Annotated in this window: 72 protein-coding genes (1 of these 72 cut by a window edge); 38 read left to right on the plus strand and 34 right to left on the minus strand. The window is 36.7% G+C overall.

What is annotated here, in order from left to right:
- Window positions 1–4,450 carry the 3' portion of a UvrD-helicase domain-containing protein gene (locus ACZBKJ_RS04050; RefSeq protein WP_463199646.1) on the plus strand. The gene continues 1,055 nt to the left of window position 1, outside the view, so only the last 4,450 of its 5,505 coding nucleotides appear in the window; its start codon lies beyond the left edge, outside the window; the stop codon is at window positions 4,448–4,450.
- Window positions 4,451–4,481: 31 nt separating this feature from the next.
- On the opposite strand, the gene ACZBKJ_RS04055 is transcribed toward ACZBKJ_RS04050, so the two are convergent.
- The 4 genes from ACZBKJ_RS04055 to pyrC all read right to left on the minus strand — a co-directional run bounded on the left by ACZBKJ_RS04055 (window position 4,482) and on the right by pyrC (window position 8,403).
- Window positions 4,482–5,933 (minus strand): NAD-dependent succinate-semialdehyde dehydrogenase, encoded by a 1,452-nt coding sequence (locus tag ACZBKJ_RS04055; RefSeq protein ID WP_463199715.1) that lies wholly within the window; start codon window positions 5,931–5,933, stop codon window positions 4,482–4,484.
- A 223-nt stretch (window positions 5,934–6,156) separates the two neighbouring features.
- Window positions 6,157–6,645: a YajQ family cyclic di-GMP-binding protein gene (locus ACZBKJ_RS04060; protein WP_463199647.1), complete on the minus strand. Its 489-nt coding sequence runs from the start codon at window positions 6,643–6,645 to the stop codon at window positions 6,157–6,159.
- Window positions 6,646–6,679: 34 nt separating this feature from the next.
- The gene (rnt, locus tag ACZBKJ_RS04065) at window positions 6,680–7,351 is read right to left on the minus strand and encodes a ribonuclease T (protein ID WP_463199648.1); all 672 of its coding nucleotides are present in this window, start codon (window positions 7,349–7,351) and stop codon (window positions 6,680–6,682) included.
- Window positions 7,348–8,403 (minus strand): dihydroorotase, encoded by a 1,056-nt coding sequence (gene pyrC, locus ACZBKJ_RS04070; RefSeq protein ID WP_463199649.1) that lies wholly within the window; start codon window positions 8,401–8,403, stop codon window positions 7,348–7,350. Before pyrC ends, rnt begins: the two co-directional genes overlap by 4 nt.
- A gap of 182 nt (window positions 8,404–8,585) precedes the next feature.
- Between pyrC and hflX the strand changes: the two genes are divergently transcribed.
- Window positions 8,586–9,917, plus strand: coding sequence for a ribosome rescue GTPase HflX (gene hflX, locus ACZBKJ_RS04075; protein WP_463199650.1), 1,332 nt, complete (start codon window positions 8,586–8,588; stop codon window positions 9,915–9,917).
- 1 nt (window position 9,918) lies between these two features.
- On the opposite strand, the gene ACZBKJ_RS04080 is transcribed toward hflX, so the two are convergent.
- Window positions 9,919–10,569, minus strand: a complete 651-nt coding sequence (locus ACZBKJ_RS04080) for a hypothetical protein (RefSeq protein WP_463199651.1) — start codon at window positions 10,567–10,569, stop codon at window positions 9,919–9,921.
- 152 nt (window positions 10,570–10,721) lie between these two features.
- Here ACZBKJ_RS04080 and ACZBKJ_RS04085 point away from each other — a divergent pair, with 152 nt between their 5' ends.
- The 6 genes from ACZBKJ_RS04085 to ACZBKJ_RS04110 all read left to right on the plus strand — a co-directional run bounded on the left by ACZBKJ_RS04085 (window position 10,722) and on the right by ACZBKJ_RS04110 (window position 19,220).
- Window positions 10,722–11,120, plus strand: coding sequence for a CidA/LrgA family protein (locus ACZBKJ_RS04085; RefSeq protein ID WP_463199652.1), 399 nt, complete (start codon window positions 10,722–10,724; stop codon window positions 11,118–11,120).
- Between the two features lie 53 nt (window positions 11,121–11,173).
- Complete coding sequence (locus ACZBKJ_RS04090; RefSeq protein WP_463199653.1) at window positions 11,174–11,881, plus strand: LrgB family protein; 708 nt, start codon at window positions 11,174–11,176, stop codon at window positions 11,879–11,881.
- A gap of 152 nt (window positions 11,882–12,033) precedes the next feature.
- A complete protein-coding gene (locus ACZBKJ_RS04095; protein WP_463199654.1) occupies window positions 12,034–14,493 on the plus strand; it encodes a TonB-dependent receptor in 2,460 nt (819 codons plus the stop codon).
- 126 nt (window positions 14,494–14,619) lie between these two features.
- The gene (gene msrAB / locus ACZBKJ_RS04100; protein ID WP_463199655.1) at window positions 14,620–16,290 is read left to right on the plus strand and encodes a bifunctional peptide-methionine (S)-S-oxide reductase MsrA/peptide-methionine (R)-S-oxide reductase MsrB; all 1,671 of its coding nucleotides are present in this window, start codon (window positions 14,620–14,622) and stop codon (window positions 16,288–16,290) included.
- A gap of 490 nt (window positions 16,291–16,780) precedes the next feature.
- A complete protein-coding gene (locus ACZBKJ_RS04105) occupies window positions 16,781–17,728 on the plus strand; it encodes a factor H binding protein domain-containing protein (RefSeq protein WP_463199656.1) in 948 nt (315 codons plus the stop codon).
- Between the two features lie 73 nt (window positions 17,729–17,801).
- On the plus strand, window positions 17,802–19,220 hold the full coding sequence (locus ACZBKJ_RS04110; RefSeq protein WP_463199657.1) for a surface lipoprotein assembly modifier: 1,419 nt from the start codon (window positions 17,802–17,804) through the stop codon (window positions 19,218–19,220).
- Window positions 19,221–19,360: 140 nt separating this feature from the next.
- Here ACZBKJ_RS04110 and fdx read toward each other — a convergent pair whose 3' ends face one another.
- From fdx to ACZBKJ_RS04145, 7 genes are all read right to left on the minus strand, one after another.
- Window positions 19,361–19,699, minus strand: a complete 339-nt coding sequence (fdx, locus tag ACZBKJ_RS04115) for an ISC system 2Fe-2S type ferredoxin (protein WP_463199658.1) — start codon at window positions 19,697–19,699, stop codon at window positions 19,361–19,363.
- Between the two features lie 40 nt (window positions 19,700–19,739).
- Window positions 19,740–21,602 carry a Fe-S protein assembly chaperone HscA gene (hscA, locus tag ACZBKJ_RS04120; protein ID WP_463199659.1) on the minus strand — a complete coding sequence of 621 codons (1,863 nt, stop codon included), beginning with the start codon at window positions 21,600–21,602 and terminating at the stop codon, window positions 19,740–19,742.
- 180 nt (window positions 21,603–21,782) lie between these two features.
- Window positions 21,783–22,307 carry a Fe-S protein assembly co-chaperone HscB gene (gene hscB / locus ACZBKJ_RS04125; RefSeq protein WP_463199660.1) on the minus strand — a complete coding sequence of 175 codons (525 nt, stop codon included), beginning with the start codon at window positions 22,305–22,307 and terminating at the stop codon, window positions 21,783–21,785.
- A gap of 42 nt (window positions 22,308–22,349) precedes the next feature.
- On the minus strand, window positions 22,350–22,670 hold the full coding sequence (iscA, locus tag ACZBKJ_RS04130) for an iron-sulfur cluster assembly protein IscA (protein WP_463199661.1): 321 nt from the start codon (window positions 22,668–22,670) through the stop codon (window positions 22,350–22,352).
- A gap of 18 nt (window positions 22,671–22,688) precedes the next feature.
- A complete protein-coding gene (gene iscU / locus ACZBKJ_RS04135) occupies window positions 22,689–23,072 on the minus strand; it encodes a Fe-S cluster assembly scaffold IscU (protein ID WP_463199662.1) in 384 nt (127 codons plus the stop codon).
- A 218-nt stretch (window positions 23,073–23,290) separates the two neighbouring features.
- A complete protein-coding gene (locus tag ACZBKJ_RS04140) occupies window positions 23,291–24,514 on the minus strand; it encodes an IscS subfamily cysteine desulfurase (RefSeq protein WP_463199663.1) in 1,224 nt (407 codons plus the stop codon).
- Window positions 24,511–25,008: an Rrf2 family transcriptional regulator gene (locus ACZBKJ_RS04145; RefSeq protein ID WP_463199664.1), complete on the minus strand. Its 498-nt coding sequence runs from the start codon at window positions 25,006–25,008 to the stop codon at window positions 24,511–24,513. The genes ACZBKJ_RS04140 and ACZBKJ_RS04145 overlap by 4 nt, the downstream gene beginning before the upstream one ends.
- Before the next feature lie 271 nt (window positions 25,009–25,279).
- Between ACZBKJ_RS04145 and ACZBKJ_RS04150 the strand changes: the two genes are divergently transcribed.
- The 3 genes from ACZBKJ_RS04150 (at window position 25,280) to ACZBKJ_RS04160 (ending at window position 29,599) form a co-directional block, all read left to right on the plus strand.
- Window positions 25,280–25,975 carry an NAD-dependent epimerase/dehydratase family protein gene (locus tag ACZBKJ_RS04150; RefSeq protein WP_463199665.1) on the plus strand — a complete coding sequence of 232 codons (696 nt, stop codon included), beginning with the start codon at window positions 25,280–25,282 and terminating at the stop codon, window positions 25,973–25,975.
- Between the two features lie 86 nt (window positions 25,976–26,061).
- Window positions 26,062–28,740 (plus strand): DNA gyrase subunit A, encoded by a 2,679-nt coding sequence (gene gyrA / locus ACZBKJ_RS04155; protein WP_463199666.1) that lies wholly within the window; start codon window positions 26,062–26,064, stop codon window positions 28,738–28,740.
- A 163-nt stretch (window positions 28,741–28,903) separates the two neighbouring features.
- A complete protein-coding gene (locus tag ACZBKJ_RS04160) occupies window positions 28,904–29,599 on the plus strand; it encodes a glutathione S-transferase (protein WP_463199667.1) in 696 nt (231 codons plus the stop codon).
- A gap of 4 nt (window positions 29,600–29,603) precedes the next feature.
- Here the strand turns inward: ACZBKJ_RS04160 and dnaG are convergent, their stop codons facing one another.
- Complete coding sequence (dnaG, locus tag ACZBKJ_RS04165) at window positions 29,604–31,580, minus strand: DNA primase (protein ID WP_463199668.1); 1,977 nt, start codon at window positions 31,578–31,580, stop codon at window positions 29,604–29,606.
- 78 nt (window positions 31,581–31,658) lie between these two features.
- On the minus strand, window positions 31,659–32,732 hold the full coding sequence (locus tag ACZBKJ_RS04170; RefSeq protein WP_463199669.1) for an outer membrane protein assembly factor BamD: 1,074 nt from the start codon (window positions 32,730–32,732) through the stop codon (window positions 31,659–31,661).
- A 153-nt stretch (window positions 32,733–32,885) separates the two neighbouring features.
- Between ACZBKJ_RS04170 and ACZBKJ_RS04175 the strand changes: the two genes are divergently transcribed.
- From ACZBKJ_RS04175 to ACZBKJ_RS04185, 3 genes are read left to right on the plus strand one after another with little or no spacing between them, the layout of a single operon-like run.
- The gene (locus ACZBKJ_RS04175; protein ID WP_463199670.1) at window positions 32,886–33,953 is read left to right on the plus strand and encodes an RluA family pseudouridine synthase; all 1,068 of its coding nucleotides are present in this window, start codon (window positions 32,886–32,888) and stop codon (window positions 33,951–33,953) included.
- 23 nt (window positions 33,954–33,976) lie between these two features.
- On the plus strand, window positions 33,977–34,777 hold the full coding sequence (locus ACZBKJ_RS04180; RefSeq protein ID WP_463199671.1) for a purine nucleoside phosphorylase YfiH/LACC1 family protein: 801 nt from the start codon (window positions 33,977–33,979) through the stop codon (window positions 34,775–34,777).
- A 30-nt stretch (window positions 34,778–34,807) separates the two neighbouring features.
- On the plus strand, window positions 34,808–35,095 hold the full coding sequence (locus ACZBKJ_RS04185) for a YeaC family protein (RefSeq protein ID WP_463199672.1): 288 nt from the start codon (window positions 34,808–34,810) through the stop codon (window positions 35,093–35,095).
- 157 nt (window positions 35,096–35,252) lie between these two features.
- On the opposite strand, the gene ACZBKJ_RS04190 is transcribed toward ACZBKJ_RS04185, so the two are convergent.
- The 4 genes from ACZBKJ_RS04190 to ACZBKJ_RS04205 form a co-directional block, all read right to left on the minus strand.
- A complete protein-coding gene (locus ACZBKJ_RS04190; RefSeq protein WP_463199673.1) occupies window positions 35,253–36,884 on the minus strand; it encodes an ABC1 kinase family protein in 1,632 nt (543 codons plus the stop codon).
- Between the two features lie 51 nt (window positions 36,885–36,935).
- A complete protein-coding gene (locus ACZBKJ_RS04195; RefSeq protein ID WP_463199674.1) occupies window positions 36,936–37,397 on the minus strand; it encodes a hypothetical protein in 462 nt (153 codons plus the stop codon).
- A gap of 1 nt (window position 37,398) precedes the next feature.
- Entirely contained in the window at window positions 37,399–38,301 is a 903-nt protein-coding gene (gene ubiE, locus ACZBKJ_RS04200; protein ID WP_463199675.1) for a bifunctional demethylmenaquinone methyltransferase/2-methoxy-6-polyprenyl-1,4-benzoquinol methylase UbiE, read from the minus strand.
- Between the two features lie 121 nt (window positions 38,302–38,422).
- Window positions 38,423–39,334 (minus strand): LysR substrate-binding domain-containing protein, encoded by a 912-nt coding sequence (locus tag ACZBKJ_RS04205; RefSeq protein ID WP_463199716.1) that lies wholly within the window; start codon window positions 39,332–39,334, stop codon window positions 38,423–38,425.
- 357 nt (window positions 39,335–39,691) lie between these two features.
- On the opposite strand from ACZBKJ_RS04205, the gene ACZBKJ_RS04210 reads away from it, so the two are divergent.
- From ACZBKJ_RS04210 to ACZBKJ_RS04235, 6 genes are all read left to right on the plus strand, one after another.
- Window positions 39,692–41,227: an AmpG family muropeptide MFS transporter gene (locus ACZBKJ_RS04210; protein ID WP_463199676.1), complete on the plus strand. Its 1,536-nt coding sequence runs from the start codon at window positions 39,692–39,694 to the stop codon at window positions 41,225–41,227.
- A gap of 9 nt (window positions 41,228–41,236) precedes the next feature.
- Window positions 41,237–42,082 carry a peptide chain release factor N(5)-glutamine methyltransferase gene (gene prmC, locus ACZBKJ_RS04215; protein ID WP_463199677.1) on the plus strand — a complete coding sequence of 282 codons (846 nt, stop codon included), beginning with the start codon at window positions 41,237–41,239 and terminating at the stop codon, window positions 42,080–42,082.
- A complete protein-coding gene (locus tag ACZBKJ_RS04220) occupies window positions 42,075–42,860 on the plus strand; it encodes a HesA/MoeB/ThiF family protein (protein ID WP_463199678.1) in 786 nt (261 codons plus the stop codon). Before prmC ends, ACZBKJ_RS04220 begins: the two co-directional genes overlap by 8 nt.
- A 49-nt stretch (window positions 42,861–42,909) precedes the next feature.
- Window positions 42,910–44,241 carry an ABC1 kinase family protein gene (locus ACZBKJ_RS04225; RefSeq protein ID WP_463199679.1) on the plus strand — a complete coding sequence of 444 codons (1,332 nt, stop codon included), beginning with the start codon at window positions 42,910–42,912 and terminating at the stop codon, window positions 44,239–44,241.
- A 265-nt stretch (window positions 44,242–44,506) separates the two neighbouring features.
- Window positions 44,507–45,949, plus strand: a complete 1,443-nt coding sequence (locus tag ACZBKJ_RS04230) for an SLC13 family permease (RefSeq protein WP_463199680.1) — start codon at window positions 44,507–44,509, stop codon at window positions 45,947–45,949.
- A 173-nt stretch (window positions 45,950–46,122) separates the two neighbouring features.
- The gene (locus tag ACZBKJ_RS04235; RefSeq protein ID WP_463199681.1) at window positions 46,123–47,343 is read left to right on the plus strand and encodes a L,D-transpeptidase family protein; all 1,221 of its coding nucleotides are present in this window, start codon (window positions 46,123–46,125) and stop codon (window positions 47,341–47,343) included.
- A 160-nt stretch (window positions 47,344–47,503) separates the two neighbouring features.
- Here the strand turns inward: ACZBKJ_RS04235 and ACZBKJ_RS04240 are convergent, their stop codons facing one another.
- Together ACZBKJ_RS04240 and ACZBKJ_RS04245 are read right to left on the minus strand one after the other, a co-directional pair.
- The gene (locus ACZBKJ_RS04240; protein WP_463199682.1) at window positions 47,504–47,965 is read right to left on the minus strand and encodes a threonine/serine exporter family protein; all 462 of its coding nucleotides are present in this window, start codon (window positions 47,963–47,965) and stop codon (window positions 47,504–47,506) included.
- Entirely contained in the window at window positions 47,962–48,798 is an 837-nt protein-coding gene (locus ACZBKJ_RS04245; RefSeq protein WP_463199683.1) for a threonine/serine exporter family protein, read from the minus strand. Before ACZBKJ_RS04245 ends, ACZBKJ_RS04240 begins: the two co-directional genes overlap by 4 nt.
- Before the next feature lie 156 nt (window positions 48,799–48,954).
- Here ACZBKJ_RS04245 and ACZBKJ_RS04250 point away from each other — a divergent pair, with 156 nt between their 5' ends.
- The 4 genes from ACZBKJ_RS04250 to ACZBKJ_RS04265 all read left to right on the plus strand — a co-directional run bounded on the left by ACZBKJ_RS04250 (window position 48,955) and on the right by ACZBKJ_RS04265 (window position 54,693).
- Window positions 48,955–49,485 (plus strand): tRNA (cytidine(34)-2'-O)-methyltransferase, encoded by a 531-nt coding sequence (locus ACZBKJ_RS04250; protein WP_463199684.1) that lies wholly within the window; start codon window positions 48,955–48,957, stop codon window positions 49,483–49,485.
- Between the two features lie 26 nt (window positions 49,486–49,511).
- A complete protein-coding gene (locus ACZBKJ_RS04255; RefSeq protein WP_463199685.1) occupies window positions 49,512–50,027 on the plus strand; it encodes a hypothetical protein in 516 nt (171 codons plus the stop codon).
- A 258-nt stretch (window positions 50,028–50,285) separates the two neighbouring features.
- Window positions 50,286–53,030 (plus strand): pyruvate dehydrogenase (acetyl-transferring), homodimeric type, encoded by a 2,745-nt coding sequence (aceE, locus tag ACZBKJ_RS04260; RefSeq protein ID WP_463199686.1) that lies wholly within the window; start codon window positions 50,286–50,288, stop codon window positions 53,028–53,030.
- Between the two features lie 19 nt (window positions 53,031–53,049).
- A complete protein-coding gene (locus ACZBKJ_RS04265) occupies window positions 53,050–54,693 on the plus strand; it encodes a 2-oxo acid dehydrogenase subunit E2 (RefSeq protein ID WP_463199687.1) in 1,644 nt (547 codons plus the stop codon).
- Between the two features lie 97 nt (window positions 54,694–54,790).
- On the opposite strand, the gene nrdA is transcribed toward ACZBKJ_RS04265, so the two are convergent.
- Window positions 54,791–57,067, minus strand: coding sequence for a class 1a ribonucleoside-diphosphate reductase subunit alpha (gene nrdA / locus ACZBKJ_RS04270; RefSeq protein WP_463199688.1), 2,277 nt, complete (start codon window positions 57,065–57,067; stop codon window positions 54,791–54,793).
- 453 nt (window positions 57,068–57,520) lie between these two features.
- Between nrdA and moaA the strand changes: the two genes are divergently transcribed.
- Genes moaA through ACZBKJ_RS04305 form a run of 7 tightly spaced genes read left to right on the plus strand, consistent with a single transcriptional unit; the run spans window position 57,521 to window position 61,513 of the window.
- Window positions 57,521–58,573, plus strand: coding sequence for a GTP 3',8-cyclase MoaA (moaA, locus tag ACZBKJ_RS04275; protein WP_463199689.1), 1,053 nt, complete (start codon window positions 57,521–57,523; stop codon window positions 58,571–58,573).
- Between the two features lie 42 nt (window positions 58,574–58,615).
- Window positions 58,616–59,134 carry a molybdenum cofactor biosynthesis protein B gene (gene moaB, locus ACZBKJ_RS04280; protein WP_463199690.1) on the plus strand — a complete coding sequence of 173 codons (519 nt, stop codon included), beginning with the start codon at window positions 58,616–58,618 and terminating at the stop codon, window positions 59,132–59,134.
- Window positions 59,135–59,160: 26 nt separating this feature from the next.
- A complete protein-coding gene (mobA, locus tag ACZBKJ_RS04285; RefSeq protein WP_463199691.1) occupies window positions 59,161–59,862 on the plus strand; it encodes a molybdenum cofactor guanylyltransferase in 702 nt (233 codons plus the stop codon).
- Window positions 59,825–60,316: a cyclic pyranopterin monophosphate synthase MoaC gene (moaC, locus tag ACZBKJ_RS04290; RefSeq protein WP_463199692.1), complete on the plus strand. Its 492-nt coding sequence runs from the start codon at window positions 59,825–59,827 to the stop codon at window positions 60,314–60,316. The genes mobA and moaC overlap by 38 nt, the downstream gene beginning before the upstream one ends.
- Window positions 60,303–60,551 carry a molybdopterin converting factor subunit 1 gene (gene moaD / locus ACZBKJ_RS04295; protein WP_463199693.1) on the plus strand — a complete coding sequence of 83 codons (249 nt, stop codon included), beginning with the start codon at window positions 60,303–60,305 and terminating at the stop codon, window positions 60,549–60,551. The genes moaC and moaD overlap by 14 nt, the downstream gene beginning before the upstream one ends.
- On the plus strand, window positions 60,551–61,045 hold the full coding sequence (locus ACZBKJ_RS04300) for a molybdenum cofactor biosynthesis protein MoaE (protein ID WP_463199717.1): 495 nt from the start codon (window positions 60,551–60,553) through the stop codon (window positions 61,043–61,045). The genes moaD and ACZBKJ_RS04300 overlap by 1 nt, the downstream gene beginning before the upstream one ends.
- Window positions 61,046–61,081: 36 nt before the next feature.
- On the plus strand, window positions 61,082–61,513 hold the full coding sequence (locus ACZBKJ_RS04305) for a TOBE domain-containing protein (protein WP_463199694.1): 432 nt from the start codon (window positions 61,082–61,084) through the stop codon (window positions 61,511–61,513).
- A 49-nt stretch (window positions 61,514–61,562) separates the two neighbouring features.
- Here ACZBKJ_RS04305 and ACZBKJ_RS04310 read toward each other — a convergent pair whose 3' ends face one another.
- Window positions 61,563–62,021 (minus strand): Lrp/AsnC family transcriptional regulator, encoded by a 459-nt coding sequence (locus ACZBKJ_RS04310; RefSeq protein WP_463199695.1) that lies wholly within the window; start codon window positions 62,019–62,021, stop codon window positions 61,563–61,565.
- 162 nt (window positions 62,022–62,183) lie between these two features.
- Here ACZBKJ_RS04310 and leuA point away from each other — a divergent pair, with 162 nt between their 5' ends.
- From leuA to yghU, 4 genes are all read left to right on the plus strand, one after another.
- A complete protein-coding gene (leuA, locus tag ACZBKJ_RS04315; protein ID WP_463199696.1) occupies window positions 62,184–63,908 on the plus strand; it encodes a 2-isopropylmalate synthase in 1,725 nt (574 codons plus the stop codon).
- Window positions 63,909–64,077: 169 nt separating this feature from the next.
- Window positions 64,078–65,268, plus strand: a complete 1,191-nt coding sequence (locus ACZBKJ_RS04320) for a mechanosensitive ion channel family protein (RefSeq protein WP_463199697.1) — start codon at window positions 64,078–64,080, stop codon at window positions 65,266–65,268.
- Between the two features lie 67 nt (window positions 65,269–65,335).
- Window positions 65,336–65,818, plus strand: coding sequence for a hypothetical protein (locus ACZBKJ_RS04325; RefSeq protein WP_463199698.1), 483 nt, complete (start codon window positions 65,336–65,338; stop codon window positions 65,816–65,818).
- 36 nt (window positions 65,819–65,854) lie between these two features.
- On the plus strand, window positions 65,855–66,682 hold the full coding sequence (yghU, locus tag ACZBKJ_RS04330; protein WP_463199699.1) for a glutathione-dependent disulfide-bond oxidoreductase: 828 nt from the start codon (window positions 65,855–65,857) through the stop codon (window positions 66,680–66,682).
- 65 nt (window positions 66,683–66,747) lie between these two features.
- Here the strand turns inward: yghU and purH are convergent, their stop codons facing one another.
- The 7 genes from purH to ACZBKJ_RS04365 all read right to left on the minus strand — a co-directional run bounded on the left by purH (window position 66,748) and on the right by ACZBKJ_RS04365 (window position 73,260).
- Window positions 66,748–68,322, minus strand: coding sequence for a bifunctional phosphoribosylaminoimidazolecarboxamide formyltransferase/IMP cyclohydrolase (purH, locus tag ACZBKJ_RS04335; RefSeq protein ID WP_463199700.1), 1,575 nt, complete (start codon window positions 68,320–68,322; stop codon window positions 66,748–66,750).
- Window positions 68,323–68,424: 102 nt separating this feature from the next.
- Window positions 68,425–68,682 carry a helix-turn-helix domain-containing protein gene (locus tag ACZBKJ_RS04340; protein ID WP_463199701.1) on the minus strand — a complete coding sequence of 86 codons (258 nt, stop codon included), beginning with the start codon at window positions 68,680–68,682 and terminating at the stop codon, window positions 68,425–68,427.
- An 85-nt stretch (window positions 68,683–68,767) separates the two neighbouring features.
- Window positions 68,768–69,733, minus strand: a complete 966-nt coding sequence (locus tag ACZBKJ_RS04345; RefSeq protein WP_463199702.1) for a DUF3426 domain-containing protein — start codon at window positions 69,731–69,733, stop codon at window positions 68,768–68,770.
- Window positions 69,734–69,923: 190 nt separating this feature from the next.
- Entirely contained in the window at window positions 69,924–70,856 is a 933-nt protein-coding gene (gene prmA, locus ACZBKJ_RS04350; RefSeq protein ID WP_463199703.1) for a 50S ribosomal protein L11 methyltransferase, read from the minus strand.
- 70 nt (window positions 70,857–70,926) lie between these two features.
- Window positions 70,927–71,760, minus strand: coding sequence for a serine O-acetyltransferase (gene cysE / locus ACZBKJ_RS04355; protein WP_463199704.1), 834 nt, complete (start codon window positions 71,758–71,760; stop codon window positions 70,927–70,929).
- A gap of 51 nt (window positions 71,761–71,811) precedes the next feature.
- On the minus strand, window positions 71,812–72,552 hold the full coding sequence (locus tag ACZBKJ_RS04360; RefSeq protein ID WP_463199718.1) for an RNA methyltransferase: 741 nt from the start codon (window positions 72,550–72,552) through the stop codon (window positions 71,812–71,814).
- 81 nt (window positions 72,553–72,633) lie between these two features.
- Complete coding sequence (locus ACZBKJ_RS04365; protein WP_463199705.1) at window positions 72,634–73,260, minus strand: MarC family protein; 627 nt, start codon at window positions 73,258–73,260, stop codon at window positions 72,634–72,636.
- Window positions 73,261–73,474: 214 nt separating this feature from the next.
- Between ACZBKJ_RS04365 and queC the strand changes: the two genes are divergently transcribed.
- Entirely contained in the window at window positions 73,475–74,200 is a 726-nt protein-coding gene (queC, locus tag ACZBKJ_RS04370) for a 7-cyano-7-deazaguanine synthase QueC (protein WP_463199706.1), read from the plus strand.
- A gap of 15 nt (window positions 74,201–74,215) precedes the next feature.
- Here the strand turns inward: queC and ACZBKJ_RS04375 are convergent, their stop codons facing one another.
- Together ACZBKJ_RS04375 and rpoD are read right to left on the minus strand one after the other, a co-directional pair.
- The gene (locus ACZBKJ_RS04375; RefSeq protein WP_463199707.1) at window positions 74,216–74,512 is read right to left on the minus strand and encodes a DUF493 domain-containing protein; all 297 of its coding nucleotides are present in this window, start codon (window positions 74,510–74,512) and stop codon (window positions 74,216–74,218) included.
- A gap of 159 nt (window positions 74,513–74,671) precedes the next feature.
- Complete coding sequence (gene rpoD, locus ACZBKJ_RS04380) at window positions 74,672–76,537, minus strand: RNA polymerase sigma factor RpoD (protein ID WP_463199708.1); 1,866 nt, start codon at window positions 76,535–76,537, stop codon at window positions 74,672–74,674.
- Window positions 76,538–76,724: 187 nt separating this feature from the next.
- On the opposite strand from rpoD, the gene ACZBKJ_RS04385 reads away from it, so the two are divergent.
- On the plus strand, window positions 76,725–77,183 hold the full coding sequence (locus tag ACZBKJ_RS04385; protein ID WP_463199709.1) for a DIP1984 family protein: 459 nt from the start codon (window positions 76,725–76,727) through the stop codon (window positions 77,181–77,183).
- A 286-nt stretch (window positions 77,184–77,469) separates the two neighbouring features.
- On the opposite strand, the gene ACZBKJ_RS04390 is transcribed toward ACZBKJ_RS04385, so the two are convergent.
- On the minus strand, window positions 77,470–77,817 hold the full coding sequence (locus ACZBKJ_RS04390) for a lysostaphin resistance A-like protein (protein WP_463199710.1): 348 nt from the start codon (window positions 77,815–77,817) through the stop codon (window positions 77,470–77,472).
- Window positions 77,818–77,974: 157 nt separating this feature from the next.
- On the opposite strand from ACZBKJ_RS04390, the gene ACZBKJ_RS04395 reads away from it, so the two are divergent.
- A complete protein-coding gene (locus tag ACZBKJ_RS04395; RefSeq protein ID WP_463199711.1) occupies window positions 77,975–78,208 on the plus strand; it encodes a hypothetical protein in 234 nt (77 codons plus the stop codon).
- A gap of 132 nt (window positions 78,209–78,340) precedes the next feature.
- On the opposite strand, the gene ppk2 is transcribed toward ACZBKJ_RS04395, so the two are convergent.
- Window positions 78,341–79,387, minus strand: a complete 1,047-nt coding sequence (gene ppk2, locus ACZBKJ_RS04400; RefSeq protein ID WP_463199712.1) for a polyphosphate kinase 2 — start codon at window positions 79,385–79,387, stop codon at window positions 78,341–78,343.
- Between the two features lie 107 nt (window positions 79,388–79,494).
- On the minus strand, window positions 79,495–84,072 hold a 4,578-nt coding region (locus ACZBKJ_RS04405; RefSeq protein WP_463199713.1), incomplete at its 5' end, for a cadherin domain-containing protein.

Consider the following 84,072-nt stretch of genomic DNA (forward strand, 5'->3'; position numbering starts at 1 on the left):
AGACCAAAATATGACTCTTGGTATTTTACCAACAGGTGGCGGCAAAAGTTTATCGTTTCAGTTGCCCGCTTTAATTATGAGTAGATACCATCGCGATTTGACGGTGGTAATTTCACCGCTGCAAGCGCTGATTGAAGACCAAGTCATTGATTTAAAATTAAAACTTGAAAAATCACGTTTTAGCGATTATAAAACACGGATTGGTTATCTAACCGCCAATCAAGCTCCCGAAATACAAAATGAGGTTTTAACTGCTGTATGGCTGGGTCAGGTGGATATTTTGTATTTAAGTCCAGAACGATTGGGTGCAACTTGTATTAAAAAATTATTAAAACACCGCCCGCCTGCGTTTTGGGTGTTAGATGAAGCTCACACCTTAAGCCAATGGGGCATTGATTTTCGCCCTGATTTTTTACGCATTGCTGAACACATTATGGCGTGTTACGGCATCCAATTAAAAGATACCCAATCAAATACACAAGCTGATTTATATCAAACAGACTTATTAGAACAGCTTGAGCGCCCAATAGATTTTACCCCGCCAAAAATTGCCCTAGTCACTGCAACGGCTTCTAAAAAAATTCGTGACGATTTAAAAAAAGAACTAACTGATAAATTAATTCCTTTGGTGGGCGCAACAAAAGATTTGGTGCAATGTGGTGTTAGTTTGGATGATTTTCAGGTGTGGCGAGATAATATTTTGTTGTCTTTTTTAGAAGTTCCTAAAGACAGATACGATAAAAAAACTCAAACTTATACACCACATTATCGCTACACAGAAATTTTAAAAATTATTCTGAAAAGAAAATTGGAATATCAAATCCAGTGCATTGAAGCCAATAAAGAAAATAAAGGCGTGGCTTTGGTTTATGTTCGTAATAGAAAACTGTGTGAAGCGTATGCCAGCGATTTTGCCGATAAAGAGTTAAAAGCTGCTTGTTATCATAGCAAGTTATCCAAATCTCAAAAACAAAATGTCTTATCGCAATTTAAAAATCATGAGCTGGATGTGGTCGTTTGCACAAATGCTTTTGGCATGGGGATTGACAAAGAGGGCATTCATACGGTTATTCATTCGGGTGTACCAAATAATTTAGAATCGTATGTCCAAGAGATTGGTCGTGGCGCCAGAAAAGAAGGCGAAGTTGCGCATGCATATTTGTTGTGGAGTGAAGAAGACATTGAGCTCTTATTTTCTCAAGATAAAAAATCGCGCATTCCGAACGAAAAAACACTTCATGATTGTTGGGAAGTTGTTAAAACAGCTACGACCAAACCTCCAAAAGAATGCTGGATTAACGCTCATTCGTTATCGCCTATTTTACAGATCGACGAACCTGAAGAACTAAATACTCAAATACGTATTGTGCTTTTGGCTTTGGAGCGTCACGGATTATTAAAAGAAAAAGAACGCCAACCTGCCTATATCAGTATTAAACTTTTAAAAAAACCCGACAATGAATTTGGACGAGAATTTGTATTAATTTATCAAAAATTAGTTGAATTGGGCGAGCAATTTGAAAAATCAAATCAGGTACAAAGTCATTATTACTTGCCAGATTTGGCGCAAGTTTTAGGTTATTCGATTAAAGATTTATTAAAAAAAATTGGTAAAATAGTGGAATTTGGTTCAATAGAATGGCAAATCTACTTAGCTATTAAATCCAAATACACCCAAGTTTATCAAAAAACATTATTTAATCGTGCAATCCGTGCATGTTACGCCATACAGCAATGTATTGCAGAGCAAAACTTAGAGGGGCAAGAATCGATTGATGATAATATCGCTTATGATGGCTATACCAGCATTCATGATGGTGCCTTACTAAATTGGATGAAAAAAAATCAAATCAATCTGAAACCAAAAGAAATCTTTGCTGTTTTACGTGCTTTAAATGTGCTTTTTGCGCGTCAAAATCGTTACCAATGGCAGATTGAACCCACACATGAAGTTAAAAATCGTTTAAAACAAGAAGACAAGACACATAGCTGGACATCGTGGCTTGAAATTGCTGAAGAAAATCACCGAAATTTAGAAGAACTTTTTGAATATTTGCAAAGTCATATGCCTGATAAAAAAGGCGCATTAGAATACTTTAATTTGCATGATTTGGCTTTGACATTGCAGCTTAGTTGCCATGACACATTGCTAAGATTGCAAATGCTGCAAAATTTAAACATTATTGAGCTTTCATGCCTTGACGGCTCAAATGAGCTGGTGTTTTTTGTAGAAAAAGGCACAAAAACCAAACTGCATTCAGATGTTGCTTATCAGTATTTAAAAGAGCATTACGATGAACGTTGTCAGAAGATTCATGTATTGTATCACTGGCTAAAAGAAAATAATCCTGACATCAAAAGACAGATGTTGGAAGATTATTTTCGTTATGGTATGCAAAAAATCGTACAAAAATATTTGCCAGAGGATGTGGATTCAACTAAACCTTATTTAAAAAATTATCGTCAGCTTATTTTACCCTCTTGGTTAAGTAACACTCAAAGAAGCATCATCACCAACACCAGTCGCGCATCTCTAGTGCTAGCAGGACCGGGTTCGGGAAAAACCACCGTCGTGGTGCATCGAGTGGCGTATTTATTGATGCAGGAAAATATTGACCCGCAAAAAATACTGATTTTAGCTTACAATCGCATGGCGGTGTATGAGTTAAGAGCACGACTAAAAAAACTGGTGGATAAACATGCAAATGGCGTTACCATCACCACGTTTCATGGGCTTGCAAGAAGCATCATTGACCGTAATGAAAATGATGTATCCCAAGAAGAATTAGCTCCCATTATCAATCACTTAAAAGATGGTAATAAAACCCATAACAATAAACTCATGAGCGAATTAGAAGATGCCGCTCGTTATATTTGGTTGATTGATGAGGCAATACGTACTTTAAAAGAAGACCCTAAGTTTTTCCAATATATTATGGTCGATGAATTTCAAGATGTGGATGAAAAACAATACACCATGATTGGCATGCTTGCTGATTTAAAAATGGTGGATGATGAAGAGCAACATAATGAAAATACTCAAAAATTAGATAAAATAACAGCGAATAAGGATAATTATGAACAGCAAGGCTATTTGATGGTAGTGGGCGACGATGACCAAAATTTATATGAATGGCGTGGAGCCAGTGTGCGCTTTATTCAAGAGTTTGAAAAAAATTATCACATTACCGACAGTCAAAAATTTTATTTATTGGAAAATTATCGCAGTAGTTGTGATATTGTTGAGCTGGCAAATGCCTTCATTGAGCAATCAATACCTCAAAAAAATCGCTTAAAAACTCCTGAGCATGCAGTCATTGCTAAAGGCGACAATCCCAATATGGGCATTCGTTTTGGCGGGTTTGAGCAACCAAAAGGCATTGATATGGCATACTGGTTAAGCTGTGATATTGCTCAGAAACTTAAAAATATGACAGAAACGGGTGAAAAACAAAGCATTGCCGTACTTGCGCCAAGATGGGAAATTTTTGACGCTATTCAACATTATTTGCAGATAGAAGGTATTGAAAGTCAGCGTTTTAATGAGCAGGAAAATCGCTTGCTGCCAGCCAATAGCGTGGTTGGAAGGGCGCTGCAAAATTATATTATGAGCCTGACCGATGAGAAAGCAAGGGAATTTTTGGATGACCTAAATCAAAGCGGGGCAATAAAAGTTTTGGAAGCGTGGCGAAAAAAATATAATTTTAATCCACTGGATAACGCTTGGCAGGCAATTTTACATAATGTATCTAAAGTATCATTATTTAATTTAGACAACTTATTAACCGCTATTAAAACCGCTGAATACGACAATGATAAAGCGGTATCACTGATTACTTATTACAGTGCTAAGGGCATGGAATTTGACCACGTTTATGTTGTTGATGATAGAAATTACTTTGCTGATAATTTGGGTGATTTTCGTTCATTGTATGTGGCATTAACACGAGCAAAACATTCTTTAACCATCTTACAAAACAAAGAACAATATAATCGGGTTTTATGTGATTTACTTTATAAAAATAAAATGGGCGAGATCATGAAAATTGATTTGGTAGAAAAGCCCAAATTTTTGCAGTTTAATCGGTATTTAACATTAAAAGAAATCCATTTAACACCATCTGAATTAACAAAAGATGATGACGCAAGAGCTTTTATTCCACAAACCTTTGCTAAAGATTGGGGGTGTAATACGGTGGATTTAAGTCAAGTTTTTAAAAATGACCACGGTCAGGGTTTTTATTCTAAAAAGAATAGGCTTTTGGTAAAATTTTCCAATTATTTTAAAAAAGAGCCTTACGCTGCAGATGTAAAAATTTTAAGTTTTACCACAACCTATTATTTTCAGCGTGAATTGAGCTATTATCAGCAAGTCGGTTACAACGGCAACGAGCGAGAACATTGTCTAATTATACCGTTTGTAACCATTATTAAGCCGCTAAATCGTTAATTTGCGGATGTATGCAACATAAATGACAACGTTAATGTAAATCAACACACCAATATTTTAAAGTGGTATATTCATCAAGCCCATATTTAGAGCCTTCTCTCCCAAAACCTGACTGCTTGATACCGCCAAACGGGGCAACTTCGTTAGAAAGCAGTCCTGTATTTTGCGCGACCATTCCATATTCTAATTGCTCACTCATGCGCCATGCTAAAGCATAATCTTGAGTATAAAAGTAACTGGCTAAGCCAAAATCACTATCATTGGCAAGTGTTAAGACTTCATCTTCATCATCAAAACCAAAAATTGGCACGATGGGCGCGAAAATTTCTTCATGACTGATAAGCATTTTTGAAGTTAAATTTGTGATGATGGTTGGTTCAAAGCAGTATTGTCCAACTGGGCTGGGATTGCCACCAAGAATTAGTTTTGCGCCTTTATCTAAGGCATCTTTAAGTAGGAATTGAGTTTTTTCAAGAGCTTGCCGATTAATCAAAGTGCTAATGTCTGTATCAGGGTGTAAGCCATTTCCTAATTTTAGTTGTTGAACCTTATTAACCAGTTTGTCAATAAAGATTTCTTTAATGGTGTTTTGAATATAGATTCGGTTTGCGCAAACACATGTCTGTCCAGCGTTACGAAATTTAGAGGCGATAAGCCCATCAACGGCTTTATCTAAGTTGGCATCCTCAAATACAATAAAGGGCGCATTACCACCTAATTCCAAAGATAGTTTTTTTAAGCTGTCAGCGCATTCTGCCATAAGTTTTTTGCCAGTTGCGGTAGAACCAGTAAAAGACAGCTTAGCAATACGTGGGTCTTTGGATAAAATAGAACCAATTTCTGATGAATGACCAGTAACAACCTGCAAAACACCATCTGGCAAGCCTGCAACTTGACCTAAATACGCCAGCGCCAATGCAGTAAAAGGCGTTTGACTGGCAGGTTTTACCAACATGGTGCAACCTGATGCCAAAGCAGGCGCGACTTTTCGGGTAATCATTGCAGCAGGAAAATTCCAAGGCGTGATAGCTGCACAAACACCAATAGGTTGTTTTAACACCAAATAACGTTGCTGACTGCTCTTGCTAGTTAAAACATCACCATCTAGACGTTTAGCTTCTTCAGCAAACCAGCGAATAAAACTATTAGCGTAGGCGATTTCACTTTTGGACTCTTTAATGGGTTTGCCTTGCTCTAACGTCATGATGGTCGCTAAATCGTCGCAATTATCATCAATCAGCTTTGCCCATTGCTGTAAAATTTGACTGCGCTGATGAACACTTTGGTTCGCCCAAGATTTTTGACTGGCTTTGGCATACCCAATGGCTTTTTGCACATCATGGCTGGATAATGCAGGAACGCTGCCTAAAAATTGACCATCAAAAGGATTATGAACAGCGATGGTATTTCCATTGCTGGTTTGCCATTTGCCATTAATCAAACAGGCTTGTTGAAATAAAGCGATATTTTGTAATAAAGTCATCATGACGCGTACCTAAATTAAATGCTGAAGTTTGTTTGGTATATTGCCTTTAGATTATAACAAATTTCTTATTTGTAATGATGATTTTAAAATAGTGATTTAAAAATAATAGGTTAAAATGAACTTTATAAAAAAGACATGGTTAATTATGATTAACCATGTCTGATATTTTATTGAATCACCATTAAAAAAAGCAATTTATCTAAAAATGACTGAAACAATATTAATCTTTAAAGTTATTAAACTGCAAAGGCACTCCAAACGATTTTTCTTTTAAAAATGCCATAACTGCTTGCAGATTATCTTTTTTCTTGTCATTAACGCGAATTTTATCGCCTTGAATGCTAACCGAAGCCTTTAAGTCGGATTCTTTAATGGCTTTGGCAATCTTTTTGGCACTGTCGCTGTCTAGACCATCTTTTAATTTAATCAGCTGTTTTGTGCTTTTTCCTGAAGCTGTCTTGTCTTCTGGTTCTAAAGATTGTAAATCTACACCACGTTTAATTAATTGTTTTTCAAAAATTGCGTATACATTTTCTACTTGCAATTCATTATCAGCGGTAATAGTAACGGTTTTATTTTTTTCATTTAATTCAACATGAATGTCGCTACCTTTAAAATCAAAACGTGTGGCAATCTCTTTTTGAGTGTTGCCAATGGCGTTTTTAACTTCTATTAATTGCAGTTCTGAAACAATATCAAATGAAGGCATATAATTTCCTTAAAAAATAATTTTCATAAAATAATCATTCATTGTTGTCATTTTCATCAGTTTGACCATGTTGTTCAATCAGCATTGAGGTGTGATTAAAAATATGACAAAAAAGTTCTGCGGTTTTTTGAGTATCGTACAAAGCAGAATGGGCATTGTTATTATCAAAATCAATCCCCGCCAAAATGCACGCTCGAGCCAAAACCGTATGCCCTAAAGCCAGCGCTGAAAGACTTGCGGTATCAAGCACGCTAAAGGTATGAAATGGTGAGTGATTTTTGCTATTGGTGCGAGTAATAGCGGCATTGACAAAACCTAAATCAAAATGCGCATTATGCCCAACTAAAATACACTGACGACAGCCATGCTGTTTTTTGAGCTCTTTTAGCGTTTTAAAAATTCGGCGCAAAGCTTTTTTTTCATCTTCAGCAATGGCTTTGCGAAATGGGCTGTTTGGGTTGATTCCTGTAAATTCCAAAGAAGATTTTTCAAGATTTGCCCCAACAAAAGGCTCAATATGAGCATTTAGAGCCTCACCTTGATACAGCTTGCCTTCTTCATTCATTAAAATTGGCACGCAAGCAATTTCAAGTAAGGCATCCGTGCTAGCGTTAAATCCTGCAGTTTCTACATCCACCACTACAGGCATAAATCCGCGAAATCGTTCTGCAAGTGATGTTTTTGATGGCGTGTTAGGCTGGGTCATTGTATGCTCCAAGACAGCGTTTGACCTGCCAAAAGTGGTGTTAAAGTTTTTCCGTCAAGATAAGGATAATTTTGAGGAACAATTTGTTCTTGCTTAACCAGCGTAATGGTGCCGGTATTGATGGGGAATCCATAAAATTCTGCTCCAAAGCGACTGGCAAAATTTTCAAGTTTGTCCAAAGCATGAACGCTTTCAAACGCTTGAGCGTAAAGTGGTAGCGCATGAACTGCCGAATAACAACCAGCACAGCCGCAAGATGCTTCTTTGGTATGAGTGGCGTGTGGGGCTGAATCTGTGCCTAAGAAAAACTTACGATTGCCTGATGTGGCAACTTCCAGCAACCTTTTTTGGTGTTCGCTGCGTTTTAAAATGGGTAGGCAGTAAAAATGGGGTTTGATGCCACCAACCAACAAATCATTACGATTAAATAATAAATGTTGTGGGGTAATTGTAGCGGCAACATTGTCTTTTTGTGCTAAGCAAAAATCAGCGGCATCTTTGGTGGTGATGTGTTCCATAACGATTTTTAAATCGGGAAAATGCTTGATAATTTTGTTTAAAATTTCATCTAAAAAACGTTTTTCACGGTCAAAAATATCCACATCATTATGAGTAACTTCACCATGTACCAAAAGTGGCAGTTCATACTTTTGCATGGCTTCAAAAACATCACTGCGACCTAAGATGTCTGTAACTCCATCGTTTGAGTTGGTGGTCGCGCCTGCTGGATATAGTTTCACGGCTGAAACAATCCCAGACTCTTTTGCTTGTTTGATGTCAATTGCACTAGTGTGGTCAGTTAAATAAAGTACCATGCGTGGATCAAAGGTTTGTTTGCGTTCGTCTTTAATGCTACTTTGATGAAGCGCGTTTAAAATACGAGCGCGATAAGCTTTGGCATCTGCTGCTGTTTTAACCGCTGGGATTAAGTTTGGCATGCAAATCACGCGATTAAAACTTTGAGCGGCATGGGGAACAGTGGTTGATAATGCGTCATTATCACGCAAATGAATGTGCCAATCGTCAGGCTGAATGATGGTTAGACTGGTCATGAGTTGCTCGGGATAAAATGTCTATTATTTAGGGTAAACGGTATTTTGTCAAGTTTTGACAAGTTGGGCAAAGTGATTATTTGTAAAAGGATGATTTTAGAAGAAATTGCATAAATAAATTGGTTTTATCTTATGATTGGTTTACAATCTATAAAATCATTTTAAATAACAATAGGTGTTTTTTGCAATATTTTGACAGACATGAAGGCGGTGAAAACGCCATTTTAGTGCATTTGGATATTTATGATGTGGTTGACCCTGACGACTTAGAGGAGTTTCGTTTACTTGTGCATTCAGCAGGCGCCAATGAGCTTTTGGTGGTTGCAGGTAGCCGAAACAAACCGAATGCTAAATATTTTGTTGGTACAGGTAAAGCCGAAGAAATCGCTGAAAAGGTAGCCGAGTTACAAGCTGATATTGTGATTTTTAATCATAATTTAAGTCCAAGTCAAGAACGAAATCTGGAAAGTTTATTAAAATGCCGAGTGCTTGACCGTACTGGATTGATTTTGGATATTTTTGCTCAGCGTGCCAGAACGTATGAAGGAAAATTACAAGTAGAGCTTGCCCAGCTGAATCATCTGTCCACGCGTCTTGTGCGCGGCTGGACTCATTTGGAGCGACAAAAAGGCGGTATTGGACTTCGTGGTCCGGGTGAAACTCAGTTAGAAACCGATAGACGACTTTTGCAAATTCGGGTAGGGCAGCTAAAAACCAAACTTGCCAAAGTTAAACAAACCCGCCAGCAAGGGCGCAGTCGCCGCCAAAAGTCAGATATACCAACGATTTCTTTGGTTGGTTATACCAATGCAGGCAAATCAACCTTATTTAATCGTTTGACTGATGAAACGATTTATGCAGCTAATCAATTGTTTGCAACGCTTGACCCAACATTGCGCCGAGTAAACTGGTCAGGTGTGGGTAATGTGGTTTTGGCAGATACGGTTGGGTTTGTGCGTCATTTACCTCATGAGTTGGTGGAAAGCTTTCATGCTACGTTAGAAGAAACGTTACAGGCTGATTTATTATTGCATGTGATTGATGCATCCAGTGAAGACATGCACGCTCAAATTGCTGCGGTTAATGATGTGTTGCAACAAATTAAAGCCGATGCCCCTGTACTTTTGGTTTATAACAAAATTGATAAAAGCGGTGAAACGCCTGCAATCTATTACCAAAATCCCAACCTTCCAAGTCGGGTTTATGTATCTGCTAAAGATGGATTGGGTATTGATAAGCTGATTTATGCTGTTGGTGAGCTGTTAAGCGGCAGACTCGCTACCTACCATTTAACATTGCCTTATGATGCAGGTAAGCTAAAAAACGCATTGCATGAGCTTGGGGTTATTCAAAAAAGCGATTATGATGAGACGGGGCATGAGTGTTTAACCGTTGTGCTGGCAAACGATACTTTAAAAACATTATTGGGCAAATACCAAATTAATCCTTTTGATGTTCTATCACCTCACGAAGCCAAAACGATGTTACCTATTTTGGAAGATTTTGAAAAATAAACTAACTTTGTTCAGCTATTACCAGTTTTTCTAGCCGTTCCAGAGCTTTGATAACATCTTGCTTGTATTGAGCGGATTTTATCCAAGCAGGCAGGCGTGCAAAGTAACTGCTATTACTGGTTTGGGTTAAACGTTCACGCAAATCGGCGGTGATGTATTCTTTGAATTCTTTTAAATGAGCAGGATTGTACACACAAATAACCCCGCGTCTTGTGGGTGTTTGTAAATACAATGAAAAACCATAAACAGTAAGGGTTATATCGTCAGGATAATATTGAACCACATCACAGCGATGAATGGTAAAATGGGACGTTTTTTGACAAATAGGACAGGTGATGGACAGGGTTTTGGGAACAGTAATTTGATTTTTGGGCAGTGTTTTTTTTAACAGCAGCTGATTTCCACAGTAATGACAACGCTCCCGATGGCGAACTTCTTGTTTTTGTATATCGCCAATATAGGTTGGATTGGTGTGGGTGTCAAATACAAACCCACAAGAGCAGTGTACAATACAAGTAATGTGATGGCATTTTTGACAACGAGTTCTTTTATATTCTGTTTTTTGGTGACATCTTGGGCAATGTACCCACAAAACATCCAAAAATTGCCAATCCATCTGACCCGTATCTAAATGTCGTTTTGGTAACGTCATATTTTCTCTTCATTATCAATTATTTTAATCATTTTACTAAAAAATAGCGAACATTTCTATCTTGTTGCTTTTTAACTCTTTTATCATCGTGTTACTATACCATTTACCGTTACAAAAAAACTGACCACTCAATTAAAATAAAGGAGAAAACCATGAAACCTGTTTATCACTCACCAAGTTTTTGGTTTGGCATGCTGGCAACGGTCATTATTGTAGTAACGGTGCGTGAAACAGCTTTGTATATTTGTACTCTTTTAAAAATGCCAACCGCTGCAAATATTGTTGGACTGGTTACGTTGTTTTTGATATTAATGGCGTATCGTTTTGTCAAAGGCGGATTGCCTTCATGGTTGAGTTATTCTGCTAGTTTATTATTGGTGGATAGCGGTTTTGCCTTTTTGCCTGTATCAGCGGGGGCAGGTATTTTAATGTTTGGACTGGGTTTAGAATTTTGGGCGGTGTCTTTAACAATTATAATCAGCGTTGTATTGCCGCTTTGGTTTGTGGCAAAACTTGCTCAAGCATGGCTTGTTAATGAAAAAAATCCTTAGAAAATAAAAAGATAGCCAGTAACTACAATCACAGCCATCAAAAGGAAATGGATATGCAAAATATAACAACACAAATTGATAGTATGTTAATGATAATGGCATTTGCAATTACATTGATTGCTCATATAGGCGCAAAATATGTGCTGCATTATCTTAACCGCTACATTCGTGGCATTCCAATGATTATTATTGCGATTTGTTTGACGCTGATTTTGTTGTTTGTTGTGCAAGTACCTTATCAAACTTATTATGCCCACGCCAAACCAGTTTTCGACCATTTGTTGGGATATAGTACGGTCTTATTGGCAGTGCCTTTGGCAGTTATGGATTTTAAAGGTTTGCCCATCAAAAAATTATCTGCAATTGTGATTTTAGCCAGTATTATTGGGGCAGTTTTGCCGATGTCTTTGGCGTATGTTTTTGGACTAAGTTACGATACCTTTTTGGCGTTTGCAACTCGCTCTGTAACTACGCCTGTGGGCTTATCCATCGCACAAATTATCAATGCGCCATTGGTGATGGCAAACTTAATCATTATTGTATCAGGTATTTTGGGGGCAGGTATTTGTCGATTGCTTTTTTTGAATATAGAGGATGATAGAGCAAAGGGGCTATCTTTAGGGTTGGTAGCTCATGCCATTGGTACGGTAGAAGCTTGGCAAATTAGCCCAATAGCAGGACGCTATGCAGCGTTTGGATTGGCAATTAATGGACTGGTTACGGCAGTGTGGTTGCCAGTAGCTATTATATGGATTTTTTAGAATTTATTTCTGCTAATTTGATAGTTGGTCATTTACATAATCATAAAAGAGTTTGAAAATATAGCAAAATATCTTTATTAATACTTTACATTTTTAATGTAATGATATAACATACCTTCCAATTTTTTACTGGGATAAAAGTTGGAAGTAGTATGAATCATAGTTATAAGGCGTTATATGCGTCATTATTTTTGATGGGATTTGCCAGCGAATCACTTGCACAAACAGAGGTTATACAAACTGACTCGGTATTAACTGATACAGTATTAACGAACACAGCAGGTGAAATGCAAGCATCAGATAATACCGAACAAAATTTTGTACGTTTACAAGATGTATTCATCACCGTAGAAAGAAAAAAAATGCATGGTAGCCTGTTACAAGGCAAAATGGGCGTTAGTGAAAAAATCATTGATAAAGACGTGCTAAAACAGCGCGGCGTAAATTTGGGCGATGCTTTATCTGATGAGCTGGGTATTCATGCTAGCAATTTTGGTGGTGGCGCATCTGCTCCTGTGATTCGCGGACAAGAAGGTAAGCGTATTAAAATCCTAAACAGTGGTAGCGATGTATTAGATATGTCAGCTATGTCGCCTGACCATGCGGTAACAGTAGATAGTATGTTGGCAAGCCAAGTAGAGGTTTTGCGTGGAGCAACCACATTGCTTTATAGTTCAGGTAACTCAGCAGGCGTGATTAATGTTGTGGGCAATAAGATTCCTGATAAATTGCCCAAAAAAGCCATAGAAGGCGAAACTGGAGTGCGCTTTAACACCGCAGATAAAGAAAAGCTGGTAACAGGAGCGTTTACTGCCAAACTTGGTAACCATCTGGTGGCAAATGTTCAAGGTCTTTATCGCGACACAGATGATTATAAAACTGCCAGTTATACTTATCAGGGTCAAGAACATAAAAAACTTGCTAATAGTTTTGCTGATAGTAAAAGTGGTAGTTTTGGCATATCATGGGTTGGCGATAGAGGTTATTTAGGAGCATCCTACGGTCAACGACGTGATAAATATGGATTACCTGCGCACTCGCATTTATATGACAATTATTATTTGCATGTGATATTAACTGAAGCATTTTGGCCCCAGAAAAAACCCTATTTAAAACATTATCCGTTTTTAATGGATGAAACCGATATTGATTATAATAACCCCGGTTTAGATTGTATTAAAAAAAGTTGGCACAGTCATGGTCACACTTGTGGGCACAATCACAGTCATGACAGTGCAAGCGATTCTCATAATCATAGCCACCACGACAATCCACACATTGCTTTAAATACCAAAAGTTTTGATGTTCGTGGAGCATTGCAAAATCCTGTAAAATTTTTACAAACCATTCAGTTTCACGCAGGTGAAACCCATTATCGCCATGATGAAAAAACGGGTTCCGAAGTCGATAATGCCTTTAAAAACAAAGGTCATCAAGCTCGCCTTGAGTTTATTCAGACACCCATTGGTAGATTGACAGGTGGTTTTGGTTTTAGTTATTTATCACAAAAAAGTCATGCGTTAGATGGGCATGTTTTAGAATACAAGCGTCAGCATTTGCTTCATGACCACAAAGCGGATAAAAAAAGTTTTTTTGTGGTTGAGCGTTTGACTTGGGATAAATTAAATTTAGATTTTGGAACACGCATAGAGAAACAAAAAATTGCTATGGATTATAATCTAGATTTAGAAGATTATGAAAAACCACCAAGCGATGTTACCAAACCTCACAAATCCACTGCGCATTCATACGTTGTATCGCTTAATTGGATGCCTGATGATAAAAATAAATTTACTCTAACCACATCGCACCAAGAGCGGTTGCCAACAGCTCAAGAGCTTTATGCTCATGGAAAACATTTGGCGACAAATGCATTTGATGTTGGCAATAAAAACCTAACCAAAGAGCGCTCTAATAATATTGAATTGGGGTGGGCATTTACTGGCAATAGATGGGATACATCCATTAGCGGTTATTATAACCATTTCTCCAATTACATTTATTCAGCAACTTTAAATAATAAATTATGTGTAAATCGACGCTGTACCCGTTCTTTGAGCAGTGAATTTCCTTTGCAATTAAATCGTTATAACCAATCCAAAGCTCGTATTTATGGCGTTGAAGGGCAGATTGGTTATCAGCTGACCCCAGATTATCATGTATCCGTATTTGGCGATTATGTACGTGGCAAATTAAAGGATTTACCATCACTGCCTACAGGTTATAAATACGCTTACGATGACGAAGGTAATTTTGCGGGGCTTGTTCCTTTAAGCCTTTCTAAACAACCTGATGGCAATGCGCCACGCATACCAGCTGCTCGTTTGGGCATGCGTGTTCAGGCACGTTTATCAGACCATCTAAAAGGACAATTGCAATTTTACCGTGTATTTAGTCAAAATAAAGTGGCAATACTTGAAAATCCAACCGCAGGGCATAATATGCTCAATGCAGGTTTGAGTTACGATGGCGTTTGGGGCGGTCAAAACTATACAGTGTTTATCAATGCTGATAATATCTTAAATGCCAAAGCTTATAATCATGCGTCATTTTTGCCATATATTCCCCAAAGTGGTCGCAGTGTTAATATGGGGGTGAATTTTAAGTTTTAGAGTTTTGGATTTAAAAGTTTTAAATTTTAAAATTGATTCTTATGCTAAATCAATGGGTTTGGCATAAGAGCATCAAACTATCTATGTTATAATATAGCATCTTAATTTGATAACTGGATGTGCGTTATGTTGATAAAAACCATCTATAAAATTATGGTAGGTGCTATATTAACCAGTGGGCTGTTTGGACTTTCAGCGTGTCAAAAAATGGACGCGAAGGAAGTTGCAACCAGACCCAACAAAAATGAAATTTTGCCACATAAAACCTTACAAACCCTACAAGCATTAAAACAATTAAACCCCAAATTACCCCAAAAAACCATTGACCCAAATAAGCCAACCGTGATTAAATTTTGGGCTAGCTGGTGTCCTTTGTGTTTATCAACACTTCAAGAAGCTAATGACTGGACCAAAGCTTATCCACAAATAAATTTTGTGAGTGTAGCCAGTCCAAATCAACTAAATGAAAAATCATTAGAGGATTTTCATCAGTGGTATCAAGCAGTAAGCGCAGATTATCCTGATTTGCCAGTATTGGTTGACCCTAAAGGACAACTTATTAAACAATTTGCAATACAAGTATATCCAAGTTTTGCCATTTTGGATAAAAAAGGTAATTTGGTAACGTTAGTACGAGGCAATCTGAGCCAAGAGCAAATGACGGCGCTAGCAGCTGAAGCAAGTAGTGATTTTGTTAAACTTAAAGCATTAAACTCATCAACCACTCAAACAATCCATCAACCAGAGGATAAAAAGATGCCAATTTATTATCAAAACGATGGTAAAACTCCCATCAATACTCGCACTATTTATCTAGCAGGGGGCTGTTTTTGGGGTCTTGAAGCGTATATGGAGCGTGTAGAAGGGGTGGTTGATGCGGTATCTGGCTATGCAAATGGCAATACTCAAAATCCAAGTTATCAGGAGGTAATTCAAGGTTCAGGACATGCTGAAACGGTTAAAGTAACCTACGATGCTGATAAAACCAATTTGGCAACCATTTTAGCGTATTATCTAAAAGTGATTGACCCAACCAGTCTAAATCAACAAGGCAACGACAAAGGCAAACAATATCGCACCGGCATTTATTATACTCAGGCTTCTGAAAAAGCTATTATTGATAAAGCGCTCAAAGAGTTGCAAAGTAAGTATAAAAAACAAATCGTTGTGGAAAATTTACCACTGGATAATTTTTATCAAGCAGAAGACTACCATCAAGACTATCTCACCAAAAATCCCAACGGCTATTGTCATATTGATGTAAGTTTGGCATACGATAAAATTCCCATCATTCATGAAGAGAAGTCAACAAAAACCAAACTCGCGCCAGCAAATACTCTAGATGAAGCATTAGACCCAAAACGTTATCAAAATTATGATAAACATCTATCCCACTTGAGTAAAAGTCAATACGCCGTTACTCAAAATGGCGATACTGAACGAGCTTTTAGTCATCAATATGATGATTTGTTTGATAAAGGAATTTATGTGGATATTGTTAGTGGTGAGCCTCTGTTTCTTTCTGTGCATAAATTTAATTCAGGATGTGGTTGGCCAAGTTTTACCCAGCCTGTTAATCCTGAAGTTATTACAAAACATCAAGACACTAGTTTTCATATGATTCGCACCGAAGTACGTTCACGAGTTGCAAATTCGCACTTAGGACATGTTTTTGATGATGGTCCAAAAGATAAAGGTGGATTAAGATATTGCATTAATGGTGCTGCGTTAAAATTCATTCCTATAGAAGACATGCAAAAAGAAGGTTATGGAGTATTTATAGAATTATTAAACTAATTGATTCACTAAATAAGATTGCTGATGTTGTTTTAATTTGGTATTTGTAAATAAAATTTTATTAATATGTTAAAACTATCGTTTTAATTATCTTTTTTTATAATGAATGACTATCAGCAATCTTATATTTATAAAATAATCTAAAATTTTTAAAATAAAAAAATAGATTAACTAAAAATAATAGATATAAATATAGATTTATTAACTAAATTCAATTTAATATAAAAAAATAATAAGTTAATTAATAATTAAAAAATTATGATATTTATTATAATATTTATTTATAAATTATTTTTTGATATTAAAAATTAACTAATTTTACTATATTTTTTTAATTAAATAAGTTGCTTGGTTTAAATTTGTTTAAATTTATATTTACATTCATTTAACAAAAAATAATTTAAATGTAACATTATAAAATTGAATAAAAATTATCCCAATCATCTTTGCATGGAAATTATAGAAAATATATTTATTTTGTAATATAATAATGATAAATAAGAATAAGGCATCTATAAAAAAAGATGCTATGACAGGTGCATATGATTTATTTGTATGCCAATTTGATTGGGAGTTTATAATGAAAAAATATCACTTATTTGGTTTGTCTGCGTTAACAGTCGCTATGTTATTAACTGGTTGCAGCTCTGGTGGCAAATTAGCTGAAGCGATTGTTCCTAATAAACCAACAGTTAAAGGTCATTATGCAGCTTTAAAAGTTGATTCTGACCATGAATCTGATGGTGGATTATTACCAGATGACCAATCCAAAATAACCATTACAGACGATAGCAAACAAGAGTCTGAAAAAATAAAAACTTACAGCAAAGGGCAATCTATCGATATCGCCAATAAATATTTGGATAAAGTCACTGCCTTGCCTTATGAGATGGTTTATGAAGATCAGGTAAAAGAAGGTGGAAATTTATTAATTTATAAACAAAACAACTCTGTTACATCTATGCTAGAGCCAACTTATCGTAAGTTTCCTGATGGTACAAATATGAGAAATTTAGATAATGCTTGGCGAGGTGTCAGTGTGCAAGGTAACAGAACATCTGAATCAAATATTACCGCCAATATCAACAAAAAAGCTAAAATTACCTATGAAGGTCAAGCATTTACAGGTTCTGACAATCAATCTGGAAAACTGCGTTATACCATTGATTTTGAAAATAAAACAGGAAGTGGTTCTATTACCAACTTAAAAGGCGAGAAGCTACAAGATGGAATACACCTTGAAAAAAGCAGTTTGCAGAAAGACCGCTTGGGTCATCACAGTATTCAAGGAAAAACCAGGGTAGGTGCAGAAGCCCAAGAAAGAGGCAGTTATAGCCTAGGTATTTTTGGTTCAAATGCTGAAGAAATTGCAGGCATTGCAACAGTTGATACAACAACCGTTGGTTTTGCTGGTAAAGAGACTAGTAGAACACAATAATTAAAATCAATGCAAAAAAAGGTTACTGCTAACGTGGTAACTTTTTCGTTGCGCATGACCAATGCAGAATCGTATGAGCTGTTTTGTTTATTCCACCCAAAGATTGTTATTTATGATGGCATGTTTATGCTGCGTTAATGCGTCTTGGGCTTATTTAAATGATAAGGATTTGCATTCTAATTTAACCAAAGAGCAATTGCAAGAAAAAATTAGACAGCATCAAGAACAACAAGTGATTTTGGAAAACTCAGATACACCAAATCAAAATTTCGTTAGTTTATCCAATAATGAATTATTGATGTATCAGTTAAATACTGCTTTAAATAATCAAAATATTGAAGAGATTAGACGGTTATTGCCAATATATGAAAAAACTACCAATCCAGATAAAATATTGATTTATTTTGCCAAAGCTTTTTTGGCACGGCAAGACCATCATTTTAAATTAGCCGTGAATTATTATCAAATAATTTTGCAAGAAAATCCAGAATTAATACCAGTAAGAGTTTATATGCTTCTGCCTTTAATTCAGGACAAACGTTATCATGATGCCAAAAAACAAATTACATATATAAAAAATAATAAAAACGTTCCAAATGATATATTGGAATTAATACAAGATTATGAGCAGACCATAAATAAAAGACAAAATATAAAAGCTAATTTTTCCATGCGATATTTGGCAGATAATAATATCAATAATGCCCCTAAAAATAATCGTTGGGGCAATTGGCAGCTACCTACAGCGGACAAAGCTCAGGGTATTGGTGTGGATGTATATGCGCTAAAAAATCATTCTTTAAGTGGGCATCTAGCGAGCAAAACCAGCTTTAGTGTCTATAGTAAAACCTATCATAACAATCGAAAATATAATGACTTAACCCTGCGTGCGAGCAGTGGTTTGGCAGTGCGCGATGCAACAAAAGAAATTGCGCTGATGCCATTTTTTGAAAAGCGAATCTATGGTAATCACAATTATTGGAAAAGTATGGGGGTAAGACTGCAAGGGTCAGCGCCTTTTTCTGAAAAAATGGATGGGTTTTTTGTATTACAATATGCCAAAAAACAGCACAATCAGCGAAAATTTTTAGATGGCAGTATTTGGAGTGCTTCCATGACGGGTGTGTATAATATTAACGCATCTTGTTATGCAAACATTGGCAGTGATTATGTGGATGAAAACACCCAAGATTTAAGCGAAAGTTACCAAAAATGGTCGTTAAGAACTGGTTTTGGCTGCCAAAATCAAACCATTGGTACAGAGATGGGTTTAAATTTTACTAAAAAACTCTACGATTCTGATGATTTATTTGGCATTCGCCGTAAAGATAAAGATTATGAGGTTTGGCTGTCCGTTTATAGTCCAAAAATTCATTGGCAAGGTTTCACTCCTAAAGTTATCACATCCTACCAACATACAGACAGCAACCACTTTTTGGGTCAAGTAAATGATAAAAAAGAAATTTTTTTAGAAATTGAAAAACGTTTTTAATCAATTATGGGTTGTCAAACCATCGCTTCTAACGTTGATTATTTTTAATGCCGTGTCTTTAAACAAATTTTTATCTAAAAACGTATGGATGATAAGAGCTGTTTAAATTATACGGCATTTTCCAAATCACACCTTGGCAATCAGTGATTTTCTTTGGCATGATTTAGAGTGTATTTTGGAATTTCTATGGTTAAGTCAGTATCTTGAACCACACACTGGCACGATAAACGAGAATCGGCTTCAAGTCCCCAAGCTCTATCCAAAAGATCAGCTTCAATATCATCCATTTCATCCAAACTGTCAAAGCCTTTACGTACAATCACATGACATGTCGTACAGGCTTTTGACATATCGCAAGCATGTTCAATTTTTATACCACGCTCTAAAAGCCCTTCACACAAATTTTCACCACTATTTAGTTCAACCGTTGCGCCTTGTGGACAGATTTCATGATGAGGAAGTAGGGTTACAGTTACCATAAATAATCACTTTTAAAATAATTAATTTTAATAAATAAAATTACCAATCGCTTGCTTTAGTTCCAGCTAAGGCTTGCTTGATGTTTTGATTCATAATAATTGAAGCAAAATTATCACTTAAAGGTTTTAATGCTAAAATTGCTTGATTTAGCATGGCTTTATCTTGACCATTAATCGCATCTTGCACCAGAGCAATTTTTTCTTGTAAAGTTTTTTGTTCTTTGGTATCTAGCAATTGACCAAATTCACTTAACGCTGATTGCAGTGCTAAAATTTCACGTTCAGCCTCTACTTTTGTTTCTATCAATGCTCGATTTTCTTTATCGGTCTTAGCATGAATAAATCCCGCTTGCAACAGTTGTTCTTGTTGTTCTTGGCTTAATCCATAACTTGGTGTTACAGCAATTTGACTGCTTTTTTTGGTAGTTGTTTCCATTGCTGATACAGTCAGCTGCCCATTGGCATCCACATTAAAGGTAACCTCAATGCGCGCCAATCCTGCCTTCATTGGCGGTATGCCAAACAGTTCAAAGCGTGCCAAACTTCTACAGTCAGCCACAGTATCTCGTTCACCTTGAACAACATGAATCATCATGCCAGTTTGACCATCTTTATGGGTAGTAAAAATTTGCTTACGGGTTACAGGAATTGGAGTGTTTCTAGGAATGATAACTTCAGTTAAGCCGCCCATAGTTTCAAGCCCTAAAGACAAAGGGGTAACATCAAGTAAAAGTAGATTATCGCTGTCTTTGTTAATAAGTTGATGAGCAACTCTGGCTGCACCTAATGCAACGACTTCATCTGGGTTTAGTGTGCATAGGGGCTGTTTGTCAAAAAATTGATAAACCGCTTCACGAATGATGGGCATGCGAGTAGAGCCACCAACTAAGACGATTTCATTTAGGTCAGCTTTGGTTAGTTTAGCATCCAGCAAAACCTGATTGCAAACTTGCAAAGTGCGCCGTATAACAGGCTCACAAATATCTGTTAAAATCTTATTATTCATCATAGCATGAATTGTTTTATCAGCAATTTGCGCATCAACCACCACCGCATGACTGCTTGATAGCGTTTGTTTGTAGGATTTAGCAAGTTCAGCAAGTTCAGCTTTATCAGCATTTGTAAAAGATTGTGGATCAAAATTGGCTGACTTTATTAACCAATTAGCAATCAAACGGTCAATATCATCGCCGCCTAAAGCACTATTACCACCTGTTGCCAGTACTTCAAATACACCGTCTTTAAGCCGTAAAATAGAAACATCAAAAGTGCCACCTCCCAAATCATAAATCAGATAATTACCAGTTTTGGCGGATTTATCCAGTCCATAAGCAATGGCAGCGGCAGTCGGTTCATTGAGTAGACGCAGTACAGTTAAACCAGCAGCAACACCAGCATCTTTAGTAGCCTGTCTTTGGGCTTCATCAAAATAGGCAGGTACAGTAATGACTGCGCCTTTGATGCTGTTTTTGGGCAATGCTGCTTCAGCATGATTTTTTAGGTAAGCCAAAATATGCGCAGACGTCTCAACAGGGGATTTATCACCTTGAGCAGTTACAAAAGACACCATAGAATCGCTATTTTGGGTGTCAGAGAGTTGATAGGGGTGGGAAAATTTAATATCGTTTTTGGTGCGACCCATAAAGCGTTTGGCAGAAACTATGGTATTTTGTTTGTCATGAAAAGACAACGCTTGATGACCAACAATAGGAACGCTACTTTTTTCACCATAATAAACCACTGATGGCAACAAAGCATGATTGCCAAAATGCAATACATTGGCTTGACCTGAACGCACCACCGTAACTAATGAATGTGTTGTGCCCAAATCAATACCAAGAGCGTAGGCATGTTCATGGGGATTTTTAGATTGATTGGGTTCGCTGATTTGAAGTAGTGCCATAATCGTAATTTTTCTAAATTGGCTAAAATATTAAAATATTAATGAAATATTGATAAAATTTGCTTGGTATTTTTAAAAACATTCAGTATCTGTGATGAAAACAAAAAATCCAACTTAAACAATTTGATGATTTATAAATTAAGATGATTTATAAATTAAAAAGTCCATCAATACATAAAATTAAACGTACAAATCATCAATATCATCAGATTGATTAAAACTGGATTGTTTGACAGTAATACTGTTGCGTAAATTACTTAAAAAGTGCAATTTTTGAGCATTTTGTACCGCAATCTGCCAATTTTTTTGCTGGTAGGCTTGGTAAAAAGCTTGACAATAATAAGCTAATTTTTCATCAACAACTGTTTGTAATGTTATCACATCTGTTAAGGTGTTCGCATCTTCTAAATCCATGCGAACTTCCATCATCTCGCCCAAAAATACAGAATCGTCAATTGAAGCACCAATCTGGGCATCGACATTTGCCAATTCTAATAAATAAATGGCTCGGCGGTCATCACAGATAAGTATATTGTAGGCGTGATTAATCAGACTTGCGTTTGTTTCAGCATCGTTGGTTTGGCTGTTGTCGGGGTGATACTTTTTTTGCAGTGCCAAAAAGCGATTTTTAAGTGTATTTTTATCAATCAAAAAATCAATAGGCAAATCAAATAAAGCAAAAAAATTGTTATTTTGAATGCTCATGATATGCCCCTTGTCAAAAACGCATGATGGTTAAAAAACATATTACACCGAAAAAGACTCGCCACAACCACATTCACCAGTTTGGTTGGGGTTGGTAAATTTAAAGCCAGAATTAAGACCTTCAGTTACATAATCCATTTTTAAACCATTTAGATAAATCAGGCTTTTTGGGTCAACAAAAACTTTTACATCTTGATTGTGAAAGACTTCATCGTTTGGGTCAGGTGTATCCACAAATTCCAGTACATAAGACAGCCCCGAACACCCCGAAGTCTTTACGCCAACACGAATGCCTTCGCCATGTCCACGATTTTGTAGAAACTCTCTAATATGGGCAATTGCTGCAGGGGTCAGTTCTATCATAAAAACTCCAAAATGAAATTAGGCTTGGTGTTTGGATTGATAATCTTTAATGGCTGCTTTAATGGCATCTTCTGCCAATACTGAGCAGTGTACTTTGACAGGTGGCAAAGCAAGTTCTTCAGCAATGTCTTTGTTTTTGATGGCTTCGGCTTCATCTAAGGTTTTACCTTTTAGCCATTCTGTAACCAAAGAGCTAGAAGCAATCGCTGAGCCACAACCGTAGGTTTTAAAGCGAGCATCTTCAATAATACCCTCATCATTAACTTGAATTTGTAAACGCATTACGTCGCCACAAGCAGGCGCACCCACCATGCCTGTACCAACATTTTTGGCATTTTTATCCAAATTGCCTACATTTCTTGGGTTTTCATAATGGTCGATTACTTTGTCAGAATATGCCATGTTTTTCTCTCTTTTGCTAATACTGGTTTAAGATTGGCTATAATTACTCATTGAATTTTGCTATCTAATATCAATTTTTTTAGAGTGTATTGAAGATAAGTTTTGCACAGATGTTTACCAAGGTTTGTTTGGGATTTTCTTAATTGTTTTTAAGAAAATCCCATTCTTTATCAAACCACATGAAAGATAAGTGGTTGATAATCAATCGTGTCGCCAAATTAATGTTCTTGCCATTCTACACTATTTAAATCAATGCCTTCTTTAAACATATCCCAAAGCGGGGAAAGTTCGCGAAGTTTATGGACTGCATCATGAATTTGTGCTAACACACGGTCAATGTCTTCTTCGGTAGTATAACGACCAATGCTAAAACGAATGCTTGAATGAGCAAGTTCATCAGGACGACCAATAGCACGCAGTACATAAGATGGTTCAAGTGTTGCAGAGGTGCAAGCAGAACCAGACGATACCGCTAAATCTTTTAGGCTCATCATCAGTGATTCACCTTCTACAAAGTTAAAACTGACATTGATAATATTAGGAATGCCGTGTTCTAAACTACCATTAAGATAAACTTCCTCAATACTTTGCAAGCCATTCCATAATTTATCACGCAGATGTTTGATATGCGCATGGTCTTGATCAAAACGTTTAACTGACAATGCAAATGCTTCACCCATACCAACAATTTGGTGAGTAGGTAGGGTGCCTGAACGCATGCCACGCTCATGACCGCCCCCATGTTGTTCAGCTTTGATGCGTACGCGAGGTTTGCGGCGAACATACAGTGCGCCAATGCCTTTAGGTCCATAGATTTTATGAGCAGAAAAACTCATCAAATCTACTTTTAATTCCTCTAGATTGATTTTAATCTTACCAACTGCTTGGGCGGCATCCACATGAAACAATACGCCTTTTTCACGTAAAAACTCTCCAATGGCTTTGATATCGGTGGTCGTGCCAAGTTCATTATTAACCGCCATTAGGCTAACTAAGATGGTATCATCACGAAGTGCGTTTTTAACTTGCTCTAAATGAATTAGTCCTGTACCAGCTTCTGGAGTTAAATAAGTGATTTCAAAACCCTCTTGTTCAAGATGACGACAAGTATCCAAAATGGCTTTGTGCTCAATGGCACTGGTAATGATGTGTTTGCCTTTGGTGTGATAAAAGTGTGCAACTCCCTTTAAAGCAAGGTTGTCAGACTCTGTTGCACCTGATGTAAAGACAATTTCACGGGGGTCGGCACCAACAGTTTCAGCGATTTGCAGGCGAGCGTTTTCAACAGCCTCTTCAGCTTGCCAGCCAAATCCATGGGAACGGCTAGCAGGATTGCCAAAAATTCCATCAAAAGTCATGTATTTCACCATTTTTTCAGCGACTTCTTCAGCAACTGGTGTGGTGGCGGCGTAATCTAAGTAAATAAGAGAATTTTGGCTCATGCTGGTGTTGTTCCAATTAAGTTAATGTTAGAAATATAAGAATTTGCCTCTTTGGTTGCATCTTGACGGTTGGCAACCATGTGGGTATGTTTTGAGTTTAATAATTCAGCAAGGGTTACTTGACTTAGATAGTTTTCAATATGTGCTGATAAATTGTGCCATAATTCATGAGTTAGACAGACTGCCCCATTTTGGCAATCACTGCGACCGCCGCATTGCATGGCATTGACACTTTCATCAACGGCACTAATTATGCTCATAATATCAATTTGGTCTAATGATTTTGCCAAATGATAACCCCCCGAAGCCCCTCGAGTGCTACTAACCAGCCCTTTTTTTCGGAGTTTGGAAAAAAGTTGTTCTAGATATGAAATGGAGATGGATTGACGTTTGGCAATGTCTGATAACGATATTGCACCCTGATGACGGCTTTCTTGTACTGCCAAATCAAGTAGGGCGGTAACCGCATAGCGTCCACGAGTTGTTAATCGCATAAGAAAAATTCCAAAGTTGCCTAGCCAATTACCTAAATTCATTATCTACAACAAGATAAACATTGGCGTGGGTAGAAATTGTCGCTAGTATAATAATTCCGACTAAATAAGTCAAGATTATTTTAATTAAAAATTAATAAACTTAGTGATGATTTTTCTTAAACTATTTTTGCAACTATCAATAGGTTAATTTTTAATCATTATAATACTTAATGAAAAATTTACAGTTTTGCCGTACAATAGGTCAAAATTTGATAATTATTTGATATTTATGCAAAGAAAAGCCATTATTATCGGCGCGACAGGACGCATTGGTCAGGCTTTGGTTCAAGAAATTAGCTCGCTTTATGCTACTGTAACCGTAATTGCTCGTCATGCTCCTAAATTCATCAGCAAAAATATGCTGGTTTATACCGTGCCCGATTTTGATAATTTAGAACAAGTGTTATCGTCTGTTGTTTTGGACGAAAAAACAGACATGTTTTGCTGTTTATCGGGCGAAAAGATGGATAAACAAGACGATGAATATTTATCTAAGGTGTATTTTGATTATCCGTTAAATTTTATCAAAATCTGCCATCAAAAAAATGTCAGACGACTGTTTTTGTTATCAAAAATATCTGGAAAACAAAAAACCATACACGACCGTTTGCATGCAGTATTATCTACCTTTGATTGGCAGTTATGCGCTGTGTTTTTGGTGGATAAAATCACCTTGCCAGATGACTATTCGGTTAAAAATTTAGGTAAAAAAGCAATGCGTTTGTTGCAATCATTTTTACCACATGAAGAACCTTTAACCCCCAAACAAATCGCTGTTTCAATGGCTTTGGTGGCATTTTGGACATTGTATGATGGTCGTTATATTGGTTTATTAAAACCATCATATACTCATACTTATATTTATGAAAATATCAATTACATCAGTCATGAACAGATTTTAAACTTAACAAACAAAAACTTCTAAACTTTCACAGTGTACCAGTTGTATTAATTTATTTGGTTTTATGTTACAATTGGTCGCTTAGCTAAGATAAAAATACAGGAAATTTTATGACTGACAGCATTACCCCCATTGGGATTGTAGATGAGTTAAAACAGTCTTATTTGGATTATGCAATGAGCGTGATTGTCTCTCGAGCATTGCCCGATGTGCGTGATGGGTTAAAACCTGTGCATCGCCGAGTTATGTATGCCATGCACGAGCTGTCAAATGATTATAATAAACCCTATAAAAAATCCGCTCGTGTTGTTGGCGATGTGATTGGTAAATATCATCCCCACGGTGATACCGCAGTATATGACGCCATTGTACGTTTAGCGCAGCCTTTTAGCATGCGTTATATGTTGGTAGATGGGCAAGGCAACTTTGGTTCGGTGGATGGCGACCCACCAGCTGCAATGCGTTACACTGAAGTACGTATGCAAAAATTAACTCAGCAAATGCTTGCTGATTTGGATAAAGATACGGTTGATTGGGAAGACAACTACGATGGCTCTGAAAAAATGCCATCAGTTTTACCTGCTAAAATCCCAAATCTTTTGGTCAATGGTTCAGCGGGGATTGCTGTAGGTATGGCAACCAATATGGCGCCGCATAATTTAGGTGAAGTTATCAATGCATGTTTGGCGTATGTAGACAATCCACAAATTGATAACGAAACACTCATTGGACATATTAGTGGACCAGATTTTCCAACTGGTGGTATTATTTATGGACGCAGTGGTATTTTGGATGCGTATCGAACTGGTAAGGGGCGACTACACATTCGTGGACGTTACCATATTGAATCTATGGAAGGTAATAACAAAGACCGTCAGCGAATTATTTTTACCCAAATTCCTTATCAAGTCAATAAAGCTAAATTAATTGAACAAATTGCCCAACTGGCTAATGATAAAAAATTAGAGGGCATCAGCGCCATTCGTGATGAGTCAGACAAAGAAGGCATGCGCATTGCCATTGACTTAAAACGTGGTGAAAACAGCGAAGTGATAGTCAATAATTTGTTTAACCAAACCGCCTTAGAGTCTAGTTTTAGTATTAATATGGTGGCACTGGATAGTCGACAGCCTAAGCTTTTGACACTACATGATTTGATTGCTGCATTTATTCGCCATCGTCAAGAAGTGGTTACTCGTCGCACGATTTTTGAACTAAATAAAGCAAAAGTTCGCGGACATTTATTGGAAGGTCTGACCGTTGCCTTGGCAAACATTGATGATATTATCAGCACTATTAAACAATCTGGTAATAAAAATCAAGCCAAAGAAAACTTGCTTAATCGCATTTGGCAATCAGGTGGCGTGGTTGCTATGCTAAAAAATGCAGGAGCAAAGTCAGTGCGTCCTGACATAATTGAAGGTGAAGATTTGAATAATCCATTTGGACTTATTGATGGCGATGCTTGTTATCGCTTATCACCAGAGCAAGTGTCGGCTATTTTGGACATGCAGCTTCATCGTCTAACAGGGTTGGAGCAAGATAAGTTATCAGCAGAATATCAAGAAATCTTGACTGAAATTGCCCGCTTATCATTGATTTTAGCGGATTTTGAAAAATTGATGGCGGTGATTCGAACAGAATTACAGGAAATTTATGATAACTTTGCTGATGAGCGTAAAACCGATATCGTTGATTCACGTCATGATTTTAGTCGAGAGGATTTGATTCCAGAGCAAACCGTTGTTCTGACCGTTTCTCGTACAGGCTATGCCAAAACTCAGCCTATCAGTGATTATCAGGCTCAAAAGCGCGGCGGCAAAGGTCGTTCAGCAACTAGTATGAAAGAAGACGATGTCATTGAACATTTGTTGGTCTTGAATACCCATTCAACGGTGATGTGTTTTACCAATACTGGACGTGTATTTGGGTTGCGCGGTTTTGAAGTCCCAATTGCCAGTCGTGGCTCTAAAGGACGCCCTTTGGTGAATCTGATTAATTTGGAAGCAGGTGAAAACGTAACTGCGATTTTACCTGTTGAGAGTTTAAAAGATGACAGCAAGTTTGTATTTTTTGCTACCGCGGGTGGCACAGTAAAACGCGTGGCATTATCACAATTTGCTAATTTGCGCAGTCAAGGCTTGCGTGCAATTGATTTGATGGAAGGCGACAGTTTGGTTGGTGTAGCAATTACCGACGGCAGTCAAGAAATCATGTTATTTAGCAACGAAGGCAAAGCCATCCGCTTTAAAGAAGATAATATTCGTTCAATGGGACGCACGGCAAAAGGTGTGCGTGGTATGCGAGTCAATCTTTTAAGTGTTAATGACGAAGAACTTGATGATGATGTTGATTCCACCGATGACAACGATGGCGACAGTTTTGCGGTCAGCAAGGTAGTTTCTTTGGTGGTGGTGCCAGATTCAGGCGAGATTTTGTGTGCTTGTGAAAATGGTTTTGGTAAGCGTACACCAATTAGCGATTATCCTGTTAAGGGTCGTGGCGGTAAGGGAGTGATTGCTATCAAAACATCAGAGCGTAATGGTCAGCTTGTTAAAGCGGTACCAGTCATTGGTGAGGAAGATGTGATTTTGATTTCCGACAAAGGCACGCTTGTGCGTACGCCAGTTGCTCAAATCGCCACTACAGGACGTAATGCTCAAGGTGTTAAATTGATTCGCATTGCTGAAGAAGAAACGCTTGTAGGTATGGCGTGTGTCGAACATGAGGAAATTGAAGATATCACTGAAGATTCTAAAGAAATTCCATCTGACCATAGTGTAGACTGATGGTTTATATTAAATAACCAATAAAAGCCCATTAAGTTGGGCTTTTTTATTACAGATTATTTAAGATATTGAATCTTGTTCACAAATTGTATAAAATAGAAAAAATATAGATATTTATATTAAAAAAACATTACAATTATTGCATTTATATTAAGGTTTTATGATGGTAACACTGCATCATTTAAGTAATTCTCGTTCCTTTAGAGTGCTTTGGCTGCTTGAAGAGTTGGCTTGGGTCTATGATGTGAATTACCAGTTAATTACACATCAGCGTACTCAAAATTATTTAGCGCCTGATGAACTAAAACAAATTCACCCAATGGGCAAGGCACCGATTTTGATTGATGGTGAAAAAGTATTGGCGGAGTCGGGATTTATTTTAGAATATTTATTAAAAAAATACGATGTTAATCATGAGTTTAAGCCAACTGATGAAGATGGTTGGGAACTTTTTACTTTTTGGCTGCATTTTTCTGAAAGTTCAATGATGCCGCCTTTAGTTATGCGGTTGGTTATGCAAAAAATCGTAGAAAAATCCCCTTGGTTGATTAAGCCCATTACTAAAGCGATTGCCAAAAAAGTAGAAGATTTGGTCATTGCTGGTAATATCAATCAAAGTTTTGATTTGTTGGAATCGCAATTGTCAAAAACCACTTGGGTAGCAGGCAATAAATTTAGTGCTGCTGATATTCAAACTTATTTTTCTGCTAAAGCTTTGGATTCCCGTGGCGGTTTGGGGGAGCGAAATCACATCAAACAATGGATTTTAGCATGTGAAGAAAGACTTGCTTACAACAGCACTACAGTTAAAGGCGGCAAACTATTTGATGCCAACGATAGTCAAAAATCTGTAAAGTAGATAGTTAATTGGCATATGTGTTTTGTGTAAAATACTCCATTTGTTGTTGTCTTTGATGGTTTTTTAAAATCTCCTGCCGACCTTTATAAACGATTGAAAGTAACAGGTTATTTTTACTGGTCTTTTGTTCTTCTTCTAAAATTTGAATGATTTGATTGCATAAGACTTCATGGATGCCCAAATCAACCTGAGGTTTATCTGAGTTTACCTTAAAAAACTCATACCACAATTTAGCTATATTCCTTTTAAATTCATTATCAGGTAAAGTCGCAATGATAAAGTGAGCGCGCTGATTGATTTTGTTTGCGTCACAACAATTTTGAGTAAAGTCTATACCGCTAATATAATCACCATACATAGTCAGCATTTTTTTAATATGATTGACTAAATATTGTACATCTTTATCAAAAGCTGTCCAAGTTAGTAAACTTGGAAAACTGATGCCTTGCTCGCTCAGCCTTTGTTTAGCTTTTTGAATGCTGATATTGGTTTGCTCAGATTGTTGAATTTGTTGATTAAATTTTTCTAAAGGGTCTTGTTTTAGAATGTAAGGCGCATATAAGATATAACGGCATAAATCCAGCTCATTACTATTATCAAAAGCCTCATATTCAATTTGTTCAAATTTTGTTTGGCGAAAAGAAGGCGCATTTTTGGTGTATAATTTATTGTAAATATCACGTTTTAACAACCCTTTAAAATTACCATTGGGTAATTTTTCAATAAATTCGTTAGCTTTGCTAATAATTTTGGTTTTTGCTTCAGGGGTGTTGGTACCGAATTCTTGAGTTAAAATATCATAAATATAAATGGAAGCTTCTTTTGCATTGTCGATTTTCTCCTGCATCGCTTGTTTACCAAATTTTTTAATAAAAGAATCTGGGTCTTCAGGAATGGGTAGGGTGATAAATTCGATGTGTTTATTATCGTACAGCAAAGGCGCAGCAGTTAATAGGGCTTTCCAAGATGCGTTTTTGCCCGCGACATCACCGTCAAAACAAAATTTTAAGGTATCATGAAAACGCAATAAAAAGGCGATTTGCCGTTCTCCAAGTGCTGTCCCCATTGAGGCAACTGCGCCAAAAATCCCTGCTTGATATAAGGCGATGACATCCATATAGCCTTCAACGACCAAAAATTCTTTAGCACGCGCTTCTCTGGCTTCATAAAAACCATAAATGAGTTCTTGTTTATGAAAAATATCTGAATCACTAGAATTAATGTATTTAGGTTTGTCATTGTCATTCAATGCCCTGCCAGAAAAACCGACAATTTGACCGCGATGATTTTTGATGGGAAAAATGACTCGATTGCGAAAAAAATCGTAAACTCCATTTTTGCCGCCTTCTTTTACCAGTCCTAGTCTTTTTAAACCTTCTAAATCTTCAGCAAATACGTTACTTAAATGATGCCAATCATTGGGGGCGTATCCTAACTCAAACTTGGCAATCACTTCTTCGCTTAATCCTCGTGATAAAAAATACTGTTTGGCAGAAGGGGTTTGATTGAGTGTGTATTGGTAATATTTGGCAACCTTGACCAGTAAAAGATACAAATCACCTTCTTGAGCTTCTTCAGGGGTTTGATGGATAGAATTTTTTGTTGTTTGTATTAGAGTCTGCTCTTGTTGAGCGATATTGGTTTTTGGTGGAAGTTTTTTATAGCTGGTTTTAATGCTAGGTTCATCAGTTTTGGGTAATAAGATGCCAGTTTGGGCTGATAGTGTTTGCATGGCATCTTCAAAGGTTAAGTTTTCATAATCGCATAAAAAATCAATTACATTGCCTTTGGCGTGACAACCAAAACAGTAATAAACGTTTTTTTGCGGATTAACCGAAAACGATGGAGTTTTTTCTTTATGAAAGGGGCAACAGCCTTTAAATTCACCGCCAGAGGATTTTAGTTTGACGTGTTTGCCAATGATGCTAACAATATCGGCTTTGTCGGTAATACGGTCTATTAATTCTCTAGAGTATTTCACAAAAATTCCTTAATGGTTAAAAAAGACTCAAAAATAATATTATTTTTGAGTCAAAAATCATCATTAGCTAAACATCAATCATGGGGTATTGATGTGACCTGCTTTGCTGACATCTTCAGGGAGACCTAAGCCGATATGACGCTGACGCTGCGGTTTTTCGGCAGGCTTGATAATTTCTTCTTCGCTGATGGTTGGAAGTTTTAGATTGCTGGCGTTTTTGATGATTTGGGTGTAGGTTTCGCCCGTGTAATCACTCTGGTGATTTTGGGTGTCCTTGACGCGTCCAAACTTTCCAAAGGTTAAGGTGGAAATCATGCGTTTACCATAAGATAAAGCGCCATTATCCACTTTAACACTACCATTGGCATTCAAATATTGTGGATAATTGATTTTTAGTAATGTTTTGTACTGATTAGCAGTTTCAGTTAAGCCTAATTTTTCGTTACTGTATGCCAAAATAGAAATTGCTTCTGGTACAGAATCAGACTGTGGGTAATATTGAAACACCCATTTGGCGCGGTTAGCAGCAGCAACATAGGCATCACGTTTAACATACCAGCGGGCGGCGTTTAGTTCATGATGAGCAAAATTGTTGTACAATGCAACCATGCGCTGGGCAGCATCAGGGGCATATATACTATTTGGATATTGTTTAACCAAATTTGAAAAATCATTAAACGCCAATCGCAAATAAGAAATATCTCGGTCAGATTGGTCTAGTTTAAACAATCGAGATGCTTTAGGGGAACCATCCATATTAGTAACACCTTGAACATATAAAGCATAGTCAATGTGTTTACTGTGAGGGTATGAACGGATAAATTCAGCAGTGCTGTTGGTAACAGCTTCATATTCTTTAGCGTTGTATTGTGCATAAATTAAATCCAACAAAGATTGTTGGGCGTATGCACCTGTTGGGTAAAAGGTGCGAATGTTATTTAAGGCGGTTATCGCTTCCCGATTTCGTCCCTTATCCAGAGCTCTTTGAGCATCTTGATAATAACCTGCTTCGCTTTTTTCAGCGGTTGCAATCACTGCTTTATCTTTTTTAACCATGCCCTTGACACCAGAACACCCCGTAAGAATCACACAGCCTGTCAATAAAGCAGTAATGGTTGTGTTGGTAAGGTAAGCAGTTTTGGCTTTGGTCATAAAAAATCCTAATCATCATTTTGTTAGAAGTGGTTAGTTTACCATAAAATTTTATTAAAAAAACGTCTTTTGTTTAGGTGATTTGATAGGCGTGCTTTTGTGAATAAGATAAAAATGCTAAAATGAAGCAATCAAAAGATTTTAAGATGATTTATGATCAATATACAAGATTGTTTAACAAAACACCAAGACTCAGTACTGTATAACAGCAAAACTATGGATGAAGTTGGTTTTGATAATGAAATAACAGAAGATGAACTTGATGATTTATCAGCAGAATTGGTGAATTTAACGTATCAAGTTACTCAAGAAGACATTGCCAAGCGACTGGATAAATTGGCTAGCGATGTGTTTTCACAGTTTTCGCGTTCTCAAATCCAAGAATGGATAAAAAATGGTGAATTATTAGTCAATAATTGCAATCAAAAAAGTCGATATTTGGTAAAATTAGATGATGTTTTAACCTTAAAAACCCAAATGCAGCATCACGGCACAGATTGTCCCGAAAATATTGCTTTGGATGTTATTTATCAAGACGACGATGTGATTGTGATAAATAAACCTGCTGGACTGGTGGTGCATCCAGGAGCGGGTAATTGGACGGGTACTTTAGTCAATGCTTTATTGTATCATTTTCCGGGTCAGGCTCGTTTGCCACGAGCAGGATTGGTGCATCGTATTGATAAAGATACAACCGGGCTTTTGGTGGTTGCTCGTACCAAAACGGCGCAATTGGATTTAATGAATCAGCTAAAAGACAAGTCAGTTTATCGATTGTATCAATGTTTAGTTTTAGGCATGCCTAGCGAAATTTTAACCCATAAAATCATTAATTTGCCAATTGCTCGCCATCCAAAACTGCGTACACAAATGAGCATTCGCCAAACAGGAAAGTCAGCCATCACTCACATTGATAAAGCAGTAGAGATAGCACACGGCATTAGTTTGGTGGACGTGTCATTGCAAACAGGACGTACTCATCAGATTCGTGTTCATATGTCCCATATTGGCTATCCTTTGATTGGTGATAAAGTTTATGGCAAAACGCTAAAAGGTAAAATACCTTTAGACATTCGTGCAGTATTACAAAATTTTCCTCGGCAAGCCTTGCATGCTCACACCTTAGGATTTATTCACCCAAAAACACAACAACAAGTAACGTTTCACGCACCCTTGCCTGATGATATCAAGATTCTAATTCATCAATTGCAAGAAATGTAACTGCTGGTTATTTAAGGATTTTTATGAATAATTTACAAAATGGAATAAAAATTTTATATCAAAATTCACATATTTTGATTGTTCAGACAGGTGCAGGTGTGTTTAATAAATTTGCTCAAGATGATTTGTATGGGCAGTTTAATTTAGGACTTCATGTTGGCGACAAACCTGAATGTGTATTAAAAAATCGCGCGGATTTATTAAGCAGTTTAAGACAACTAACGCATCAAAAAACCCAATCCATTTTTTGGCTAAATCAGGTTCATGGTAATCGTGTCTTAGATACAAAGAGTGATTTTTTTACCAGCAATCAAGATGCTGACGCTTTGGTTAGTTATCAAAAATATCAGGCTCTTGCAATCATGACTGCCGATTGTGTGCCAATTGCAATATTTGATGATAAAGATGGTATTGCTTGCATTCATGCGGGCTGGCAGGGTCTGACAAATGGCATTATTAAAAAAACTGCTATAAAATTGCATGGTCAAAAAAAAGCAGTGATAGGAGCATGTATCAGTAAGCAAAATTACGAAATTGATTTAGCACTGGCTGATAGAATTGTTAAAAAAGTTATTGAAAATCAATTGGTTGATTTAAATTATGATGCACTATATTCAGCGATTATTCAAAAGCAAAATACAGAAAAATGCTATATTGATATTGTCAAATTAACTCATTTGCAGCTGGCGTTTTTATCAATTGAATGTTTATCAGATAAAATTGCTTGCAGTTACGATAAAACTGATTTATATTCCTACCGCGCCCAAACTCATGCAAAAAAAATTGCAACAGGGCGCATGGCAACGGTAATTGTTCGTTATTAATTTGGTTATTGATTAAAAAAAGGAAACTTTATGAATAAACACGATATTTTAAACAGTTTAAACCCTGAAATTATTGCTAAATTCCGTACGGCAATTGAAATTGGGAAATGGGAAAATGGCGAAAAACTTACCACTGAACAACGCGAAACGTGCATGCAGGCAGTAATGATTTGGGAGCATGAATATTTGCCTGTCCATGAACGTACAGGTTATATCTCCAAACCTGTTGATGATAAAGGCAACATTGTTGGTGAAGAATGTGATATAGAGCATCAGCATCACTACCCCAATCTTGAACGACCTGTAAATTTTAAATAAGATTGTATTAAAAAAACTAACATCAATTTTGCTTTGTGATTAGTTGGCTAAGTGGTTAAAACGTTTGATTTTGCCTATAGTTTAATTTGCCTATAGTTTAAAAATATTGGCGTGTCTGATTTGCTGGGTTAAAATACCTCAAATATTGATTTTGGGCTTATCTAAGCACTCGCCATATGATAAAAGTCAGTCCAATTAAATAAAATAACAAACTTGCCCACCATGTTGATACCGTTAGACCAAGAGCAATGCACGTTAAAAAACCAGAAGCTGCTATCCAATCGTGACGCTTATTGTTTAAAAAATCAGCTCGCAAGGCTTGTATTTCACGTAAAAGATTGTCCTGACTGGCACCTAACGTCGCCATTGATTGCATGCCCTGATTAAAAAGTTTGGGCATTTCGGCGGTGGCGATTAATAGTTCGGGTAATTTATCTTTGATGTCATTCATATTTTTGATGGGGTCTAGCTGCTGTTTGACCCAAGCGGTCAAAATTGGTTTGGCAAGAGACCAAATATCCAATTCTGGATACAATTCACGCCCTAAACCTTCCACATGAACCAGTGTTTTTAATAAGAGCATTAATTGTGGTGGAATGCTCATATGGTGACGGCGTGCAATATTTAAAATTTCAAATAAAATTCCTGCAAAATCCAGTTCACTCATTGGTTTTGATACCATGGGACTGACCGTACGCGCCATATCATGAATTAAAGCGTGCTTGTCAGTTGATGGTGGAATCCAGCCTGCTGCTGCAATAATATCCACCAGTATTGAGTAATTACCATTCATCACCGATAGTAGCATACGCGCAACAATTAATTGGTCATCTTTAGAGAGTGCGCCCATAATCGCACAATCAAGCCCTAAATAACGTGGGTTTTCTACCGGCGCACCATTGGGTAATGTTTCTACAAAAATATTACCAGGGTGCATATCAGCATGAAAAAAATTATCTCGAAATACTTGGGTAAAAAAGATAGTTAAACCATTTTTAGCAAGCACTGCACGGTCATATCCTAATTTATCAAATACGTGCGTTTGGGAAATGGGAATGCCACTAATGCGTTCAGAAACCATGACCGATTTGCTTGATAGATAAACTTCAGGCACATAAATCAGCTTTGAATCTAAAAAGTTTTGCCGCATTTTGGTGGCATTGGCGGCTTCTAGTGTTAAATCCAGCTCATTGAGCATGATTTGTCGATAATCTTCAACAATATCAATTAGATGAATAGCACGAGCTGCCTCAAGTCGCGCCGAAACCCAGCTAGCAAGTTCTCTTAAAAGCTCAAAGTCGGCAATAATTCCCGCCTTGAGATTGGGGCGCACAACTTTAACCACCACTTCACGCCCATCAAAAAATCGCGCAGTATGCACCTGAGCAATGCTGGCAGCTGCTAGTGGTACTTCATCAAATCTTTCAAACAATTGTTTGGTGGTTTGCCCTAATCCTGTTGTTTGATTGGCAATTTGAGCTTTGGCGATGGCAACATCAAAAGGGGCAACTTTGTCTTGCAAAAGCGACAATTGTTCAATGATTTTGGGTGGCAACAAATCTGAACGGGTTGATAGTAATTGACCCAGCTTTAAAAACAGTGTTCCCATCTCTTCTAGGGCAAGTTTTACACCCAAAGGATTGTGTTTCTTACCAAAGCTAGCAGGATGACTTCTGATTAATCGTGCGATTGGCGCAAGTTCAGCAACGTCTGAAAAATGAGTGTCCAAACGATGCTTAGCAGCAATACGATACAAATGAAATAAACGGCGACGATGGGAAATTAGCATATAAAATATCAGTTTACGGTTAGGATTTTATTGCTTAGACTGGCTGGTTCATTAGCGAATTTTAGATAATTTGTCAAAATAAACCGATTTTATCCATTCACCAAAAGCTCCAAATGATTGCCAAAACGTCTGATTTTGTGTGGTTAAAATAGGTATAGCATCGGCAATTAATGCTTGCATATGCTGCCAGACAACATCATCACCACTGAGATTGACCATTTGATAAGGATTTTTTAGCAGTTGTAACAAATCTTTGCCGTTAGCAAAACTTACAATACAATCTGGAAAAACCATAAAATCGTTGGTTGTTTGTTCAAAAATAGGCTCATAAACAGGCAAAAAACGCACAGATTGTTCACAAAAGCGCACATCTAGGGTAATTTCAGGCATACCTAAACTGATGCGAATCGTCTTATCAATCAATGCCAAATGATGGTGATTATCAATCAAATCTTTGGCAAGAAGTGCATTAATAAGACGTTCTGCACCTAGTAAAATCAGTGTAATCAACATATCAAGATTTTACATAAGGTTTAAAACCGCGATGAACCGCAACAATGCCTCCTGTTAAATTATGATAATCACAATTGGTAAATCCAGCTGTTTCCATCATTTGCTTTAATGTGGTTTGGTCAGGATGCATACGGATGCTTTCAGCAAGATATTGATAACTGTCCGCATCGTTTGCAACAATTTTTCCCATCAGTGGTAAAGCGGTGAATGAATAAAGGTCATAGGCTTTGGATAGCGGCTCAAATACGGGTTTAGAAAATTCTAAAATTAACAAGCGACCGCCTGGTTTTAATACCCGAAACATGGCTTCTAATGCTTTGTCTTTATCAGTAACATTACGCAATCCAAAACTGATGGTAACCAAATCAAAAGAATTGTCTGCAAATGGTTCTAAAGTTTCAGCATTGGCAAGGATAAAATCCACATTATTACAACCAGCATTAATTAGGCGCTCACGTCCCACTTCCAACATGGCTTCATTAATATCAGACAATACAACTCGTCCAGTGCGTCCAACTTCTTTGCTAAATACTTTGGCAAGGTCGCCTGTCCCGCCTGCAATATCCAAAACATGTTGTCCTGTACTAACTCCAGACATATTGATGGCAAAGCGCTTCCAAAGTCTGTGAATGCCAAAACTCATCAAATCATTCATAATATCGTATTTTTTGGCAACCGATGTAAATACTGCAGCAACTTTGGCTTGTTTATCAGCTTTTTTAACCGTTTGATAGCCAAAATGGGTGGTTTCATCAGTATTCGTTTGATTTGTTGATGGGTCGGCACTCTCACCTTGTGGGACTTGTCCCTTGGCTTGCCCTTGGGGGGTTCCTGTGGGTAAAATATTGGGGTTGTGAAATTCTTTATTGTTGTCAGAATTATTGTTTGAAGTTTGGTTCGTCATAAAATACCTTTTTTTACATATCAGATATAAAAATATAAAATATAAAAACACGCTTATCATACTACAAATAGGCGTGTTTTTGGGAAAATTTTAGAATAAAATCGGGATAAAAAAATAAAGATTATGATTTAATTTGACGAAATTGGTTTTGGCATAATTTAATAAATTCATGACCAAATTTTCGAATATCGCTATCATCACGCACAGCAATCCAGCTGGTAAATCGTCCAAAGTGAGTAATAGGAATGGCAACCAAATCAGGATAATGAATTGGTTCATATGCCATTTGGGCTACAATACCCACACCAAGACCTGCTGAAACATAAGTGCTAATCACGTCTGAATCAAGTGCCGCCAATACCACATCAGGTGTTAAACCGGCTTTACCAAACACTCTATCAATACTACCTCGACCAGTAAATCCGCCATGATAGGTTACCAAAGGGTAGCTGGCAAGTGTTGGTAAGTCAACACCATCAATCACACCTGCTAAGGCCGCCAATTCATGATTTTTAGGAACAATTACTACATGTGACCAGTCATAATAGCGATGGCAACGCAAAACCGCATTATTAAGCAAAGATTCAGTAGCAATGCCAATGTCTGCTTGTCCACGAATTACCATTTGAGCAATGGTTTCAGGGTCAGCTTGCTGTAAAATCAGATTGACTTTATTAAACTTTTGACGAAAAGCCTTGACAATCTCGGGCAAAACGTAACGTGCCTGGGTGTGCGTGGTGGCAACGGTAAGCGTGCCTTCACTGGCGTTATTAAAATCAAGACTTAAATTTTCAATCGTGCGAATTTCAGCAAAAATTGCTTCAATGTGGGGCAGTAGTGATTTGCCAATGGCGGTTAATCCTGTCAAACGCTTTCCTTGTCGAGTAAATACGTCCGCCTTGAGCTGATTTTCTAAAGCGGCGATTTGTTTGGATAGACTGGACTGGCTGGTGTGTAGCAGTGCAGCTGCTTGACTTAGGTTGTAGCCATTAACCACAGTATGCCAAACGGTTTCAAGCTGTTTTAATTGAATTTGTAGGTGTTTTTGGTTAATAATTACGTCAATTGCCATGTTATTTATCCAAACATAAAATAATCAATAGATTCATTATAAAATTACTGATTTAAAAATAAAATGCCAAAAATGAAAAATAATCTTGAATTTTGGAATAAGATTACATCAAGATTGGTTTAGAAATTGTTTTAGGATTGTTAAGATTATTGATGAGTGATAAAAAATCAATTGTTAAGGTTAGGTAAATTTTTTGTGTAAATTTAGTTACAATTATTAGAAAATCAGTAAGCCTTGCCCTTTATATTCCGTTAAACGCTTTTTATATGGTTGTTTATAGTCTAAAATGGCAGAATTTTTAAGCAATATTTATTCTTCATGTCAAATTCATCTTCAGTAGATTCTCAAACCAAACAAAATTTTTGGCAAGCTTTTGAACAAGCTTATCTCAATCGTGAAGCACTGTCCCTGTTTTTATTAGGGCTTGGGGCAGGCGTGCCAATTTTATTAATTTTTAGCAGTTTGGGATTGTGGCTGCGAGAAGCGGGTATTGACCGTAGCACAGTAACAATGTTTAGCTGGGCGGCATTAGGTTATTCTTTTAAGTTTATTTGGTCGCCTTTGGTTGAAACTCTAAAAATTCCCATACTGCATCGTTTTGGTAAACGTAAATCATGGCTTTTGTTGTCACAAATCTTGATTATCAGCGCAATCATCATCATGGCAATGACCAATCCGCAAGATAAAAATCTGACTATTATGGCGTTTGGAGCGGTACTTTTGGGATTTTCAGCCGCTACTCAAGACATTGTAATTGACGCTTATCGGATTGAATGCGCCCCCAGCCAAAGGCAAACTGCTTTATCAGCAAGTTATATTGGTGGTTATCGTCTTGGCATGGTCACATCAGGAGCAGGCGCTTTATATCTGGCAGATTATTTTGGCTCAAAAGAAGGGCATTATCATTATTTTGCTTGGCAAAAAACCTATCTAGCAATGGCGTGCGTCATGCTGATTGCAATTATGACAACCCTTTCTTTAAAAGAGCCAATCTCTCAAGCGAAAAATTTAATCCATAATACAAAAGACTCGTTGCGTTTATTATTGGTATTTATTTTATCGATTTTGACATTTATTTTTATTTATCGTTTAATGGGCTCTTTATTGCCTGAAGTTAAAAGTGTTGGGCTGTCTTTTTTATTTGGTTGTATTCAATTTATGACCAGTGCTTTGGCTATGGTGATTTCTGGATATTTGTTCATCGATTTAAATGTTGCTCCTAAAGACATTGTAATGCAGTCTTGGGTCTCCCCAATTACTGATTTTTTTTATCGTTATGGTAAAAAAGCAGGACTGCTTTTAGCTTTAATTGGTTTGTATCGCATTTCAGATATTGTGGCTGGAAATATTTCCAATATTTTTTATCAAGATATTGGTTTTGATAAAACACAGATTGCGCGTGCTGTAAAAATGTGGGGTGTTGTTGCCAGTATTGGCGGTGGTTTTATTGGTGGTTGGGTTGCTCAAAAAATAGGAATTATTAGGGCAATGTTATTGGGTGCAGCGTTGGCTTGTTTAACTAATCTATTATTTATTGTGTTATTTAATACCCCAAATCAATACATGCTTTATATGGCAGTTTTAACGGATAATTTGGCAGCAGGTCTAGCAAGCTCGGTATTTATCGCCTTTTTATCAGCTTTGACATCCATTCAGTTTACCGCAACACAGTATGCTTTATTTTCATCATTAATGACGTTATCGCCTAAATTGCTTGGCGGCTATTCAGGTGCAATTGTGGATGCAACCAGTTATCCTGTATTTTTTACCATTACTTTTATTATTGGCATTCCTGTTTTATACTTGGTTTATCTCGTAGGTAAAAAAATCCCCCTTGAAATAAATAAACCATAAAGGCAAATTATGAAATACGATGCGTCAAAAAGTATTAGTCAAATTAAAAAAGATTTTTTTAAATCCATTGATGCCATACCTCAATTTATTATTGAAGATTTGTTATTATGGGTGATTGATAAGAATAAAACTTTTTTAATTACCAATCCAGATTATGTTTTGACAGATAAACAATATCAAGGTTTTATTGATGGAATTCAAAAATTAAAAAATAAAATCCCATTGGCTTACATTACAGGTAAACAGGCATTTTGGGGCCGAGAGTTTTTAGTCAATTGCCATACATTAATTCCGCGACCAGACAGCGAATGTATGATTGATGCCGTCATTGATTTTGTAAATAAAAATTCTGTAACTGCTCCTAAAATTTTGGATTTAGGTACAGGAAATGGCTGTTTGGCAATTACCCTTGCTAAAGAATTGCCAAACAGTCAAGTGGTAGCGGTGGATTTTTCTCTTAATGCACTAGAGCTTGCCAATAAAAATGCCAAAAATCTAAGTGCTGACAACTGCGTTTTTATTCATTCAGATTGGTTTGATAAAATATCCGATTTATTTGATATTATTATTTCCAATCCACCATATATTGCACTTAATGATAAACATTTGGATGATTTAGTTGCTGAACCAATCACTGCCTTGGTTGCCAAAGATGATGGTTTGGCAGATATTTATCACATTATCAAACATGCTAAAAATTATTTACACAACCAAGGTATTTTATTAATAGAACATGGGTTTAATCAGACAAAACAGGTTCAAGATATCTTTTGTCAATTTGAATTTGGTGATATCGATACCATTAAAGATTATGGCGGTAATGACAGAATAACCAAAGGTATTTATTATGAATAACCAATTGTCAAAAAATAAATCATTACAAGATGAACTTTCAGAAGATGAACTGTTAAGATATTCTCGGCAAATCCTGCTGGATGAATGGGATATTGATGCTCAAATTAATTTAAAAAATTCGCGTGTGTTAATAATTGGGGCTGGGGGTTTGGGCTGTCCTGTATCTCAAATATTGACACGTTCAGGCGTTGGTTATTTGTGTTTAATTGATTTTGATGTTATTGAAGAAAGCAACCTACAAAGACAATCATTATTTACCCAAGAAGATATTGGTCAATATAAAGCAAAGAAGGCTTATGAAAAATTAAAACAGCAAAATCATTTGATCAATATTGAATACCATCATATAAAAATATCGGATGATAATATCAACTCTATTTTTAATAAAATCAATCCAGATTTGGTAATTGATTGCACAGATAATTTTAAAATTCGAGATTTGTTAAATAAAGCTTGCCGACAATTAAGTCTTCCGTTGTTATCCAATTCTGCCATTGGTGAAATTGGACAAATTGCATTATTTACTAAAGATACAGGCTGTTATAACTGTTTATTTGGTCATGATAAGTCTGATGAAAATAATTGCGCGGTGTCTGGCGTCCTGGCAAGTACCGTGCATATTATTGGTGCGATGACTGCTCAAATTGCACTGGATTTTTTAGGCAGAAACAACAATCCAATTGCTAATCAATTACTACTTTGGCAAGGATTTAATTTATCTTTAAAAAAAATAACATTTCGCAAAAATTCAAATTGTCTTATTTGCCAATCTTTTTAATAAAGTGATTTTAATATTTGAATAAATTATCTAACATTAGGTTGCCTATATGAAACCAACCATACTGTCTAAATTACCCGTTGATTTTGGTAAAAAAACACTCACAACAGGATTAAATGTATTAGGGCGAATCAAAAAAACAACGAACGTTGCAGGGCTTTGTGCGCTTAGAGTTGCTAAGGGTGAAAAACCCGATGCATATTTGTTAAAAGAAGCCTTTTTGCAAATGGGGGTCACTTATATTAAACTTGGACAGTTTATTGCCAGTACGCCATCGTTATTTCCCAAAGAATATGTTTTGGCATTTTCAGACTGTCTGGATAAAACACCACCCATTGCTTTTTCACAGATTCGTCAGGTTTTAGAAGAAGAACTGTGCCAAAATGGACAAGGTTTAGAAGATATTTTTGAGTCTATTAATCCCATATCAATTGCATCTGCAAGCATTGCTCAAGTGCATGAAGCAACACTAAAAACAGGTCAAAAAGTTGCTTTAAAAGTGCAAAAACCTGATGTTATGGCAATCATGCAGACGGATTTGGGGGTGCTACACAGTGCTTTTTGGATATTAGAAAAAATTATGCCAGCCGTCAAAGCAGCAAGTCTTGAGCCAATTATTCATGAGATGCGGCAACGTATGTTGGCAGAAACAGACTTTTTAGCAGAAAGTTTACATATTGATAAATTCTTGGCATATCTGGCAAATACCGGCAATACAGACGTTACAGCTCCTTACGTGCATAAACATTTATCTACCAAACGCGTTTTGACTATGGATTTATTAACGGGTAAATCCTTAATTGATAACAGTTTGCCTTGGGTGAATAATACAGAGGCTGCCAAAAAGGTGATGGCAACAGTGCTTGATACTTGGTTTTTATCTTTGATGATGACGGGAGAATTTCACGCCGATTTGCATGCGGGTAATTTGATGATGCTTGATAATGGTCAAATCGCCTTTTTGGATTTTGGTTTGATGGGTGAAATCAATCCAAAAAGTTTACAAGCGTGCTTTAATTTAGTTCAGGCAATCCAGACCAGTGATTTTTATGGCGTCGCTCAAGCAATGGTAGATATCGGCATGACAGCTGAACGCTCACGTATGGATATTGATAAACTTGCTCAGGATTTGCAAAAAATTTTTGGAGCCAATCATTTTAATGCCAGTACGCAAGACAAAGACCAAAGTGTTCAAGCTGACAGCCTAAATATTATGATGGTAGAGCTTGCGCAGATTGGTAAACGTCATGGTATCCATTTTCCAAGAGATTTTGCCTTATTGACCAAGCAGCTTTTGTATTTTGACCGTTTTATGGTGGCGCTTGCCCCTGATATGGAACTATTTGAAGGTGAGCGATTAAGTATGGTACAAAATTATTAGTTTGACCATTTTTTATGTTTGATTACAAAATGGGCAATCAATAACCTATTTCAAATATAATTAACACAAAAAAATAATAATTGCAATTCATAATTTAAAATAAAGTAAAATTTTAATTATTTTAAGAATATTTCTTTTTTGTTATGATACTGCTATGATATATAAGCTTATCTTACATTAAAGTATCTTTGGACGCCCGATACAGACTTGAGCCAGTGGAATTAAAATGTAAGAGATTATTGTAATAAATCAGGAGTATTATTTTATGAGTGATACAAAAAATAACCATTCAGGCGATTTGTCGCTTGAAACGGATTTTAAGCAAGGCGATGATAGTGTACCGCCATCAGGAAATGCTGCTAAAGATACTTGGCGTGGAATCATTATTCTTTTAATTGCAGCAATTGTTTCTTATGGCGTTTACAGTATTTTGCCTTTTGAAGCAGCTGCTAATAAAGGATTGGCGTTGGCTTTATTTATTGGTACGTTGTGGCTAACTGAAGCCATCCATGTAACCGCAACCGCTGTTTTGGTTCCAATTTTAGCGATGTTAATTGGCATCCCTGAGTTTGAAACTAAAAAAGCATTATCTAGTTTTGCTGACCCGATTATCTATGTGTTTTTTGGTGGCTTTGCATTAGCAGCAACTTTACACGTCCAAAAAATTGATAAAAAAATTGCTTACGGACTGGTTGGCTTGGCAAAAGGTCATTTAGGCGGAGCGGTGCTGCTCATTTTTGCAGTAACGGCAGGCTTATCCATGTGGATTAGTAACACAGCAACCGCTGCAATGATGCTGCCTTTGGCACTGGGATTATTAACTCAAGTAGATAAAGAAAAAGACCGTGGCACCTTTGTTTTTGTACTTTTAGGGATTGCGTATTCAGCGTCTATTGGTGGGTTGGGTACAGTGGTTGGTTCCCCTCCAAATGGTATTGCTGCCAAAGAACTTGGGCTTGATTTTGCAGGCTGGATGAAGTTTGGTTTGCCTATCATGTTAATATTTATGCCAACTTTGTTAGGTGCGATGTATCTTGTTTTAAAACCAAATTTAAATCAAAAAGTTACCAATCAAAGAGAAGACATTCCTTGGACAATGCCACGTATCTTAAGTTTGGTTATTTTTGTTATTACAGCCATTTGTTGGGTTTTCGGCGGTCAAATTAGTACTGCAGTTGGTTTTAAAGACCCAGACGCAGTCATTGCTATTTTGGCAGCGGTAGCCGTGTTATCATGTGGTTTGGTTAGCTGGAAGCAAGTTTCAGACAATACGGACTGGGGCGTGCTCATGTTGTTTGGCGGTGGTATTGCACTGTCTAATGTGATGAAAAACTCTGGCGCGTCTAAAGTATTGGGTGAACAAATCGCAACTGCTTTGGATGTTGCTCCTGCATTTGTGGTGATTTTAGCTATTGCTTCCTTTATTATTTTCTTAACTGAATTTACATCAAACACCGCTTCTGCTGCACTACTTGTACCTTTGTTTGCGCCTGTTGGCGAAGGTTTGGGCTTGCCACCACAACTTTTGGTATTGGTAATTGGTATCGGGGCGTCTTGTGCTTTTATGTTGCCTGTCGCAACACCACCAAACGCCATTGTTATGGGTACAGGTTATATTAAACAAAAAGAAATGATGAAAGTAGGTTTTGTGCTCAATATTGTTTCTATTATTGTAGTTACATTGTGGGCATATTTCTTATGGCGATAATTTTGTTTTAAAATTATGCAAATAATGGATTTTTGTAATCAAATAAACGCTTCTTGTTAAAGGGGCGTTTTTTTTGTATGAAAGGTTAATAAGGCAATTGCATATTTTAAGAAATAACCTATAATGATTGAATATTTTTTGTCTAAAATATTTAATAACACTGTGATAATATTATGAAATATTATATCAAATCAACACTAAAGCAATTATATAAAAGCATGCTACTTTTGGGTTTTTTATCTTTATCAATGACAATGGTAGCCTGTCAGGATAAAACCAATGAAAAAGCCAGCACATCAGAAAATCAGCCCAGTGAACTTAGTGAGCAAGCCCCTAAAGAAGAACCCGTAGTTATCCAAAGACGACCTAATGTCAGTCAGCAGTTTATTGGCATCGATACTGTAAATGTTCGCCTAGCATCTGTATTGGATGAAGTGCCTTATCAAACAGATGGATTGAGTGATTTTGCTCAGTCTGTTAATACTGCGGTTTGGTCGCAAGTTATGCCAAATCCACCACCAGCGGATGAGAATTTAGCTGCCAAAAATGAGCACGTAAAAAATCCATCCAAACAGCCTTCTAAAGCTAAAAAAGAGCCTATTTTAAAAGACCCAATTAGCGCTGCTCAAATTATTCGTATTCAAGCATTGTTAAATTGGCATCATCACAGTGTAGGCGCGGTTGATGGAAAAATGAGTAATAATACCATCAAAGCCATGCAAATTTTTCAAAAAGCTAAAAATCTACCCATCACTGAATATATGGATAGCGCAACTTGGCAGGCATTGAGCGCAGATGAAAACCTAATGCAACAGCCAGTACTGGTGCATTATACTTTAACTGATAAAGATGTTAGAATCGGTGGCAGTAGAAGCGGTTATCACAGCGTCAGTGAAGCAGTTGCTGAGCGTTTTCATATGAGTCGAAAATTACTTGAAGAACTCAATCCAAACATTGCTTTAAAGGCAGGTAATACCATCACAGTTTATAACCCATATCAGCCTAATGAAGTTTCGGTCAAACGTGTGGTAATAGAGCGCGATAAAAATATTCTATACGCGTATGATGAAGCGGATAATTTGGTTGCCAGTTATCCAACTACGATTAACCGCGCCAGAACTCCAAAAGGTACTTATAAAGTAGCTAATCGGGTAGTTGACCCATCTTATAATAAAGATTTTCGTAACAAAAACAGTGTCATCGGACCTGGGCCAAATAATCCTGTTGGTCGAGTGTGGATTGGGATTAGTAAGCCTAGTTTTGGCATTCATGGCAGCCCTGAACCTGAACTGATTAGTCGTCAAACATCGGCAGGATGTGTGCGTTTAACAAACTGGGATGCATTGGGACTGTTTGGAGCGATTGAAGAGGGCGCAATTGTGGAATTTATGTAAAAATTTACTACAGTCAAATGTTTATTAACATTTAAGCAAATGTGATGAATAAAAATAATTAAAAAAACCATAAAAATAAAATATCAAAACCGTATTCTACATACGGTTTTTTATATTGTAGTTTAAGTGTGTATAATTTAAACAATATTTATAAATCATATTAAACAATGGGTTTTCTTCGATAGAATAAGATTCCTGGAATGGATAAACCTAAAACCAAAGCTGAAATAACAAATAATGCTTCAAAAAAATAAGTCATCATTTGTACAAACAAACTCAAACTAAAACCAAAATAGCCAATTTGTACCATACTTACCATAGCTTTATAAGCCACAATTCCTGGCATTAAACAAATTACACTAGGTACAATTAACGCTTTTGGGGGCAACCTATTTTTTTGTGAAAAATAAACACCTAAAAAACTGGCTATCATTGACCCAAAAAAAGTGGCAATTGCTAAATGAATGTGTAAATTAACCATCAATGATTTGATGCCAACCGCCACCAAAGTCATCAAAAGACAAAATCTAATATAACATCTAGGTAGAGTAAACATCAAACACCAGCCAAAACTGGTTAAACAACTCAATAAACATTTGCTTAAAATATCAATAATCATCATGTTAAGCCCCAATGCGGAATTTGTAGCAAAATTAGAGCAATCACAATGCCAACACACGCAGACAACGTCAGCATAGTTGCAAACATCCAGCGCCCAACACCCATATTGATATAACCTTTTAACATATCAGACAATGCGTTGATGATTGGAAAACCTGGCACCAAAAGCAGCACACTAGAAGCAACTGCAACATCGGCATTTTTTCCTAAATCTAAAAAATAAGCAACTGCCCCTAAAATGGTTGCTACAAAAGCACAAATAATCACCACAACAAACGGGTTAAAATGATGACCAGAAAGATAAATTCGAGTACGCATGGCAGCAAATCCTGCAACAAGTGTAATCAAGGCAATGGGCAAATCACCACCGTTTAGATAAGCAAAACTTGCACAAGACATGCCTACAAAAAAGGCCATTAAATTATTGGGGTAGGTACTTCGGTCAATACTATCTAAACGTTTTTCAATAATGTTGATGGTGTGTTCATCACGTTTTTGGGTTTCAATGTCTAGTACAATTCTTTGGATTTGTACCAAAATACTTACATTGATGCCCTGATGAACGGTATTTCTGGCAGTGGTAATGCAGCGACCATTGTATAGCGTAGTAAGCGTAATGGCATTAAATGACAATGCACACTCTACCCCGTTGACTCCTAAAGACACTCCTAAGCGTTTGGTTAAATCAACTGCAACCACCGATTCAGCACCATACTGCATCAATAACAGTGCGCAGCGAACACATAGGCGAGTAATACGCTGCTGCTCTTCATAACTTAGGTAGGGCAATCTTTGAATTTTAGTTTGGGCGCTAGACAGTGTATTTGTCATCATTTTTATTCATAAACCCATAAGTTAAAATTATTTTTATTGATATTGTAAACAAAGTTAGTTAAAAAATCATAAAAAATTCGCTAATTATTTAAAAATCTTGTATGATAATTTTAAATTCAGTTATTTTTGTACTTTACTTGGTTTAATTGATAGATAATGAAACAAATCCATATTGTGCTTTATACACCAAAAATTCCCAACAACACCGGCAACGCCATACGTTTGTGTGCCAACACGGGGGCAATTTTACATTTGGTTGAACCTTTGGCGTTTAAATTGGATGATAAAAAACTAAAACGAGCAGGTCTAGATTATCATGAATATGCTAACATGCAGGTGCATCAAGATTGGCAAGCGTGTAAAGAAGCGTTGGCTTGGCAAGGTGTAACAACCATTGTAGCTTTAACAACAAAATTTAGTCAGCCTTTTTATGAGTATAGCTTTACCCAAAATCAGGGCAGTATAGCTTTGGTGTTTGGCTCAGAAACCGATGGGCTTTCGCAAAATGTGCGTGATGATATTGGCAAAGCTAATTGGTTGCGTTTGCCAATGTTGCCAGAATCAAGAAGTTTAAATCTATCTAATAGCGTGGCAATCTGCTTGTATGAAGTTTGGCGTCAATTAGGTTTTGTTGGCGATGTTGGGCAAAGTGTTGGTTATCATCGTCTTAGTTCGCGACCAGAATAATATGATAACAATCATAAGGAATTTGAATGTTTGAGTCTTTAAACAAACCAGCTCATCTATTTATTTTGATAATAGTTTTTGCATTAACCGCTTGTGGCGAAAAACCCACTAATAACAATTCTGCTAATAATAAAACTCAAGCTGATGCAAAGGATGAATTTGTTGGTTGCTATACCATTAATAAAGACACCCCTGCTCAAATTAAAATCAGTAAAAATCAAGATGGCTATGTTATGCAAATGAAAGAGCCTAAAGGCGCAAAAACGCTTTGGGATAATCCTGAATCATTAAAAAAGGTAGAGCCTGAGCAGGCGTGGAATTTTTTTCGGGTAAATGCACTGGATTTTAGCAAAGACGATGTGCAAGCAGTGATTATGAGACCTGATAATATGATGGTATTAACAAAAGTAAAAGATGCCAGTAAAAATGTCAATCCAAAATTAGACAGCGATTTTGTGGTGCATATTTTTGGGGTGGTGAATACTATTTATGCGGTAGATTGTGATGATAAGCAAATAGATATTGTTAAGACTGAGCGGTAATAAGTTTATTCAATATAAAAATTTTAGAAAAAAACTACCTAAATTAGGTATAAAATGCCACTAAAGCACAATTCCAAAAGGATAATAGTCTTTTTATGATATTGGATATTTATTTAAAAAATACTTATGCTTTTGAGTATTTTTAAAAAGCATAACATTTTTGAATTAAAGTCTTTTATAATATTAAAGATCTATGGGTTTTCTACCCACTTTCCCATCAAGTGTTTAACTTGATTTATTTTAGTTTAGGATATTGTTATGACAACCTATTATAAAGATTCTGATAGCACCGAAACCCAAGAGTGGTTAGATGCATTTGAATCAGTGATTAAAAATGCTGACAAAGAAAGAGCTCAATTTTTATTAAAAGCCTTGTATAACATGGCAGTTCAGGAGGGGTTGCCCTTCAACCGTCTGGATACGGCTTACGTCAATACCATTCCTGCTGAAGACGAGCCAAGTTACCCTGGTGATTTACATATGGAACGCAAGATTCGTGCTTTGGTGCGTTATAATGCTCTTGCGATGGTAATGAAAGCCAACCAAAATGATGACGATTTGGGCGGACATTTGGCAACATTTGCATCGTCTGCAACCCTTTATGAAACTGGTTTTAACCACTTTTGGCGCGCTCCTGACGAAACCCATGGTGGCGATTTGATTTATTATCAAGGTCATGGTGCCCCTGGTATGTATGCTCGTTCATTTTTGGAGGGTCGTCTTTCTGAAGAGCAGCTAAAAAATTTCCGTCGTGAAGTAGGTGGTAAAGGTCTTTCGAGTTATCCACATCCTTATTTGATGCCAGATTATTGGCAATTCCCAACAGTATCGATGGGTCTTGGTCCTTTGATGAGTATTTATCAAGCCCATATTCAAAAATATCTAACCAACCGTAACCTGTTGAAAGAAGAAAACCGCAAAGTTTGGGCGTTTTTAGGTGATGGTGAGACCGATGAGCCAGAAAGCCTGGGTGCGATTTCGTTGGCAGGACGTGAAAAATTAGACAACCTTATCTGGGTAATCAACTGTAACTTGCAACGTCTGGATGGTCCTGTACGTGGTAATGGCAAAATCATTCAAGAGCTTGAATCGGTGTTTCGTGGCGCAGGCTGGCGAGTGATTAAAGTAATCTGGGGTGACCATTGGGATTCACTGTTAGCCAAAGACACTACAGGTGTTTTGAAAAAACGCATGGAAGAGGTTGTTGATGGTGAATATCAACTTTATGAAGCGCGTGATGGAGCATTTACTCGTAAAGAATTCTTTGGTAAATATCCAGAGCTTGAAGCAATGGTTGCTCATTTATCCGATGAAGAAATTCAGCGTTTAAACCGTGGCGGTCATGACCCTAAAAAAGTTTACGCCGCATACAGTGAAGCAATGAAGACCGTTGGTCAGCCAACAGTGATTTTGGTAAAAACGGTTAAAGGTTATGGATTATCTAGCCAAATTCAAGCCGTAAACAAAGCCCACCAAATCAAAAAGCTCGACGAATCAGGTCTAAGATATTTTAAAGAACGTTTTGATTTGCCAATTGGCGATGAAGAGTTAAAAGATTTACCGTTTTATCGTCCTGCTGAAGACACTCCAGAATATAAGTACTTAATGGGTCGTCGTCAGACATTGGGTGGGCATTTGCCAGCACGCAGAAGTGGACATATTCCATTAACCATCCCTGAATTGTCCATCTTTGATAATGTATTGCAGGGTAGCAATGGTAAAGAACAATCAACCACAATGGTGTTTGTGCGTTTGTTGTCAGCACTTCTTAAAAACAAAGATCTTCAAAAATACGTTGTACCAATTGTTCCTGATGAAGCACGTACATTTGGTTTAGAAGGCATGTTCCGTCAATTGGGCATTTATTCATCTGTTGGTCAAAACTATGTTGCTGAAGATGCTGAAGCCTTGATGGGTTATAAAGAAGCTAAAAATGGACATATGCTTGAGGAAGGCATTAACGAGGCCGGCGCGATGAGTGCTTGGATTGCCTTAGCAACTAGCTATTCTACGAATGCCTTGCCAATGATTCCAATGTATATTTATTACTCAATGTTTGGCTTCCAACGCGTGGGTGATTTGGCATGGGCGGCTGGCGATTGTCAGGCTCAAGGCTTCTTATTCGGTGCAACCGCAGGACGTACTACTTTAAATGGTGAAGGCTTGCAACACCAAGATGGCCATTCTCATGTGCATTTTGGCACCATTCCAAACTGTGTCACCTATGACCCTTGCTTTGGCTATGAGCTTGCAGTTGTAGTGCATGATGGCTTACGTCGTATGTATGGAGAAGGCGAGCGTGTTTATTACTACATCACTTTAATGAATGAAAACTATGAGCATCCAGCAATGCCTGAAGGAGTGGAAGAGGGTATCAGACGTGGTATGTATCTGCTAGAAGATAATGGTTCTATGCAGGTGCAACTACTTGGCTCAGGTGTGATTTTACGTGAAGTGCAAAAAGCAGCTCGCATTTTAGCAGAAAAATTCTCTATTACAGCAAACGTATGGAGCGTAACAAGCTTTAATGAGCTGACCAAAGATGGTATGGCGTGTGATGATTACAATCGCTTACATCCAACTGCTGAACAAAAAACACCATGGATCACCAGCCAGCTTAGTGGCCATACAGGTGTGATTGTGGCAGCGACAGACTACATCAGAAACTATGCTGAACAGATTCGCGGCTGGCTTCCAGAAGGTTCTGCCTATACAACGCTTGGTACAGATGGTTTTGGGCGTTCAGACACTCGTCAAAATTTACGCAGTTTCTTTAACGTAGATGCCAATCATATTGTTTTAGCTACTTTGAAAAAATTAGCGGACAAAGGTGAAATTGGTGTTGAAGTGGTTCAACAAGCTATTGAGTTATTTGAAATTGATGCTGATAGCCCACCAGCGTGGCAACCACAACCACATTTTGACTATTTCCCAGATGCGCCAGCAGTATCTGTAAGTGCCAATCCGCACCCAGTGCCTGAGCTGATTGACGAAGATAAGTAACCCAAATTAGGAGAATGTGATGGAAATTAAAGCCCCAGATTTGGGTGTAGATAGTGCTGAAGTTAGTGAAATTATGGTAAAAGTTGGCGATGTTGTTAATAGTGATGACAACATTGCCCTGGTTGAGTCTGACAAAGCATCTGTGGAAATTCCCGCAGGTGTTAGCGGTACAGTAACAGCGATTTTAATTCAAGTGGGTGATCAAATCAGTCAAGGTAGCCCCTTAATAGCCATCAGTGAGAGTGGCGCGGCTGAAAAATCAGAAGAGCAAGTACCTGCAAATGTAGAAGTTGCTACCAAGCCTGAAACTAATGAAGTTGTTTCCGCTTCAGAAACAAGCACTCCTATTGCAACTGGTGCAGCAGTAAGTCAAACGTATAATTTACCTGATTTGGGCGTGGATAGTGCAAGCGTAGCCGAAATTATGGTAAAAGTGGGCGATACTGTTGAAAAAGACCAGCCAGTGATTTTAGCAGAATCAGATAAGGCTTCAGTAGAAGTGCCAGCACCAGTTGCAGGTGTTGTAGAAGCAATTTTAGTCAGCGAAGGCGATACTGTCACCAATGCTCAAGCTTTTATTACGATTAAATCTACAGAAGGTGTTTCTGCGACTGCTGCACCAAAAGTTGAAGAAGCAGCTGTTCCAGCACCATCAGCACCAGATCAGTCAAAACCTGCCCAACCTACAAATCAGACCGCAAAATTAAGTGAAGCTGAGGTAAATGCCAAAGCACGTGATGTTTATGCTGGACCTGCGGTGCGCAAATTGGCTCGTGAATTGGGTGTGGATATTGGTTTGGTTAAAGGTACAGCTGCTCATGGTCGTATCTTAAAAGAAGATTTGTTTGGGTATGTCAAATCAGTCATGACAGGCGCGACCAAACCTGCTAACGCTATTAGCGTGAATGCTCCAGTACGTTCAGGTTTACCTAGCTTGCCTGATATGAGTAATCGGGAAATCTGGGGTGAGATTACTACTGAAGATTTGACACGCCTACAAAAAGTGTCTATTCCGCAGTTAAATTACAATACTTATCTACCTCAAGTTACCCAGTTTGACCTATCAGATATTACAGATACTGAAGCTTTGCGTAGTGAACTTAAAGATGAGATGAAAAAGCAGGGTGTTAGCCTAACCATCTTGGCTTTTATCATGAAAGCAACCGCTTACGCTTTAATGAAGTTTCCAAAATTCAATAGTCATTTATCAGATGATAATACGCAAATTATTGTTCGTAAAACTGTACATATGGGTTTTGCAGTTGCAACGGACGATGGTTTGACTGTGCCTGTAATTCGTGATGTACAGAATAAAGGCATTAAGCAAATTGCCATTGAAATTGGTGAACTTGCCAAAAAAGCTCGTGATAAAAAATTATCTGCCAAAGAGTTACAAGGGGCATCGTTTACCATTTCTTCCCAAGGTAATTTGGGCGGTACCTACTTTACACCACTGGTAAATTGGCCACAAGTGGGCATTTTGGGTGTATCAGAATCATCATTCCAGCCCCGTTGGAATCCAGCAACCAAATCGTTTGAGCCACGTTTAATGCTGCCATTATCGCTATCTTATGACCATCGTGTGATTAATGGGGCGGATGCAGCGGTATTTACTCGTTATGTTGCCAAACTATTGGCTGACCCAAGAAAAATCTTGCTTTGATGATTTCTTTAATTAAATTTAATTAAAAGTTAAAGTTAAGGCAAATAAAAGACGGTTTTTAAACCGTCTTTTTTATCATCTAATCATTTATTATGGGTTAAAGTTTACAAGCTCCACCAGCGCAGCCATCATCTAAGTCGCTTTGAGTGTCATCTGCACCATCGCGAGTGTTGTGATAATACAAAGTTTTTAAACCATATTTATAAGCAGTTAATAAATCTTTGGTCATGATGCTCATGGGTACTTTGTTGTTTTCAAATTTTCTTGGGTCATAATTGGTATTGGTGGAAATGCTTTGGTCAATAAATTTTTGCATAATACCAACCAGTTTTAAATACCCTGTGTTATCAGGCATTTGCCATAAAAGCTCGTATTTATCAGCAAGATTTTCGATGTCAGGCACCACCTGTTTTAAAATACCATCTTTGGATGCTTTAACCGATACTAAGCCTCTAGGTGGCTCAATGCCATTGGTTGCATTGGCAATTTGACTGCTGGTTTCTGATGGCATTAATGCAGATAAGGTTGAATTGCGTAACCCATACGTTTTAATGTCTTGACGTAAGGATTCCCAATTATAATGCAGTGATTCTTGACAAATGCCATCTAAATCTTTCTTATAAGTATCAATTGGCAAAATTCCCTGACTATAAGTGGTTTGGTCAAACCAAGGGCAAGCCCCTTTTTCTTTAGCTAGTTGGTTGGAAGCCTGCAATAAATAGTACTGGAACGCTTCAAACGTGCGATGGGTTAAGCTAATTGCGCCATCATCAGAATATCGAGTATTATTTTTGGCTAGATAATAAGCATAATTGATAACCCCAACCCCAAGTGTACGACGATTTAGGCTGCCGCGTCTGGCGGCGATTACAGGGTAGTCCTGATAATCAAGTAATGCGTCCAAGGCTCGCACAATCAGTTCAGCTGGTTCTTGCATGTCTTCAAGTTTATTTATTTTACCCAAATTAATTGCTGACAAAGTGCAAAGAGCAATTTCTCCCTGTTCATCATTAATATTGGTGAGCGGTGAAGTTGGTAGGGCGATTTCCATGCATAAATTAGATTGACGTACAGGAGCAACTTTTGGGTCAAAAGGACTATGTGTGTTGCAGTGATCAACATTCTGCACATAAATCCGCCCCGTGCTGGCACGTTCTTGTAATAAAGTTTCAAACAATTGTTTGGCTGCAATCTGGCTTTTGCGGATGCTTGGATCAGCTTCGTATTGCGTATAAAGCGCTTCAAATTTTTGCTGGTCTGCAAAAAATGCTTCATACAAACCAGGTACATCAGATGGTGAAAATAGGGTGATGTTTTTTCCCTGAATTAAGCGTGTATAAAGCGTTTTATTGATTTGCACTCCATAATCCATATGGCGAACTCGGTTATCTTCTACGCCACGATTATTTTTTAAAACAAGCAAATCCTCAACCTCTAAATGCCAAAGTGGATAGAACAAAGTTGCCGCACCACCACGCACACCGCCTTGTGAACAAGATTTGACTGCTGCCTGAAACATCTTAAAAAATGGGATGCATCCTGTATGTTGAGCTTCACCGCCACGAATTGGACTGCCCAACGCTCGAATTGCACCAGCATTTACACCAATACCAGCTCGCTGTGATACATAGCGAACTATGGCTGATGTGGTTGCGTTAATACTGTCCAAATTGTCACCACATTCAATTAATACACATGAACTAAATTGACGAGTTGGTGTGCGTACGCCTGCCATGATGGGCGTGGGTAAGGAAATATAAAAATTAGATGCAGCATCATAGAAACGTTTTACATAATTTAAACGCACGGATTTTTCATAACTTGCAAATAAACACATACCCACCAACATATACAAAAACTGGGGGCTTTCAAAGATTTTTTTGCTAACCCGGTCTTGCACCAGATATTTACCCATCATTTGTTCAACCGCTGCATAAGCAAATGTCATATCGCGATTGTGGTCAATGTATTGATTTAGAGTGTCAAATTCGTCTTGAGTATAATCTTGCAAAATGTGTTTATCATATTTATTTGCATTGGTTAGTTTTTGAACGTGTTCATACAAATGTGGCGGTTCAAAATCATCATAGGCAATTTTGCGAATATGAAAAATTGCTAAGCGTGCTGCTAGATATTGATAATCAGGCGTATCTGCAGAAATCAGGTCAGCAGCGGCCTTAATGATGGTTTCATGAATATCTTTGGTACTGATACCATCGTAAAATTGAATGTGTGATTTTAACTCTACTTGCGATACGGAGACGTTTTCCAATCCTTCGGCAGCCCAAGTAATTACTTTGTGTATTTTATCCAGATTAATTGCTTCAAACGTGCCATTGCGTTTTTTAACTTTAATTTTATCAATGTGAGTCATACAAACCTACTTAAATTTTAAACAGTCAAAGCACAAAATAATAAATAACTCAAATAGTTATTGCATATTGTTATTACGTGTTAATGATACAAAAATTCACTATATCTAGTGTGTATTTTGAAACGCGGCACAATATAGCCTAATTTTTTTTATTTTACTAGCCTTGTTTTTTTTGATAAATTGTGATTTTACGCTTTATATTTTTAGACTTACTGGCACAGCTTAGGTGCTGTTTAGCTTTGAGCCTTGTCAAGAGTTTTTAAAAAAAATATGATGAAATTTTTCAATTAATTTATGCAAATTTTAACAATTTAAGAAACTATCATTTGGCATTGACTACTTCAAAAGTAGTATTTGATGTATGAAAAACACACTTTGGGAGAGTGGTTTGGTTTTAAAAATATGCTAAAGTTGCAATATTGCAATTTTTGAGGCAACCTTATAGAGTATCTCATGAAAATATCCGTCCCACATATCCATGCCAAAGCCTTTGATGGCAGTGCAGGTCATAGCCAATTTTCAACACAATCACACACTTTAACGGACGGATTCTTAAGAAGGCTGACTTATCTGCGGTTTTCAGTAACGGATTTTTGCAATTTTCGTTGCTCTTATTGTTTGCCAAATGGTTATCAGGGCAAAAGACCAGACGATGAGTTAACTTTATCAGAAATCAATACACTGTTTTTAGGATTTGCAAGTCTTGGTACAACTAAAATTCGCTTAACAGGTGGTGAACCAACTGTGCGTCGTGATTTATCAGAGATTATTAAGTTAGCAAAATCACAAACAGGTATTAAAACAGTAGCGGTAAGTACCAATGGGTATAAATTAGCAAAACATATATCCGCTTGGCAAGAAGCAAAACTAAATCAAATAAATTTAAGTGTCGATAGTTTTGATGCAGATGTATTTAAACGTATGACAGGTTTTGATATTTTGCCACAGTTGCTAAAAGATGTGGACAAAGTTCTTGAAACAACCGATATTCGTGTTAAAATGAATGGCATTTTAACCCAAGAAACCGCATATCACAACCTAATGAGTGCATTGGCATTTGTAAAAAATCGTCCAGTTACTTACCGTTTTATTGAATTTATGCAAACCAGTGATAACAACCAGCTGTTTTTTGCTCAACATCAAAGCGGTCGCTTAATTAAAGAGTATCTTACCAATCAAGGCTGGCAACCTAAACCAAAACAAAACGATAGTGGACCTGCCATTGAATATACGCACCCTGATTATTTAGGCAGTGTTGGCATTATTGAGCCTTATGCTAAATACTTTTGTGATAGCTGCAATCGTTTGCGAGTCAGTAGCCTTGGTAAAGTGCATCTATGCTTGTTTGATAGTCAAAATTATGACATTCGCCCCCATTTAACTCATCAAGATATACAAGGGTTAAAACAAACATTGTCCTCATTAATGCCAATCAAACCAGAACACCATCATTTAAACAATAACAACAGTGGTTTGATGAATAATTTATCACTGATTGGCGGTTAGATTGTTTAATCAATACTTTTGTTGTTTGTTTGGAATTTTATCATGAAGAAACCTGAAAAGCTTTTTATACCTTTAAATATTGCTATCTTAACAGTATCGGATACGCGCACTTTGGCTGAAGATACCTCAGGGCAGTATTTGGCTGATAGTATTGTTGCTGAAGGTCATCGGTTATCTGATAGAGTATTGATTACTGATGATGTTTATGAAATTCGTGCAGTGGTGAGTCGTTTTATTGCGGATAAAAACATTCAAGTTGTTATTAGTACTGGTGGAACGGGTTTTTATGGACGCGATAACATGCCTGAAGCGGTAAATGTTTTATTTGATAAATCCATTGATGGTTTTGGCGAAATGTTCCGTCTATTATCCAAAGATGAAATTGGCATGGCAACATTACAGTCGCGAGCGATTGCAGGTATGGCAAATCAAACTGCGATTTTTTGTTTGCCCGGTTCAACCTCGGCATGCCGTATGGGTTGGGAAAAAATTTTAAAAGAACAGCTGGATAATCGCATTCGTCCTTGTAACTTTGTTCCACATCTACTAAGAAAAAACTGATTTGTGGCTGAATTGAACTTTATTGTATGATGACAAAGCAAATCTCAGATGTGTTGGCGGGCGTGCTAATTTTGGCAGGTGGGCAGTCCAGTCGTATGGGAACCCCAAAGGCTTTATTAAGAGTGGATAATAACCAGACCTTGTTGGAATTTCATTATCATTGTGCCAAAAAATTAAACATTCCTGTTTTTATTGCTGATAACCAAAAAGGTTTTGGTGAAATTCTACCAGATGCAATTTTGGTTTCTGATTACATCAAACCAGATGAATGCGGCAAAGGTTCTGGCGCATTGTCGGCAATAGCAGGGCTACTAAAAGTTTTATTTGATTCTTTTGATGTTCAAAATAAATATATTTTGGTCATTAGTTGTGATAGTTTAATTGCGATAAATCAGATTGCAGATATGTTTGTCAAAAATATGGATAAACCGTATCAAGCAATTTATCTTTATGATGATAAAGATTACCCTTTATTAGGCGTGTATGCGTGCAATTTAAAAGACGAATTAATTCATGAATTGAAAAATAATCAATTATCAGTCATGAGGTTTTTATCCAAAATTTATCACAAAAAAGTGTTATTACCGGACTGTTTTCGAGGATTAACAAACTTTAACACCCAAGATGAATATAACCAGGCTTTAATTAATTTTGCCAATAAAGATAAATTAATAAAACTAAGAGAAATTTATGTTAAAATCAGAAAAGATGCTGACCCATTTAGATAATAATGGGGATATTAAGATGGTGGATGTGGGTGATAAAGTAGCCACAAAACGCACCGCCAATGCATCTGCTAAAGTGGTGTTTCCAAAAGAAATTTATCAAATTATTCGCCAAAATGACGGCATAACCAAAAAGGGCAGTATTACGCAAACCGCTCATATCGCAGGAATTATGGCGGGTAAAAAAACTCATGAATTAATTCCGCTTTGTCACTTGTTACCCTTAGATGCCATTAAAATGTCATTTGAATATTTAGATGATGAATGCAGCATTCAAGTGATTGCTACTGCTAAAGTAACTCACAAAACAGGTGTTGAAATGGAAGCCTTAACCGCTGTGTCTGTGGCGTGTTTAACCATTTACGATATGACCAAAGCATTAAGCCATGATATCTGCATTACTGATATCTGTTTGATAAATAAAACAGGGGGAAAATCAGATTATGAACGAGATTAAGATTACCGTTTTATATTTTGCAAGTCTTGCTCAAAAGGCGAAAATAGATGAAGAGATAATGACAGTGCAAACCACAGATTTATCTACATTATACCAATTGCTGTCAGATAAATATCAATTTGAATTGACCCAAGATAAATTATCTGTTGCGGTCAATCATGAGTTTAGTGATTGGAATCAAAAAATTGCAACAGATGATGTGGTTGCTTTTATCCCACCTGTGGCGGGGGGTTGATTGTGAAAACAGTGCATGATAAATCTTTAACGATTAGCCTACCAGAAGATATAGTGTATGCCGTAGCGTCCGAAAGCGGTTTTGCTCTTTTGGATAAAAAAATTAATAGTGATAGACTAAAAGCAATGATTTTGGACAATCAAGCTGGAGCGTTGGTGAGTTTTGAGGGCTTGGTTAGAAATCATAACAACAAACGACCTGTTTCATGTTTAACATACTATGGTTATGAAAAACTTGCGTTAAATCAAGGAGCAAAGTTAATAGCAGAAGCCAAAAAACGGTTTGATATCACCCATGCAGTAGCCATTCATCGAATCGGTGAGCTTGAAATCGGCGATATGGCGGTTTGGATTGGCGTAAGTTCTGCCCATCGCACGGCCGCATTTTTGGCATGTCAATGGTTGCTTGATGAAATCAAAGCGTCCATTCCAGTTTGGAAACAAGAATTTTATACTGATAGCGATAATAGTTTATGGCTATCTAACAACGGCTAATGCCATTTTATTAATAGTCTTATTTTGGAGATTTTTATGTCAATTAGTGCTAGAAACCAGCTTATTGCAACTGTAAATGAAATTCAAACAGGGGCAGTAAATGATGTTATTCATTTAACTCTTACTAGTGGTGATAAATTAACCGCCGTTATTACTCATAACAGCACCGAACGTTTGGGCTTAACTGTTGGTCGTGAGGTTGTGGCAATTTTTAAAGCGCCTGCTGTTATGTTGTCTGTAGGTAATGAATTGATTTTATCATCTTGCAACCAGCTATCGGGCGTTGTGGAAAAAATCGTTGATGGTGCGGTCAATTCAGAAGTTCATGTTAAAACCGAAAATGGCACTGTGATTGTCGCAATCATTACTGCTTATAGTCGCCAAAATTTAAAATTAGAAGTTGGCAGTGCTGTTACTGCGTCAATCAAAGCGTCTAATGTGGTTTTGGGTGTAAAAGCTAAATCATAAGATAAAAAAACATAGCTGGGCACTTTAGTTGTCATTGATTTAAAATAGGCTAAAGTGCCGCACGGCTAAATACTTCTCTAAGTTCAAAGCTGGTATGAAGCTGACTGACTCCATCAATCTTACTAAGTTTATTTAATAAAAAATCTTCATAATGACGCATGTCTTTTACTACCACCTTCAATAAATAATCTTCACTACGTCCAGTAACAATACTGCAATTGATAACCTCATCAAATTTAGCAATTTCTTCCTCAAATTCACAAAAACGTTCTTTGGTGTGTTTATCCATACTGACTGCTACAAAAATCGCTAAACTACATCCTAAGGCTTCTGGTGAAGTGTGGGCGTGATAACCTGTAATCACTCTCGTGTCTTCCAAACGTTTAATGCGTCGAATGACGGGTGTTGCTGATAAATTGACCATTTCGGCAATCTCGGCAATGGACAACCGAGCATTTTTGGATAACAATCGTAAAATTTTTTGGTCAATGGTATCAAGATGGGTCATGTAAATTCATATAGACGATAAAATTGAGTGAATTTTACTATAAAAACTTAAAAAATTAGTGGATTATTAAAAAAAATTTTAAAAATAGCATGAAAATTGGTAAAAAATACTAAGTGTTTTTCTTTATAATAGACCAAATTTAAAAATAGTAAAGGTAGCTTTATGCCACACACAATCCCAAAAAATACCGCCTTTGATTATACAAAATATCGTCCTTTTGCCTTTGCCCCTCAATTAAAAGACCGTACTTGGTGCGATAAACGCATAGAAAAAGCTCCAATTTGGGCGAGCGTTGATTTACGAGATGGTAATCAAGCGTTAATCGATCCAATGAATATTGATCAAAAATTACGATTTTTTCAGTTATTAGTCGAGATTGGTTTTAAAGAAATTGAGATTGGTTTTCCTTCAGCAGCTCAAGTAGAGTTTGATTTTACCCGTCGCTTAATTGAAGATGGTTATGTTCCTGATGATGTTACTTTGCAAGTTTTGGTGCAGGCGCGTGAACATTTGATTGAGCGAACCTTTGAAGCCTTACAAGGAGCAAAGCGGGCGGTGATTCATGTGTATAATTCCACATCCAAAGTTCAGCGTGATAAAGTTTATCAGTTGGACAAGGCTGGTATTAAACAGATTGCCATCAATGGAGCAACTTTGGTGCGAGATATTGCCAAAAAATACACAAAAACAGAGTGGATTTTTGAATATTCTCCAGAAAGTTTTAGTCAGACAGAACCTGATTTTGCTGTTGAGGTGTGTGATGCTGTTTGTGAGGTGTGGCAGCCCCAAAACGGTCAAAAAGTGATTTTAAACTTACCAGCAACTGTTGAAGCTAGCACACCTAATTTGTACGCTGACCAAGTAGAATATTTTTGTCGTCATCTAAAACACCGCAAGGATGTGATTGTTAGCTTGCATACCCATAATGATAGAGGCTGCGCAGTAGCGGCAGCAGAGCTTGGGCTTTTGGCAGGTGCTGATCGTATTGAAGGGACGCTTTTGGGCAATGGTGAGCGTACAGGCAATATGGATATTTTGGTTATGGCGATGAATTTATACACCCAAGGCATTGACCCACAACTTGATTTATCACAAGTCAGCCAAATTGTGCAAGTGGTTAGTCAGTGCACTAATTTACCCGTTCATCCAAGACATCCTTATGTAGGTGATTTGGTGTTTACAGCGTTTAGTGGCTCGCACCAAGATGCCATCAAAAAAAGTCTGGATTATAATGAAAAACACCGTGATACAGAAAATCATTGGGATGTGGCTTATTTGCCGATAGACCCTTTGCATATTGGACGAGGCTATCAAGATGTGGTGCGTATTAATAGCCAATCAGGCAAAGGTGGGGTTGCGTACATCCTACAACGTCATTATGGGTTTCATTTACCACGCTGGACTCAGATTGATTTTGCTAAAGTGGTACAGCAAGAAGCGGAGACATTGGCTCGCGAATTAAAAACCCAAGAGCTGTTGGATATTTTCACTAAAACGTATCTAAACCAAAATGCATATCGTTTAAGCGACTATCAAATCAATAACAAAGGTGGTCACGTAACGTTTCAAGGGCAAGTTGCAGGCATTGATGATGTGTTTGAAGTTGTAGGTCAAGGAAATGGAGCATTGTCTGCGTTTATTGATGGTCTGGTTAAGTCAACAGGTAAACAAATTCATGTTACCAATTATGCTGAACATGCCATTAATACAAAAACAACCCAAAGTCAAAGTGATGACGAATTAAGTGACAATCAAACCAACTCTTTGGCGGCAGCTTACATTCAACTAAGTGTTGATGGTCAGATTTATTCAGGTATTGGCACTTGTAACAGTACAGTATCTGCAATGTTAAAAGCGGTCTTATCAGCACTTTCTCAAACGGTTTAATATTATCAAATCTTCTTTTTAAACCAGCCCCAATGATTATTAATTGGGGTTTTTCATTTGGGGTTAAAACACAATAAAAATTACAAAACAATATTTGAGAATAATAAAAGTTTAATTATAATAAGCGACCTTACTAATTCCATTTAGCGCAGCCAATCTATTCTTTCCAATGACAACACCTGCTCAATTCTTACGCAAAATTTTATATGATTTACACCAAAGTATCTATGTTCTGCTTGGCGGCTCTTTAGAGGATGAGACGCTAAACTGGGCAGGTCGTGGCATTACTTTTTTGGGCATTGGCATTAAGATTTTGATTTTACTGACCATCATTGGATTTTTTTATTGGTTTTTGGTGTATTTATTAAAACACTTGCGAACCCCTTTGCACTTGTCTCAAAGAAAATTAGCCATTTTACGTTCAACGCTGCGTTATATTTGGTTTACCTTGAGTTTGCTTGCGGTAATGACGCAAATTGGTATACCAGCAGGCGTGGTTAAAGCCACTGCTAAAGCGTCTTTATGGGCAGGTTTTTATTATGTGCTTTGGGCAACCAGTGGACAAATGATGGCCAAAGTGTTGCAGTATTATGAATTAAATGCATCCATTGAACAACTATTAAAAAACATGATATTGGTCATGATTATTGTGTTGGCGTTAGGTACTGTTCTGGCACAATTTGGTTTTGATATTGTTTCTTTGGTTGCAGGTCTTGGGATAGTGGGTTTGGCGGTGGGTTTTGCTGCACAAAGCACATTAGCCAATTTTATCGCAGGCATTACTATTTTAGTGGAACAATCATTTCAGGTGGGCGATTGGATTAGGATAGGTGATAAAGAAGGGCGTGTGGTAAAAATTTCTTTGCGTGCTACTCAAATTTTAGACCGTGATAACATCATCATTATTATACCAAATGCTACCATGTCATCTTCTGAAATTGTGAATTTGACATCAAAAAAGATGATTCGTTTTTCTGTTAAAGTTAGAATTCCTTTGCATGCTGACATTGGTCAGGCTAGAAATGCTATTTTGGGTAAATTATCCAAAGAAGAAGTGGTGTTAAAGCATCCAATGCCCTTGGTTACGGTTGATGAATTAGGCGAATATGCTTTGATTTTAACTGTTAGATTTTGGGTAGCTCCATTATCAGTTGCTCGAATTCCCATCATTAAAGAAAATTTGACTGAGCGCATTAAACAAAGTCTTGATGAGGCAGGTATTGAAATCCCTTACCCATATCGCAAAATTATTTTAACCGATGTTGATGATGAATCTATTCTCACCAATAAAATTTTATCCAATCAGCCAATCCATGAAAATTTAGAAGAAAGTCTTGAAAATGCCATGAAAAAAACTTAAGGTTTTGGTATATATACATTTTTGTTATTTTGCGGTATGATAACCTTTTGTTTTTTTGGAATAAAAAATGCGTTATTTTATTTCTTTTATGATATTTCTTGGTTTACCTTTATCTGCGTCTGCTGTTACAAAAAAAGATATGCTTGGAACATGGGAGTGCGTTACTGCAGGTCCTAATAGTTCGCATAAAACTGTAACGTTAGACACGATGAACGCAGACGGTAGCATGTATCAACTTTGGGAAATCGTGCATTATGCAGACGATAATAAGACGGTCAATTTGATTGAAATATTTAATATTAAAAATAATTGGGATTTAAAAAACAACAAACAAGTCATTAAAAACTGGCAACTTTTAGATTATCGGGCATATGCACGAGACAAACGCCCGTTATATGATGAAGAAGCGGTTGAGATGTTAAAACAGCGATGGGTGGATGTTTATAAAGCAGATTATGACGATAAAGTGTATATGGCAAAAGACAAACGTTCATTTTATTATGAGCCAACCAACGGTGTAATTGTATCTCGTTGTCAGAAATTATCTTAAATATTCATTGTTTTAAGTTTTAAATTCGAGATAAATATGAGTAAAAATAAATCACCAAATCCAAATTGCACTTATCAACCACCTAAAATTTGGCATCATCAAGCAGATGATGTAAGTATAGGTGGAAAATTTGCTAATATCAATCAGCCTACCTCGGGGGCTAGATATCAAAAATCATTACCCAGAGGCGATAAACCTTATCAGCTTTATAGTTTAAATACACCCAATGGTGTTAAGGTGAATATTATTTTAGAAGAACTCAAAGCTCTAGAGTGTTTAGACTTTGACGCTTTTAAAATTGATATTATGACAGGCGAACAATTTGGTACTGATTTTGTATCAATCAATCCAAATTCAAAAATTCCTGTATTAGTAGATTATTCAGACGAAACGCCAATCAATATTTTTGAAAGTGGGGCAATTTTATTGTATCTTGCTAAAAAATATCAGAAATTTTTGCCTGAAGACCCGGTTGAAAATGCTAAAGTTTTGTCGTGGCTGATGTGGCAAATGGGTTCAGCACCGTTTTTAGGAGGCGGTTTTGGGCATTTTTATGCTTACGCACCTTGTCCTATGGAGTATCCCATCAATCGCTATGCGCTTGAGGTTAAGCGCCAACTGGATGTTTTAGATAAACATTTAGCAAATTATCAGTATATGGCGCAAGAGTACAGCATTGCAGATATGGCAATTTACCCTTGGTATGGTTGGTTGGTTTTAGGTAAATTGTATGTTGGCGATGATTATGATGCTAAAACCTTTTTGCAAACAGATAATTATCAAAATATTGTTCGTTGGGCGCAATTAATCGCGCAACGTCCAGCAGTACAAAAAGCTGAAAATCTGATTTTAAGTTCAATTTAAGTTAAAACAATAAGCCCTAGATTTTAGGGCTTTAAATCAGTAAAACTTATTTAGGTAAATATGATTTAATGGCGAAAATGTCTCATGCCTGTAAAGACCATAGCGATGCCATGTTCATTAGCGGCAGCAATCACTTCATCATCACGCATAGAACCACCAGGCTGAATGATGCATTTTACACCCGCCTTGGCAGCGTTATCAATGCCATCACGGAATGGAAAAAATGCGTCTGATGCCATGACAGCCCCTTCAACACTAAGCCCAGCATGTTCAGCTTTGATAGCGGCAATTCGAGCAGAATTAACTCGACTCATTTGTCCTGCTCCTACACCAATGGTTTGTCGGTTTTTAGCGTAAATAATTGCATTGGATTTAACGTATTTGGCAACTTTCCAAGCAAAAATCAAATCATCAAGTTCACTGTCTGTTGGTGCGATTTGAGTAACAACTTTTAAACTGCTTTTATCAATCATTCCCAAATCTTGATCCTGCACTAAAAGTCCGCCATGAACGCGTTTAAAATCATATTGAGGTGTGCGTTTATCAGCGTCAGGTAATTCACCACAAACCAAAACGCGTACATTTTTTTTGGCAGCAGTAACATCTAAGACACCATCATCAATGCTAGGGGCAATGATAACTTCTACAAATTGGCGCTCGATGATTGCTTGGGCGGTTTTGACATCGAGTGGGCGGTTAAAAGCGATGATGCCACCAAAAGCGGATTCAGGGTCGGTAGCATAAGCCAAATTATAAGCGTCTAAAATACCATCAAGAGAAACGGCAACTCCGCAAGGGTTGGCGTGTTTGACAATGACACAAGCGGGTTTAACAAAGGATTTTACGCACTCCAAAGCCGCATCCGTATCGGCAATATTGTTATAGGATAATTCTTTGCCTTGTAATTGTTTGGCGGTAGCAATGGATGCTTCTTTGGTATTTTTATCAATATAAAAGGCGGCATCTTGGTGTGGATTTTCGCCATAGCGCAAATCTTGAACCTTGTCTAATTGTAGATTGAATGTACGGGCAAATTTATCAGCTTCTCCAGCCTTTTTACCAACTCTAGCGCCTAAATAACCAGCAATCATACCATCGTATTGTGCTGTATGTTCAAAGGCTTTAACGGCAAGATTAAAACGTGTGCTATCAGACAAAGTGCCATGAGATTTTAATTCATCAATAACCAAATCATAATCACAAGCATTCACCACAATGCCAACATGCGCATGGTTTTTAGCAGCTGCACGCACCATGGTTGGTCCACCAATATCGATGTTTTCAATAGCATCTTGTAAAGTACAATCAGTCTTGGCAATGGTTTGAGCAAAAGGATATAAATTAACCACAACCAAATCAATGGCATTGATTGCATGTTCTGTCATCACAGCATCATCAATGCCGCGTCTGGCTAAAATGCCGCCATGGATTTTTGGATGTAAGGTTTTAACCCGACCATTCATCATCTCAGGAAATTTTGTATAATCGGAAACTTCGGTGACAAGAATTTGATTATCTTTTAGCAGCTGATATGTGCCACCTGTCGATAAAATGTCAAAGCCAAGTTGTGTTAAATTTTTGGCAAATTCAACAATATTAGTTTTGTCAGAAACACTTAATAAAGCAAAACGCTTGCTCATAAAACCCCCAATGGTCATTCTGTCTAAAGACTACTTTATTACAGACACAAATGATACCAAGTATTGGAAGTTTTATAAAGCATTAATTAAAGCAAATTGAGCTTATTTTTTCAACAAACCATAGTTTTTTAGTTTTGTACGTAATGTGCCACGGTTCAAACCAAGCATGATGGCAGCTTTAGACTGATTGCCTTTGGTGTGTTTTAAAATTGCAGTTAAAAATGGTTTTTCAAACTCACCCAAAAAAAGTTCATACAGTTTGTTAGGTTCCCTGCCATTTAGGTTGCTTAAATGATTTTCTACCACGGCGGTGATATGTGCTGACAAGGTAGATTCTAAGTTTAGATTTTCAGTTGTCATAATTAAGACCTTCTAAAAGTTAAATTTAACGCGCAAACCCCCAACCTATCTAAATAGATGGGTAAATTTGCAGCGGCTTTGGGGGTTATAAATCTTGATAATAAATTGGAGTTACTTCAACAAAAGCAGGTTTTTTATCTGTTTTAGCAGTTAACATGATGCGTTTTTGCTGATTGCCCAAGATGCTTTTTTGCGATTCAGCCAGGTAATCGCGCCGACTGGCAATAAAATCACCAACAACCGCACCGTCAGCACTTTTTAAACGTACTAACAGATCAGGATACAATTGTTCTTTTTGATTGCGATTGGTAATTAATATAACAATATCTGTACCATCGGCATAATTTTTATATGAAGACTGTACATTGATGTTACTGATATCGGCACTAGGGGTTACACATTTGGCAATTTTGCAAAAACTTTCAACTCGTTTGGCGTGTTGTGGATTTTTGATTAGTGTGTCCAAATTAAATAGGGTGTATTGCACTATCAATAAGCCTAATAAAATAACGCAGCCAATTGTCCACATAAGTTGTCCAAAAAATGACCTTTTAGTAGCAAGTTGCTGAGTGGTTGGGGCATGAGCAAATACTTTTTGTGATGTATCTTTTTTAGGTGCATCAAAAGCAGCTGGTGTGATGACATTGCTTAAATTGATGTTGGCATCTGTAGAAACTGGCTTGGCGTTTGTGCCTTGCTTGGCATGTGCTTCCATTTTTTTAAGCAAATCCTCAGGACTACTTGCAGTGCGTGTTGCGCTGGAATGGGAAGAGCCTTCGGTTTTTGGAGATGCCTGATTGATTTGCTCATCTAAAAAGCGGCTAAACTCATCAACCTCATTAAATGCATCGTTTTCTTGTGCGATGTTGTTTGATACAGGATTGGGTTGAGTTTTTGGTGTTTCAACAGGGGGCTGTACCAAATTTTCATTAAGAAAAAATACCTGTTGACACCGACCGCATTTAGCACGTGCGGTGGGATCGCCAACCTTGACGGCAGGCATTGGGTAAATTGCCCCACAGCTGGGGCATTTGGTTTTTAGCTGACTCATGAATGTTCCAATTTTTATAGATAACCGCTGATAAGTAAATAAAATACACCTTTATCAACTAGGTCTAATTTTAAGTGCAAAATCATAAAATTGCACGAAATTTTGTTTTATCATTTTGTATAACAAATAAACAATGTTGACCTAATGGCTATGCTACTAAATTGCAAACATTTTTACAATTATTTGGGGTTTAAGCGTATTTTTTAGCAGATAAACGACACCAATGTTTATCTTCTGGTGCGTTATACTGATATGGTTCATCAATTTTGAAGTAGGGTTGATAGGCATTGACAACATCTGCAACTTGATTTTCAATCAACCCCGCCAAAACAATTTGACCTTGATTTTTTAACAAATTTGCAAAGTAGGGTGCAAAATGAATTAAAGGTTTGGCTAAAATATTGGCAGTTATAATGTCTGCATTATCAGATTGGGTTTGCCAAAATTCTTTAAATTCTTCAGGTAAAAAAGCGCGTAAACGGTCAGCAACACCATTGAGTTGGCCATTTTGACGTGTGGCAAGTACTGCTTGAGGGTCAATATCGACCGCATACACCACTTTTGCACCTAAAAGCAGAGCGCCCACTCCTAAAATCCCTGAGCCGCAGCCATAATCAATGACAGTTTTATTGGTTAAATCTTGTTCAGCTAACCAGTCTAAACACAGTCTGGTGGTCGCATGATAACCAGTACCAAAGGCTAAACCGGGGTCTAAAATTAGATTAATTGCTGATGCATCGGGTGCGTTTAGCCATTTTGGAACAATCCAAAGATTGCCCTGACATTTAATGGGTTTATAATGGGTCATCCACTCTTTAGTCCAGTCTTTATCATCAAGACAGCTAAGCCACACGCGACTTGCACCAACCTCGGCAGCAATTTCTTGAGCAAGTGTTTGAAAGTCGGTTTGAGTAAAGTCATGGCTATTATCAGAATTGGTATCAAAAATAGCAGTTAAAATAATATTGCCCCATAAAGGCTCTTCGCCCGGCATCGGCTCAAATAAAGGTTCATCGCCTGCATCTTCTAGTAAAATGGAGACTGCTTGATTCTCATAAAACAGAGCCTCAGCCAAATCAACTTGATTGGGTGTGCATTGTAGATGAATTTGCTGCCATGACATAATAGATTCCTTGGTTAGTAGAGTCAGTAAAATATTTTAACTATCTGGTTTGTTTGTTTGGGCTCATGGGTTAAGGTAAGATATCCAAATCTTCACTGTTAATAGTGGGTAGATTTTGTTTGCAAAATGTTGGGTCAAGTTTACAGATTGCTTTTTGTAGCGCTTGAATTCTATCATCTTGAGCCTGAATGTGTGTTAGTAGGGCAGTGATGCTAGTTGCAACGGGGTCTTTGCTGTTAGGGTTTAGTCCATAAGCATTAAAGTGTTCATCTAATTTTGCAGTGTGCAACGTTTTGTGAGCATTTTGATTATTGGTTGTGTTATCTTTTATTTCCAAATCATCCGTTTTGCTTTCATGTGCTTTTTTATCAATGGTGCGCGCAGCTAACCCAACCATGGTGGCATGTGGAGCAACTTCTTTAACAACAACAGCATTAGAGCCAATTTTGGCGTAATCACCAACAGTAAATCCGCCCAAAATCTTTGCACCAGCACCAACAACAACATGACTGCCAAGTGTGGGGTGGCGTTTTGCGCCTTTCTCCCAAGAAACACCGCCCAATGTTACCCCGTGATATAAGGTAACATCATCACCAATTTCAGCGGTTTCACCAATGACTACCCCCATACCATGGTCGATAAACAACCGTTTACCAATTTTAGCAGCAGGGTGAATTTCGATGCCTGTTAGCACACGACTGACGTGTGATAATGCTCGAGCTAAAAATTTTTGGTCATGCTGCCAAAGTGTATAGGCGCCACGGTGCAAAATGCGTGCATGAACCCCAGGGTAAGTGAGTAGAATCTCAAGTTTATTGCGTGCTGCAGGGTCTTTTTCTAAAATATTTTCAAGGTCGTCATTAACGGCGCAAGTGAGATTAGATAATTGGCGAAAAAGAGACATAATTTGCCTTATAAATCACAAAAAATGGTTTATTGTATCACAAAGACAAAATTAAAGAGAAAGTTTGGCGATAAGAGCTTGAATCAGAGCATACTCTTTTTGGTCTAATTGCATGCGAGAAGTTAAGCGAGATAAACGATTTGGTAAATCTTTTAATTCATTATCTCTGGCTAAATTTAAATCAATTAATAACTGAGTTAAATGCTGTTCTAATAATTGTTTTTGCTGAAAATTAATAGCAGGTACATCCCAATCAGTTCGGGTGATAATGGGTAGGGTATTTTTTGCAGATTTATCAGTAAAATTTTGTGCTTTTTGTGAAAAATAAGCGTATAAATCAGCACTAATCACTTGGATAGCGGCGGCAACATTTAGTACAGGATAGTTGGGATTGGCAGGAATTTGAATGTGGTAATCTGCCAAACTAAGCTCTTCATTGGTCAGCCCTCTATCTTCGCGTCCAAATAAAATGGCAATTTGACAATTTAATGAATCATTTAATTGTAAATGTTGATAAATAAGTGCGGATGCTTGATTTGGAGTAACAACAGGTCGTGGAATATGCCGACTGCGAGCAGAGGCTGCAAAAATTAATGTACAGTCTTCTAAAGCTTGATGGATATTTTGGGTAATTTGCGCGTTTTGAAGTACAGTTTGCGCTCCGGCAGCATTAGCAATGCTACTATCGTCAATAGGGCGTTTTGGATTGACAATCGTCAGTTTTTGTAAAGACATGGTGTGCATGCTACGAGCTGCCGAACCAATGTTGGCAGGTAATGTAGTTCCAACCATAACAATTTTAATGTGTTTTAACAGTTCATAAGGTGTAGAGTGTGTAAAAGATGAAAGTGTCAAAAAGAATCCTTATCTGAATTAAACAAAAATTTCAGGAAATATTGCTCGAATTCCACCAACAAAAATTTCTACTGCAACCGCCGCAAGTAGCATACCCATGATACGGCTTAAAATATTTAAACCTGTTTCACCTAGAAAGCGGCTGATTTTCCCAGCTGCCATCAGCGCGATGTAACAAAATAAACTGATAAAAAACCCAGCCGTTACAATCATCACCAAATCAAAAACCTGTTTAACTTGACTTGAGTAAATGATTACCGTTGAAATGCCGCCAGGACCAACAATCATTGGAATGGCTAAGGGGACAACTGATACCGCAGTTAAGGAACTAATATCTACTTCATGTCCTTTGGGTTTTACAGGATTACCAGTACCATTCATCATATTAATTGCAATTAAAAATACTAAGATACCACCTGCCACTCGAAACGAGCCCAAAGAAATTCCTAAAATTTGCAATAAGCTTCCACCCATTAAGGCGAAAAATGTGATGGCAATAAATACAGCAATACAGGTAATTTGAGCGGCTTTTTGTCGTTGTTTAACGCTATAATCATTGGTGATGTTTAAAAACAGCCCCAATGCACTAAATGGATTCATCAGCACAGCAAATGCTAAAATAATTTTAACCAGTTCAGTATTCACGACAATCATCCATTTTAAAAGTGGTTGGCGATAAAAATTGGCGGTCATTTTAACATAACTTTAAGATGTTTGTTAATAAGTGTTTTTTGAATAATTTTTGTTAAAAATTAGTAAATATTTATTATTTATTTTAATTTGTGATAGAATCAAACGTTTATTTTTATAAATTCTAATTATTGGCAACCTTAAATTGGTTGTTATTAAGGAATAATTTGTGAAGCCATCTCATTTTATCACTCATGACGCATATAAAAACGAGCGTGCGGTTGTTTTGTTTTCAGGCGGTTTGGATTCTACCACTTGTTTGTATTGGGCGAAATCTCAATTTTTAGATGTTACAGCACTGAGTTTTCGATATGGTCAGCGTCATAGTAGCGAGCTGATTGCTTCAAAGAAAATTGCTCAATATCTTGGGGTGAGTCATCGTATTATTGATATAGATATTGCTCAACTTGGTGGTTCGGCATTGACGGATTTAAATATGGATGTGCCAGATTATCAAAAAGATAGCAACACAGTTCCTACAACGTATGTTCCTGCTAGAAATACAATTTTCTTATCTTATGCCTTAGCAGCATCAGAAGTATTGGGCGCCCGATTTATTGTTATTGGGGTAAGTTCAGTTGATTATTCTGGCTATCCTGATTGTCGTGCTGATTATATTGAGGCTTTTGAAACCATGGCAAATTTAGCAACAGTGGCGGGAAGAAATGGTCAGAAATTGTCTATTATTGCGCCCTTGCAGCATTTATCCAAAGCTCAAACTTTAGAACTTGGATTGACTTTAGGGGTGGATTATGGTCAAACGGTTTCTTGTTATCGTGCAGATGCTGATGGGCGAGCTTGCGGAATGTGTGATAGTTGTGTTTTAAGAAAACAAGGATTTGAGCAGGCGGGCACAATCGACCCAACCCGCTACCAGTCAGTTCATTCAATATGATTGAAATTTAAACAATTAAACAACGGTTTTTACGGTTTTGGCTTTATCTAAAGCGGTATATAGACGATTTACTTCCTCAGCGTTTTGCAAGTACAGCTTAACACGTAATGAGTGAAAACGTCCCGTTCTAGAGGGTTTAACCAAAATACTGGCGTGATCAAAATCAGGAAAGATTTCAGCCAAAATCAGCGTTACTTCATGACGCAAACTGTCATGTTCGCCTTCGTGTCCAATAATGCTTAATGGATAATCCATTGGAAATTGCCATAATTCTGGATTCTGGATTTCGGTGCGAGTTGGTTGAGTGGTCATTTGTTCACCTTATTTATTTGCCTTATTATTGTGATGTTTAAGTTTTTTTGTGTTAATAGGGGTTTGTTAAAATTTTTCAAGATAATGTGGATTTTGATGTATTTATGCAATAAAAAAAAGGTAAGTAATTACCCTTTTTGTTTTTATTGTGAACTATATTTAGTCATTTTCTAAAAATGATCGTAAATGTTCAGAGCGTGAAGGGTGGCGCAATTTACGCAGTGCTTTAGCTTCTATTTGACGAATGCGCTCCCTTGTTACATCAAATTGCTTGCCAACCTCTTCTAATGTATGGTCGCTTGCCATATCAATCCCAAATCGCATTTTAAGTACTTTGGCTTCTCGTTCGGTTAGATTATCCAAAACTTCTCGAGTTGCTTCGCGCAGACCTTCAGCGGTGGCACTGTCTACAGGGCTTGAAATGGTGCTGTCTTCAATAAAATCACCTAAGTGACTGTCTTCATCATCTCCGATTGGAGTCTCCATAGAAATGGGTTCTTTGGCAATTTTTAGTACTTTACGAACTTTGGCTTCGCTTTCACCGAGTCTTGCTCCCAGCTCTTCAGGTGTTGGTTCACGCCCCATTTCTTGAAGTAGCTGACGCGATACTCGGTTAATTTTATTGATGGTTTCAATCATATGAACAGGAATGCGAATGGTTCGTGCTTGGTCGGCAATAGAGCGGGTAATTGCTTGCCGAATCCACCAAGTGGCATAAGTAGAAAATTTATAGCCACGGCGATATTCAAACTTATCCACCGCTTTCATTAGCCCAATATTACCTTCTTGAATCAAGTCTAAAAACTGAAGTCCACGGTTGGTGTATTTTTTTGCAATTGAAATTACCAAACGTAAGTTAGCTTCTACCATATCTTTTTTGGCACGACGTGCTTTGGCTTCCCCAATTGCCATTTGGCGAGCAACAGCCTTCATATCACGAATGTTCATTTGGAGTTTTTCTTCATGAGCCAAAATCTTTTCTTGCATGCCAACCACTTCAGGCATAACTTTTGCCAAAGTTTCAGCAAAAGCAGGCTTACCTTCAATACGGTGAGCCAGCCACTCTACATTGGTTTCATTGCTTGGAAAGGTTTTTTTGAATTCTTCCAAAGGCATCTTGCCACGACGTACCACAAGACGCATAATCTGTCTTTCAGTTGTACGAACGTCATCATACACTTCACGCATCAAAGTCATAACTTGGTCAGACAAGCGATTGTTGAGTTTTATAAGCATAAAACGTGTTGCAAGTTCATCGTAGGCTTGCTTGGCTTTTTCACTATTTCGACCATGTTTATCCAAGGTTTTTTTGGCTTTTGCAAAAAGTGTTTGAATCTCTTCAAAACGAACCCTTACTTCTTCAGGGTCAAGACTGCTATCATCGGCATCATCAACCGCTAAGGCATCAGGATGCTCATCTTCTTCTTCATGGTCATCAGGTACTTTGATGGCGGTTTGAGGGTTTTCAAAATCGGGTTCTATCTCATCTTCTTTGAGTTCAAAATCGCCATCTTCAAGCTCTAAAAAGCCAGTAACCACATCAGAAATCTTTTTTTCACCAGCTAATACTTGTTCGTATTCACCTAAAACAAATTTAACTGTACCAGGCCAATACGCCATAATATACTGAACTTCACGCATGCCTTCTTCAATGCGTTTGGCAATACCAATTTCACCATCTCGCGTCAAAAGTTCAACCGTTCCCATTTCACGCATATACATACGTACAGGGTCAGTGGTGCGGCCAGGCTCAGTTTCTACATTAGCAAGCACGGTTGCGGCTTCATCAACAGCAATGTCATCGTCATCATTGCTCACTCCCGTCAAAAGCATGTCGTCTTCATCAGGAGCAACATCATAAATGGGAATACCAACATCCGTTAGCATTTGTATGATTTCTTCAACTTGGTCGCTGTCAGTAACCGAATCAGGCATTTGGTCATTGATTTCAGCATAGGTTAGATAACCTTGTTCTTTACCAAGTTGAATCAGGGTAGGTAATTGGGAATTAGAATTTTCGCTCATAAAATCTCGCTATTGACAAGGCCATCATGAAAAATCAAACTTCACATTCTAACATAAATTGAATAATATTTCATGTTTTCAATGGGGATGTTGGTTGATTTTTAAAGCCTAAAATTACTTGATTTTACTAAACATAAATGTTATTTTATCCAAAATTGAATGTTTAAAAAAATTTACATTAAAAACTATGAAATTAGCCGAAGCTCTTATTATTCGTAGCGATTTGCAGCAAAAATTATATTCTTTGCAATCGCGCCTATCTAAAAATACTACAGTTCAAGAGGGTAACGAACCAACTGAAGACCCTAATTTGCTACTAAAAGAGATTTTAGCAGTCCATGAATTGCTGCATGAATTGATTTTAAAAATTCATCGCACAAATGCAGATACCGTATTAAATGATGGACGTAATTTGTTGACGGTATTAAATGAACGTGATAAATTGTTAAGTCTTCATAAAATACTCAATAATATCATCTCTCAGGCTACAGATAAGCCAGACCGTTACAGTGCCAGAGAGATTAAATGGGAGACGGTTATTGATGTAGCAGATTATCAAAAACAAGCTGATGATATTGCCAAAAAAGTTCGAGAAATCAATATTTTGATTCAAGCAAGTAATTGGCAGGTTGATTTGATAGAATAGAATAAATGGCAGTCAGCTTTTAGTTAATGGCTTGACTGTTTTAATTTTTGAACATATTGGGCGAGTGTTATCCTTTTTGGCTGGTTTGGATATAAAATAAAATCAGTCCTTCTATAGAGCGTGTGATGAGCGGCACATTTTTTCTTACCTGTTAGCTCTGAACTCTTTATAACTGCACTAGTGTAGCTCTCTCTTATCAGGTTGCCAAGAGATTTGTTAGGGTGATGCATTATTTAACCTTTACTACCACTGCACTGATAATATGTTCACCCTATTTTATACAAACTTAATATCCCAATAAATACATTGCGATTGCTAATGTATTATTAATAATATGTAAAACCACACTTAATAATATGCCATGTTTAATTCGTGCATGGCAAAATAAAATTGCTAAAAAGAAAATAATGACTGTGGACAATAAATCATATTGCAGTGCATGAACAAATGCAAATAACAGGCTGCTAATAATAACCCCAGTCCAATGGCTGGAATCCAACCCTAAAAAACTTTGTTGATTGATTTCATGATTTGAATATACTCCAAAAATCATCCCCCGAAAAATCAACTCTTCATAAATTGGTGCAATGATTGTTGTTGTTAAAATCATGGGTAAAAATGAAGCACCATCCATTAATCCATCCATCAAAGTTGATGGTTTGCTATCAAAATAAAAAAGTAACCCTTCACTAATGATTAAAAAAATAATCAAATATAATAAATACACAAAAAAACTTTTTAAAGAAAATTTTTTGATGTCAAAATAAGCTAAAGTCTTGTTGATGTGATAGTTGGATTTAATAAAAATAATTAAAAAAGCAAATGATGATAAAAAAATTGCGGTAAATATAATTGAACATGCAACAACAATTCCATTTTTACTGCCTATTTCAATTAAATTAATGATTTCTTTTTCGGTATCAAGATGGATTTTTGCGGCAAAAATTACCCCAATGATTTGTAAAAAAAACATTAAAAAAACACAAAAAGCACTAATAAAAAAAGCGGAAAGACGGCTAAAATAAAAAATAGGATAAATCATATTATGGGGTTTATAAAAAAATGCTTTTGTGTTTGTATTGGAATTTACACTGATTTTAATAAAAAGATAAAATAAAATACCCAAAATGGATATTTTGGGTATTTAGAAAGTTAAACTATTTTTTGTTGGCATTAAGCGCATTGGTAACCAGCAAATCCACACGCTCATCTTTTTCGTACAATGTACCTGCACGACCAACAATCAATGGGTCAATATTACCAATTTGGGAAGGGTCTTTGCCTTCATAGTTTAATTTGTTTAAAACATAACGCATTGCATTTAGGCGAGCACGTTTTTTGCAGTCGGATTTGATGACAATCCAAGGAGCCTCAGCAGAATCAGTATTAAAAAACATTGCTTCTTTGGCTAGCGTGTAATCATCCCATTTGTTTAATGAAGCCTTATCAACAGGCGATAGTTTCCATTGTTTCAGTGGGTCATGTTCACGACTGTCAAATCGGGCTTTTTGTTCACTGCGAGTAACTGAAAACCAAAATTTTACTAGATGTACGCCAGATTCTACCAGCATTTTTTCAAATTGTGGCACATGACGCATAAAGGTTTGATATTCTTCTTCGTTACAAAATCCCATAACGCGCTCAACAACCGCACGGTTGTACCATGAGCGGTCAAACAGTACGATTTCACCCGCTGTTGGTAGGTGTTGAACATAACGCTGAAAGTACCATTGTCCACGTTCTTGTTCAGTTGGTTTTTCTAGAGCAACCACTCTTGCCCCACGTGGATTTAAATGCTCCATAAAGCGCTTGATTGTACCACCTTTGCCAGCTGCATCGCGACCTTCGAACAAAATAACCACTCTTTGTCCTGTGGCTTTAACATGGTGCTGTAGTTTTAAAAGTTCAATTTGAAGTTTGTATTTTTGCGCTTCATAGTTTTTACGGCTTAGACGGTTTTTGTAAGGATAACCGCCATCACGCCAGCTTGGCGACAGTTCAGTGTCTTTAGATTTGTCTGCACGAACTTGTGTAACTACTTGATTAACAGGAAGATATTTGTTTAATAACAAACTCATCTCTGCCAAATCATCAGGAGTTGCATGATTTAGAATATCTTCTAATTCACTCATTGTTCTTGGCATTACTGGATTTTTAGTAGTTTCTGCTAAATCACCGTTTGTTTTTTTTGGGGATGTTGCCATATTTTACTCCAAAATATTGATTAAAATCACGATTTATAATAACATAAGTATAACAATTTGACAATATTTTTTACAATCTTAAAATATTTTATATTTAATTTATAAAATTAAATAACAGTAATATCTTTTTCGATGTACAATAAATAATTTGTATTATCATCATAAGAATAAATATGGTAATTGTCATGTTGAATGTTTTTATTTAAATGAAATCCTCCCAAATCTTTTTTTCCGTTAGCCCCTAAATCCACAATATCACCATTATCACCACTAATAAAAACTTTTTGGACGTTATTGTTAAATAAATCTGACATGGTAATATTTAAAGTATTGTTTGGCGTAACTGTATAAAGAGATTTATTACTTGCATCGTATTTTTGAAATGGCATTCCTTCTAATCTTACATGTTCAACATTTTTAAATTGACCAAAATCTAAAACAGTATCCAGATATGTATTTAAGATTTGTGATTGATTGGTAGATGGGTTTATGATGGATACGTCATCGCCTTTTTTACCTTGTATGACTGCAACATCAATACCTTCGCCAAAATCAATCGTACTATTGTTTAATAATCCAGATAAAAATAAAGTATCGCCGCCATTACCTAAATGGATGGTGCTATTGGATACATCATTTTGAAAAGCAATGACATCTTGATTGTTTTTTGTATCTACATCCAAATATGTTGTTTTGTTTTCAAATATTAATATATCACGACCATCGCCACCAATGATTTTAGCATAATCATTTTTATCCCCTAAGACTTCACCTTTGAAGGTGGCGGTATTTTTTATTTGCTGACTGTCTTTTTCCCCTATGTCTTGAATCATGGATGGTAAAAAATCACCCATTTGTTTTTTTGTAAAATGATAGCTATTAGCCAAATCTAATTGACCAGAAAATTTACCATTAATAATCACATCATCATGACCAGAACCTGTAAATACTTTTCCTTTGATATGACCAGTTAAATAAACAAAATCATTATCTTTTGTAACGGCTAAATATTGATTTTTTTCAATATTATGTCTGATCGTTTGAGTGGCAAATAATTGATTGTTAATTGTATTGTTACCGCCATCTAAAGAAACACGACCAATATTACCAATAAATCGCTGATAATGTGTTTGACTTTCATGAACAGATAATTTGTTATTATTTATAATGACATTATTTGTTTCTGTGTTGGAATAATTAATAATATTTGCAATAGATTTATCCATTGTTCCTGCAATATTTAGCTTATTATCAGAAATATTAATATTTTTTGCATTTCCAATTACTTGAAACATTTCTGTTCCAGAATTTGAAATTTTGTTGATATTAAAATTGTTGTGATGAATATTTACAGAACCGCGTAAATTATTCACTATTTGGTCTTCTTGAATATTTACAGGAGTTTCACTGCCATCTCTACTTCTAATAATATCAAAATTGGCTGTATTATTTGCAATAGTAATATTTCCCATTCCTTTTCCTGAAGTGGGATTATTATTTTTATCTAAATTAAAATAATCAACACCATTATTAATAATGCCAATAATGTATTTTGTTTCTTTTCCAGATATTTCATTATTGCGAATGATTAAATCATAGAGCATATCGGGTTCATGATTTCTAAATTCAATACCATAAGTGTGATGCTCATTCTTATAAACATCTATACCTGAAATTTTATTTCCTGATATTTCAAATATACCCGTATCAGCACTTTTAAAATGTTTATAATTTGCTTGGGTGTTAGTTTGCAAATGAATGCCTGAATATCCATAATAAGTTTGTCCATCAACATTAAAAGTATCATCCATAGGCAAACGAAAATCTGGATTCTGACTAATAATGTTATTTTTAATTTTGACATGATTCATAGTAAATTGTCGATTATAAACAGCAATCCCATACAATCTATCGCCATCCGAGGTATTGTTTTGAATTAAAACATTATTGCCATCATGCACATCCAAGCCTTTTCTAAAATTACCTTCAGTGGTGTTATTAATGTAAGTCACTCCCAAATTATAAGAACCAGCCATGGAAGCTGCACCATAACCTGTTCCACCATCATCTTGATGACCATTTTTGGCTAAAATATTATTATCTAATTTAAAGTTTTTTTGATAACTAAATAAAACACCAGCAACACGGTTGTCATGTAAATAACTATTAATCACTTTATTGTTATGACCGATAATAAAATCAGGGTCATTTTCTTTGATAACGTCTTTCATATAATCGTGTTTGTAAGTTTTTCCTGTATTGGGATTTACCTGAAAAACTTTTGCAGAACCAAAATGAATACCAGCACGATTTGCGCCCGATACTTCTACATTATCAATGGTTGTATGATTTACATCAAGTGCTAAAATTCCATTAACCTTTCCAAAATAAGTATCATTATGACGATAAAAATCCGTTTCTTTTTTGTGATGATACTGTATAGATAAATTGGAGATAAATTTTCCATGTTGACCATCAATTAAAATACCTGTATCTTCTTTTGAAATGGTGTCATTAGAATTAGCATTGTGTCGACCTTTTTGCTGTTTATCAAAATAAATGGTTGTTTTTCCTTGTCCATCACCAAATATTCCAGTAACGTTTTTATTATTTTCATTAATGGTGATGGGTGATGAAATATAAATATTGCCATTAAGATATAGAGCAACTTTATGACGATGAGCAAACGATAAGGCTTGATTAATTGCGTTAATACTGTCTGTTTTTCCAGTAACATCGGCACCAAAATCTTTTATATCAACATAATCGCCGTAAGTATTACTGTGATAAATTTTATACCCTTGTTCGGTTTCTTTAATACTATCTGCAGTAACAGCGATATTACTAATTTTTGTAGTTGTACTATTATATTGCGTAATATCTATTTCATCTTTTACTTGAATGGTAAAAGTTTTTTTAATTGATAATCCACCATTATCTGTTGCTGTAATATTGATGTTTAATGATTTATTTTTTTCATAATCTAAAAAAATATCATCTTTTAATTTTAGTTGGTTATTAACAATTTCAAAGCGATTATCATCAATATCAAATGTATGGGTATTATTTTTATCCATATCGATTGCAGATAATTCACCAATAATTGCGCCTTTTTTATTTTCAGAAACAATATTTGCGGTTAATACAATATCACTGGGCGGATTATTTGGATAGCTTGGATCATCTTCAACATTTAAAGTAAATTGTTTTTGCAGCGACAAACCACCCTTATCTGTTACTGTAATGGTCAAATTAATTTTTGGTTCGTCAGCAAAATCAATTTTTTGATTATCTTTAAGTTTTAATTGGTTATTAACAATCTCAAAACGTTCATCATTAATTTGATATTGATAAGTTTCGTTACTATCTTTATCAATGGTAGTAATTTTACCAATAATAGCACCTTGTTGATTTTCTAACAATGTGTCATTATCCAAAACTATATCTTCAGGTTTTTCATTGACATCTATAACGCTGATTGTAAATTCTTTTTCACTAAATAGTGATTGGTTATAAGCTGTAATTTTTATGGGGAGATTTTGTATCTTTTCATAATCAAAGTAGCTATTCGGTTTTAAAGATAATACCCCAGTATTTTCATCAACCATTAAATAGTCATTATCATTAATTTTATAACTAACTTTCTCGCCATCTGGATTATTTGCAGATACTTTTCCAATAACACCTCCAGTTATATTTTCATAAATAGACTGATTGTCTAACTGAATATCAGTTGGCGCTTCTTTAATATTATTTACATTAAATGTAACGGTTTTATTAACAGATAAACCGCCTTTATCTGTTGATGTAATGTTAAGCGTAATGGTTTTTTCATATTTATAATCTATTTGTTTATTCTCTTTTAACTTAAGAGAATTATCAACAATTTCAAATCGTTCATCATCAATAGTATAAGTATGAACGTCATTGATATCTGAATCAACTGTTTTAATATCTGCAATCTTTAAACCAGTGGTTTTTTCTGATAAATCTTGAGTCTGGTTGATAAGAATGTCCGTTGGTTTTTCATTAACATCTGTAATAGTTATCAGAAAATCTTTTTCTACAAACAACCCTTTTTTATCAGTGGCGCGTATTCCAATGATAGTTTGCGAAGTTTTTTCATAATCAAAAGCGTAGCCTCTTTTAAGTGTAACCTCTCCTGTTTTTTGATTAATATCAAATTGTTCATTGCCTTTGCTTAAACTATAAACAATCTCGTCATTTTTATCGTCATCATGTGCAAGGGCTTGTCCAATAACAATATCATCACTATTTTCTAATAGTGTATTTTGCTTAAAAGTAATATCACTAGGCGCATGGTTTTTTGGGTAATCAGGGTCATCAATTACAGTTAAAACAAATGTTTTTTGGATGGATAAACCGCCATTGTCATACGAAGTAATATTAAGAGTGACGGTAGGTTCATGGGCATAGTCAATCTTAATACCATCTTTTAATTTTAACGTGGTGCCAATTACCTCAAAACGTTGGTCACTAATTTGGTATCGGTGCGTATCGTTTGCATCTATGTCATTTGTGTGAAGCGTGCCAATGATAGCACCTGCTTGGTTTTCAGCAAGTACAGTGTGTGATAAGCCAATATCGGTGGGCGCATGATTCGTTGGCGTTGGCGTTGGCGTTGGCGTTGGCGTTGGCGTTGGCGTTGGCGTTGGCGTTGGCGT

The organism is Moraxella sp. I5G (assembly GCF_055193055.1).

Coding starts and splice junctions, on each gene's coding strand:
- ACZBKJ_RS04305 (WP_463199694.1), top strand. CDS start 61,082: ATGTCAATTAGTGCTAGAAACCAGCTTATTGCAACTGTAAATGAAATT.
- iscA (WP_463199661.1), bottom strand. CDS start 22,670: ATGATAGAACTGACCCCTGCAGCAATTGCCCATATTAGAGAGTTTCTA.
- ACZBKJ_RS04265 (WP_463199687.1), top strand. CDS start 53,050: ATGGAAATTAAAGCCCCAGATTTGGGTGTAGATAGTGCTGAAGTTAGT.
- ACZBKJ_RS04310 (WP_463199695.1), bottom strand. CDS start 62,021: ATGACCCATCTTGATACCATTGACCAAAAAATTTTACGATTGTTATCC.
- nrdA (WP_463199688.1), bottom strand. CDS start 57,067: ATGACTCACATTGATAAAATTAAAGTTAAAAAACGCAATGGCACGTTT.
- fdx (WP_463199658.1), bottom strand. CDS start 19,699: ATGGTAACTGTAACCCTACTTCCTCATCATGAAATCTGTCCACAAGGC.
- ppk2 (WP_463199712.1), bottom strand. CDS start 79,387: ATGGCAACATCCCCAAAAAAAACAAACGGTGATTTAGCAGAAACTACT.
- ACZBKJ_RS04080 (WP_463199651.1), bottom strand. CDS start 10,569: ATGACGTTACCAAAACGACATTTAGATACGGGTCAGATGGATTGGCAA.
- moaC (WP_463199692.1), top strand. CDS start 59,825: ATGTTAAAATCAGAAAAGATGCTGACCCATTTAGATAATAATGGGGAT.
- ACZBKJ_RS04345 (WP_463199702.1), bottom strand. CDS start 69,733: ATGAGTCAGCTAAAAACCAAATGCCCCAGCTGTGGGGCAATTTACCCA.
- hscA (WP_463199659.1), bottom strand. CDS start 21,602: ATGGCACTACTTCAAATCAGCGAACCCAATCAATCTAAAAATCCCCAT.
- pyrC (WP_463199649.1), bottom strand. CDS start 8,403: ATGACCAGTCTAACCATCATTCAGCCTGACGATTGGCACATTCATTTG.
- ACZBKJ_RS04190 (WP_463199673.1), bottom strand. CDS start 36,884: ATGCTAATTTCCCATCGTCGCCGTTTATTTCATTTGTATCGTATTGCT.
- iscU (WP_463199662.1), bottom strand. CDS start 23,072: ATGGCATATTCTGACAAAGTAATCGACCATTATGAAAACCCAAGAAAT.
- rnt (WP_463199648.1), bottom strand. CDS start 7,351: ATGACCCAGCCTAACACGCCATCAAAAACATCACTTGCAGAACGATTT.
- yghU (WP_463199699.1), top strand. CDS start 65,855: ATGAGTAAAAATAAATCACCAAATCCAAATTGCACTTATCAACCACCT.
- rpoD (WP_463199708.1), bottom strand. CDS start 76,537: ATGAGCGAAAATTCTAATTCCCAATTACCTACCCTGATTCAACTTGGT.
- ACZBKJ_RS04340 (WP_463199701.1), bottom strand. CDS start 68,682: ATGACAACTGAAAATCTAAACTTAGAATCTACCTTGTCAGCACATATC.
- moaD (WP_463199693.1), top strand. CDS start 60,303: ATGAACGAGATTAAGATTACCGTTTTATATTTTGCAAGTCTTGCTCAA.
- ACZBKJ_RS04055 (WP_463199715.1), bottom strand. CDS start 5,933: ATGACTTTATTACAAAATATCGCTTTATTTCAACAAGCCTGTTTGATT.
- ACZBKJ_RS04255 (WP_463199685.1), top strand. CDS start 49,512: ATGTTTGAGTCTTTAAACAAACCAGCTCATCTATTTATTTTGATAATA.
- ACZBKJ_RS04230 (WP_463199680.1), top strand. CDS start 44,507: ATGAGTGATACAAAAAATAACCATTCAGGCGATTTGTCGCTTGAAACG.
- ACZBKJ_RS04240 (WP_463199682.1), bottom strand. CDS start 47,965: ATGATGATTATTGATATTTTAAGCAAATGTTTATTGAGTTGTTTAACC.
- gyrA (WP_463199666.1), top strand. CDS start 26,062: ATGACTGACAGCATTACCCCCATTGGGATTGTAGATGAGTTAAAACAG.
- ACZBKJ_RS04390 (WP_463199710.1), bottom strand. CDS start 77,817: ATGGATGGTGCTTCATTTTTACCCATGATTTTAACAACAACAATCATT.
- ACZBKJ_RS04090 (WP_463199653.1), top strand. CDS start 11,174: ATGCAAAATATAACAACACAAATTGATAGTATGTTAATGATAATGGCA.
- ACZBKJ_RS04320 (WP_463199697.1), top strand. CDS start 64,078: ATGACAACACCTGCTCAATTCTTACGCAAAATTTTATATGATTTACAC.
- ACZBKJ_RS04225 (WP_463199679.1), top strand. CDS start 42,910: ATGAAACCAACCATACTGTCTAAATTACCCGTTGATTTTGGTAAAAAA.
- aceE (WP_463199686.1), top strand. CDS start 50,286: ATGACAACCTATTATAAAGATTCTGATAGCACCGAAACCCAAGAGTGG.
- ACZBKJ_RS04375 (WP_463199707.1), bottom strand. CDS start 74,512: ATGACCACTCAACCAACTCGCACCGAAATCCAGAATCCAGAATTATGG.
- ACZBKJ_RS04170 (WP_463199669.1), bottom strand. CDS start 32,732: ATGACCAAAGCCAAAACTGCTTACCTTACCAACACAACCATTACTGCT.
- ACZBKJ_RS04180 (WP_463199671.1), top strand. CDS start 33,977: ATGAATAATTTACAAAATGGAATAAAAATTTTATATCAAAATTCACAT.
- mobA (WP_463199691.1), top strand. CDS start 59,161: ATGATGACAAAGCAAATCTCAGATGTGTTGGCGGGCGTGCTAATTTTG.
- ACZBKJ_RS04105 (WP_463199656.1), top strand. CDS start 16,781: ATGATAAATAAGAATAAGGCATCTATAAAAAAAGATGCTATGACAGGT.
- ACZBKJ_RS04210 (WP_463199676.1), top strand. CDS start 39,692: ATGTCAAATTCATCTTCAGTAGATTCTCAAACCAAACAAAATTTTTGG.
- ACZBKJ_RS04245 (WP_463199683.1), bottom strand. CDS start 48,798: ATGATGACAAATACACTGTCTAGCGCCCAAACTAAAATTCAAAGATTG.
- ACZBKJ_RS04110 (WP_463199657.1), top strand. CDS start 17,802: ATGAGCTGTTTTGTTTATTCCACCCAAAGATTGTTATTTATGATGGCA.
- prmC (WP_463199677.1), top strand. CDS start 41,237: ATGAAATACGATGCGTCAAAAAGTATTAGTCAAATTAAAAAAGATTTT.
- ACZBKJ_RS04250 (WP_463199684.1), top strand. CDS start 48,955: ATGAAACAAATCCATATTGTGCTTTATACACCAAAAATTCCCAACAAC.
- ACZBKJ_RS04060 (WP_463199647.1), bottom strand. CDS start 6,645: ATGCCTTCATTTGATATTGTTTCAGAACTGCAATTAATAGAAGTTAAA.
- ACZBKJ_RS04085 (WP_463199652.1), top strand. CDS start 10,722: ATGAAACCTGTTTATCACTCACCAAGTTTTTGGTTTGGCATGCTGGCA.
- ACZBKJ_RS04235 (WP_463199681.1), top strand. CDS start 46,123: ATGAAATATTATATCAAATCAACACTAAAGCAATTATATAAAAGCATG.
- ACZBKJ_RS04220 (WP_463199678.1), top strand. CDS start 42,075: ATGAATAACCAATTGTCAAAAAATAAATCATTACAAGATGAACTTTCA.
- purH (WP_463199700.1), bottom strand. CDS start 68,322: ATGAGCAAGCGTTTTGCTTTATTAAGTGTTTCTGACAAAACTAATATT.
- moaA (WP_463199689.1), top strand. CDS start 57,521: ATGAAAATATCCGTCCCACATATCCATGCCAAAGCCTTTGATGGCAGT.
- ACZBKJ_RS04195 (WP_463199674.1), bottom strand. CDS start 37,397: ATGTTGATTACACTGATTTTACTAGGTGCAGAACGTCTTATTAATGCA.
- ACZBKJ_RS04150 (WP_463199665.1), top strand. CDS start 25,280: ATGCAAAGAAAAGCCATTATTATCGGCGCGACAGGACGCATTGGTCAG.
- prmA (WP_463199703.1), bottom strand. CDS start 70,856: ATGTCATGGCAGCAAATTCATCTACAATGCACACCCAATCAAGTTGAT.
- leuA (WP_463199696.1), top strand. CDS start 62,184: ATGCCACACACAATCCCAAAAAATACCGCCTTTGATTATACAAAATAT.
- ACZBKJ_RS04385 (WP_463199709.1), top strand. CDS start 76,725: ATGAAATTAGCCGAAGCTCTTATTATTCGTAGCGATTTGCAGCAAAAA.
- msrAB (WP_463199655.1), top strand. CDS start 14,620: ATGTTGATAAAAACCATCTATAAAATTATGGTAGGTGCTATATTAACC.
- cysE (WP_463199704.1), bottom strand. CDS start 71,760: ATGTCTCTTTTTCGCCAATTATCTAATCTCACTTGCGCCGTTAATGAC.
- ACZBKJ_RS04360 (WP_463199718.1), bottom strand. CDS start 72,552: ATGGTTGGAACTACATTACCTGCCAACATTGGTTCGGCAGCTCGTAGC.
- ACZBKJ_RS04095 (WP_463199654.1), top strand. CDS start 12,034: ATGAATCATAGTTATAAGGCGTTATATGCGTCATTATTTTTGATGGGA.
- ACZBKJ_RS04185 (WP_463199672.1), top strand. CDS start 34,808: ATGAATAAACACGATATTTTAAACAGTTTAAACCCTGAAATTATTGCT.
- ACZBKJ_RS04325 (WP_463199698.1), top strand. CDS start 65,336: ATGCGTTATTTTATTTCTTTTATGATATTTCTTGGTTTACCTTTATCT.
- ACZBKJ_RS04160 (WP_463199667.1), top strand. CDS start 28,904: ATGGTAACACTGCATCATTTAAGTAATTCTCGTTCCTTTAGAGTGCTT.
- ACZBKJ_RS04140 (WP_463199663.1), bottom strand. CDS start 24,514: ATGAGCCAAAATTCTCTTATTTACTTAGATTACGCCGCCACCACACCA.
- hscB (WP_463199660.1), bottom strand. CDS start 22,307: ATGAGCATTCAAAATAACAATTTTTTTGCTTTATTTGATTTGCCTATT.
- ACZBKJ_RS04145 (WP_463199664.1), bottom strand. CDS start 25,008: ATGCGATTAACAACTCGTGGACGCTATGCGGTTACCGCCCTACTTGAT.
- ACZBKJ_RS04175 (WP_463199670.1), top strand. CDS start 32,886: ATGATCAATATACAAGATTGTTTAACAAAACACCAAGACTCAGTACTG.
- ubiE (WP_463199675.1), bottom strand. CDS start 38,301: ATGACGAACCAAACTTCAAACAATAATTCTGACAACAATAAAGAATTT.
- moaB (WP_463199690.1), top strand. CDS start 58,616: ATGAAGAAACCTGAAAAGCTTTTTATACCTTTAAATATTGCTATCTTA.